Source organism: Pokkaliibacter sp. MBI-7, assembly GCF_029846635.1.
Classification (GTDB): Bacteria; Pseudomonadota; Gammaproteobacteria; order Pseudomonadales; family Balneatricaceae; genus Pokkaliibacter.
Genome location: NZ_JARVTG010000001.1, coordinates 510,719 through 626,061, shown reverse-complemented (window position 1 = coordinate 626,061; position 115,343 = coordinate 510,719). Strand labels below are relative to the sequence as shown.

The following is a 115,343-nucleotide window of genomic DNA, read 5'->3' as shown; positions in this document are numbered from 1 at the left end:
ATCAGCATATACAGCATAGGGGCCAGCAACAGACCGATAAAGAAACAGAAGCGTTCCAGCCAGTCTGTGCCCGTAGGGTGGAGCAGCCCGGCGACAATGCCGCTGATGCCAGCAATCTTGCCATTGAGCAGTACAAAGATGGCTGCTGCCAGGCCAATAAGTAAGCCCCCGGATAGTGACACCCAGGGGGTGAAATGAGTCCAGTCGATTGACATAACCTAGTCCCCAATCTGTGGTGACTGTTAAATTAGCATTATCTAAATTAATGATCAACGATATAGTGGTGAGGCATCAATGTGGTTGATTAATCAGTCACTTGTCATTCGTATTCCATTATTTGTGAATATTGTTTGACTAATATTTGCATAGTGGGGATTAACAATGGCAATCAGGTCGGCTCTGCTGCAGACTCTGGTGGTTACTTGCTATAAAACGCACTAATGATAATGAATTGCATTTGTTTTCTTGTTGTTGTTGCAATGATGTGTCATCAGGATCGCCGTTTGGGCTGATAGCTGAAACAGTTGCACTGACAATACCGGGGATCAAAGGCCGTTAACCACTCGGGCGATCACAAGAGGTTATAGTGAAAAAAACATTGCTTGCCTGTGCCATTGCATCTGTCACCCTGTCTCAATGGGCATCTGCGGCAGTTGAAGTGAAGGACATCCGTTTCAGCCCTGCTGCCAATATGCTGGCTTACACCGAGTTTGAACTGTCTGGTGAGCCGCTGGCGGAGTCACTGGGAATTGATCTGGACACCCTTGACCCCAACCAGGTTAATCAACCCCATGCCTTTGATTACAAAGCCGGTATCGAATCTTACGAATACTCTGAAGAGGCGATGTACGCCCTGAATTACCAGTCACAGATGGGGATTCATCTGGCTAATGGTCCGTTGAACAAGGCCCGTGGCGGCACCATGCAGGATTTCGGAAAGCGTGTCATCGAAATGGCCGGAGCCGTCGGTTTCGCTCCCGAGGAAATCCCTCTCAACATGTATCCTCTGTCTCTGCCCTATGCCTCCGGTGTGCCTGAGCTTGGTGAGAACATTGATACTGCAACAGTAAACAGCGATGAGCTGGATGGCACCACTGCCAAGGGCAATGCCATGAAAGGCAGCATCCAGACGCCTGCATACTATCGTGATTACAAGACGCTGGACTGGAAGGCCGACAGCTTCGACAAGGCTCTGGAACCTGCAGCCATCGGCGGTATCTTCCTCAAGGAAGTGATGTGGTCACAGGATTTCCTGGGTGGTATGCACGTAGCCGAGTCTGATGAGGAAGTGGAAGCCACCTCCGCCACCATGGATCAGGATGGCAAGCACAAGCTGGGTGTTTCCTCTGCCGATGGTATGAACGGCATGTTCCTGACCGAGGAGTCCATTGATAAGTTGCTGACCATGCAGCAGAGCCTGGGTTTTGACGGCAAGCAGCTTGGCGCCAGGATTACTCCTCAGTATGACCCTGCCAAAGGCATCATCTACTTCCCGCACAAGGTTAAAGTGACTCAGGGTGAGGACAACGGTGTCAACAGCATTGCTGGCCTGAGCGTTGAAGACAGCGCCTCCACACTGCGCGATACCTGGATGATGCTGTGGCCACTGTCTGAATTCTATGCTTACAGCGATCAGCGCAAAGCCAACGAGGGTCAGAATCCTGCCTTCCTGGCCGTGTTTGATGGTGCACCTTTTGCAGCCGCGCCTGCAGCGAATACGGATGCAGATGTCAGTAATGATGTCGCTGGCAGCGATGCGTTCTCTCTGGCGTCCAACCTGTCCAATCTGGAATTCAAGAACCTGCAGGCGCTGCATTTCAACAGCAAGGCAGGCACCTTTGTTGACCGTTTCAGCGAAGGTAAACAAGGTCAGCACGTGAGCACCTATGATGCTGCTTACACCCTGGTCGCGCTGCAGATTTTCCAGCGTGCCCATGATGCGCTGCCCGTTGGTTATGCATCGGGTGATGCGGCGACCGGTATTGATACGCCGGAAGGCAAACAGGCACTGGAGCTGATTCGCAAACAGGCTGACTTTATCCTCAGCAAGCTGGTGGGCAAAGACGGTCTGGTGGCGGATGGTCTGGCTCTGGATGGCAAAGTGGATGCAGGCAAGAGCGTTGATGCGCAGTTCGCTGCAGTACGTGGTCTGACCGCTGCTTTCCTGGCGACCAAAGACGAAAAATACCGTGACGCAGCACGCAAGCTGTTCGCTGCGGCTGACAAGGCCTATTTCAACAATAAGGCTGGCAGCTGGATTCGTGGTGATAAGGACGAATACACCCCCTGGACTCAGGCAGCCATTTCTGGTGGTCTGCGCTCGGCGATCCAGAACCTGCGCAACCGTGGCGATGAGAAAGAACCTGCGCTGGAGCTGCAGCAGCTGACCGAGCGTTACGTGTCCTGGTTCGGCAACACCGTCAATGGTGGTATGCAGCTGGCTGAATGGCTCGGTGACTCGGGTGAGAATGTGCTGGCTACCGGCAACACCGGTGACACCGATGAGGATGGGGTGAAGCAGATTACTGCTGTGCACCGTGCTCAGGTGCTGGCAGGTAAGGCAGACGTTACTGCCCAGTAAGCCGGTTAGTCGCCGCTACAAGGCAAGGCCTCTTCTGAGGCCTTTTAAGGACGGAGATCAGCAGCCCTGATCTCCGTCATGTTGTTTCTGGGCCAGCGTACTTGCTTGTCATTGAGATCGTTTCGCCAGGAGCATGTTCAGACAGTCTGTGCGTTGTTGAGCGAGCGAATGACAGTGTCCATCAGTACCTGCCTCTTCTCAGAAGGGCGCTGCATCTGGATAATGCCCGATACGAAAAATACTCAACACTTTCACATTTCGGGGTCGGTGCGGCCTTATAGTCTTGAATAAGAATCAGAAACACTATCAACAGACCTTTAATCATGCATCAGGCAATCAGGCTGAAACATACTACGCCACTCGATCACGACCCTGAGGGGCGTGGCGAGCATAAGCACCTGACCCCTGTGCATGGATTCCGCGGGCGTCGTTCGCATTCTGGCCATCATCACGGCCAGCATACTGCCCTTCCTTTTCGTGCTCGTATGCACAAGCTGGCTTATCGGCATAAGCCCGCTGAGCTGGTTATTTACGTGTTGTTTGCCAGCGGCCTGCTACTGTGGTCTCCGCTACAAATCGCCTGGCAAACCCAACGCTGGGCGTTGTCCATACATATGGCACTGGGCATCGCGTTATTCTGGGTGACCGTTGGCGTGTTCTGGTGGGCACATCGCAAGTTGCTGATGCGCAGCCGCAAGGTCTGGTTGCGTTTCAGTGGGCGGGTGCTTGAGGTGATGCTGATGACGCTTGCTGTCACCGGTGTCATTCTGTTCTTTCACGGCAATCCGGGCGATATGCTGGGGCGTGTTTCTCACCTTCTGCACCTGTTTATCAGCTTTTTTATGACCGCACTGCTGTTGAGTCATGCCTGGCGCTGGACTGTGCTGCGCCTGCGGAGACGCCATCGATGAGATTTCCCCTCGTTGCAGTTTTGAGGGTAGCTGCCACTGTGTTCCGTTCTCTTACTTCTCCGGTATTGATACTGCTATATATCCTGTTGTCTCCAGCGGCGCAGGCGGCGGTCAGCAGCAGCGCTTTTGTCTTGCGTAATCATCAGCTGTTCAGTGCCAACTATGAAGCAGGCAGCGTCAGCAAGATTGATGAGCAGACCGGTGCACTGCAGGCCGAAGTCGCGTTAGGCAAGGATATTCGCAGTGTGGCCTTATCCGACGATGATGCCGCTCTGGTGCTGGCCACTGACTACGTGGATGACAAGGTCTTCCTGCTCAGCACCAACAAACTGGCCGTCAAACAGGTGATTGAGGTAGGTCACCGTCCCTACGCTGCGGTTTTCGACAGTGTTAACAAGCTGTTCTGGGTGACGTTGTTTGAGGATCACAAGCTGCTGGCGATAGATACGGCCGGGCAGATCGTGGCGACCACCGACACTGCTGATACGCCCCGAGGTCTGGCCTTGCTGGATGACGGCCGCTTGCTGGTCAGCCATGCCATGACCGGTGAGGTATCTATCTATCAGACCCGCCAGCAAAAGCCCGGCCAGCTCACCTTACTCAAACGCATTCATCTGCAGGAAACCGCTAATCCTGATGAGACGGTTTCACAGGGAGTGCCCCGTTTGCTTGACAATATTGCCATCAGCCCGGAAGGGGATGAGGCCTGGTTACCCCATGTGCTGTGGAACTTTGATCACTCCTTTCAGTTCCAGAGCACGGTGTTTCCTGCCATATCGGTGCTGGACCTGACGCCCGGAGAGGAAGAGGAGAAACAGGACGAGCGCAAGCAGCTGTTCCAGCAGATCAATCTGCTGACCGCCGCCAATCGCAGTGAAATTGTCTCCAATCCTTATCAGGCGGTATTCAGCGCGGATGGCAACAAGGTCTATGTGACCCTGGCAGGGTCTGAAGACCTGCTGGTGTTTGATCGCTCCCGTCGTGGGCCGATCAATAAAAAGCGCCATCGCAGCTCAGGCAGCCACGGCGGTGCGCGTGCTACCCAGTTGTTACGTCATCTGCCGGGTGAGAATCCGCGAGGCATCGTCATCGATGGTGACACGCTGTTTGTGCAGAATGCTCAGAGTCTGGATGTATCCAGACTCAATGCCGGTGGCGGGGGGACCTTTGCCCGCGCCACGGTAAGTGACGATCACTTTGCACTGCTGGTGACCAAGGACGCGGCGGCGCCTGACTTGCGTCGGGGTATCCGCTTTTTCAATCTGGGTAATACCTTTGCCAACAAGGACTACCCCATGGCCGGTGACAACTGGATGAGTTGTCAGTCCTGCCATCTGGATGGCTTCAACTTCACCAATAAATACCTGCAGCAAGCCCATGCCATGGCCCCGGCCGACAATGCCCTGACCGGCCATGAAAACATGATGCATATGGTCTCGGGTGACTTTCTGTCGGAATACATCCGTATGGTGCAGCTGACACAGGGGGGCTTCGGCGCGGATGACCGCGATGGCGCCAGGCCTGTTGACCCGACCCAGCCGCCTGCCGAAGTCAAAACCATGATGGAGCAGCTCCATCGCTACGTCATTGCTCCTTACAACCTGCCAACTCTGGCCAGCTGGTTGCGGCTGCAAGGCGAGCAGGTGCCGCATCCGCAGGAGTGGCTGAACTCAGCCAGTTGTCAGGCCTGCCATAGCGATATCTTCAAGCAGTGGTCGAATTCCAATCATCGTCTGATGGGGCAGTCCAACCCCTATTACACAGCGGTACTGCGGTTGGCAGAGAAGAGTGAAGGGAAGGAGTTTGGCCAGTGGTGCCAAAGCTGCCACATGCCTCAGGCGGTATTGAGTGGTGTGAAGGAACTGCCGACAGAGAGCCATATGCTGGAAAAAGACGGCGTCTCACTGATCAAGGCTTATGCAGAAGGACACCCGGTGGTGGAAGAGGGGACCAGCTGCCTGCTGTGTCACCGCATTACCCGCGTGGAAGATGCTGGCGGCAATGCCTCTTTTACGGTCAATCTCGACCAGCGTCAGAGTTATCTGTTTGAGGCCAGTGATAACGCCTTTGCCCGCTGGATTGGTGAACGCATGATCAATGCCAAACCAGACGCGCATATTGCCTCCTATCAGAAGGATTTCTACAAGGACGCGGTGTATTGCAAGGCTTGCCACGACGAGTTTGCTCCGGGTACGGGGGCCAATATCGTCAATACCTGGGAGGAGTGGTCGAAGTCCCATTACGCTACCAGCAGTGATCCAGCCGAACAGCGAAGCTGTATCAGTTGCCATATGAACGCCAATCCTGGCAATGGCGGTGCACCTGTACCGGGGCAGGCGACCCTGAACGGGACGCAGAAGGCCAACGTCTTCACCCATGACTTCACCGGTGCACAGATGCATCTGGCGGGTATGCGAGATCCCCATCTGGCGGAAATGAGTGTGGCCCTGCTGAAAAGTGCAGCGACCATCAGTGCCTCCATGATGCCCGGCGAGCTGGTGGTGCGGGTCACTAATTCCGGGGCCGGGCATGCCTTCCCCACCGGCGTTTCCGATTTCCGCCAGTTCTGGCTGGCGGTAAAAGTATGGGATGCCACAGGCCAGCTGGTTTATCAAAGTGGTCAACCCGACGCTGAGGGCGAGCTACCTGAAGATACGCGTCTGTTCCAGAAAGTGTTTGGTGATAAGGACGGTAAACCTGTGGGTCTGCACTTCTGGCGATACGCCAAATTGCTGAAGGACACCCGCATACCCGCCGACAGTTACCGCGATGAGCAATTTGCCTTGCCTGCCGGGCTGACAGGTGCGGTCAGGGTCGAGGTCAGGTTGCAGTTCCGTACCTATCCTCAGTGGATTACCGCAGCAGCGCGTAGCGTTGAACCTGCGCTGACCGATCCGCCAGTGGTAACGCTGCATGCGCTGGACCAGTCAATGATGGCGATGCCCACCGCACCCAGCGTCAGCATGTCGCCAGACTCTGGTGCGGTAGCCCAGTAAGTTTTCATTAATCAGTCAACCCAGTACCTCAGTCCGAGTACAAAGTAGAGGATAGAGAATGTTAGCAAGCCTGCTGATCACCCTGCGTGAAGGGTTGGAAGCCTTTCTGCTGGTGGGAATCTGCCTGTCCTATCTCGACAAGCTCAATGCACGCCGGTTTAACCGTTATATCTATGCCGGCGTGGCGGTTGGTCTGCTGACCTCACTGGTCGTCGCCTTCCTGTTCCAGGTGGTGGTGGATCAGTTCAACAATGAGAAATACCGCAACCTGCTGATGGCAGGCATCCTGATTTTTGCCACCCTGGTGCTGTCGAGCATGGCTTTGTGGATGCAAAAACAGGGCGGGAAGGAAGCCGGTCAGATGAAAGAGAACGTGACTCAGCTGGTCAATGGTGAGAAAGCTTTTGGCCTGGCGCTACTGGCTTTTCTGGCGGTGATGCGTGAAGGCTTCGAAACCGTGTTGTTTTTCTCTGCGCTGGTCTACTCCGGTCAGGGCATCACACTGCAGTCGGGGCTGAGTGGCGCGGTGGTGGGCTTGCTGCTGGCGCTGGTGCTGGTCTGGCTGCTGATGCGCTCTACCCGTAAAGTGCCGCTACGTCCCTTCTTCCGCTGGAGCAGTCTGTTGATTCTGGTGATTGCTGCCGGCCTGTTCTCCTCCTCCATCAATATGCTGCAGGCTGCACAATGGCTGCCGATGGTCATGAGCCCGCTGTTTGATATTTCATTCATTCTTGATGACCGCAGTGTGTTTGGTACCTTCCTGCGGGCACTGTTTGGGTACAACTCTTCCCCCGGTTTGTTGCAGCTGCTGGCCTGGGCCGGTTATCTGCTGGTCTTCGGACACTTCTGGAGAAGGCAGTACGCGAAGTGATGGCTGTAGAAGAAAGTAGTGCCATCAACGATATGAGTGCTGGTAGTGTTCGCCAGACCGGTTCTGAAAAGGGGCGTCATGCGGTAGTGCTGGGCGCCGGGCCTGCCGGGCTGATGGCCGCCTGGCGGCTGCGCGAAGCAGGATACCGGGTGACCGTCGTCGATAAGGCCACTACGGTGGGTGGCATGTGTGCCACCCTCAAATTTGCCACTGATGAAGGGGACTACTACTTCGATTACGGTGGGCATCGCTTTATCACCAAAAACCCCAAATTGCTGGCCTTCGTCGATGAGCTGATGGGGGAAACCCTGTTGCATGCCGAGCGCAAAAGCGTGATTCGCTTTCAGGGGCGTACTTACGATTACCCTCTCAATCTGCCTAACCTGCTGAAAAATGCACCATTCAGCCTGCTGTTTGGCACGTTGCTGGACTGGATGGCCATGCCTTTCAAGCGGCGTATCGGCAAGGATGAGGAGTGCAGTTTCGCCGACTGGATTGAAAACCGTTTCGGCAAGACGCTGTACCGCCATTTCTTTGAAGGTTACACCCGTAAATTGTGGGGCATAGAGCCCGATACCCTCTCTGCTGACTGGGCGGGACAGCGTATCAGTCTGATTGACCTCAAGGATGTAGTGCGTCGCCTGTGGCAGCGTGGGCCTTCCACCCCGCGCACTTATGCCCGCAAGTATCGTTATCCCAAACTGGGATTCGGGCAGATTTTCGATACTCTGCATCAGCGGTTGCTGGAGCAGGGGGTAGCGTTTGTCATGGGCGCAGAAGTGAGCGGGCTGGAAACTCAGCAACAGCGCATCACGGCGGTCCGCTGCCGCACAGTAGCAGGCAGCGAGCAACAGCTGACATGTGATGAGGTCATCGCGACACTGCCGCTGCCGCAAATTTGCCACTGGCTGAATATCCCCTGTGAGCTGTCATACCGCGCGCTACGGTTTTTCAATCTACCGATGCAACAGCAGGATGTCTCCGATAATACCTGGCAGTATCTGTCTGACCCCGGCATTCTGGGCACGCGCCTGCAGGAGCCGCGTCGGCGTTCTCCTCACATGGCCCCGGCGGGACGTACCTCGCTGATGTTCGAGATCCCCTGTCAGCAGGGAGACGAACTCTGGCAGGCGGAAAATGAGGCGCTGTGGCCACGTATCAAGGCAGATATGCAGCGCTTGGGTGTCGATCCGACAAAGGCTGATGGCCGCTATTTCACTGCCTATTGTGAGCATGCCTATCCCATCATGGAGGTGGGCTATCAGCGTCAGCGGGAGGCGGCGATCTCGGCGCTGCTACGCTATCCCAATCTGGTCATGGCGGGGCGTCAGGGTACATTCCGCTATATCTTTACTGACACTGCCATGGAGATGGGCCTGATGGCAGCAGAAATGCTGATCGAGGGTGTGGATCGCCGTCGGCAGATATTTGATCACCGTAATGAAAATACGGTCATTGAAACCCAAAGTGTTGCCTGAGGAGGCGTCATGTTGTTGAAGACAGCACATCGCTTGGCCAGTCCCGCCCGTGCCTGGGTAATGGGATTCACCCTGTTTGCGGTAGCGGGTATGAGCGCAGAAGTGCATGCCTACTCTTACGCTGCAGCAGGCAAGGAGCCGTTGATCGAGGGCCGTGAGCTGCTGCTCAATGCCGCACAGCAGCACGACAAGGCCGCCATGCAGACCGAGTTGACAGCCATCCACGACGAGCTGCTGTATCTGGAACAGAACCACCATGTGACGCTGATTGAGCCACTGACCAAAGCCGCCGGGGCAGAAGATCAACAGGCGATCAATGAGGTCATGGCACTGGCATACAAGGCTGAGATCGAGCGGCGTCTGGAAGGCGCGGCGGCCAATATCAAGGACTATCAGACGGCCAAGGTTCTGGTGGTCAAGAGCAAGCAGTTTCTCGATCTGCTGCAACCGATGATGGATAAGGTACAGTGGGACAAGGCTGATGCGGCACTGCGTGTCTGTCTGGATGCTATTGGTAATCCGGGAGTGTTTGGTGTGGGTACCAAGGCGGCAGATCCTGATGCTTTTAGCCGGGCTGAAAAAGACGTCATGACGGCCTTGGGGCGCTGATCTGCTGTCACGATTGATGTTCGCTGTGCGTGATGCAGCGAAAGAAGGGCTGCCCGAGCGTCAGCTGAAGGGGCAGCCGCTGCCTGATGTGCTGGCATTACTCTGCATTCTGTTGTGGCTGGTGTGGCTGGCCTGTTTCCCCTGGCAGCTCACCTCGGATGATGCGCTGAACTTCGCCCACGCCGTGGTACGGTTCAGCGTGCTCGAAGAGTCTCCGCACTTTCCCGGTTACCCCGGCTTTGTCTGGCTCTCGCGGCTGGCAGCCGGGTGTGGTTTGTCTCCTGTCTCCGCAATTGTCGCCGTTTCCTGGTTTGGTAGTGGCCTGATAGCCTGGTACGGCTATCTGCTGTGTCGGCGTCGTGCTGTCTGGTACGGCTTGCCTGCACTGGTAGTGCTTCTGTTCCATCCTATGCTTCCCACTCTGGCTTTATCCGGGCTTACCGATGCGCCTGCCATTGCCTGTCTGCTGGCCGCCTGCCATAGCGCTGAGTGTCAGCACCCGCGACGGCAGGCGCTGTGGCTGGCAATAATGCTGGCAATTCGCCCCAGCTTTGCCGCACTGGCAATAGGGTTGTGGATCTATAGTGGCTGGCATTCATCCAGCCGTTGTCGCTGGCTGCTGGAAACTCTGCTGCTGACAGCAATGATCGGCGCTGGCTGTGGCTGGTTCATCTGGATACATGATGGCGTAGCCTATCTGGACGAGGGGGTACGCTTCACCCTGGGGCATTATGAGTTATGGGGTAATACGCCCGTCAGTCATCCCTGGCAGGGGCTGGTGCAATGGTGGCAGTTGCTGGCGGCGCAGTTAACGCCAGTGGGTGTGATATTGCTGTGCTGGCTAGTGCTGCAGCCACTATGCCAGCGACAAGGCTGGCACTTCTCTCCGTTATGGATATGTCTGCTGGTCAGTCTGCTGTGGCTGTTGACGTCACAGAATCCGGAAAACAGCCGCCATGCGGCACTGCCGGTCATCTTGTCTGTGATCCTGTTCGGTCGCTCCACCGCCTGGTGGCGTACCGGACTGCTGCAGATAGCGGCACTGGCGCTGATCTGTGCTGGCTGGCAAGCACCCAGCCCTCCGGCTATCAGCGCCGCGTTAACCTATGCAGCGCAACATTGCCATACTCTGGTTACCCAGTATGGCGTCAAGCTGGCGCAGCAACAGTTCCAGCTGCAGGTTATCGATGCCTGGTATCAGGCCAGCGCCCGTCTGGCACTGACACAGGGGGCATGCCGACTCAGTAGTGAACCTCTGGCTGGGAGTGAAGTATTCCGTGGACGTTTTGCGGCGGAGAAAGATTACTACCTGCTGCTTCCACTTAATTGATGGTCCTGGCTGGGCTGCTCCAGTAACTGTACGCAAAGACGGACAAAGTCGGATGGAGTGACGATACCGAGCAGCTGGCCCTGATCGTCCAGCACGGGCAGGCAGCCGTGCTTGTTTTCCATGCAGTAACGGCCAGCGGTGGTCAGTGCGGTATCTGCTGTTGTGGTGATGACATCCGTCGCCATAATGCTGCTGATTACGGTCTGACGCTCCAGCTCTGCCAGTTTGGACATGCCATGTTCGCTGACAATACGGAATGACTCCTTGAGAATGTCACGCTGGCTGACGATGCCTTTGAAGGTATGTCCGTCGTCTCCGACGACCGGAATATTGCGAATATTGTGCAGGCGCATGACCTCTCGCGCATCAGCAACAGAGTGCGTGTCGTGCAGTACCTGCAGCTTGGTTATCATCAGATCGGCGACGGTTTTCACGGGTTAGACTCCATGGACTGAGAGAGTGGGGAGGCAACGGCGTCCGTGCTGCCTTTCGCACCTGAGTATAGATGAGAAAAGAGGGAAGACAGTTTGTCCCAGAACAATGAACAGCCAACGGCAGGAGATGCTGAACCTGTAGCCCGGCTGACTTCTGACATGGCCTGCCCGACAGTGTTCAGCTCGGTCGATGAAGCCTGGATGCGCCGTGCCATGGCACTGGCCAGTCAGGCGGAGGCTCTGGGTGAGATACCGGTGGGGGCGCTGGTGGTGGTGGATGGTCATGTGGTGGGGGAGGGATTCAACTGCCCCATTAGCAGCCATGATCCCAGTGCACATGCAGAGATGGTAGCCGTTCGGCAGGCTGCACAGGCTTTGCAGAACTATCGTCTGACAGGCGCTACCCTCTACGTGACACTGGAGCCCTGCACCATGTGTGTGGGGGTGATGGTGCACAGCCGTATCGAGCGAGTTGTCTATGGTGCTCCTGAGCCCAAAGCCGGTGCAGTGCAAAGCCGCGCCCAGTTGCTGGGGGCGCCGTATCTCAATCACTATGTCAGGTGGCAGGGTGGATTGCTGGCTGAGGAGTGCAGTCAGCAGCTGAGTGATTTCTTCAGGCGGCGGCGAGCAGAAAAAAAGCAGGCCAAGGCGCTACAGTCATCCCGTGACTAGTCCGGGTGATCGCTGCCCATTCAGCTCTGCGCTCTTCGCCTGTCGGGTTATGAACAGGTTCTTATCGCGAGCCGATATGGCTCAGAGTGTTGGCGGAATACGATCAAAAACGTGGATTTCAGGCAGTTTAGGCGGTGGTGACAATTCGGCCTTGAAGGGCAGGTTTTCCAGACGCAGGATTTCACGGTACAGACGTACGTTACGGACGTAGATCACCGGCTCCCAGCCACGAGCGTAGCCATGCTTGGTCTGCTGATTCCAGCGCTTCAGCGCCAGCTTGGGCAGATACTGACGCACGTCACTCCAGCGACTGGGGTTCAAGCCTGCATCTGCCGTCAGGTCCATGGCGTCCTGCAGGTGCCCCATTCCCACATTGTAGGCAGCCAGCGCCAGCCAGGTGCGATCAGGGTTGGGGATGTCGTCGGGCAGCTGGTCGAACATTTCCCTGAGATAACGCGCACCACCGAGAATACTTTGCTCGGGATTACTGCGATCCTGCACGCCTACGGAGGCGGCAGTGTTCTGCGTCAGCATCATGATGCCACGCACCCCGGTGGCGGAGACGGCGGTGTTATCCCATTTCGACTCCTGATAGCCGATAGCAGCCAGCAGCTCCCATTCCCAGTCAAACTTTTGTGCCCCTTCTTCAAACCAGGCCTGGAAGCTGGCCAGACGGCTCTGGATATGTTTGCGGAAGGCCCGGATACCGATGAAGTCGTAGCGCTGGGTATGTTCGAAATATTTCTCGTAGAGCTGGCCAATCAGATCCTGAGTGCTGCGTGAGGTAAGAAAGTCATTGATGGCTTTGGTCAGGCTCTGATCCATGGTCGGTGCCAGATACCATACCAGCGGTTGAGGGGCGTTGAGGCTGAAGGCCACCTCCAGATCCGGATACATGGGCGCATAAAGCGACAAGGCCATGTTATCGCTGATCAGATAATCGGCATCACCGCTTTTCAGCATTTCCAGCATGTCAGCCAGATCCATGTCTTCGGTTTCTTCCCACTCCAGCCCCGGCAGGTCTTCCTTCAATTCCTGCAAGCGTTGGGCATGGGCACTGCCAGCCTGCACCAGTACCCGTTTACCTACCAAATCCGCAACAGAAGTGGCCGCAGGGCCATCGCCGTCATGACGCAGGCGAATCACCTGCGAGACCGCATAGGCATAAGGTTCGGAAACAGGAAAGTTGGCTTCGCGTTCACTGCTGAGAAAAAGAGAGGCGGCGACCACATCAACATTGCGCTGACGTAACAGCTCAAACAGGTCTTTGCGGTTGCGCACCACTTTCAGCTCAAGCTGCAGGCCACGTTCTTCGGCAAAGGCTTTGATCAGGTCATACTCAAAGCCGGCCGGACCCTGAGCGTCTTCATAATAAGCAGTGGGAATATTGCGGGTAGCGACGCGCAGCACGCCCCGGTCATCAATACGGGCAAGCTGGCTGATTTGTTGCTGGGCAGCAATCAGCGGGATGGTCACCACCACCAGCAGATAGAGCCAAAATAACCAGGAGCGATGATCTTGCATCCACATTCAGCAGAACCTTACAACCTATTCTGTTGAACCACCTTTGACTGAACGCTGACGTCTACTGCGGACCCCATGTTCTGCGACTTGCCTGCCATCACAGTCGATGGGTGGTGCTGCCTGCGCATGGCAGCGGTTAATTAATCAGAGGTTCCCTGTATCCAGTGACGGTTTTTCAGTATCATTTACGCCCTCTGAATTTATCCCGGAAGACTTCCCGCTGCCGCAACCGAGTTTTGCGGGATAGGTTCCCAATCTGACATACCAGGTTCTTAACCCAAGAATCTCCGACAAGAGGCACGATACCGTCATGCTGACCCTGCGTGGAGCGCCCGCATTATCACCCTTCCGTCGCGGCAAATTGTTGGCCACTTTACAGGCTGATGTTGCGACTGTCACGGATGTTTATGCTGAATTCTTACATCTGGTGGATGTCGCGGACGCCCTGAGCGCCGAGGAACACCAGGTTCTGCAGCGCCTGCTGACTTACGGGCCTGCCAACTCGCAGGAACAGTTTGATGGCGCTACTTTTATCGTCGTTCCTCGTGCCGGTACCATCTCTCCCTGGTCCAGTAAAGCCACCGACATTGCCAGAAACTGCGGCCTTGGCAAGGTCCGCCGTGTCGAGCGTGCAGTGCGCTATGTCGTCGTTGGCGGTGCTTTTGATACCGCTCAGCAGGCACTGATCAAGTCAGCTTTACATGATCGCATGGTGCAGGATGTGCACAGCGAAGAGGCTGCGCTGGAAGGTATGTTTGCCGCCCATGAGCCCCGAGTCTTTACCACGGTCGATGTGATGGGTGGTGGTCGTCCGGCATTGGCTCAGGCCAACCGTGAGCTGGGTCTGGCTCTGGCTGAAGACGAAATCGATTATCTGGTAGAAAGCTTCACTGAACTCGGTCGCAACCCGGTAGACGTTGAGCTGATGATGTTTGCTCAGGCTAACTCCGAGCATTGCCGTCACAAGATCTTCAATGCGTCCTGGGATATCGATGGCGAAGAGCAGGAAAAGTCACTGTTCGCCATGATCCGTAATACCCACGCCATGAATGGTGAAGGAGTATTGTCAGCCTATAAAGACAACGCTGCTGTCATCGTTGGTAGTGAAGCACCACGTTTCTTCCCCGATCCCGCCAGCAAGGAATACGGCCGTCATCAGGAACCTGTACACATCCTGATGAAGGTTGAGACCCATAATCACCCGACAGCTATTGCTCCTTATCCGGGTGCGGCTACCGGTGCTGGTGGCGAAATCCGCGATGAAGGTGCAACTGGTCGTGGTGCCAAACCTAAGGCTGGTCTGACTGGCTTCACTGTCTCTGACCTGAATATTCCCGGCTTCGAGCAGCCCTGGGAATCCAGCTACGGCAAGCCTGATCGTATTGTTTCCGCTCTCGATATCATGATCGAAGGCCCTATTGGTGGTGCTGCCTTTAACAACGAGTTCGGTCGTCCCAACCTGAATGGTTACTTCCGTACCTACGAAGACAAGGTGGCGACGGCGAACGGTGAAGAGGTTCGCGGTTACCACAAACCCATCATGATTGCCGGTGGTATGGGCAATATTCGTGCTGATCATGTTGAGAAGGGCGAGATCGTCGTAGGCGCCAAACTGATCTGTCTGGGTGGCCCCGCGATGCTTATCGGTCTGGGTGGGGGGGCTGCTTCTTCCATGGCCTCTGGCTCCAGTGCGGAAGATCTGGATTTCGCTTCTGTACAGCGTGATAACGCTGAAATGGAGCGCCGTTGCCAGGAAGTGATCGATCAGTGCTGGCAGCTGGGTGATGCTAACCCCATCGCGTTCATCCATGACGTGGGAGCGGGCGGTCTGTCCAATGCCTTCCCTGAGCTGGTGAAGGACGGTGGTCGAGGCGGTAACTTCGAGCTGCGCAAGGTCAACAATGCCGAGCCGGGTATGGCGCCGCTGGAAATCTGGTGTAACGAAGCGCAGGAGCGCTATGTCATGGCCGTGTCACCAGAGAACATGGCGGCCTTTGAAGCCATCTGTCAGCGTGAGCGTTGCCCCTATGCTGTAGTGGGTGAGGCTATTGACGAGCAGCACCTGCAACTCGGCGATGAGCTGTTCAACAACAAACCGGTTGATCTGCCCATGGGGGTGCTGTTTGGCAAGCCTCCCCGTATGCACCGCTCTGTGCAGCGCAAAGCTTTCGAACGTCAGGGTTTGAAGCTGGAAGGCATCGAACTGGCCGAAGCGGCCCGACGTGTGCTGCAACTGCCAGCCGTCGCCAGCAAAAGCTTCCTGATCACCATTGGTGACCGCACGATTACCGGACTGGTTAACCGTGACCAGATGGTTGGCCCCTGGCAGGTACCTGTTGCCGACTGCGCCGTCACTGCCACTGCTTACGACGTTTACACGGGTGAAGCCATGGCCATGGGCGAACGTACTCCGCTGGCCGTGATCGATGCGCCTGCATCAGGGCGTATGGCTATCGGCGAGGTGGTCACCAACCTGGCTGCGGCGCGTATCGGCAAACTGAGTGACATCAAACTGTCAGCCAACTGGATGTGTGCTGCGGGCCATCCGGGTGAAGATGAAAACCTCTATGACACTGTTCGCGCAGTGGGTATGGAACTGTGCCCTGAACTCGGTATGTGCATTCCGGTCGGCAAGGACTCCATGTCCATGCGTACCGTATGGCAAGACGGTGATGAGCAGAAAAGTGTCACCGCTCCATTATCGCTGATCATCACCGGCGTGGCGCCCGTGACCGATGTGCGTCGTTCGCTGACACCACAACTGCGTACCGATCAGGGTGAGACCGATCTGATCCTGATTGATCTGGGTCAGAACCAGCAGCGCCTCGGTGGCTCTGCGCTGGCACAGGTATTTGATCAGGTGGGTGATCAGACGCCCGACGTGAATGATGCCGGTGAACTGAAGGCCTTCTTTGATGCCATTCAGAGTCTGAATGAGCAGGGCTCCTTGCTCGCTTACCACGACCGCTCTGACGGTGGTTTGTTCACCACGCTGGCGGAAATGGCTTTCGCCGGCCGTACCGGTGTCGATATTGAACTATCTGATCTGGTACAGGGTGAAGATGATCTGCTGCCTGCTCTGTTCAATGAAGAGCTGGGTGCGGTGATTCAGGTCCGTCGTGCTGACAGTAATGAAGTGCTGCGTCAGTTGTCTGCCCACGGTCTGGCTGAATACGCTCAGGTCATCGGTAGTCTGAATGATGACGACATGCTGCGCTTTACGGTGGAAGGTGAAGAAGTGCTGGTTGATGGTCGTGAAGACTTCCAGCGTCTGTGGGCTGAAACCAGCTACCGCATTCAGGCCATGCGTGACAACGCAGACTGCGCACAGCAGGAGTTTGACCGTATTCTCGACGTTGAAGATCCCGGTCTGCATGTCAGTCTGAGCTACGACGTGAACGAGGATATTGCTGCACCGATGATTGCCACCGGTGTTCGTCCACGTGTTGCCGTGCTGCGTGAGCAGGGCGTTAACGGTCATGTGGAAATGGCTGCAGCTTTTGATCGTGCGGGCTTTGCCGCTGTTGACGTGCATATGAGTGATATTCTGTCAGGCCGTGTCAGCCTGCAGGACTTCAAAGGCCTGGTTGCTTGCGGTGGTTTCTCCTACGGTGACGTACTGGGTGCAGGTGAAGGCTGGGCCAAGTCCGTGCTGTTCAACAGCCGTGCACGTGATGAGTTTGGTGCGTTCTTCCTGCGTCAGGACAGTTTTGCTCTGGGCGTATGTAATGGTTGCCAGATGATGTCCAACCTGCATGAACTGATTCCGGGGGCTGAGTTGTGGCCGCACTTCGTACGTAACCAGTCCGAGCAGTTTGAAGCGCGTCTGGTCATGGTTGAAGTGACAGAGTCACCTTCCATCTTCCTGCAGGGGATGCAGGGTTCCCGGATGCCGGTTGCCGTGGCACACGGTGAAGGCTATGCCGAGTTCCGCGATCAGGCACAGCTTCAGGCGCTGATTAACAAGGGGCAGGTTGCGCTGCGTTTTGTCGACAACTATGGACAAGCGACAGAAGCCTATCCTGCCAACCCCAACGGCTCTCCACTGGGTACGACAGGCATCACCACACCTGATGGCCGCGTAACCATCATGATGCCTCACCCAGAGCGCGTATTCCGTGCTGTACAGCATTCCTGGCGCCCTGATGGCTGGCAGGAGGACGGTAGCTGGATTCGCATGTTCCGTAACGCCCGTGCCTGGGTGAATTAAGCGGGGTGAAGGTTCGTTCGAACCGTCATTGTTAAAGACAACGGGCGCCCTCTGGGCGCCCGTTGTCATTTATGACTTCTATCGGCCAGTAAGTGTATCTGTGCAAGTCAGCATGTGCCGCTGACGTTGGGAATACTCTGCCCCAGTATGGTGAAGCAATGTGGATTTTTTCCCTTTGCCCCTTGTCTCCAAAAAAAATACCCCCACAATAGCGCCGCATGCGTGAAACACTGATGGTGTCTGCTCTCAGTCCTGTTCGCGTATGGTGGCAAATTTGGCTTTATTGTGAATTGGACAAGTCCGTTTCTATGCTCATACTTAGCGGTAAATCGCCTGGGGCGGAGCAGCGGCACTTGAGGTTACAGGGGGAAGCATGAGTAAGTTTGGTTCCTTGCAAGAGCAGCTTGAACGGATGAAGAAAGCGGGCAAGGGTGGCACTTCGGAGAAGCGTTCAGGGCTGAAGACGTTTGTCCCGGTGTATGCACCTGCCAAGTCACCAAAGAGCGACGATGATGAAGCGGGCGGTGACACGATGGAAGATTTGAGCGGTGTCCTGCCAGCCGATGCAGACTATGAAGGTGATGGCCTGGATGGCAGTGGTGAGGATTTCGGCGACGAAGAAGAGGCCGAGCACGAAGAGTATTGAGGCAAATCTTATTTCACTGATGTACTTGGTCAGATGGCGTTACTGATCGCGTTGTAGCGTCATGCGCATGAGTTTGACATGTTGACGCTTCTTAAGCCTCTTTTTGAAGCATAAAAAATGCCCCGCAGAGCGGCACTGATCATCAGTGATATCTGCGGGGCATTTTTATTTACATCGTCTGACCTGCCGACGCGCGGTAGCGCGCCGGGCTTTGCTTCAGGGTGGCGGTTACTCGAACAGTCCGCCCGTCAGCTTGTGAAACAAACTGCGATTATTGCCATCATCGTCTGCGGCAGGTTGCTGCTCTTCAGGTTCTGCGGGTTGCTGAACTGCAGGCTGGGCCGGTGCCTCAGTGTTTGATTTCACCAGCGTGGGTACAGGCAGCTTGGTGTCTGAAGACTGGAATACACCCATGGTGTAACGGTCGAAGACGCTTTCCTGCTTCAGCACATCTTTGTCATAACCGGGATAGTTCAGATCCAGTACTTCTTGCGTAGACTGGGCCAGCTTGGGCTCATTAAGCGCCTTGTAAGCCACAATCATAATTGCCAGACCATCGGGTACGGCGGGTGTTTCCTGAAAGTTTTCCACCACGTAGTTACCGCGATTGGCCGCTGCCAGATACGCACCACGCTTCAGGTAATACTGGGCTACGTGAATCTCATAGCGAGCCAGACGGTTACGCAGGTAAACCATGCGGTTACGTGCATCTGACGCGTAGGGGCTGTTGGGATAGAGCCGTACCAGTGTGGCGAAGTCGTTGTAAGAGTCTTTCGCTGCACCGGGGTCACGTTCAGTTTCATCAGTAGGCAGGAAGCGGTCGATCAGGCTCTGATCTTCTTCGAACGCGGTCAGGCCGCGGAGGTAGTAGGCGTAATCCACATACTCACTATTGGGATAGACGCGGATAAAACGATCTGCTGAAGCCTGTACTTGTGCAGTCTTGCCTGAGCGGTAGTAGGCATACATCAACTCAAGCTGAGCCTGTTCGGAGTAACGACCGAACGGATAGCGGGCCTCCAGCTTTTCATACCAGTCTGTAGCTTGGTCCCAGAGCGCATCGTCCAGTGATTGAGTGGCCTTCTCGTACATGACCTGTTCTGGATAGTCGGGCTCTTTCGGCTTTAAAGAAGAACAGCCCGCCAGGGTGACAGCCAACAGTGAAGCCAGCAGGAGTTTACCTTGTCGCATCGGAATACCATTGCCGCTCGTGAATACTCAAGGCGGTTATTCTAGCGGTATTCGTTCAGGTGTACAGCCTGTGTGCTGAATAACCTTGGGTGTCCCTGTATACTGGCGGTTTTCATCCCGGTACAAAGCAACAACCGCTGACCCTGAAGTCTGGGGCAGTGATCACAGTGGCCTTGCCGGGGGAGCGTAGCCATGCAACCACAAGGCTGCGCATGCATTTAGCCATGAGCACAGAATCAACATGAGTGAAACCATTAAGCATCGACTGCAAGTCCCTATGGACAAAGGCGGGATGCGTCTTGATCAGGTCGCTGCCGAATTGTTTTCGGATTATTCCCGCGCCCGTTTGCAAACCTGGATCAAAGAAGAAGCATTAAAGGTAGACGGACGTGCCTGCAAACCCCGAGAAAAGTTGCTCGGTGGCGAATGGCTTGAGCTTGAAGCTGAGCTGGAGGCACAGGAGCGCTGGCTACCGGAGGCAATTGATCTGCCGATTGTCTACGAAGATGAGCACATCCTGATTCTGAACAAACCAGCAGGTCTGGTTGTTCACCCAGCAGCAGGGCATAGCGAAGGAACGCTGCTTAACGCACTGCTGCATCATGCTCCTGAGCTGAATGTAGTGCCCCGTGCCGGTATTGTGCATCGACTGGACAAAGATACGACCGGGCTGATGGTTGTAGCCAAGACCATTCAGGCGCAGACCGACCTGGTTGAGCAGCTGCAGGAACGCTCCATGGGGCGTGAATACGAAGCGGTGGTGCAGGGTGTGATGACCGGCGGTGGTACGGTTGATGAGCATATGGGGCGTCATAGTCGTCACCGGCAAAAGATGGCTGTCGTCGCGGAAGGCAGCGGTAAGAATGCGGTAACTCATTACCGCGTGCTGGAGAAGTTCCGCGCCCACACCCACATTCGTTGCAAGCTGGAAACCGGTCGTACCCATCAGATACGTGTCCATATGGCACATATCCACTACCCTCTGGTAGGTGATCCACTGTACGGTGGCCGTAACCGTTTACCCAAGGGCTGTACGCCTGATTTGCAGGATGCTCTGCGTATGTTTCAGCGGCAGGCTTTGCATGCCAAGCGTCTTGAACTCTCACACCCAGCAACCGGAGAGTGGATGGAGTGGGAAGTGGAACTACCTGAAGATCTCAAGGCGCTGCTAGCTGCGCTGGATGAGGACCGTCAGGGTTATGACGATTATCTTTAACTGAGTTTTGTATGGATGAACAGGTACGGTTCAGGCTGTACCTGCACCGTCTGAGATCACTCTTTGGCAGATGTCGTCCAACAATAAAAGTGATGACCGTAAAGAGATAGGAGGTCGATCTTGTCATATGTTTATCCAGACTGGCCTGCTCCAGGCAATGTTAAAGCGCTGTGTACCACTCGCCTGGGAGGGCATAGCCAGGGTGCCTTCGACAGCTTCAATCTTGGTGACCATGTGGGGGATGATCCCCAGGCCGTGCATGCCAATCGTCTTCAGTTGCAGGCAGAGTTGAATCTGCAGCAGCCTCCAGCCTGGTTGGTACAGGTGCACGGTACGGATGTGGCATGTCCTGGCGAAGCGGACGATTATCAGGCAGATGCCAGTGTGACCCGTCATCGTGGACAGGCGCTGGCAATCATGACGGCGGACTGTCTGCCCGTGTTGTTCTGTGATGACAAAGGGCTGGTCGTGGCAGGTGCCCATGCTGGCTGGCGGGGACTGTGTGCAGGCATACTGGAGGCCACCATTCAGGCCATGGCCGTCGCTCCGGTGTCGCTAATGGCGTGGCTTGGGCCTGCGATTGGGCCAGCTGCATTTGAAGTGGGAGATGAGGTGCGCGAAGCCTTTATTGCCCAGCAACGTGATGCTGCCGCAGCATTTGTACCGGGAGAGCTACCCGGGAAATGGCTGGCGGATATCTATCAGCTGGCACGACTACGTCTTCGTCTGGCAGGTATTGAGCGGATATACGGCGGTGAGTATTGCACGGTCAGTCAGCCTGAACTGTTTTACTCATACCGTCGTGACCGGCAGACCGGTCGTATGGCCTCGTTGATCTGGCTGGACTAAAAAAGAGACAGGCCTTGTTTGGTTACCACCCGTAGAGCTTTCAATCCCGTAGAGCTTTCAAAAGAGTGCAGTGGCGGGAGTTCCGTCACTGCACGGCTTTAATAGCTCACCCCGTCTTCAGAACGACTGCAGCTGTTCCACCTTCCCCTGCTGCCAGTCGGCCTCCGTCTGATCCAGTGCCTGACTGATATCCGCGACCTTGTCGGACTTCAGCATCTTCGGCAGCGGGTCCAGACCCACCGTCGCGAACACCTGCCCGTAAGCATTACGCAGCTCGGCATAGGCCAGATCCTGGCGCAGATGCGCGTTCAGCGCATTCAGCTCACCCTGAATCAGCTGCAGTTCCCCGATGCTGTTGGCCTTGTAGCGATTGCGCAGCTGATCAGCAATCTGGGTATCCAGACCACTGAGCTCGGTACTGGTTTTGTACTGACGCAGGGCTTCATTATAGTTGGCGCGGGCCACATAGAGCTGCGCCATGACCGCCAGTGACATGGCCTGACGCTGCATTTTGGCCACCACCTCATTGGCTTTGGCGGCATCCCGCGCTGCCGGGCCCGAGAGCAGGTTGAACAGGTTCCAGGTCACCTTCACCCCGACATCTGCCCAGCTCTGATTGACCAGGAAAGAGTTGCTGTCGTAATGGCCACCGGCATCGATTTCCAGTCCCGGTAACATCCGTAGCAGCGACTTGCGGGTTTCGGCGGCACTGATGCGGACCTGATAATCCTGCTCACGCAGTTCCGGGCGGTTGACCAGCGCCACCTCTTCCAGCTTGTTAAAGTCCACGTTCAGCTGGGGAACTGGCAGGTTCGTATCATCCGGCACCGCCAGCGTATAGGTGGAGCCCAGTGGCAGATTCATCAGGGTGGCCAGCTCGGTCTTCGCCAGTGACAGCGCACGGCGTTGCTCTTCCAGCTGACGCAGGGCATCCAGCAGCGCCCGCTGATAGCTCAGTGCTTCGATAGGGTCACCGACCTGCTGGGCACTCATGTGCTGGCTGGTGGTCCGCGCTTCATTCACCCGGTCAATCAGCCCGTCGATCCTGCTCAGCAGACGTTCCGCCGCGGCGGCGCGCCAGTAGGCTGAACGCACATCCTGAATGATGGTATGCACCACCTTGCGCTTGCGCTCCTGCGCGATCCAGCGCTGATCCGACTTCTGCTGGGCAGTCACATAACTGACGCCGAAGTCCAGCACGTTCCACACCATGGTCAGATCGGCCACATCACGGTCGTTATCCAGCGAGGTGGACGGCTCCAGCGACTGCTGACCGGTCTCCACGCTCAGACTGCTGGAGGCACTCAGATTGCTGCGGCCGGAATAACCGGCGGCCAGCGCCATCTTCGGCAGCATATCAAAATGAGACAGATCCAGCTGACGCTGGGCAAGGGCCTCCTCCATCACCTTCAGGCGGGCTTCCAGGTTGTACTTGAGAGCACGGGCCATGGCATCGTGCAGAGAGATGGGAGCCGTTACCGGCTCCTGATCAGTGAACATCTGTGCCAGATCCTGCTGCACCCGCTGTTCGCTCTGAACCCGGGAGAGCGGCTGGCTGGTCACCGCACAGCCGCTGACCAGCAGGGCGATGACACTGAGGCTGAATAACTTACGGCCATTAGACACAATGTGGCTCCCAAAGGTGTTCGTCATTGTCATGGATAGATTGCCTTTCACTGGATTATCCCTGTTGTAGGCCTAATTCGAGCAGAGCATGTTCAATGGCACTGATCCGCTGCAGTTCGTTGTCGTCAAGGGCGCGCAATTGCTGATCCAGGCCGGGTGAGAACACGGCCAGTGACGCGCCAGCACCACCGGCACCACCGGTGCCATTAAAGCCACCGTTATCCACATCGATATTGCTCCAGCTGCCGCCGGAGAAGATCTGCATCGGCGTGATGGAGGGCAGATGGATACCTGAGAACATGCCTGCCAGCGTGGAGCTGCCGCCCAGCGCACCGCCGTTGTTGAAGCTGGGGAAGCTGCCCAGACTGCTGTTGAACGAGCCAAAGCCCGCGCCGGTACCGTTCTGGAAGGTGCTGCTAATCTGCGAAGTACCGAAGCCCCCATTGCCGCCTGAGTTACCCGACTGGAAGATCGTGGTGACCACCGAGCTGCCACCATTGCCTCCGTTGCCGCCAACACCCCCCAGTGTGCCGTTGAACGACAGCCCACCCTGACCTCCATTACCCTGCGTAGTGCCCCCCGCGGAGCCTGTGGTTGACGTCGTGGGTGTCCCGGAACCATTGGTCCGGAACTCCGGATCGCCCCCGGTGCTGGTCGCGCGGGCTACGGTCAGCGTAAAGGTCGTGGTGACCTGGGCCCCGGTATTATCCGTGGCGGTGACGGCAAGGCTGAAGGTGCCCACATTGGCCGCCAGCGGAGTGCCGCTGAACTGGCCCGTGCTGGCATCAAAACTCAGCCAGGACGGCAGGACGGAACCGTCAGCCAGGGTAGCCGTGAGGGTCAGGCTGTCACCGGCGTCCACATCGGCAAAGGTATCGGCCGGCAGGGTAAAGCTGAACGCCGCATTCTGGGTGGCGCTCTGAGCACTGATTGCACCTGCCGTTGGCGCATCATTCACATTGGTGACGGTCAGGGCAAAGCTACTGCTGACCGAGGCACCGCTGCCATCGGTGGCGGTGACCCGAAGGCTCAGACTGCCGACATCGCCGTTATCCGGGGTACCGGAGAAGGTGCCGGTGGCGGCATCGAAACTCAGCCAGGACGGCAGCGCCGAGCCATCGGCCAGGGTGGCGGTCAGGGTCAGGCTGTCGCCGGCATCCACATCACTGAAGGTGCCGGCAGGAACGGTGAAGCTGAAGGCGCTGTCTTCCGTCGCGGTCTGCGCTGGGAGGGTGGAAGCCGTTGGCGCATCATTCACATTGGTGACGGTCAGGGCAAAGCTACTGCTGACCGAGGCACCGCTGCCATCGGTGGCGGTGACCCGAAGGCTCAGACTGCCGACATCGCCGTTATCCGGGGTACCAGAGAAGGTACCGGTGCTGGCATCAAAACTCAGCCAGCTCGGCAGCGCCGAGCCATCGGCCAGCGTAGCGCTCAGCGTCAGACTGTCACCCGCGTCCACATCACTGAAGGTGCCGGCAGGGACGGTAAAGCTGAACGCGCTGTCTTCGGCCGCGGACTGAGCACTGATCATCCCGGCGGTGGGAGCATCATTCGTGTTCGTCACCGTCAGAGTGAAGTTCGTAGCGATGGCCGCACCGCTGTTATCGGTGGCGGTGACGCGGATCGTCAGACTGCCGACATCACCGTTATCCGGGGTACCGGAGAAGGTGCCGGTGCTGGCATCGAAACTCAGCCAGGACGGTAGGGCCGAACCATCGGCCAGGGTGGCCGTGAGGGTCAGGCTGTCGCCGGCGTCCACATCGGCAAAGGTGCCGGCAGGGACGGTAAAGCTAAACGCGCTGTCCTCGGTCGCGGACTGAGCACTGATCACCCCGGCGGTGGGAGCATCGTTCACATTGCTGACGGTCAGCGTAAAGCTGCTGCTGACCGACGCGCTGCTGCCATCGGTGGCGGTGATGCGGATCGTCAGACTGCCGACATCACCGTTCTCCGGGGTACCGGAGAAGGTACCGGTGGTGGCGTTGAAGCTCAGCCAGGAAGGCAGGGCGGAACCGTCGGCCAGGGTGGCCGTGAGGGTCAGGCTGTCGCCGGCGTCCACATCGGCAAAGGTGCCGGCAGGGACGGTAAAGCTAAACGCGCTGTCCTCGGTTGCACTCTGTGCACTAATCACCCCGGCGGTCGGGGCATCATTCGTGTTCGTCACCGTCAGAGTGAAGTTCGTAGCGATGGCCGCACCGCTGTTATCGGTGGCGGTGACGCGGATCGTCAGACTGCCGACATCGCCGTTATCCGGGGTACCGGAGAAGGTGCCGGTGGCGGCGTTAAAGCTCAGCCAGGACGGCATGGCCGAACCGTCAGCCAGGGTAGCGCTCAGGGTCAGGCTGTCGCCGGCATCCACATCGGCAAAGGTGCCGGCAGGGACGGTAAAGCTAAACGCGCTGTCTTCCGTCGCGGTCTGCGCTGGGATGGTGGAAGCCGTTGGCGCATCGTTCACGTTGCTGACGGTCAGGGTAAAGGTACTGCTGACCGACGCGCTGCTACCGTCAGTGGCAGTGACCCGAAGGCTCAGACTGCCGACATCACCGTTATCCGGGGTGCCGGAGAAGGTGCCGGTGCTGGCATCAAAACTCAGCCAGGACGGCAGGGCGGAGCCATCGGCCAGGGTGGCGGTGAGGGTCAGGCTGTCGCCGGCGTCCACATCGGCAAAGGTACCGGCAGGGACGGTAAAGCTAAACGCGCTGTCCTCGGTTGCACTCTGTGCACTAATCACCCCGGCGGTCGGGGCATCATTCGTGTTCGTCACCGTCAGAGTGAAGTTCGTAGCGATGGCCGCACCGCTGTTATCGGTGGCGGTGACGCGGATCGTCAGACTGCCGACATCACCGTTCTCCGGGGTACCGGAGAAGGTGCCGGTGCTGGCATCGAAACTCAGCCAGCTCGGCAGGGCCGAACCGTCAGCCAGCGTAGCGCTCAGGGTCAGGCTGTCGCCGGCATCCTGATCCACAAAGGTATCGGCGGGCAGGGTAAAGCGGAAGGCGCTGTCTTCGGTGGCGCTCTGGTTCGGAATCACACCGGAGCTGGCCGCATCATTGGTATTGATGATGGTCAGGGCGAAGCCACTGCTGGCTGACGCACCGCTGCCATCGGTGGCAGTGACCCGAATGCTCAGACTGCCCACATCACCGTTATCCGGGGTACCGGAGAAGGTGCCGGTGCTGGCATCAAAACTCAGCCATGAAGGCAGCGCCGAACCGTCGGCCAGGGTAGCCGTCAGCGTCAGACTGTCACCGGCGTCCACATCACTGAAGGTGCCAGCAGGGACGGTAAAGCTAAAGGCGCTGTCCTCGGTCGCACTCTGAGCACGGATTACCCCGGCGGTCGGGGCATCGTTCACGTTGGTCACGGTCAGCGTAAAGCTGCTGCTGACGGAGGCACTGCTGCCATCGGTGGCGGTGACGCGGATCGTCAGACTGCCGACATCGCCGTTCTCCGGGGTACCGGAGAAGGTACCGGTGCTGGCATCGAAACTCAGCCATGAAGGCAGCGCCGAACCGTCGGCCAGAGTAGCCGTGAGCGTCAGGCTGTCACCGGCGTCCACATCACTGAAGGTACCGGCAGGCACCGTGAAGCTGAACACCGCATCCTGCGTGGCGGCCTGATCACTGATGCCGGTGGCGGTCGGCGCATCATTCGTGTTGGCAATGGTCAGGGTGAAGTCACTGCTCAGGCTGACCGCCTGACTGTCCGTTGCGGTAACACGAATGCTCAGACTGCCGACATCGCCGTTATCCGGGGTACCGGAGAAGGTGCCGGTGGTGGCATCAAAGCTCAGCCAGGCAGGCAGCGCTGAGCCATCCGTCAGCGTCGCGGTCAGGCTGCTGATGCTGCCCAGCTCACTGAAGGTGGCAGCGGGCACGGTGAAGGTAAAGGCACTGTCCTCGGCCACCTGCTGGTCGGTAATGGTACCGGCCACCGGGGTGCTGAGGTCGGTAATGGTCAGCGAGAACGCACTGCTGGCAGCGGCCAGACTGCCATCGGTGGCGGTCACCATGATCGACAGCGTACCGACATCCGTGCGGGACGGCGTACCGGAGAAGGTACCGGTGGCGGCGTTAAAGCTCAGCCATGAAGGCAGAGCGGAACCGTCGGCCAGGGTGGCGGTCAGGGTCAGGCTGTCGCCGCTATCCACATCGCTGAACGCAGAGGCCGGCAGGATAAAGGTAAAGACATTCCCTTCTTCAACCTGCTGATCACTCAGAGCGGTGGCCGTTGGCGCATCATTCACATTGGTGACGGTCAGGGCAAAGCTACTGCTGACCGAGGCACCGCTGCCATCGGTGGCGGTGACCCGAAGGCTCAGACTGCCGACATCACCGTTATCCGGGGTACCGGAGAAGGTACCGGTGCTGGCATCGAAACTCAGCCAGGACGGCAGGGCCGAACCGTCAGCCAGGGTGGCGGTCAGGGTCAGGCTGTCGCCGGCGTCCACATCACTGAAGGTGCCGGCAGGGACGGTAAAGCTAAAGGCGCTGTCTTCGGTCGCCGTCTGAGCACGGATCACCCCGGCGGTCGGGGCATCGTTCACGTTGGCGACCGTCAGCGTAAAGGTACTGCTGACCGACGCGCTGCTACCGTCAGTCGCGGTGACACGGATCGTCAGACTGCCCACATCACCGTTATCCGGGGTACCGGAGAAGGTACCGGTGGCGGCGTTAAAGCTCAGCCAGGACGGCAGGGCCGAACCGTCGGCCAGGGTAGCCGTGAGGGTCAGGCTGTCGCCGGCGTCCACATCGGCAAAGGTGCCGGCAGGGACGGTAAAGCTAAACGCGCTGTCTTCCAGCGCCGACTGCGCGGCAATGGTGCCGGTGGTCGGGGCATTGTTCACGTTGCTGACGGTCAGGGTAAAGCTGCTGCTGACCGACGCACTGCTGCCATCGGTGGCGGTCACTTTAATGCTGATGGCACCCACATCACCGTTCGCCGGGGTACCGGAGAAGGTGCCGGTGGCGGCGTTGAAGCTCAGCCAGGACGGCAGAGTGGAACCGTCAGCCAGCGTAGCGCTCAGGGTCAGGCTGTCGCCCGCGTCGACATCACTGAAGGTGCCGGCAGGAACAGTAAAGCTGAAGGCGCTGTCTTCGGTCGCGGTTTGTGCTGCGATGGTGGAAGCCGTTGGCGCATCGTTGGTGTTGGCCACGGTCAGGGCAAAGCTGCTGCTGACCGAGGCACTGCTGCCATCGGTGGCGGTCACTTTAACGCGGATGGCACCCACATCGCCGTTCGCCGGCGTACCAGAGAAGGTGCCGGTGGCGGCGTTAAAACTCAGCCAGGACGGCAGAGTGGAACCGTCAGCCAGGGTGGCGGTCAGGGTCAGGCTGTCGCCGGCATCGACATCACTGAAGGTGCCAGCAGGGACAGTAAAGCTAAACGCGCTGTCTTCCGTCGCCGTCTGAGCACGGATCACCCCGGCGGTCGGGGCATCGTTCACATTGCTGACGGTCAGGGCAAAGCTGCTGCTGACCGACGCGCTGCTGCCATCGGTGGCGGTGACTTTAACGCTGATCACACCCACATCGCCGTTCTCCGGGGTACCGGAGAAGGTACCGGTGGCGGCGTTGAAGCTCAGCCATGAAGGCAGAGCGGAACCGTCGGCCAGGGTGGCGGTCAGGGTCAGGCTGCCGCCGGCGTCCACATCGGCAAAGGTGCCGGCAGGGACGGTAAAGCTAAACGCGCTGTCTTCGGTCGCGGACTGAGCACTGATCACCCCGGCGGTGGGAGCATCGTTCACATTGCTGACGGTCAGGGCAAAGGTACTGCTGACCGAGGCACGGCTGCCATCGGTGGCGGTCACTTTAACGCTGATTACACCCACATCGCCGTTATCCGGGGTACCGGAGAAGGTACCGGTGGCGGCGTTGAAGCTCAGCCAGGACGGCAGGGCCGAACCGTCGGCCAGGGTAGCCGTGAGGGTCAGGCTGTCGCCGGCGTCCACATCGGCAAAGGTGCCGGCAGGGACGGTAAAGCTAAACGCGCTGTCTTCCAGCGCCGACTGAGCGGCAATGGTGCCGGTGGTCGGGGCATCGTTCACGTTGCTGACGGTCAGGGTAAAGCTGCTGCTGACCGAGGCACCGCTGTTATCGGTGGCGGTGACGCGGATCGTCAGACTGCCCACATCACCGTTATCCGGGGTACCGGAGAAGGTACCGGTGGCGGCGTTAAAGCTCAGCCATGACGGCAGAGCGGAACCGTCGGCCAGGGTAGCCGTGAGGGTCAGGCTGTCGCCAGCGTCCACATCACTGAAGGTACCGGCAGGGACGGTAAAGCTGAAGGCGCTGTCTTCGGTCGCCGTCTGAGCACTGATCACTCCGGCGGTCGGGGCATCGTTCACGTTGCTGACGGTCAGCGTAAAGCTGCTGGTGACGGAGGCACTGCTGCCATCGGTCGCTGTGACTTTAACGCTGATGGCACCCACATCGCCGTTATCCGGCGTACCGGAGAAGGTACCGGTGGCGGCGTTGAAGCTCAGCCAGGACGGCAGAGCGGAACCGTCAGCCAGGGTGGCGGTCAGGGTCAGGCTGTCGCCGGCGTCCACATCACTGAAGGTGCCGGCAGGGACGGTAAAGCTGAACGCGCTGTCTTCCAGTGCCGACTGAGCGGCAATGGTGCCGGCGGTCGGGGCATCGTTCACATTGCTGACGGTCAGCGTAAAGCTGCTGGTGACGGAGGCACTGCTGCCATCGGTCGCTGTGACTTTAACGCTGATGGCACCCACATCGCCGTTATCCGGCGTACCGGAGAAGGTACCGGTGGCGGCGTTGAAGCTCAGCCAGGACGGCAGAGCGGAACCGTCAGCCAGGGTGGCGGTCAGGGTCAGGCTGTCGCCGGCGTCCACATCACTGAAGGTGCCGGCAGGGACGGTAAAGCTGAACGCGCTGTCTTCCAGTGCCGACTGAGCGGCAATGGTGCCGGCGGTCGGGGCATCGTTCACATTGCTGACGGTCAGCGTAAAGCTGCTGCTGACGGAGGCACTGCTGCCATCGGTCGCCGTGACTTTAACGCTGATGGCGCCCACATCGCCGTTATCCGGGGTACCGGAGAAGGTACCGGTGGCGGCGTTGAAGCTCAGCCAGGACGGCAGAGCGGAACCGTCAGCCAGGGTGGCGGTCAGGGTCAGGCTGTCGCCGGCGTCCACATCACTGAAGGTGCCGGCAGGGACGGTAAAGCTGAACGCGCTGTCTTCCAGTGCCGACTGAGCGGCAATGGTGCCGGCGGTCGGGGCATCGTTCACATTGCTGACGGTCAGCGTAAAGCTGCTGCTGACGGAGGCACTGCTGCCATCGGTCGCCGTGACTTTAACGCTGATCACACCCACATCGCCGTTCGCCGGGGTACCGGAGAAGGTGCCGGTGGCGGCGTTGAAGCTCAGCCATGACGGCAGAGCGGAACCGTCAGCCAGGGTGGCGGTCAGCGTCAGGCTGTCGCCGGCGTCGACATCACTGAAGGTGCCGGCAGGGACGGTAAAGCTAAACGCGCTGTCTTCGGTCGCGGTCTGCGCTGCGATGGTGGAAGCCGTTGGCGCATCGTTCACATTGCTGACGGTCAGGGCAAAGCTGCTGCTGACGAAGGCACTACTGCCATCGGTGGCGGTGACTTTAACGCTGATGGCACCCACATCGCCGTTATCCGGGGTACCAGAGAAGGTGCCGGTGGCGGCGTTAAAGCTCAGCCATGACGGCAGGGCCGAACCATCAGCCAGGGTGGCGGTCAGGGTCAGGCTGTCGCCCGCGTCCACATCACTGAAGGTGCCGGCAGGAACGGTGAAGCTGAAGGCGCTGTCTTCCGTCGCGGTCTGTGCTGCGATGGTGGAAGCCGTCGGGGCATCGTTCACATTGCTGACGGTCAGGGTAAAGCTGCTGCTGACCGACGCGCTGCTGCCATCGGTGGCGGTGACGCGGATCGTCAGACTGCCCACATCACCGTTATCCGGGGTACCGGAGAAGGTGCCGGTGGCGGCGTTAAAGCTCAGCCAGGACGGCAGGGCCGAACCGTCAGCCAGGGTGGCGGTCAGGGTCAGGCTGTCGCCGGCGTCCACATCGGCAAAGGTGCCGGCAGGGACAGTAAAGCTGAACGCGCTGTCTTCGGTCGCCGTCTGAGCACTGATCACTCCGGCGGTCGGGGCATCGTTCACATTGCTGACGGTCAGGGCAAAGCTGCTGCTGACGGAGGCACTGCTGCCATCGGTCGCCGTGACTTTAACGCTGATCACACCCACATCACCGTTATCTGGGGTACCGGAGAAGGTACCGGTGCTGGCATCAAAGCTCAGCCAGCTCGGCAGGGCGGAACCGTCAGTCAGGGTGGCGCTCAGGGTCAGGCTGTCGCCCGCATCCACATCACTGAAGGTGCCGGCAGGGACAGTAAAGCTAAACGCGCTGTCTTCGGTCGCGGACTGAGCACTGATCACTCCCGCGGTGGGCGCATCATTGACCGCGCTGACGGTCAGGCTGACCGTATCACTGTCGGTGGAGAAGGCGCTGGAAGGAGTAGAGATACCGAAGATATCAATGGCACCGCCGACCTGCGTCATGCCGACATACAGAATGCCATCGCTGAACGTCACGTTGCTGGCGATGTAGCCCGTTGTCAGGGTGGCGACCAGCGTGGGATTGCTGGGGTCGCTGACATCCAGCATTTTGACGGTTCGGCTGTCGGTGACATAGGCATAATTGCCATTGACGGTGACACCGCGGGTTTCGCCACCGGTGGCATAGCTGCCTGTCTGAATGGGGTTGCCCGGATCGCTGACGTCCAGCACCAGCAGTGCATTGGTAGTCGCGACATAGAGGGTGCTGCCGCTCAGCGTCAGGTCATAGGCATCGCTGCTGGTTGCAAACGTAGCGGCCAGACTGGGCTGGGTGGGATCCGTAATATCAATGATCTGGACTCCGCCTGTCGTATCCGCGATGTAGGCGTAATTGCCTTCCACCACAACACGCATGGCATTGCCCGAGGAGGGATAATCGAGCTGGGCCGCCAGCGACGGCTGGGTGGGGTCCGACACGTCAATGACCTGCAGGCCACCGTAGGCACTGGCGATATAGGCATAATTGCCTTCCACCGCAATACCGAAGGCATAGCCGTTACCGCGCCCGATACTGCCCAGCAGGGTCGGGTGGGTCGGGTCACTGACATCGACAATTTGCAGGCCGCTGTCTTCATCCGCGATATAGGCGATGTTATTGACAATAACCACACCGCGTGGCTCGTCCGGCGTGTCATAGGTGCTGAGCAGTACCGGGTTGGTCGGGTCACTGACGTCGACGATGTGCAGACCATTCCCACTGTCGGCAATGTACAGATAGTCACCGACCACGGTGGTCTGACGGGTATTGATAAACTCCACCCCAAAGGTGGCCGTACGATCCGTATCCAGGTCACTGGAGGCATTGACGCCGGTGTCACCATTGTCATAGCCGCCGGTACGATCCCAGGCCTTGATGGTGATGGCATCGGACAGGGTGCCATTGAAGTCAGCGTCTGCCTGGAAATACACGCGGGTATTGCTGTCGGCATAGAGCACGAGCGCACTGGCTGCCGTAATGCCACTGGCCGCTGTCCATGTCGATCCGCCATCAGTCGAGTAGTAGAGGGTGCCGTTGCTGTTGACATCAATCACGGCGATACCCAGACCCTCACCATCCGGATCGCTGACATTACTGCCCGAGACCAGATCAGAAACCAGGGTGCCTACCGTGCCTGCAGGTGCACCGGCATCTTCATCAACATCACCCAGCGACAGGTTGCTGTCAGTCAGCACAGGCGCGTCATTGAGGGCCTTGACCTTAAGGGTGGAGGTCAGCGACAGCGTGGAGGTATCTGCACCACTGCTGGCAGTGCCGCCATTGTCCTGCAATGACGTCAGAGTCACGACGCGGTCAGTGGTAGTGGGATCCTCAGAGGTATTCTGATAGCTCAGTCCGTTGATCAGCGTCTCGGCTGCGGCAGCACTCAGTGTACCGCCACTCAGGGTGACGGTGGCGGTGGTGCCGGACAGACTAATGCTGTAGTGCAGACCATTGGACAGGGTGGTGCCCGTGCTGCCGTTGATAAGGGCAACAGTGGTGCCATCGAAGGTCAGCAGTTCAGCACTGCCATCGCTCAGATTGGTAATGGTCAGTGTCAGACTGCTTAGCGTCTGGCCACTTTCCAGTGCCCCGACATCTGCCCCGGAGAACAGGCTGACGGCCGTGGCGTTTTCGGTATAGGTCGGGTTATTGCTGGTGACTGTCAGCGTCGGCGCATCATTGACCGGCGTCACCGAGACCGCAGAGGCCACGGACAGGGCCGTGGTTGCCGTACCACCATTGGCTGTATCACCACTGTCGGTCACGGACGTCAGGGTGACAGTGCGGGTTGCCGCACCGGGATCGTCGGAGGTGTTCTGATAGGTCAGGTTATTGACCAGCGTCTGCAGTTCGGTGGCGGACAGCGTGCTGCCACTGACGGTCAGGGTAGCGGTGCTGCCCGATACGCTGACGCTGTAGCTCAGATCATGGCTGCTGGTGGTGCCGGTATTGCCGTCGGTCAGAGCGATGCTGCTGCCGTCGAGACCCAGCAGCTCACTGCTGCCACTGGCCACATTGGTGACGGTCAGGGTCAGGCCGGTGAAGGTCTGACTGCTTTCTACCGCGGAAGCCGAGGCACCACTGAACAGGGTGAGGGCACTACCATTTTCCACAAAGGTCGGATTCGCCGCCGTAGCCGTCAGCACCGGGGCATCGTTGACCGGCGTCACCGCTACCGTGGAAGCAATGGACAGCGTGGTGGTATTTACTCCGCCACTGGCGGTGCCACCGCTGTCAGTGACCGAGGTCAGGGTGACAACACGGCTGGCCGTGCCAGGATCGTCGGAGGTGTTCTGATAGCTCAGCGCATTCACCAGCGTTTGCAGCTCGGCAGCACTCAGCGTGCCACCACTGACGGTCAGGGTAGCGGTGCTGCCCGATACGCTGACGCTGTAGCTCAGATCATGGCTGCTGGTGGTGCCGGTATTACCGTCGGTCAGAGCGATACTGCTGCCGTCGAGGCCCAGCAGCTCACTGCTGCCACTGGCCACATGGGTGACGGTCAGGGTCAGGCCGGTGAAGGTCTGGCTGTCTTCTATCGCGGAAGCCGCGGTGCCACTGAACAGGGCGGCCGCGCTGCCATTTTCCACCCATGAGGGGTTGGTGGCGGTAGCGGTCAGGGTGGGCGCATCGTTGACGGCCGTCAGGTCGATAGCAATGGTCGAGGCACTGCTGGTGCCACCGTCGCCATCACTGACCGACACGCTCAGGGTGCGGCTGCCGGTGTTCATATCGGCGCTGTTGGTATTGGTATAGGTCAGATTACGGACCAGTGCCTGCACCGCCGCGGCGGTGGCATGGCTGTTCAGACTGATCACCAGTGCGTTGCCGGACGTACCCCCACTCAGGGTACCGATCACGGTACCTTCATAACTGATCGTGGTGCCGGACACACCGATCTGCCCGCTGCCGGTGCCCTGATGGCGTACCGACAGAACATCTTCACTGCTGACACCGTTACTGGTGACAGACACGGTGACGTTGCCGCCATCGAAGTCAGCGGAGTCGCTATCGCTGACCAGCGCATCCTCGCCGCTGTCCAGCAGCAGGGCGCCGCTGTCTTCGACGTAGCTCAGGCTGCCGCCATTGAGGGTAGAGAGATCGCTCAGCGTGGGCGCAATGTTCTGCACCACCAGCTGCACATCGTTACCATCGCCACCGACGTAGGTGATCTGGAACGCACGGCCGCTGATCAGCACCGTTGCCCCTTCCGCCAGACCGCTGAAGGTACCTGTGACGCTGTCACTGGCATCGTTATCAATCAGAGTAAACGTATCGGCCAGCGTTGGGGTATAGCCCAGATCAACCGACAGCGTGGCACTGGACAGATCAACACTGCCGGTAACGATCAGCTGATCGTACTCACTGCCTGCGGTAGTACCGTCAATGTCCACCAGCAGGGTGCCATTGACCACCAGATCACCGTTGACGGTCAGCGCACCGGGGCTGTTGCCCGGCGCCAGGGTGGCCCCCGCAAGCACGGTCACATCGCCGACGGTGCCGGAGCCCTGCAGAGTACTGCCGCTGTTTACGGTGAGATCACTGGAGAGACTGCCATTGACGGCCAGCGTGCCGCCGTCCACTGACGTGGTGCCGGTATAGGTACTGGTGCCGGTCAGGGTCAGGGTGCCTGCACCCGATTTAATCAGATTGCCTGTGCCATCAATCGCACCAGAGAGGGTGGCGTCGTTGAGAACGCTGACGGTGTTGCTGCTACTGCTCAGGGTAATGGTATTGTCGATGGTGACGCCGGTGCCTGTGACCTCAAGACTGCCCCCGATGCCGCTGTTGCTGCTGCCATTGCTCGCTCCCGGGGTGGGGGTGGCCACTTTCCAGTCGCTGGTCGTCAGGGCGCTGCCGGCACCGTCGCTGTTGCGCTGAATGGATTCGCCGTCTTTATTGCCGTTGTTATCTTCATTAATTTGCGGCTGGCCGCTATTCAGCAGCGCTAACAGACCGGCATCGTCAGCGTCATTGGTGTCATAGACCAGAGCATCTACCAGCCCGGAGGTGGTCACCGCTGTTCCGTCAGGGAAACTGCTGGCTGCGGCCTGATAAAGGGCAACCGCATCAGCGCCATTCTGCAGGCTGTTATCCGGAATCGTCAGGCTGTTGTTACTGTTCATTCCTGAGGTGATGGCCGTACTCCCCACCACAAAAAAGCCGTTGGCATCGAGGCTCTTGCCGGTCAGGTCGATGGTCAGATAACTGCTGTCGTTAGAGCCGTTGAAGAACACCAGGACATAGCCATCCAGCGACATATTGGCGGCGCCGTACAGCTCAACAAATTCAGCGGTATCGGTGCCTGCGGTATCGGCATCCACCTCATTGATCAGTACCCCTGTGGCCGTGTTAGTGCTGGTGCTATTGAGCGTCAGCGTGCCTGTACCAAGATTGCTGTCATCCGTAACCGACAGCGTGCCTGCGGAGACCGTCGTTCCGCCGCTATAACTGTTGCTACCGGACAGGGTCAGGGTGCCTGCACCGGTTTTGCGGAAATCACCACTACCGGTGATATTCCCCGACAGGGTCACAGCATTGTCATTGCTGAGGGTGCCGCCATTGCTGGTCAGGGTCATCGCATTATCGATAGTGACGTCAGCGCCGGTCAGACTCAGGGTGCTGCCATTCAGGATGATGGCACCGCTACCCAGATTGGCATCTGCAGCGACGCTAAGTGTTCCCTCCAGGACGTTAGTACCACCGGTGTAGGTGTTAGTGTTGGACAGGGCCAAAACCCCGGAACCGGTCTTAGAGAAGTCGCCGTCACCGGAAATCACCCCCGACAGGGTTACAGCATTGGCATTGCTGACCTCGCCACCATTGCTGGTCAGGGCGATGGCATTGTCGATGGTGACGCCGGAGCCGGTGACCTGCAGGGTGCTGCCATTCAGCGTAACTACACCACTACCGAGGTTATCATCGCCCGCTACACTCAGGGTGCCGGCCAGTACGGAGGTCGCGCCGGTATAAGTGTTGCTGCCAGACAGGCTCAATATCCCGGCGTCGGATTTGGTCAGATCGCCATCGCCAGAGATCACCCCCGACAGGGTCACAGTGCTGGCATTGCTGATCGTACCGCCATTGCTGGTCAGGGCGATGGCATTGTCGATGGTGACGCCGGAGCCGGTGACGGTCAGGGTGGTGCCATTCAGTGTCAGGGCGCCGGTGCCCAGATTACTGTCAGCAGCGACCGACAGGGTGCCGGCGCTGACGGTTGTGGTGCCGGTATAGGTATTGGTGCCGGAAAGCACCAGCGTGCCGGATCCGGCTTTTGTCAGGCCGGCACTACCGGAAATGACACCGGAAAGCGTGGCTGACTGTGACACCGAGACAGAAATACTGGCATCGCCAAACAAGGCGACAGTCTTGGCAAACGTATCAGTGCCGGTAATCTCCAGCGTGGTTCCGGCGGCGAGGCCAAACCCGAGGGCGCCTACATTGGAGCTGCTGGCGATGGACAGCATGCCGTCATCGACAAAGGTTGAGCTTGAATAACTGTTGGTGCCGGAAAGTACCAGCGTTCCTGCATCGGTCTTGCGTAGGCTGCCAGTACCGGAAATGGCCCCGGAGATCGTGGCAGTCTGTGAGCTGCTGACCGAGATGGAGGAGGTTCCGCCCATCACGATGGCATTGTCGATAGTGGTGGTGCCGGTCAGGGCGAGTTTTGTTCCCGAGGCCAGTGTGACGGTGCCGCTACCGAGATTGCTGTCAGAGGCGATAGACAGGGTACCAGAGGAAATAGCGGTCGTGCCGGAGTAGCTGTTGTTGCCTGTCAGGGCGAGGGTGCCGGTTCCGGTTTTGCTGAAGTTTCCGTTGCCGCTGATCTCGCCCGACAAGGTCACCGCATTGGCATTGCTGAGAGTGCCGCCATTGCTGGTCAGGGCAATGTTATTGTCGATCATGACGCCGGAGCCGGTAATGCTCAGGGTGCTGCCATTTAACGTCAGGGTACCGCTACCGAGATTGCCATCACCGGCCACACTGAGTGTACCCGCGAGGATTGCGGTGCTTCCGCTATAGGTATTGCTGCCAGACAGGGTCAGGACACCGCTGGCGCTTTTGCTCAGGTCACCATCACTGGAAATCACCCCCGACAGGGTTACAGCATTGGCATTGCTGACCTCGCCACCATTGCTGGTCAGGGCGATGGCATTGTCGATGGTGACGCCGGAGCCGGTGACCTGCAGGGTGCTGCCATTCAGCGTAACTACACCACTACCGAGGTTATCATCGCCCGCTACACTCAGCGTACCCTCCAGGACGTTAGTACCGCCGGCATAGGTGTTAGTGTTGGAAAGGCTCAAAACTCCATAACTGGTCTTGGAGAAGTCGCCGTCACCGGAAATCACCCCCGACAGGGTTACAGCACTGGTATTGCTGATCGTGCCGCCATTGCTGGTCAGGGCGATGGCATTGTCGATGGTGACGCCGGAGCCGGTGACCTGCAGGGTGCTGCCATTCAGCGTAACGGCACCACTACCGAGGTTATCATCGCCCGCTACACTCAGGGTGCCGGCCAGTACGGAGGTCGCGCCGGTATAAGTGTTGCTGCCAGACAGGCTCAATATCCCGGCGTCGGATTTGGTCAGATCGCCATCGCCGGAGATCACCCCGGACAGGGTGACGGTGTTGGCATTGCTGAACGTACCGCCGTTGCTGGTCAGCGCCACGGCATTGTCGATGGTGGCACCGGAGCCAGTGATGGTCAGGGTAGTAGCGTCCAGGAACACCGAGCCACTGCCGAGATTGCCATCGTTAGTGATACTCAGAGTGCTGTCCAGCACGCTGGTCGTACCCGTATAGTCATTGTTACCCGACAGGGTCAGTACACCGGAGTTGGTTTTGACCAGATTGCCACTGCCGGAGATGACGCCGGAGAGGGTCACATCATTGGCATTACTGATGGTGCTGTCGGTCAGGATGAGATAAATCGCATTATCAATGGTGCCCGAGCCGGTAATTTCCAGTGTGCTGTTATACAGCTCGACTGTACCGCTCCCCAGATTGCTGTCGTCGGTAATGCTTAGGGTGCCCGCATTAACCCGAGTGTAACCACTATAGGTGTTGCTGCCAGACAGGGTCAGGGTGCCGGTTCCGTATTTAGTAATGTTACCGCCGATGCCTGTAATTGAACCGGACAGGGTGGTTGAGGTGTTATTGCCACCCAGAGCCAGAGTAGCACTGCCCAGAGCGATGGTACCTGCACCAGAAACCGACCCCACTGTTTCGTTAGCATTTAGTGCCAGAGTTGCACCGCTATTAATGGTTACCACACTACTGTCGGACAGCGCTGTGCCGCCTGACAGGGTCAGGGTGCCGGCACTGACGATGGTTGTCCCACTGTGGACGCCGTTGCCTGCCAGGACCAGGGTGCCATCACCGGCCTTGGTCAGGGAGCCGGTGCCAGAAGTGACACCGCTTACCGTAGCTGTAATGCCGCTGCTTACCGTGATGGTGCTGTTTTGCACCAGAGTAATACCGTTGGCGAAGGTCGCGGTGCCTGCCAGCGTCAGGTTTCCCCCATCCAGCTTCACACCACCGATACCCAGATCATTGGCTTCTGCCACCTGCAAGGCGCCTGCACCGACTACCAGCGTGGATATGCCAGAGCCGCTGATGTTATTGGTGCCGGTCAGGGTCAGAGTACCACTGCCTGTTTTCGTCAGGGTTTGCGCCAGACCTGAGAGGTTACCTGACCAGGTTACATCGGCCAGCGTCGATAGCGTGGCTGATTCCTGCTGGAGATAGCTCAGCCCCACTGTCAGGGTGTTATCGATAGTGGCAGCAGAAGTCACCTGGAGTGTAGTGCCATCGCGCAGCGTCACACCGCCGCTGCCGAGGTTGGCATCAGAGGCAATGCTCAGCGTGCCGGCAGAGACGGTGGTGGCATCGTAGCTGTTACTGCCACTCAGTGTCAGCGTGCCACTGCCGGTCTTGATCAGATCACCGCCATCGACATTTGCCTCGATCTGGCCAGAGAAGGTGGTGGAGGTGTTGTCGCCACCCACGGTCAGGGAGCCACCGTTGAGGGTGACGGTACCGCTGCCTGACAGAGAGCCTATGGTCTCATCGAACTGATAGACCAGCAGCGATGCTCCAGAGGAGACGGTAACCGCGCTGGTGTCGGCAATGGCTGAACCACCTTCAATATACAGCTCACCTGCAGTGATAGTGGTGGTGCCGGTGTAGGTATTACTACCGCTAAGCTCAAGGCTACCTGCACCCGCTTTGGTCAGATTGCCTGCACCACCGATAGTGCCATCAAATGAGCTGTAACCACTGGCAATATTGAGTGTCAGTGTGGCACCTGAGTCAATGGAGATGTCTGTGCTGGCTGAGCTGCTGCTCTGAATCGCCCCGATGGTTTCACTACCGGCAACTTCCAGATGGCCTGTGCCTGTCAGCGTGATGGTGCTGTCATCGTCTATTGCTGCTCCTCCCGCAACCACCAGAGTTCCGGCTGCCACATTCCAGTCGCCGGTCAGGGTGTTGCTGCCGGAGAGCGTCGTAGTGGCTCCGCCTGTCAGTGTCAGATTCGCGGTGCCGGAAATGGCTCCGGCAAAGGTCGCACCAATGGCGTCATAAATAGTTGAGTTCTGCTCAACGATGATGGAGGCGTCGATAGGAGAGGTAACATTCAGTGCCAGGGTACCGCCATTCAGCGTCACACTTCTGCCTTCTTCCAGCACTGCCGAGCTGGCGATACCCAGTGTTCCTTCCGTAACTCTGACACTGACGGCAGCGGCATGATCTGAACCTGCAAGGCTGAAAGTACCTGCACCTAGTTTGTTAAGTTCACCAGAACCTTCAATGGAGCCGCTGAGCAGAGCCGTGACGCCGCTATTGACCGTTACGGTTGCCCCATTACTGCCAACAGCGAGGGTGTTGTCGATGGTAGTGGATACTGTCTCCTGCAGCGTACCTCCATCCAGGGTCACCAGTCCTGTACCCAGATTGGCATCGCTGGCGATGGATAACGTACCGCCGAGCACAGTGATGGTATTCAGACCGGTACTGGCCGTACTGTTGGCGCCGTTTAAGGTCACCGTGCCAGCGCCTGTCTTGATCAGTGAGGAGGTAACGGACCCGTTGTCGCTCAGTGAGGAGTTAAGGGTCAGCGTGTCTGCGCTGGCATTGCTGATGGTGAGAGTGCCAGCAAGTACGAGGCTGCTGCCGCTGAGGGTGAGGGTGCCTGCATCATCGGTATCAAAAATAATACCGTCCGCGACAGAAACATCACTTCCCAGCGTGATGGTCTGGCTGCTCAGACCTGAGGCAAAATCGATAGTAACCGTACCGCCTGTGCTGGCAATCCGATTGCCCGCATAATACAGCGCTTCACGCAGGCTGAGACCGGAGCCATCGGCCAGATCCGCTGCATAGGTGCCACTCGCGGCTTCATCCGCACTGGTGGTGACGACCAGATCATCGCTGATGGTAACAGTGAAGACTTCTTCATAGGTGCCTGAGGCGCCATCATCGGCCTGTACCCGAACAGAATAGGTACCAGCCGCCATGCTGATGGGATCATTGACTGTGAGCGTCGACCCCGAAATGCTGAAGGAGGCATTGTCGGTATCACCGCTACCTGAGACCAGTGAGAAGGTCCATGAGGTGTTATCTGCATCGGTGGCCGTCAGTGTGCCAACGGTAACCCCAGTGCCATCCCAGGCAGAGGCCGTATCGTTACTGAGGGCAATATCCGTAGGCGCATCATTGACGGCGGTGATGGCAATCACTGCCTGATTGGTGCCCGTGCTGTCGACGCTGCCGTCGTTGAACGTCCAGTTCAGTGTCACGCTGCTGGAGGGATCCTGTGAGGTGTTGGCGTAAGTAATAGCCTGCAGCACAGAGTCAACAATGGCTGATGTCGCAGCGGTGTTAAAGGTGAGCGTCAGCGTGCCTGCTGAGTTGGTGGTCACGGTACCGACTGTCGTGCCGTTATAACTGAAGGTTTCGCCTTCAGTCAGTGTTCCCAGCAGGCCGGTATTGCCAAACTGGTCTTCTGCACTGGCGCCGCCGTTACGGCTGATCGTAACCGACGCGCCGTCATAATTGCCCTGGCCACTGTTGAGTACATCCAGCTCGGTATCGGCAACGGTGACATTGCTGTCGATAACAACAGCGGTGCCATCCTCGGTATAGGTGGAACCGCCATTCAGGCCGGTAAAGCTGGGTGGGGAGTTCAAGGTAATCAGCGTATCGGCACCACCGTTGGTGGTAGTCACGACAAAACTTGCTGTTGGAATCGACGTCAGTGTGATAATGACTTCCGGACTGGCAAAGGTGGTTGAGTCGGTGTCGATTTCAAGCGTCGAGCCGTTGATACGTACGTTGGCCGCAGTCAGACCGGTAATACCAGTGAGCTGAATGCTGTCACCAGCCGTAAGGTCGACGATAGTATCGCCGTTCAGCTCCGCTGCCGTGCCGACAAATATGTCGTTACCGGCTCCGCCCTTAAGGCTGTCGGTTCCTGCACCACCAGAGATGATGTCATCACCGCCGTTGCCTTCTATAGTGTCATTGCCACTGCCACCACTTAACGTATCGGCCCCTGAGCCACCTCTGATCAAATCTGATCCTGCGGTACCCGTCACCACCATGCCGCCGCCAGTGATGTTGCTCAGAATAATGTTATTGGTGCCGCTGCTGTTTGTGTCATCGGAGAAATCAATTTCACGCAACCCTTCGCTGTAGGCATTGGCCTTGAAGGTCATGTTGAATGTGCTGGAGTTGGCATTGCTGGAGAGTTTTTCAATGCCGCTGATACCTGTGGTCCAATCCAAAGCAGACCCGAATGTGAAAGTACTGGCGGGCTCGAAACGCAGCGTGTCTGTGCCATCGCCACCAGCGATAGTATCTATGAATTGATTGGTGACGCCGCTGAACAGGGAGGCGGAACTGGTAAAGCGGAAAACGTCGTCTCCTGCGCCACCGTCCAATATATCGGCTTCGGTTCCTGATCCGCCGTAAAGCGTATCGTTGCCATCCCCGCCTTCAAGCGTATCTGAACCTGATCCCCCGATGATGATGTCGTCACCACGGGTGCCTTTGATGGTCACGCCACTATTGTTGCTGGTCGTTAATGTGCCGGTATCGCCACTGGAGCGATCCATACCGCTGGCGTCAAGGGTGGTGCCTGATGCGGTCAGGGTGAACCCGGCCTGGGTCAGGGTGCCTCCGGTACTGGTCAGCGTACCGATGGTTTCGTCGTCCGCGAGCACAAGGGTACCGCCGGTGACGTTGATGGCCCCGCTGTCAGCAATGGCACTGCCGCCGTTGAGGGTCAGAGAGCCATTGGAAAGGGTAGTGGTGCCGGTGTAGGTGTTGATACCGGAGAGGGTCAGAAAGCCCGCACCGCTCGAGGTCAGAGGGCCTGAGCCAGAGATGATTCCTGTCAGGTTGACGGTATGTAACGTATCGACATCCAGAGTGCCGCCATTGCTCCCCAGCGCAATCGCATTGCCGATGCTGGTATCACCTGTCACTGAGAGCGTACCGCCGTTCAGCGTCAGAGCGCCGCTGCTCAGCTTGCCAGCATCTGAGATGGACAATGTACCTTCGGAGACCGATGTTGTGCCGCTGTAGGTATTAGTAGCGCTGCCGGCCAGTACCAGCGTACCTTCACCGGTTTTGATGACAGAGCCTGTTGATGCGGTGTCGTCCGCAAGTTTTGTGGTCGCCGCCAGCGTCAGCGTATCGCCAGTGGCTACGGTAAAGGTCAGATCACCCTGAAGTTTCAGTGAGCGAACAGAACCGACTGACTGGCCAATGGTCAGTCCTCTGGCCTCAGTACTGTCGATCGTATCGCCTGCGCCGACGGAGGCATTGGCACCGATAGTAATGACAGAATCATCGGCCAGTCTGATCTTGATAGTATCCGCACCGGACTGCGCTAGACCTCGCGCCAGTGCTTCCTGCAGGGAGAAGCCATCGGCGGCGTCGCCGTCAGTGTCAGTGCCGGTCTGATCGACATAAATGACGGAGCTGGTGACGGTCACATCGCCTGTTACCGCATTGGAGGCAAACTGGTCAGTCAGGGTAAAGCGGACAGTCGTATCACCATAAGGCGTGTCGTTACTGTAACCAATACTGCGTACCAGATTCTGTACCCGAGCGGCGGTGGCGTTGGCATCGAAAGTGACGACCAGCGCACCGGTCGCGGAGGTATAGCTCCAGGTGGCGAATTGTGTTGCACCATCGGAGACGGTGCCGCTGCTATCGCTACCCTGATTGATGGAGCCTGTGAAGGTCAGCCCGGCACTGCTGAGGAAATTGAATACGTCGTTGGCATTGCCATCGGCAACCCCGCCCGAAGTCACTCGCTGAATAGTCAGGGTACCGTTGGTCCATACATCGGCGGCATCTGTGACAGTCGCATTGGCAATATCTGCAAGGCCGTTAATGGCATCTGCCAGAGCGACGCTGTTGCCTGTGCCGCTGCTACTGCCGTTCAGGTCAAGGGTAGGTGGCTGATCAATGGGAGCCTGCAGGGCGAACTCATTGCCACCGCTTGCGTCAGCGTTGCTGCCAAGATTAGCTCCGCTGAAGTTATCAGTAGCAGCATAGTAAGCAGTGAGTACGGTGGAGTTACCTCCCGCAGTCACCGTGCCGCCTTCTGTCACACCCGAGAAGGTACCGGAGATGGCGTCGGAGCCATCGTTAGTGATCAGTCGATAGGCATCGCCGTTGTCCGGCGTGTAGCTGTGGTTAACCGACAGCGTGACGCCCGTACCGATGGTGACTGTGCCGTTGACCGCAACGGCATCATAAGTCGAGCCAATGTCTGCGCCTGCAATATCCACCGAATAGGTACTGTTGTCACCGAAGGCAAGATTGCCATTGAAGGTCAGGGCGCCGACGTCATTGTTAGAGCCTTCCTCACCGGGAGCCAGAGTGCCATTGATGGTGGCAGTGTTGGAGGTGCCAGAAGATGAGAAGATGCTACCGGTGCCTGCCAGCGTAGCGCCGCTGGCGACGGTCAGTGTGGAAGTACCATCCAGCGCGCCGGTGACCTGCAGGGTCCCTGCAGATACGGTGGTTGCGCCGGTATAGGTATTGGTTTCTTCCAGAGTGAGGGTGCCATTACCGTCTTTCACCAGTGCGAATGCACCAGCAACCACACCGCCGACGGTAAGGGATGAGGTGTCCTCAACATAAATGGTGGCGTCTGCCGCCATGGTGATGGTGCCGGTCAATACCGATGAACTGCTCCCTGCGGAGACTGAGATTACCCCTATGCCATCGCCAACGCCGCTGATAGTGAGATTCTCGGCCAGTGTTCGGCCGTTGATTCTGAGTGATGCTCCGCTGGCAATAGTGGTGGTGCCGGTGGTGCTGCCCAGCGCGGTATCGCTGCCAGCATCCAGCGTACCTGCACTGGCAGTAATGTTGCCATCATAGCTGCTATTGTCGCCGTTAAGCGTCAGGCGGCCATCACCTGACTTGGTCAGGTTGCCAGAGCCACTAAGGCTGCCGCTCATATTCAACGCTGTATCGGAACCTACGCTGATGACGGCATTGGCGGACAGGGTAACATCGCCACTCAGAGAGACAGAGAACGGAGCGCCTGTGGTACTGATCGCCAGCGCACCCGCAGAGGACACGCCTGTACCGCTGAGTGTGAGTGTCTCGGACAGTGTGAGTGAAGATTGTATGGCTAAAGTGGCTCCACTGGAGACAACAGTGCCTGAGCTGTCGCTGCCCAGCGCATTGCTACTGGTAATGGTCAGCGTTCCTGCACTCACTGTGGTCAGGCCCGAATAGCTATTGTCGCCACTGAGCGTCAGGTTGCCTGATCCCGATTTGGTAACGCTGCCGGTGCCACTGATGGCGCCGCTATACGTTCCCGATGAGCTCTGACTGAATATCAGCGCTGCATTGTTGATGTAGTCACCGGTCAATGACGACGTGGTCCCCGCCAGCGTACCCGCTGATACGGTGGTCGTGCCGCTGAAGGTGTTGGCTGCAGTCAGTGTGAGGGTGCCGGCACCTGCCTTAGTGAGCGAGCTGCTGCCTGAGAGGGTGCCTGAAAGCGTGACGTCATTGGCATTGGTGATCGAGCCGCCGTTGCTGCCAACCGCAATCGAGTTGTCGATGGTGACACTGAAGCCGGTCACGGTGAGCGAACCACCGTTCAGGGTGACCGCGTCTGCGCCCAGATTGCCATCCGATGAAATGGACAATGTACCGGCCAGTACGGACGTGGTGCCGGTATAGCTGTTGCTGTTAGACAGGGTCAGGGTGCTTGAGCCTGTTTTCGTTAATGAGCCCGAGCCGCTGACAGTGCCGGATAGGGTCACATTCGCATCAGTCTGCACAACAGTGCTGCCGGTCAGGGCCAGGTTGTTGTCTACCGTGGAGGCACCCGTGATCTCCAGGGTGGTACCACTGGCCAGCGAAACAGCGCCAGCACCCAGACTACCGTCACCCGCGATGGCGAGTGTGCCGGTGCTGACGGTTGTCGTGCCGGTATAGCTGTTGCTTCCTGACAGATTGACGGTACCGGAGCCCACCTTGGTCAGAGAATATCCACCGGTAATGTCGCCGGTCAGGTTCAGCGTGTCACCTGCGTTAAAGGCGCCGATGCTGGTATCTGCGGCCAGAGTGATGTCGCCACTGACGGTGGTAGTACCTGAGCCTTCATTAATTTTCAGGGCACCGTAGATGCTGGTAATACCTGTGCCGGACAGCGTGAGATTTTCGGCAACGGTCAGGCCGTTGCCGATACGCAGTGTAGTACCGCTTGATACGACGGTTGCACCGGTCGTAGAACCAAGCGCATTGTTGCTGCCGACGATGATGACACCGTTACTCAGGGTGATGGTGCCATCATAGCTGCTGTTGTCGCCCGATATGGTCAGGACGCCGCTGCCGGTCTTGGTCAGACTGGCTGATCCGTCAATGACGCCTGCAATGGTGGCTGAGCCGCTGACCTCGATATTCGAGTTTGCATCAACGAAGATGCCACCGGATGTTAGTGTGCCGCCGGAGAGGGATAAGGTACCGCCATTCAAAGTGATTGCACCAGCACTTGCTCCACCCATCGCGGAAGGATCGGTAAGTGCGAGTGTGCCTTCAGTAACTTTGAGTCCAACATTTTGCGAAATGGTCGTTGCACCTACTGTTAACGTACCCGCTCCCAGTTTTTCCAGAGTACCTGTGCCATCTAGCAATGTGTCAGACAGAGTAACGGCGACGCTATTGGCTACAGAAATATAACCGTTACCGGGATTGAGACTGACGCCTAACTCGAAGGCATTGTCGATGGTTGTGGTGCCTGTGACGGCCAGTGTGCCGCCGTTGAACACCACATCACCATTGCCAAGATTGGCGTCGCTCGCTACCGAGAGTGTGCCAGCCTCCAGCGTAATACCACTGATGCCAGTGCCAGTGGTGTTATTGGTGCCTGAAAGGGTAAGCGTACTGCTTCCTGATTTGGTTAGCGTGAATGTGTTGCCAGACAGGTTGCCGCTCAGCGTTGCATCTGCCGAAGTGGTGATAGTCGCTGAGCCTGTCAAACTGATGGCGTTATCGATGGTCGTAGCACCAGTGATAGTCAGTATCGTGCTGTCGGCAAGCGTGACGGCGCCCGTACCCAGGTTACTGTCACTGGCTACCGACAGCGTTCCTGCACCGATCAGGGCGTTCCACGCACTGCCTGTATTGGTTCCAGATAGGGTAAGAGTGCCGCTGCCTGTCTTGGTCAGGGTGTTTGTGCTGCCTGAGACTGTGCCAGAAATAGTCGTATCAGCATCTGTTTGCACCGTAGCGCTGCCAGACAGGGTGAGATTATTGGTAAAGGTTGCCGCATTGGTAACGGCCAGGGTAGCGCCACTGCTCAGTGTGATAGTGCCTGTGCCAAGGCTGTCGTCAGCTGAAACACTTACTGTCGTATCGCTGGAAATGACAGTACCGCCGCTAAAGCTGCTGTGACCTGAAAGGACGAGCGAGTTACCGTTAGACGAGCCGTAGTCAGATAAGGTGAGCGTTCTGCTGCCACCTGATTCTGTGATAGACCCTGACAGGGTATAGACGGCGCTTGCATCGGCAATCGGTGAGCCTTCGGTAAGGATGGTAGCGCTGCTGGCCAGGACAATGTCGTTGCTGATGGTTTTGGTGCTGCCGGTAATATCCAGCATGGCGCCGTTGGAGAGCGTGACCTGACCACTACCGAGAGTGCCTGTTCCCCCCACACCCAATATGCCCGCGGTTACAGCAACCGAGCCCGTGAAGGAACTGGCATTATTGATGTACAGAATGCCAGATCCACTGCTGGTCAAGGCACCGGAGCCGGTGATGGCGCCGGTTAATACCCACTGTGCATTAGTTGCACTAAGCGTCCCGCCACTGCTGCTGATCTCAATCGCATTGGTCAGGATGTCGTATGAGGTACTGTTGGTTACCGCGTCAGGATAATCACTGGTCCCACTTCCTGTGTTGGCCAGCGTGCCTCCATCCAGCGTAATGGTGCCAGTACCGATATTGGTATGGTTGGTCAGGCTGAGTGTGCCGGCCGTGACAGTAGTAGCAAAACTGGAGCCGTCGTTTGTTCCTGACAAACTTAACGTTCCGCTACCTGTTTTAGTCAGTGTCTTATTGTCGCCAGAAATGCTGCCTGACAGGGTAACGGTGTTGTCTGTCTGAATAGTCGAGGTGCTACCAGCTGTACCCAGCGTGAGGGAGTTGCTGAGCGTGGTGGCTGCGGTAATCTCCAGTGTCGCATCAGAGTCGATAGTAATCCCGCCAGAGCCGATGTTGGCGGAGGTGGCAATGATCAGCGCACCTGCACCAGTGATCTGAGTGCCGCCACTGTAGTTGTTGGTGCCGGAGAGGGTAAGTGTCTTGCCGCCTGTCTTGTGCAGGAGGCCGCTACCGGTGATATTGCCGGACAGAATCGCGCCGGTGCCGCCGCTCACATTAACTGTGCCGCCTGATGAGCCCAGGGAGATGGCGTTGTCGACGGTGCCTCCGGTAAAGCCTGAGAGCTGGAGAGTACCACCGTTGATGGTTATGGTTCCGGCAGACAGGTTACTGTCACTGGTGATGAGTACGGTACCGTCGTTAACGGTCAGCCCACCTGACCAGCCAGTGGAGTTACTGGTACTGGAAAGAGTGAGGGTGCCACTACCGGTCTTGATCAGGTTCCCAGAGCCACTAATGGCTGCAGACAGCGTACCACTGCTGCTCTGGTTGACCGTCAGTGTGTTTGCACCCAGGCTCACGCTGCCGGCGCCTGTCAGTGCGCCGATGGTTTCGGTTGCAGACGACAGCGTCAGAGTGCTGCCTGTCAGTGTCACAGCGACGGTATCTGCCAGTGCTGTGCCCGAGCTGCTATTGAGAGTTATGCCACCCTGGCTGATCAGTACTGAACCGGTAAAGGTGTTGCTGCCTGTCAGGGTCATCGTACCACTACCGGATTTAATCAGACCCCCGGTACCACTCATCACACCCGTAAAGCTGGTGCTGCTGTTGTCACGTCCTGCGTAAATGCTGTTACTACCCAGCGCAACGTCACCGGCGCCTGCCAGCGAGCCAATGATTTCTGATCCTGCCAGAGTGAGGATTGCGCCACTGCTGACTGTGACTGCGCTGTCATTGCCAATGGCAGAGCCGCCTGAGGCTATCAGCGTGCCTGCACTAATGGAGGTTGCACCGCTGTAGTCATTACTACCGCTCAGTGTCAGGGTACCACTGCCACTTTTGGTCAGAGCGCCACTGCCGCTGATCGAACTGCTGATCGACGCCGTGTCACTGGTGCCGTTAGAGAATGTCAGGGTCGTACCTGAACTCAGGGTCAGCGTACTGCCGGCGATGGTCACACCACTGGCGTTGTCCATATCGATGGTCAGGCTTTCGCTGATGGTCAGATTACCTGCCAGTGTCAGTGTCTGCCCGGCCAGACTGCTGTCGAAGACGATAGTCTGAGTGCCTGTGCTGTCGGCGGCGGCAATCGCAATGGCTTCACTGAAGCTGACACCATCACTGACATCGATGGATGTACTGTCGGTGGCATTGGTGACGTAGATGGTGTCACTGGTGACGGTCACGTCGGCGGTTGTGGCACTGCTGCCATCTGACAGGGTAAAGCGAATAGTGGCATCACCGGCGGGCGTATCGTTGCGGTAGGTGATGTGCTGCATGACATCCTGCACCAGCGCCGTTGTTGCCGTGGTACCGGAGCTGGTAAAGGTGATGGTCAGCACACCATTGGTGTTGGTGAAGGTGGCGAAGGTCAGGCCATCTTTTTGCAGCGTGCTGCCGGAAACGGTGAAGGCGGCGCCTGTCAGGTCAAACGCAAAGGTATCCGCTGACCACGCACTGCCCGAGCGCTGTATGGTCAGGCTGGCGCCTGACCAGTCGCCATTGCCACTGTTAAGGGCATCCAGCTCAGTATCGCTGACCGTGGCGTTGCCGCCTGCATCAAGCACGACTGTGCTGCCTACGCCAGCCCAGGCAACGGAGTCGCCAGCCACATTGGCGATCACGGGGGTATCGTTCATCACGCTGGTGATGGTGGAGCTGTTGACCGCAGTAAGGGAGCCAGAAGCAGCATGCAGAGCCAGGCTTTCGGAGCTGCCTGAGTTGGTGTACTGAATGGCCAGTCCACTGAAGGTAGCCACACCGGATGATACATTCAGTGTTACCGTGATGCCGCTGCCATCCTGATCACCGGAGGTGACGCTGAGACTGTTGACCGTACCGTCGATAGTGCCGTCGTTCGGGTCAGTGACAGACAGCACGATATCGGTGGAGTAGCCGGTATCTACGATGCCACTGGCATCTACCGCTTCGATCACGGGTACCGTGCTAAAGCTGGTGCTGGCGCCACTGGCGATGGAGGTAGGGGTTGGCTCGGTAGAGAACACCAGCTGTGTGGCTACGACATCTGCCGTGATAGTGCTGCTGGAAGCACTATTCAGAGAGGAAGCAGAGGCGCCGAGGGTGAAGGTTTCCTGATCGGCTGATGCGGTATAGCTGATACCGGAAAACGTAGCGATACCAGCCGTTGCTGCAACGGTGGTGGTACCGCTCAAAGCGCCTGAAGCATTTTCTGACAGCGAGATGGAACCGGTATAGTCGGTATCGACGTTACCGCGGGCATCCACTGCCAGCACGATAGGCTGTGTGCCGAAAGTGCTGCCACTGGTGACGGTGCCGGAGGGCGACTGCGAGTAGACCAGCTGAGTGGCGGTGACATCGATGGTGGCACCACTACCACTGGTGACGTCTGACTGACTGCTGGCCATGGAGGAGCCACTGCCACCGGTGGTGAAGTTGGCGGCATTGACGGACAGCACAACGGTGCGACCATCGTTGATGTCACTGGAGCTGGTACTGTCGTTGAAGTAGGCGCTGACGGTATAGGTTTCGTTACCGCCGTCTGCAACTGAAAGAGACAGGCCAGAGAAGGTGACCTGGTCTGTGGCCGAGTCATAAGTGCCGACGACATCGGTGGCATCAGGACCGTTTAGCAGCCACACCATATTGGCTCGATCTGTATCGGTAGCGGTGCCGGAGACATCAACATAAAACGAGCTGATGGTAGTGGTGAGTCCGTCGGTGGCTCCGGTATCGGTAATAACAAAGTCCAGCAGCTGGGTGGCATTGCCGGTAGAGGTGGCTGTTGTGGAAAGGATGCTGGCTTCGCTGCTACCGCCTGCGGTGACGGTGGAAGTGGCGTCAGTAAGCGGGGCAGATGTGATATTTGTTAGCTGAATGTTATCGAAGGTCAGTCCATAACCGTTATCACTCTCACCAGCCGTATCTTCGGTAATGGTGAAGGACGTGATCCCCTGGAAAAAGGCGGCATTGCTGTCATTGGTGATATCCAGCACATTGGGTGAGCCGTTACCTGACACTGAGATGGTAATAGAGCCCTTGGATGAGGTAATGATCAGACTCTCATTCTCAGCCCAGTTGGTAATTGAAATGGACGACAGGTCGAAAGACTGACCATCGGACAGACTGAATGTGACGCTGCTTTCAAAGCCTGTCCCAAAGTCGGTAGAGAGCTCGCCAGCCTGACCCGTGGTGTCTAATGAACTGACCAGATTGAAGTCGCTGGACACGGCAACCAGGGTTGCTCCATGTTCTGTTTCATTGACAGTATTAGTGCCATAGCCAGTTACGCCACTTTCAAAGTCAAAGGTGGCATCAGTGCCATTTCTGAAGTTAGTGGCAACGATAGTGCCAAACATAAATCCCTGACTAGATTTCACCGTTCCCGAAGAGCTGGCATAGATGCGTATCTCATCTATGCCGGTAAAATTGAGAGAGCTGAAATCAGTAAAATTACCTGAGCCATAATCTCCTGTGACATTGGAGACAGTCGATGATGCACCTGCGACCTCCGATCCATTTAGATAGCCAACAACTGTAATGTCATATGAGTTGAGATTAGCCTGGTCTTCGGAGGCGCCATAAAAGTCTACGCTAATGCTTGATAAATCAAACAGTTTGCCATCATTTGATGTAAACGAAACGTAGTCGTAACCCGTGTTACCGTTTTGTGTTGCTAAATAGAATATCCCTGAGCTTTCCGTCGCCATGATGGCATCAGATGCACTGTTTACGGTTGATGCGTCTAATGCCCCAGTGACAGTCCAACCAAGCAGATCTGCATAGCTGTATGAGCTTTCCCCATCTGTACCGCTGGCCAACTGGTTATAACCACCTGCGGTAGTTGCGTAAGTTGCAAAATCTGTTGTGCCTTCAGTCGGTGTAGACAAGACATCCTGAAAGTCCGTGAACTCGAGAGATTCGGTGTTTATATCTCCTTCATGGTCCTCAAGACTCCAGTTGCCTCCCAATGTTTCTGCACCGGTAAGGTCTGTCGAAGCCGCAATATCCGCCGCGGTCAGCTGTGCCAGCAGTGAGACAAAGCTCTGCCCGGAGTCCTGGGCCACTTCACAGCCGTAGAGCAGCAGATCACCGGAGTCTGTCAGTGCAGCCCCCAGCTTGGCCAGATCATCCGCACGCAGCTCGGCAGTGGTGCTGTCGAGGGTGAAACTACCCAGTTGTACTTCGCCTTCACTGCCGTGGCTGAGCACATGAATGGCATCGTAGCCTGAATGGGTTTCGGCCCAGTCCACCATCTGGCTCAGGCCATCCTGACTGCCATCAATCAGCACGACTTCCATCCCGGCGGGGACGTTATCCACCAGGGTCTGGTAGTCCGTGACTGAGGTATCGATAAACACCACTTCCCGGCGTGTGCTGTCCCCGGCGACCGCGGTATCGGTCAGATCGGCAGAGCCGTCGTGGCTGTCGGAATCTTGTGAGGTGTGCTGTGAGGAGCCGTTGTCGCTATCGGTATTCTGAGCCGTATCGGTTGTTTTGCTGGCGTCGGCGGAGCTGCTGGTATCGGTCGTGGTAGCAGCCGTCGCCGCCAGCGCGCCGTCAAACAGCATACGCGGTTCGAGAGCAAGCCCGAGGGGCTGAGGAATATCTGTTGTAGCGGTTGAGGAGGGGGACTTTTTCTTATTAAACAGATGACGCCACAACATGCTGAATGCTCCGAGGTAATAACCAGCGTCACTTCACTGTCTGCCACCCGCGACCAGAACAATTAACAGCTCGTACTTAACATGGTTCGCAATGTCAGTGCAGTGACGCAAATTGCAATAAAGTGCAAATTGTTTGTCAGCATAGGGAGCGCTGGCAGACCTGTCCAGTCACCCTAGGTATGATTTTTGTACAAAGTAAGGAAGACGCTTTCTGGGGTTGAGCAGGCTTTATTTGCACTTTGTCGAGCCGTTCATCATCCCACAGAAGGTATAGGAGAAATCTTGATGGCTGTCATGGATATATGAAGTGGCAGTCATCTAACAGCTTGCAGTTTATACGAAAGGGTCTTTACTCAATCAGGAGGTCTTCAGAGGTTTGTAGTTGGGCTTCAGATCGTGTTCGTGACAAGCCAGCAGATCAACGCACTGTGTCGATGTATCTATAAGGAGAAGTGCTATGAGCAGACATGCCCTGACTACCCTTTCCTCTCTTGCGTCTATAGCTGCCGCTACTCTGGCAGTGACCTTCGCAGTGACCCCGAGGCAGGCAGCAGCCTGTGGAGATGATGCCTATATAGGTCAGGTTTGTATCATTGCGGGCAACTACTGCCCTCACAATACCGTCGAGTCAATGGGGCAGATCGTTGCGATTTCTACGAATCAAGCGCTGTTTGCACTGATTGGATGCAATTATGGCGGGGATTGCAGAACTACCATGCAACTCCCTGATTTACGCGGGCGCGCGCCGACAGGTTATGGCACCGGGCCAGGGCTGACCAGTCATCCGATTGGTGACATGTATGGGCAGGAAAGTATCGTGCAGACAATCGCACAGATGCCCGTGCATAACCATCAGGCGACATTTACTCCGACGGGAGGCGGGGCCGGTGGCACGGCCACTGCTTCAGGCACGGTAACGCTGGACGTTACCGGGTCAGTAAAAATCGGAACATCTGCCAACACCTTAACCACTCGTTCCAACACACCGACGAACAATTCTGTGCTCGGCCCTGCTCAGCTGACGACAGCGAACGTTTATGCGCCTGCTGGTACCGGTGCTGATCTGGTTATCGGTCCGGATAATGCGGTAACAGGCACGGCTACAGGCGATGTCTCCCTGAATGTGACAGGTGGAGGGGCGTCAGCGGGAGGCACAGTACAGATTGACAATACCGGAGGTAGTCAGGCTATGGCTACTGTCTCTCCGTCCATTGCAATGCGTTATTGCATTGTCACCAGCGGAATCTTTCCCCCTCGGGGCTAACGACATCTCTATGGGCTGCATCTTTTTAATTGCTCGCCATGACAGCCAGATATGGCGTGTGTCAGAGCAGGAGTCGAACAGGATCGAGGAAAAGTGGCTATGAGTAGAAGTTCGCTAATAAAACTGTCGTCAGTGTCATCGCTGGCAGTAGCAACACTGTCTGTTATTTTCTCGCTAACACCCAGACAAGCCGCCGCCTGCGGCACAGAGGCATACACGGGCGAGGTGTGCATTATGGCGGGGTCATACTGTCCCGCTAACACGGTTGAGATGATGGGGCAGCTGTTGCCCGTCAGTGGTAATGAGGCTCTGTTCTCATTGATTGGCTGCACTTATGGTGGAGACTGTCGGACCACCATGGGTGTACCGGATATGCGCGGGCGGGCACCGACAGGCTATGGCGCCGGGCCAGGGCTAACAGGTCGGCCCTGGGGAGCAGAGTACGGGCAGGAAAGCATCGTGCAGACAATCGCACAGATGCCGGTGCATAACCATCAGGCGACATTTACTCCGACGGGAGGCGGTGCCGGCGGGACTGCTACCGCGTCAGGCACGGTGACGCTGGACGTTACCGGGTCAGTAAAAATCGGAACATCTACCAACACCTTAACCACGCGCTCCAATACACCGGTCAACAACGCCGTGCTTGGCCCCGCTCAGCTGACAACAGCCAACGTTTACGCGCCCGCTGGCACCAGTGCTGATCTGGTTATCGGGCCGGATAATGCGGTAACAGGCACGGCCACGGGCAATGTCTCCCTTGATGTAACAGGAGGAGGTTCATCAGGGGGCGGCACGGTGACGGTTGGAATGACGGGAGGTGGTCAGGAAATTCCTACCGTCCCGCCGTCAATAGCGATGCGCTATTGCATGGTCACTGATGGTCTATATCCGCCACGACCCTGATCAGTGCTGATAGTCATGTTGAACCGCACAGGCAGTGTGCCTGTGCGGTTTTTAGTCCGGTTATTAAAACCCACTCTCGCGAATGCCCAGTGCCGCCACCCGGCGCCACACGCCACCAAGAATGGACTCCTTTTCACCCTGCAAAATCACTTCTCCACGTAACGGCTGTTCGGGTAGCGCCGACTCTGCGTTGACCGAAAAACTGACGCTGTACTGTGCCTGTACCGGCTGCAACTTACGTTCATCATCATGGCGCACGGCAATAGGGCCTTTATAGTCTGATGCCAGTGCTTCCAGCTGCAGGTAAGGCGAGCCGGTGGGTGCCAGCGTTTGCAGGGTGACGCTCAGTCGTGGCCAGGCAGGGTCATCGGCGATAAAGTGGCCCTGCATGCCCGATGTTGCCCGCCTCAGGCTGTCCTCCGGCAGATAGCCCTGAATTTTGCCCGTTCCCTTCAGTGCGATACGTAGTAACGGCATATCCGCTGCAACCCAGCGACCTGTTGTCATGTCGCGGGCAACGTCTCTTACCTGTCCGTCCTGTGGAGCCCTGATCAGCAGTTGTTCACGCTGGGCGGCGAGGCCGCGATAGCGTGCCAGCGACTCGGCCAGTTGCTGCTCCTGTACCTGAGATTCACTGGCGGTTTCTTTGCGTGCAGCTCCCCGCCGTAGCTGTTGTTGCAGCACATCAATACGCTGGCGCTCGATGTCGAGGCGGTAATTGAGGTCGGCAGACGTCAGCTCTACCAGCACTTCGCCAGTTTTGACCTGCTGGCCGTCGCTGACTCTGAGGCTTTGCACCTGTGCGGCAATTGGCGCGTAGAGAGTACTGACTTTCTCTGCCTGCAGGACCGCTGGGATATGTATGCTGCCATGCCAGGGGTAGATCAGCACGCCCAGCAGTGCTGCCAGTAGCAGACCGCTGCGCAATACCGCGGCAGGATGGGAAGCTTTGCGGAAGGTCCACCAGTTTTTCATTTCTTTCAGAATCGGTAAGCCAATAAACCAGAGAACTTCCACCAGCATCAGTACGATGCCGATGACCTTGATAAAGAAGTGATAGACCACCAGTGCTATCCCCAGAAACAGGAAAAAGCGCCATAACCAGGAGGCATAGCCCCACAGTAACAGCTTACGCTGCATGGCAGGTGACCAGGTTTCCGGGGCGGGAGCGCCATAGCTGAACAGCCACTCACGCAGACGCCAGCGTGACAGGGCATAAGCTCGCTCCTGAAGGTTCTCCACCCGCCAGAAGTCACTGAGCAGGAAGTAACCGTCAAAGCGCATCAGCGGATTGAGGTTGACGATGACCGTGGTAATCCAGGTGGCACTAGACAGCATAAAGGCGGCAGTGCGGGCCGGTCCTTCCGGTAGCAGCGTCCAGGCCAGCAGGGCCATACAGGCCAGCGTTAATTCCGCCAGAATACCGCCGGCACCGATCAGTATGCGTTCGCGATGATCCTTCAGCTTCCAGGCATCGGTCACGTCGGTATAGAACAACGGGAACAGCACGATAAAGGCCACGCCGATGCTCTGCACTCGGCACCCGGCACGCTTGGCCAGGTAGGCATGGCCCATCTCATGGATAAACTTGGCAAACACCAGCGCGATACCAAAGGTGGCCATGCCGGGTAAGGTAAACAGATGAGGGAAGGAGTGGGTGTAGCGCACCCAGTCGCGACTGACCAGGAACAAACCAAGGATCAGCATCAGGGGTAAACCCAGTCCGAGTAGCAGGCGGCCGTATCGCTGCAGCCAGGGCCAGGTGCGGTTGAGAAAAGGATCAGGACGCCATAGGGGGATGCGAAAAAACAGATACTGATGAAGTGCGCTCTTCCACAGACTGTTCTGGCGGGTGCGGGCTTTGGCCATGTAGCTCTTGCGCTGTTCGGCATCGGTGGCTGCAATCAGGTCATGGCCACGAAGAAACAGCAGTAGCTGCTCCAGCTCTTTGCCTTGCACCGGTAAACCAGGTTCGGTATTGGCGGCCTCCAGAACCCGGCCTGGATCACGCAATCCCCAGTGACGCAATAGTCGCATCGCTGTGGGTGACATCTTGAAATAGCGGCCGGTCAGCGGGTCAGACAGTGTCCACTGCGGTGCGCCATCTCTGCCTGCAGCGGCTTCTGACAGCTGCAGATCGTTACGCAAGGCAGGCAGAAGGGCAGCAGCACTCATATCCCAACAGCCTTTCTGATAGCGGCCAGTGGTCGCCGGAACAGGTAGACTGCCAGCGGCACGTTTTCACCATACACCTTTGCTGTGCCACGCAGGCCGATGCGGGGTGGCGCGTCAGTAAAACGCGCATCCAGACGATAAGCCAGATTGCCTGAAGGGGTCAGTTCTGACTCGTAGGCAGCCCGTTCCAGAATGGCCTGATGGGGTGTCAGCGGGTCACTGTCGAGAAACAGGGTGACCGGTGCCTGCTGGGCAAAGTCAATGGCATCACCGACATCCAGCTCGATCTTCAGCTCCGCCTGTTGCGGGTTAGCCAGCTCCAGCAAACGCTCGCCAGTACGCACCGGTTTGCCGGTCCAGCGCTCGGCGTCAGCAAATACGGCAATACCATCACGCTCCGCACGCACTTCAGCCCGGCTCAGCAGCTCTTTGGCGTAGTCCCGTTCGGCTCGTTTCTGAGCGACCTGTGCTGCCAGTAAATCCAGTTTGGCCTTGGAGTCGGCATCCTGAAAGGCTCGCTGCGCACTGGCGCGATATTCGGCCTCAGCCACATCCAGCGCACGCTCGGCGACATCGGCTTGTGCACGCAGGGTGGTGGCATCGAAGCGAACCAGCAGATCACCCTGATGTACGGCCTGGTTAGGCTGCACCACAAACTCCTGCACAACACCGTCCAGTGGTGCTGCGACTACCCGTCCCTGCAGCGGCACTACTTCTGCCGGAGCCAGAACGGACTGCTTAACCGGTATGAACAGACAGGCCAGCAGCGCCAGCACTGCCATGACTACGGGCCAGCGAATCCCACCACGGCGCCACTGGCGTCGTTGCTCCAATGCCAGCCAGGCATGGCTGTAAGCGTTGGCCAGCTGGTCTGCCAGCACTTTTTCGGCATCCTGCCAGGGACGCTCGCGGGCATACCAGATGCCGCCAAAGGTGCGCCCCTGTCGATCCTTCAAGGGGGACCACAGGGCTTCGGGGGCAGACAATGCCTGCCAGTCATTCCGGCACTGCTGATCTAAAACAGCGGCCTCCACGATGGCACATTGATCCAGCTTCTGCTGTTTCAGCAACTGTTCACAGGCACGTTCAATAAAGGCGACAAACGGAGCTTGTGGTGATGGCTGGGTGACGCCGGTAATGGCGCGAACCCTGCCATCGATAACCAGTGCTGCATGGCGAAAGCCAAACAGCGTCTGGCTGTCATTGACCAGAATATAAGCCAGTTCTTCGACTTTGCGTGTGGCCCTGATCTGGCGCTCGATATCGAGGAAGCGGGCAAATACCCGTTCTACAGAAAAAGAGGCAGGTGCGTTCACTGGGCCTCCGTAAACTGGGCGGTGCCGCTCATGCCAGCGATCAGGTGGCTGTCTTTGCTGGCATCGCTGTTATCGTCAATAGTACCGATCAGACTCAGTGTCTGGCTGCCTTCGTCGATACGCGCACCCAGTCGTGCGACCCGGGCCTGTAATGGCTGGCCTGTCTCATCGGGAGTAAACGTGAATGTCATACCGGGCTTGATCTTCGTCAGCCAGCGCGAGGGCACCAGCAAATCAATCTCCAGATGGCGGTTGTCGACCACCTCCATCATGGGAGTGCCCTGCGTCACGCTCTCGAAGGCATTGACCTTACGGCTGACAATCTGCCCGTCAAAAGGGGCCAGCAGGCGGCAGCGGCTCACCTGAATCTGATACACCTGGCTCTCTGCCTGAGCCTGAGCCAGTTTGGCCGCAGACAGCGACACCGCATATTTGCCAACAGACTTCATCTGCGCCAGCTGCTGGTTCTGATTAAGCTCTGCCTGGGCCGCACGGGCGCTGGCCTGCGAGGCATTCAGCTGGGCCTGATAGACCGAGCAGTCAAAGCGTGCCAGCAAATCGCCCTGTTTGAAGGACTGCCCCTCACGGAAGGGTAATTCAATAATGCGTCCCGCCAGATCACTTGACAGGGTTGCCTGAGCAAGCGCACGTAACACGCCCCGAGCCTGCTGGGTGGAGGTTGATTCCGTGTTTTGTGTCGATGGCGTCAGAGAAGGAAGCAGGGGATCGTCAGCCTGTGCAAGCGGAGCGGTCAATACGCCCAGCAGAGCGAACACCAGAGAGGATTTTGCGGGCAAAAAAAAGGGCAATCTACGCAGAAAAAGGTGGTGGTAAAGCACGCTGTCTTGACCTCATGGTGACTGCAGACATGCTCTGCAGTGCGATTGAACTAGCCGCAAGCATGATCGGTTCAGACACATACTCGGCAATCAGTTGTAGCGCAGTGTAGCAGAGTTTATCTGTTGGACGAGGGGAGAAGCGCTCAACTTGAAGCCCTTCGCACTGGTAGCACCCGCTCGTCCATTAGCAATGCTTGATCCGCATCAACATCGCGATTGCTAATGTGAGTTTTCTAACATTAGTCATCTTGAATTCATCAGCGCTGCCCCAACTTTCACAGTCAATCGCCCGAACTCATAACGGCCATATCGTGACTGGCAACTTATCCAGTGCAAGCGCCGTTTCCATCATCGGGCTTATGACTTTGGAGGTAGCTCAATGCGTATCGACCGTTTTACTACCAAGCTGCAGGAAGCACTGAACGACGCCGTTTCTCTGGCCGTCGGCCGTGACCATAATCAGCTGGAACCCCTTCATTTATTTGTCAGCCTGCTGGATCAGCAGGGAGGCAGTACTCGTAGCATTCTGTCGCAGGCAGGCTTCGATGTTGCCAAGGTGCGCCGTGAGCTGGATAAAGAGCTGGGCAAACTGGCAACGGTGAAACAGCACGATGGTGACGTGCGTCCGTCAGAGCGGTTTGCCCGCCTGCTCAATCTGGCCGACAAGGCCTCGCAGCAAAATGGTGACCAGTATATTTCCAGCGAGCTGGTGGTACTGGCGGCGATGGATGACAAGTCCGGGCTGGGCGATGTGCTGCGCGCACAGGGCATCAAGAAAGAACAACTGGAAGCGGTGATCAATAAAGTGCGTGGCGGTGAAAACGTGAGCGACCCCAATGCCGAAGAAAAGCGTGATGCGCTGAAGAAATACACCATCGATCTGACGGCACGCGCGGTAGCAGGCAAGCTGGACCCGGTGATCGGTCGTGACGATGAGATTCGCCGCACCATTCAGGTACTGCAGCGTCGAACCAAGAACAACCCGGTGCTGATCGGTGAACCCGGTGTGGGTAAAACGGCCATTGTCGAGGGGCTGGCGCAGCGTATCGTCAACGGCGAGGTGCCGGAAGGTCTTAAAGACAAGCAGGTGCTGTCACTGGATATGGGCGCCCTGATTGCCGGTGCCAAGTTCCGCGGTGAGTTCGAGGAGCGTCTGAAAGCCGTGCTGAATGAGCTGGCCAAGGAAGAAGGGCGGGTCATTCTCTTTATTGATGAGCTGCACACCATGGTCGGTGCTGGTAAGGGTGAGGGGGCGATGGACGCAGGCAATATGCTCAAGCCCGCCCTGGCGCGTGGCGAGCTGCACTGCGTCGGTGCCACCACGCTGGATGAATACCGTCAGTACATTGAGAAAGATGCGGCGCTGGAGCGTCGTTTCCAGAAAGTACTGGTGGATGAACCCAGCGTTGAAGACACCATCGCTATTCTGCGTGGCCTGAAAGAGCGCTACGAAGTGCACCACGGTGTCGACATCACCGACTCGGCCATCATTGCAGCAGCCAAGCTGTCACAACGCTATATCACTGACCGCCAGCTGCCGGACAAGGCCATCGACCTGATTGACGAAGCAGGCAGTCGTATCCGTATGGAGATGGACTCCAAACCAGAAGAAATGGATCGTCTCGACCGTCGTCTTATTCAGTTGAAGATGGAGCGTGAGGCGCTGAAGAAGGAGACCGACAAGGCCTCCAAGGCACGGCTGGATGATCTGGAGCAGGTGATCGGCAAGCTGGAACGCGAATACGCGGATCTGGAAGAGGTGTGGAAAACTGAAAAAGCCGCACTGCAGGGTTCACAGAAGATCAAGGAACAGCTGGAACAAGCGCGGGTCGATATGGAACAGGCGCGCCGCAGCGGTAATCTGGCGCGCATGTCTGAGCTGCAGTACGGCGTGATTCCTGATCTGGAAAAGCAGCTGGATATGGCCTCTCAGGCAGAAATGATGGATATGCAGTTGCTGCGTAACCGTGTGTCTGAGGAAGAGGTGGCCGAGGTGGTGTCCAAATGGACCGGCATCCCTATCTCGAAAATGCTCGAAGGCGAGCGTGAAAAGCTGCTGCGAATGGAAGACGCCCTGCACGAAAGCGTCATCGGTCAGGATGAAGCTGTGGTGGCGGTGGCTAACGCGGTACGTCGTTCCCGTGCGGGGCTGGCGGATCCTAATCGTCCTAACGGTTCTTTCCTGTTCCTCGGCCCAACCGGGGTGGGTAAAACCGAACTGTGTAAGGCGCTGGCGCGTTTCCTGTTCGATACCGAAGAGGCGATGGTACGGATCGATATGTCCGAGTTTATGGAGAAGCACTCCGTGGCTCGTCTGATCGGTGCTCCTCCCGGTTACGTGGGTTATGAAGAGGGCGGTTACCTGACCGAAACCGTGCGGCGTAAGCCCTACTCTGTTGTGCTGCTGGATGAAGTGGAGAAGGCGCACCCGGATGTCTTCAATATCCTGCTGCAGGTGCTGGAGGATGGTCGCCTGACCGATGGTCAGGGCCGCACCGTGGACTTCCGCAATACCGTGATTGTCATGACTTCCAACCTGGGGTCCGACATTATTCAGGCGTACACCAGCTCCGACACCCTCTATGAGGAAATGAAGGACAAGGTGATGGATGTGGTTGCGACCCATTTCCGCCCGGAACTGGTCAACCGTATCGACGAAGTGGTGGTGTTCCACAGCCTTGGCCAGAGTCAGGTGCGTGGCATTGCGGATATCCAGATCAGCCGTCTGGGGCAGCGTCTGCAGGAGCGCGATCTGCAGCTGGAGATCACCCCCGAGGCACTGGACCATCTGGTGGCGGTGGGCTTCGACCCGGTTTACGGTGCGCGTCCGCTCAAGCGCTCCATCCAGCGTCATCTGGAAAACCCGCTGGCCAACGAGATTCTTTCTGGTCACTTTGCACCGGGAAGCACCATCAAGGTCAGTCTGGTCAACGGTCAGCTGGTGTTTGGTCAGTAAGCGTCAGGTGTTATCTGCAACGCCCGCCTTGTGCGGGCGTTGTTTTTTCTGCTTGCGCAGCGGGCTGACGCATGGCGGGAGCGGGGTTACAATAGCGTCCTTTTCTATTCCAGCGCGCTGCAATCTCCTTAACAGCCTGTTAAGGAAAGCCCTGCTGGGTGTGCCCTGAGCAGCGTCTTTTGAGTACCACTATGACAACTGACAACCATACTCCCACCGAGTCACGTTCTGCCGAAGCAGAGAGCGCCAAGACTGCAGGTCAGGCCAACAACCCTATGCATGGGGTGACGCTGGAAATGATCCTTAATGAACTGGTGGCGCAGAAAGGCTGGGATGAAATGGCAGAGCGGGTGGACATCCGCTGCTTCCGCAACGAGCCCAGTGTCAAATCCAGCCTGCGTTTCCTGCGCAAGACGCCCTGGGCTCGCACCAAGGTCGAAGCGCTCTATCTGGAAATGAAAGGCTGGAAATGAACGGCTGACAGTAAGAGGCTGCAGACTCAGCCTCTTACTGATTTATATCTTCCCCTTATCAGCTCCACAGCCTGCGGAGCATGATCACGAGCCAGCTCAGATGCCGAAGCGGCTGGTCAGTGTCTGTAGCTGATAGATGTCGTTCAGTAGCTGATCCTTGGTGGTGACCGCGGCTCGGGTCAACGATGCATTGTCATTGGCGCTGCTGGCCACTGACGCAATGCGCATATTGACCTCTTCCGATACCCGTCGCTGCTCTCCTGTAGCAGAAGAAATATGCCGGTTCAGGCCATTGAGCTGATCAATGGTGTCACTGATCTGGCCGAACACCTGAATACTGTTGGCGGCCTGTTCCGCCACTGAGTCGGCCAGCCGCTGTGAGGTGCGCATCACGTTGGCGGCGTCACTGGAGCCGCGCTGAATACGTTCTACCACCGTCTGGATTTCCAGTGTCGACTGATGGGTGCGGTTGGCCAGATTGCGCACCTCATCTGCCACCACCGCGAAGCCCCGCCCGGTTTCCCCTGCCCGTGCTGCTTCAATGGCGGCATTGAGTGCCAGCAGATTGGTCTGTTCGGCAATACTGCGAATCACCTCCAGCACCGAGCCAATGTTCTGCCCGTCTGATTCCAGATGGGCAATGACGGTAGAGGCTTTTTCCATTTCCGACACCACCTCATGCAGCGAGTCCATGGTTCCCTGCAGGTCGTTCTGGCCACTGCGCGACTGGCTTTGTGCGGTGGTGGAGCTGCTTTCCGTATCAGCGGCAAAGTGTGCCACTTCCCCCAGTGTGGAGGTCATCTGATTGACCGCTGTGACGATCTGCTCTGTTTCCCGGCATTGCCGGGTAGCGCCTTCATCAATCTGCTGCAGGCTGCTGCCGATGTGCTGCATCAGCGAAGTGGTGTGGTCGATGGTGTGAGTCACCTGTCGCACCAGATTGTGAATCACGTCGAGAAACTGATTGAAGTACCCGGCCAGCTCACCCATTTCGTCCTTGCTGTTGATCTGCAGGCGGGTACGCAGGTTGCCGTCACCACGGGTCAGTTCGGCCAGCAGATGGGTCAGGTGACGAATGGGCTGGATCACGTAGCGGCGTGCCAGCAGTAGAATCACCATGGCCAGCACCAGAGCGATAACAAGGGTGACGACTGCTGTGGATTTAAGGCTGCCGATGACCACATCCAGATCGCCCGCCGTCGCCTCCACCTTGCTGTCTGCATCGGCCTCCAGCTTGTCGATAAAGTCCAGCATGGTTTCCACCTGAGCACTGAGTGCACTGGCCGCCTGTGTCCGGTTGTCCGGCGTGCTGTTCAGCAGCAGCTCCTTGGCTTTGGCAAACTGCTGCAGATGCTGATCGAGCTGCGAAATCTGAGCCGGGCTGATCAGCGCCGCTTCCTTCATGCGGGTCAATGCCTGTGCGGTAAACTGGCCGGCTTCTTCAAGCTTGCTGTGAGCTTTGTTCAGGTCGATCTCGCCCGCAGCAAAATCCTTGAGCAGGATGATTTCTGCCTGAATGCCGATAGTGCCTTCCATGGCGCCGTCCGCCGTCGCCCAGGCCGGACCGGTGATGTATTCAAGGGCAGAGGACAGCTGGCGGATAGCGAAGAGGCCAGCGGCGGCATTGAGCAGAATGACCAGCATCAGGGTGATGATGCCGGCGTATACCTTGGTGCGGATAGTCATGGTGGGAATCTCCAGCACAACCTGCCAGGTTGTTGTTCTTTTTGTTTGCGGAGTTTGACCTTAAATGTGGTGTATGCGGGGCAATCTTTCCAGTTTCGGAGGGGATAACAGGGTGAATGGCTCGAAAGGGTCATCCACTGGCGCTGGAGTTGCGTATAACCCCGCGTGAGATGACCAGCAGAGGAGTCAGAACATGCAAGGTGTAACTCTCAGTCAAGTCCGCCAGTTAACCCCCAGCCCCCAGGCATTGCGTCTGCGTTCACTGGAAAACAGCCTGTATCTGGTGGAGGTGCAGGTAGGGGATGAATGGCATAGTGTGCGTGATGAGCAGAATCAGTGTCTGCGTTTTCGCAGTCAGATTGATGCCAAAAAGCCGTTCCGTGGCATGGGGATTTCCCGCGCCTATCTCTGTCACCACAGTGCGTATGATGAAATGATCGGCCAGCCCGGCGGTGATCTGGATAACGAGCTGATGGTACCCATTGCTGATCCCGATCACGATCACTAAGGTGTTGCTGCCATTGCCGGTTGTGGCCGGGCGTAGCCACAACCGGCAATGGCTTATATGCTGGAAGCCCAAACCGCCAGCTCTAAGGATGCAACCGTGCCCGACAGCCTGTCGCCCTGGCCGCCCTCTGTTCACCCACCACTACAGTCTCTGCTGCCCAACGAGCCTCGTGTGCCCGAGTACGACGTTCAGCATGCTCTGACGGAACGCTATCTGCTGCCGCATCTGTCACAGGTCGAGCAGTGGCTGCTGACATTACGTGCAGAAGTGGATGCCGAGCAGCAGCCCAGACAGCCCATCAAGCTGGGCAAAACCTATCCCCTTGGTCAGTGTCTGGAAATCTCCCAGTTGATGCAGCAGCGCCTCGCCCGGTTTGGCTCCGAGTCTCCGTCTGCGCAGCAAAGCGCAGGCTGGCAGGCAGTGCGGGCATTTTTGCAGGCTGGCGGCATGATTCGGCAGGTGTGGGGGGATCTGCGCCGCGAATACTTTCAGAATGCCTTTCAGGTCGGCAGCCTTTATGTCGATGTGGCCAATGACACGGTAGTACCGACCAAACCCAAAGTGGAAATTCTGCCGTTTTATCAGGCTAATTTTCGCCCGATTGAGGACTACCGGCACTTTACCCTGATTGCCGGGCGTTACTGGAAAGACCGGGTGTTTGCCAATCACCTGTTGCCGGAGCTGGCGCCATTCTTTCCTTTGCTGCACCTCAGCGTCGATGGCCGGCTGGTGTTGCGCGAGCCGACCCGCTACATGCTGGCACTCACTGAAGCCAGTGGTTTCCGGTTGAGTGAAGAGATACTGCTGCAACGGGAACTGCCGCTGCCGCTGTTTCAGCGTGCAGCTGTTGCTTTACTCGGCAGTGGCTACAGGCTGGCCAGCGACCCTCAGCAGGGCCGGCAGCAAGCCGCACTCAGCTGCCAGCGTGAGCGCCAGCGCGTGCCATTGTCGGTTGCGGAAACGGACGGCAAAATTCGAAGTCTGCTGGATATTAATCAACGACTTGGCTATCTGCGCATTGCCAATCCTGCGGGATTCGATGACACTGCGGAGGCTTCACCTTCAACAGCGGTGGTGCCGCTGCCAACCTTTGTCCAGGATTCAAGGAACGTTATGCCTAGCATCAATATCGATAACAAAGAATACGATCTCGATACACTGTCCGAAGAAGCAAAAGCGCAGATCGCCAGCATTCAGTTCGTTGATCAGGAGCTTGCCCGTCTGCAGGCCAAGGCTGCTGCGCTGCAGACCGCCCGCAATGCCTACATCAATGCACTGAAAGGACTGCTGCCAGACAGCACCAGTCTCGCTTCTTAACCGGGCGTCACTTTTCGCTCCCTGCAGAAGGTGAGCAAACGGGAGTCGTTTCTGACGGGCTGATCGCCTATCATTAACGGCTCTTTTTATTTCTATCCTCCGTATTCCCGTCTGATCAAAAGAGACCCGCGTGCGCCAGATTACTTCCACCCAGAATCCCCAGGTCAAAGCCTGGAAAAAACTCCAGACTCGCAAGTACCGCCAGCAGAGCAGGCAGTTTCTGGTGGAAGGACATCACCTGGTGGAAGAAGCGCTGAAACAGGCGGGACGGGTGGAAGAGCTGCTGCTGGTCGAGGGCCAGCCGGTGCCTGCCGGTAGCGCTGGCGTGGTGCTGACGCAGATCAGCCCGGAAGTGATGAAGGCCATCACGGATACTGAAACCCCGCAGGGGGTCGCCGCCATCTGCAGGATGCAGGAAGAGGCGACCGTACTGACATCAGGGCAGCGCTTCCTGCTACTGGATGCCGTGCAGGACCCCGGCAATCTTGGCACTATGATTCGTACGGCGGATGCGGCGGGTCTGGATGGTGTCATTCTTGGTGATGGCTGTGTCGACCCCTACAACCCCAAGGTGCTGCGTTCAGCACAGGGCAGTCATTTCCATCTGCCGCTCTGGCATCAGGCGTTACCCGAGGTGCTGGCTACGCTGAACCAGCGAGATGTACCGGTATTTGGGTCAGCGTTGCGCAAGGCCGTGCCGTTTCAGCAAATTCCGTCACAGCCCCGTTTTGGCCTGATCATGGGGAACGAAGGCAGTGGTGTCAGTGATGTACTGCTGGATCAGACCCGTAGCAATCTGTTTATTCCTCTCTACGGTCAGAGTGAGTCACTGAACGTCGCTATTGCTGCAGGTATTCTGCTGTACCACCTGCGCGGCTAAGCCTCCAGCCGGTGATGTCATAGCACGCCGCAGCCTCATGGTGAGACTGCAGCGCAAGAGTCAGCCTCAGTGCCGTTTCGTCAGCGCCAGCAGGGTATTGGCCACACCCTTGGTGCGTGAAGCGTTATCCGCGGTCAGCGAGCTGGTGTGCTCCAGTGATGACAGCATCGATGACAGTTCACCCACCGCTCCGGATTGACCTTCAATATCCTGCGCCACACGCCGTATCTCATTGGCCAGCTTGTCGATATCGGCGCCGATTTCACCGGCACTTTGCCGTGATTTTTCTGCCAGTCCGCGTACCTCGTCGGCTACTACAGCAAAACCCCGGCCCATTTCCCCTGCGCGTGCTGCCTCAATAGCGGCGTTCAGCGCCAGCAGGTTGGTCTGATCGGCAATCTGCTGAATGACCTGCACCACGCTCTGAATACGGTCGCTGGAAAGTGCCAGTGTACGGGCACTGTTGGCCACTTCCTCTGCCTGTTGCGTCATGTGGCTGATGGTTGTACCGGCTTCATCCACCGCGGCGGCCTGAGTATGCACGTGCTCGGTCAGTTCGTTGACCGAGTTGGTCAGGTCAGTGGCACAGTCTTCCAGCTGCGTGGCAATCTCGGCTTCCATCCGCCGCGCCTCGCTCAGCACGCCCCCTAAATCCGACAGGCCCTTGAACACCGGGCGAATATGCTCATCCAGCCCTTTGGCATCGATAAAGCTCTCGAAGTCGTTGCGTTTGAACTGCTCAATCTGCTTCACCACCACATGGCTCAGACCGCTCAGCTTCTTGATCTGGCGACGCAGGAAGAAGGCTTTGAACTCGCCGTATTTGGAAACGAAGTGGTTGACGTAGTCATCCTGAAAGGTTTTGTCACCCTTGTTTTCACGGAACCAGAAAATCGCGGTCAGGGTCTGGTTGAGGTTCAGCCCGAGAATTTCGCCAAAGGTGGAAAAGCCAATCAGAGGAATATCACCAAACACCTTGCCCATACCTGACAGGTCTTTGTCGTTATAGAGCCGGCGCAGGATGCAGTCGTTAAGCAGTCCGCCCACTGGCTGGCCGGGCTTGTTCCGCATGAATTCGGCGAAGTCTTTCTGTGTTGCCTGAATGATATTGGTGCGCTTGACCATCACCAGCTCTTCGCCGGGAGCGACATCGCAGAACAGATGAACCTGCTTTTTGGCCAGATCAATACGGGCGATGGAGCGCACGAACAGTTCATTGCCAACCCGAATGGCAAAGGAGTAATCAGCCAGACGCTGCTCCAGCTGCTCAGGAGTGCATTTGAATTCCAGACACAGGGTATCGACCATGGTGGCGATATTGCCCTGGCGGTCGATGACCTGACTGATAAAACGCTGCTCCAGCGACGCGGTCAGGACGCTGAAACTGAAACTGGTGGGCTCGAAGTTCTGGCTTTTGAACACACCAAAACGAATGTCCGGTGCCATCTTGATAAAGGTGATGACGGCGTGGTTTTCCAGACATTGCTGGCCGTCATGAATCAGTGTCTGTTTGAAGTCCAGCTTGCCGCCCGCTGAGCCGCCGACGAACAGGCAGGGGAAACGACCGGATTCATAGAGGGCTTCCATGAAGAACGACTCGGATGAAGACAGGCCATCAAACAGCACAAAGGCCAGCGTATCGCGGTAGTCAATCTCCATACTGATCCGCAGGTTTTTGATTGATGCCATCAGCTTGTCCAGTCGCTGCGGCATGCTCAGGCTGGGCTGACCCTTGCGCAGGTCCGCACATTCCAGCGGTACCCGTACGATTTCCACCTTGCTGATCAGCGACGTCGGAAAGCACTGCAGGACGATGCCATCCCACTGATTACCCGCCTGGCAATAGAGGCTCTGACTGCTGTTGCACAGTTCCCCGGCGCTGGTGCACAGGGTAAAGGGGGTGTTGGGGAAACGGCTGCGTACACTGCTGGCGACCTGATCCAGACTGATATGGGGGGAGACAAAACCAACGATCAGGGCAGGGGAGACAGACAAACCTTTGAGCTTGTCGTTCAGATCGCGAGAGGTCGCATGAAGCGTGACCACCGAGGTGGAAGAAGAGCCGTTGAATCGCTGGAAAATACCCATGGTAAGCTCCTTCGGGGCATGTCCGCCCGGCGGAGGCGGCACAGTTTTATCGTTATTGGTGAACCCATCATGGCGATACTGCAGAGGGCATCGCCATGTAAGTGTAGTCGCTGAGTGCATGTCGAGCAGGAAAGTCAGCTTAAGTGGCACCAGCATAGAGCGCTTGTCTCCACTTGCATCGACTCCTGTCAAGTTTTCGTCAGGCTGGCGTCATCGCGTCGTGGATTGGCTTTATTGGAGCGAGGCTGTGAGAAGAGTGGGGGGATGTAGCCGTTACACGCGCTTAAGCGCTGTCGGCTTAAGTGCAAATGCACTCTTAAAAAGTGCAATGCAGTCTGAAGAAGTGAAATGCAGTCTGAATAAGTGCAATGCACTCTGAAAAAGCGCAATACAGTCTGATGAATGCAACGCCGGATGGTCGGGCAAGCCTAGCGTTGCAGCAGATCCAGCGATTGCAGCAGCGGTAGGATATGTTGTTCCAGTAGTGGCATGGCCTTGTCGATATTCTGTTTGCGGCAGTAACCGAAAGCCTTTTCCAAATCCAGCTTCTGGCTGGTGGACAGCTGTTCGTGCCAGTCACCGGGGGCAATATCGAGGCTAAGGGGCTCGCGCCAGGCATGATTGCGGCGAATCAGGGCCTGCCAGTGATAGAGCGCCCGGCCCAGAATGACAAAAGGAAAATTGCGGTGGCTGGAGGGGCCGTAGGTCAGCAGCTGACCACCTAAGGGTAACTTGCCTTTGATCTTGAAGCGCGCCAGTTCAGCGGAAAACAACCAGGCGCTGACGCCACCGACCACGCCGCCGCCCAGCGCACCCAGCATAAAGGAGGCACCGCCGACACCGAGATCGGCCAGTGCGCCGGTGGCCGCACCGGCCCCGGTAGCGATGGCCAGCAGTTCGGTTTTACTCAGGCCCCAGAGATACCAGTTATCGGTATTGAACAAGTCTTCCTGCTGCCACTCCAGACCGCTCTCATGGCGTTGCAGGTGATGGTGCTGATAGAGCTTTTCAATCTGCGTGCGGCATTCCTGTTCGCGCTGTCGCTGGAATGTCTGCCACTGCTGTTCAAGACCCTGCTTCAGCGGTTCGCTATCGACGCCTTCAGGCAGTTTGATGCTTTGCTGATGGCTGAGCATATCGGCCAGCATACGGCTGATCAGCTGACAGGTGGTTTCCCGCCGCTGGCTATGCTGTTGCTGCAGGTAGTCAATGGCATCGTTGAGGGGGGCTTCCCAGCTTTCCTCCAGCTGACCGAAACAGCGCAGCAGGCTCAGATGCTTATCAAACTCTGCCGTGCGGGCGTTGAACACACGCACGGTGCGGAAAAACTGGCTCAGTGCCGTCTGCCATTCCTGCACGTGGGCATCGCTGGCAATCGGGTTGATCAGCGCCATGGAGGGCTGACCGGTCCAGCGCAGGATTTCCATTTCCGCTTCGTATTCCGGGCCGTAAGGCACCGAGCCATCTACCACATAGATGATGCCAGCACCCTGCACAATGGGGCGCAGCAGTTCACATTCATCATGAAACTGGCTGAGGCTCTGATGCTGGGTGATAAAGCCCTGCACTGTGGCGCGACGATCGGCGGCAGAGCGGCTGTGGGCCTGCAGCCATGCCAGTGCCTTGCGGGCGCGCTGAAAGCCGGGGGTATCGACCAGATGGTAGAGCACCTGGCCATCGACAGACATCGGGTAGTGGTGGCTGTTACGGGTGGTGCCCGGCTGCATGGCGATATGAATGGAATCGTTCTGCGCCAGCGTCGCAACGATGCTGGATTTACCCTTGTTGGGGTGGCCGACGACGGCAAAAGTAGGTGTCATTCAGTCATCCCCAACCGGTTTAAGTTCAGTCCGCATCCGCCGCTTTGACCAGATGCAGGTGGGCATCGTCCATGCGGGTGATGAAGTGCTGCCACTGTGGCAGGTATTTGCTTTCCGCTGGCTCCAGTTTTTGCCCCGGATTGATCGGCAGCAGATAGAAGCTGTTGTGGCGATTGAGGTTACGCAGATCCAGCAGGAAATCCTGCAGCTCTGCCAGCGGCGGCTCCCAGGCTTTGACCAGTATCACCACGGGCAGATCGTCCGGCAGATGGCTGAAGGCTTCGATCACCGCCTCATCCTGATCAAGACCATGACCGCCACCGGCACAGTAACTGTCGTCGGCATCCAGCGTCGGCACGATCTGGCGCAGGTCCGGGTGGCCATAGGCGGTATCGGCCCAGTGCACAACCTTGGCGGCTTTCAGTTTGGGCATGGTGATGGCGGCGTGGGATGCCGTAGCAACCGCTTCGGTATCGCCTTCCTGCTGCTCTGATGCCGTACCGACCCAGGCGCGATGCAGGCGGCGGAACAGTGGCTGGAAGCCCGGGTGCTGCTCCAGCTGACCAGCCAGCCGACGGCGCCAGCGCCGCTCAATCCAGATCGCCAGAACGATACGAGGCAGCAGGGCATAGCTCAGCCAGCACAGAGCAATGAACGGCCACCACTGGCCGAGTAGCGCCGGGTTATCGAGGCCGCTCTGCGCGCTGCCCGCCAGCCGGAAATAACGGCTCTGCTCAATCAGCTCAAGACTGGGTACGGCAGAAGGGAAGAACGCCTGCCAGGGCAGCGCCAGCGTACTGACCAGCCCATGCAGGGTGGTCGCACTGATCTGCAGGGTGGTGCTCCAGCCAAAGGCCAGATCCTGCACGGTCACGTTCAGCAGCAGGCAGAGCAGGGCGCTGGCACTGAAGGCACAGGCAAAAAACTGGGAAAAGCGCAGCACCAGCCAGGGGTAGAGCGGCCTTAAGCCATGCTGATGATGGAACAGCGACAGGCTGCTTTTGTCGCCCGGCAGCAGCAGGCTGAGCAGTCCCGCCAGACGGCCACTGCTGAACCAGGGCGCACTGGGCACGCCGCGAACCGCCACCGCGCACGACAGCAGCGTAAACAGCAGCTGCACCAGCACCAGCATAAGAATCAGCAGCACGTTGATGCGCTGGCTGCCGTCATACGCCAGCAGACCGGCAAAGGTACTGATGCCGGTGATCACCCCCAGCAGGGCAATAGCGGCCGTAACCCAGCCAAAGCGCTGGGTGATCTGCTGACCGGGCAGCTCCTGACTGTTCGGGTGCAGCCGCGCCAGCCAGGCCCGGGCCTGCTCGCGTGGCGGCAATGAAGCCGATAGCGACAGGCCAATACGGCGGTCACGCTGGTGCAACAGGTCGGGGCTGAGCTGCTGATCGCGCTGATTCTGCCAGTCAAAATCCACCAGCAGGGCGAAGGAGTCGGTGTGAGGTGATGAGGACATGAAACCGGTTACAGGCCTTTGAAAACACGGCCTTAAGGTACTTGATCCCTCTGCGAAGGGGAAGCTGGTTGAGTCATGGCCGGCTGGTATCAGGGCCGACTGTCAGTACGGTGTCAGGGTGTTTTTGCTAATAATAGCGATTATCAACATTGTTACGCTGGCATGCTCATGGCTAGAATGGCCGCCTTGCGCTGTTGATTTTTTCACTCTCCGTCTGTGGGTGCCTGTTTCGCATGATTGTGTTCCGCCTCTTCTCGTTGTGTTCTCTTCCCGCCCTGAGCCAGCCCCGGCGGCGGCTGATGCTATTCACACTGATGCTGTCCACGCTGCTGAGCAGCGCGCCGGTGCTGGCGGTTACCGTAGAAAGCGCTAAGGGGGCCTTTACCCTCGACTATGTGCCCCAGCGCGTGGTGGCGCTGGAGAACTCTTTTGTCGATGCACTGGCAGCGGTGCGGGTCTCGCCCGTGGGCGTGGCCGATGATAACCAGCCTGAGCGCCTGCTGCCGGAGGTACGGGAAGCGACCGGCCCGTGGCAATCGGTCGGCACCCGCTCCCAGCCCAGTCTGGAAGTGATTGCCTCCCTCAAACCGGATCTGATCATTGCCGATGCCAGCCGCCATGCCGGTGTTTATGCTGAGCTGCAAAAGATTGCACCGACCCTGATGCTGCAGTCACGGCGCGAAACCTATGCCGACAACCTGAAGTCCGCCGCCATCATCGGTGAAGTGGTGGGTAAAAAGGCAGAAATGCAGGCCCGCTTGCAGCAGCATCAGGCGCTGATGGCATCTTATGCCGCGCAGTTGCCCCAGGGCAGGGTGGTGCAGTTTGCGGTCGCGCGGGAAAATACCCTGTATCTGCATACCCCCGATTCCTATGCAGGCGGCGTGATTCAGTCGCTGGGGCTGAAGGTGCCTGCTGTTGGTGCGACCGACAAACAGGAGTCACGACAGGTCAGTCTGGAGCAGATGCTGGCCATCAACCCCGAGTATCTGGTGGTGGGTACTTATGTCGGCAACAGCATCGTGCAGCAGTGGCAGACGGAACCCCTGTGGCAGGCGCTGACGGCAGTGCAGAACCAGCATGTCTATACCGTGGATGGTAACGCCTGGGTGCGCAGCCTGGGTATTCTGGCGGCAGAACATATGGGCGCCGATCTGGTGCGCATCTTCAGCCAGCCCTGAGCGCTGCGAGCCCTATGTCATCTCCATCCATCGATGCCGTGACGGCACCTCGTCGTTCCGCCCTGCCGTCTTTTGGCTGGCGCCTGCTTGGCCTGCTGGTATTGCTGCTGATACTGGCGTGGGGCGGGCTGTTCGCCTGCTCAGCCATTCCACTCAGTGGCACTCAGGCGATTCAGGCATTGTTCAGCAGCCATGCTACTCAGGTCAGTGATGTGGTCGTGCGTCAGTTGCGCCTGCCGCGCGTGCTGGTGGCCGGGCTGGTGGGTGCCTGTCTGGCGGCAGCCGGTGTGCTGATGCAGGGGCTGACCCGCAATCCGCTGGCGTCCCCGGGCGTGTTTGGCGTCAATGCCGGTGCCGCGCTGGGCGTGGCACTGGTCTCCACCTTTGCCGGGTGGATGGGCGTCATGGGGCAGTCAACAGCCGCTGTCCTGGGTGGTGGTATTGCCTGGACGCTGGTGATGCTGCTCGGTGCGGCCTGGCGCCCCGGAGCAGACAAAGGCCGGCTGGTGCTGGCGGGCGTGGCTGTTGCGGCGCTGTGTGGCGCACTGACTCGCGCCTCCATCATCCTTGCTGAAGATCAGGCGGCGGGCGTCATGACCTGGCTGGCGGGCAGTGTCGCCAATGCCCGCTGGGTGACCTGGGCGCAGCTGTGGCCGGTGGCTTGCGCATCCCTGCTGGCAGCCATGGCACTGGCACCCAGTCTCAATATTCTTGCTGTTGGCGATGAGCAGGCACGCAATCTCGGTATGCGCTTGGGCTGGGTCCGACTGGCGGTGGGCATCGTGGTGCTGGTGCTGGTCAGCGCCAGCGTGGTGGCGGCAGGCTCCCTTGCCTTTGTCGGGCTACTGGTGCCGCACATGGCACGGGCGCTGGTGGGGATTGACCATCGCAAGCTGCTGCCGGCCAGTGTTGTGCTGGGTGCGGCACTGGTCATTGCAGCCGACGTACTTGGCCGGGCCGTCGCCTTTCCGGCAGAAACCCCGGCAGGCGCGGTGCTGGCACTGATCGGCGCCCCCTGGTTTATCTATATGGTGAGGTCGCGGACATGAGTGAGCAGACCCTCGGCGCTGAACGGCGGGGTTTCCTCATGCCTTCACCGTTGCCACTTCGTGTATGGACGCTGATGGCGTTACTGCTGGCTGCTTTGTTCGCTAACTTGTGTCTCGGCGCGGTCGATCTGTCACTGACGCAGGTCTGGCAGGGGCTGTCGGCAGGCGGTGAGCAGTATTTCACCGTGCATGAATACCGCCTGCCGCGTATTGCGCTGGCCATCGGTGTCGGCGCGATGCTGGCCACTGCCGGTGTACTGGTGCAGGGCGTCATCCGCAATCCGCTGGCCTCGCCGGATATTCTCGGTGTCAGCCATGGCGCCGGGCTGGCGGCGGTCAGCCTGATGACCTTATGGCCGCATGTTTCGGTACAGCTGTTGCCCTGGGCGGCACTGGCGGGCGGGCTGCTGGCTGCGGCCCTGCTCTGGCTGGTGTGTGGCAGTAAAGCTGTACCGGTCAAACTGGCCCTGACGGGCGTGGCACTGGCTGCGCTATACAGCAGTACCACCGACTTTTTGCTGCTGACAAGGCCGCTGGACATCAACAACGCCCTGCTGTGGCTGACCGGCAGCCTGTGGGGCCGCGGCTGGCAGCAGCTTTATACCCTGTTGCCGTGGCTGCTGCTGTTACCGGCGGCGATGTGGCTGAGCCATCGCCTGAACCTGATGGCACTGGGTGATGACAGCGCCACCTGCTTAGGTATCCGGGTGCCCCGGGTGCGGCTGCTGGCACTGGCACTGGCGGTAGGGTTAACTTCGGCGGCGGTGTCCCTGTGTGGCCCGATCAGCTTTCTCGGTCTGGTGTCGCCGCATCTGGCGCGGCAACTGGTCGGAGGTCGTCATCAACGGCTGCTGCCTGTCGCCATGCTGGTGGGCGCGGTGCTGTTGCTGCTGGCGGATCTGGCGGCACGCATCATTCACCCCCCCGTCGAACTACCGGCGGGCATCATGGCGGCGCTGATTGGTGCGCCTTACTTCCTCTGGCTGCTGCTGAAACTGAGATAACCCATGGCTGCACTGTCTGCTTTGACCCCCCTTGCTGTAGAGACACCCCCGGCAGTCAGCCCCGACGCATCGTTGCTGACGCGCCGGCTGCAGGTCGGTTATGGCAACACCGCTATCGTCAGGGGCGTGGATGTACAGATTCCCCATGGCCGCATGACGGCACTGCTCGGCCCCAACGGCTGCGGTAAGTCTACTTTGCTGAAGTGCATGGCCCGCATTCTGCCGCCACTGGCCGGAGCAGTGCTGTGGCAGGGACAGTCGGTGCATGGCATGGCCACACGGCAGCTGGCCCGGCAACTGGCATTGCTGCCGCAGACGCAGCCGACCCCCGAAGGCGTCACCGTGCGGGAGCTGGTGGCCTATGGTCGCAGCCCATACAGCGGCTTCTGGGGCAGGCTGTCTGGTCGTGATCAGCACCACATAACAACGGCGATGGCGGCGACGGGCGTAGCGGAGCTGGCCGGGAGCAAGGTCAGTGAGCTGTCGGGTGGCCAGCGTCAGCGGGTATGGCTGGCCATGGTGCTGGCGCAGGATACCGACTACCTGCTGCTCGATGAACCCACCACCTATATGGACCTCAGCCATCAGGTCGAGCTGATGCAACTGCTACGACGGTTAAATCAGCAGGGTAAAACCGTGGTGACGGTGCTGCACGACATCAATCAGGCAGCGCGCTACTGCGATCACCTGATCGTGATGAAAGCCGGGCTGATCGTCGCCGAAGGCACACCAGAGCTGATTCTGACCCGCCAACTGCTGGCCGAGGTGTTTGATCTGGATGCGGAAATCCACCGCGACCCGATTGCCGGATCACCGATGTGTGTTGTGCGGTAGAGCCGCGTCATCTGTTTCCTTTTCTTCCTGAATCTCTCCGGCAAAGCGGGCGACATGCCAGAGCACCGCGTCGCTCCGGGCCTGTCTGCCCGTTATTACTAGTCACCAGAGTGTGAGCAAAACACGATACAGGCTCCCCTCGCCCCTTGCGGGAGAGGGGCTGGGGGAGAGGGGGAGCTACCGCCAACCAGTGAATTGGGTATTGCAGATGGTGAGGTTCACTGCGTTCACCATCACCCTACATCAGGCCCGCAAGTCGGGTGACGGTGAGGCACGAACCGCACCGTTTATCGTGGTCTGGAAGGAGAAAACGGCCTGAACGGCCAGAGGGTCTGCGGGTATCAACCCACAATTTGTGGATTGATTACCATAATCTGTCGTAACGGCCTGAACGGCCAGAGGGTCTGCGGGATGAAAACCTGCATCTTATCGGTGGCGAAGCTATCAAGTCGTAACGGCCTGAACGGCCAGAGGGTCTGCGGGATATGATTGCCCTCAATCCAAAGCTGTCCAACCTCCGATTGTCGTAACGGCCTGAACGGCCAGAGGGTCTGCGGGCGAAATGGATGCTTGTAAAGAAGGTTTGAAACGTTTTATCGTCGTAACGGCCTGAACGGCCAGAGGGTCTGCGGGAGAGCAGTGATGGCGCGGTCAGCCAGCGCCGCATCACCCGCCCGTCGTAACGGCCTGAACGGCCAGAGGGTCTGCGGGAGAGCAGTGATGGCGCGGTCAGCCAGCGCCGCATCACCCGCCCGTCGTAACGGCCTGAACGGCCAGAGGGTCTGCGGGTAGCAAAATGCTAATTGGAGTGGTCAAAGGAAGTGTGGTGTCGTAACGGCCTGAACGGCCAGAGGGTCTGCGGGCCAGGCAATGCTGATAATGGCTACTCAGACCTCGAAAGTCGTAACGGCCTGAACGGCCAGAGGGTCTGCGGGTGTTGAAAGCCGCGAATATCGGCATGCGCCTTGTACCGTCGTAACGGCCTGAACGGCCAGAGGGTCTGCGGGATATAGATGAATCGTTTTGACAGCCAGCTGTCGCTGTCGTAACGGCCTGAACGGCCAGAGGGTCTGCGGGTGGGAGCAGTTCTACCTACAAGCCCAACCTTGTAAGTCGTAACGGCCTGAACGGCCAGAGGGTCTGCGGGAGCACCCCAAAATTCTCTTTTACAATCAATGCCTTGCGAGCCGGTTTTTGACGGCCCCAGGTTATCCACAGGGCAGACCCTGAAAAACACCCGAAAATCCTCGCTTTTTTGACAAAATTTCTTTTGAAATCAAGTGGTTGACGGTGATTTTATGGAGTGTTGCAGAAGGTAATCTGACAACCTTTGTTGTTAAAGAGCATTTTGCGCTTATCCACGCGCTGCCTATAACACCACACCCTGGGGGTAACGGGCAATGCCCTTCATGGCCACCGTTCGGGGAACTCGCGTTTTAGCCCGGGCCACCTAAAAAGCTCAGGCACTCGGCTGTGTGCATGTGACAGTCCGCACAGCATCCGGGCTGAGACCGGCTGAGTGCTGTCTGTGCAAGGAGCTCGGGAGCCTCTCTCATGTCTGTCAGCCGAACCTCGTCTAAAGACGCGGACCCTGTATTTCAACGGGCCATTACCGACCTGCTGAAAAAGTATCAGGTCAATCTCGCCCCCACCGACAGCCAGGGGCAGGATGTGTTTATCCTCACTATCGAAACACTGGACATCTACCTGATGGGCAGCCCGCGCGGCTACCTCAGCATTGCCTGCAAAGCAGGCAGGCTCCCCGCCGATGCCGGTGAAGAAGCCTATACCGCGTTGCTCAATGCCAATCTGTTCACCCTTGAACACCCGGTACTGAGTGTTGGCCTGTCGGCAGAAACCCGGGAAGTGCTGCTGTCCACACGGCAACCGCTCTCTGAGCTGGACTCGGCTGGCACATTCCGACTGGTCGAAAGTGTGATCGGGCAAGCGCAGGCGTTAAGTGAATGGCTGCAAGCTCCCCCCAGGAAAAACACCGCACCCATCGCACCGGAGCGCCTCCCCTTGGGGGCAACTTCATTCAACAAACGACAAGGAGGCTGATATGTTCAGCTGCTTTTCTGGTGCTTCCGGCAGCCACTCGGTGACTAACCACAACGTTTCTCTGTCAGACCAGCATGACGCGCGCCTTCACTCCCTGCCCACAGGCCAGCGCAACGGTCAGGTGGTGCAGGTGTCTGCCGCCACCTTTGACCGCATGGCGCTGGCTCATAGCATCCTGCAGAAAACCGCTTATGACACCTTCCCCGACGGGCCGGGCAATCAGGCGGCGAACGTCTGGATGAGTGGCGGGCGCAGCTGGATGCGCAAAGAGATGTGCCGTGATCAGGTCGATGAGCGTGCCAGCCAGAGCCAGCAGATGGCGGCTATCAAGAAGACCGGCGGCGGCAATTGTGGCGAATATGCCAACACCGTTATGGCTGAACTGCAACGCCATCCGCGCGATGTGCCGGTGTTCAAAGTGCTGGAATCGAATGAGCACAGTCTGGTGGTGATGGGTGACTGGCGTGACCGCACCACCGGGGATCAGGCGGTGGTGGTGGACCCCTGGCAGGGGCTGCCCAAGGTGCATACCTATGGCGAGCGGATCAACACCTCCACGCCGTTACGCACCGCCACCCAGGAAGCGGGCAGTGCCATCCGCCCGCAGGGTCAGCTCAAGGCGGCCTTTGCCCTTAAGCCGCTGTCCAGTAGTGGTGTGGATGCAGAAATCAACAACCATACCCAGTTCAGCCGCGGCGGCCCAGCCTACGCGAAGCATATCCTGCGGGAAAAGGAACACCTGATGTTTGACCGGATCAGTGGCGCCCAAAACCTGCATACTGTCTATCGCGACCCCAATGGCCGCGAGGCGACGTTTAACAGCATGCCGCCTGATTACCTCGAACAGTATCTGGATGCCCGCTCAGCCATCGTCAAAGAGTACCGATAACCCAGCCGCAGGTGAGGTTCACTGCATCAGGCCCATAGGTAGGGTGACGGTGAGGTACGAACCGCACCGTTTATCGTGGTCTGGAAGGAGAAAACGGCCTGAACGGCCAAATAACCGACACCGTGCAGGTGCCGGTCAATACCTTTAGTGGGGGTTGATGGCTTCCAGCCTGTCGCCGTTGCGCAGCAGAAGATTGTCACCATCCCACGCCGAATAGGAGGCCGCTGATGTCGGGTCAAAGGGAGCATCACCGATATGTTTCAGCTCGCCTTTGTACCAAAGGCCACTGCCATCCTGAAAATAAATGGCGGCGGCAAACAACCCCTTCTCTTTAAGTGGGCTGACATGCACAAACACTCCTCCATCGACCCCACCCACCCAGAGGGCGGCAGCGGGCACCGTTGCCGGTTTGGGAGGTGGGGTGAATTCGCTTTCGGCATGAGCGGCTAAAAGCACGGCAGTCAGCAGGATTAAGCCTGCCCATCGTTTCTGCATTCTGAATACTCTCCCTGTATATGTGGCCGTTAGCCAATGGGTTTATCTCCATGATCACCTGCCTTGCCAGACCTCCCACTTCGCGTGGGGCTGTGGTGTTAAACCGTGGCCAGAGGGTCTGCGGGGCCGTCAACGGTGTGACGGGCATCAGTAAAGACATCTAGTCGTAACGGCCTGAACGGCCAGAGGGTCTGCGGGGCAGTTCGATGCCTCTGAGGTACTGCTTGGTTATCGTCGTAACGGCCTGAACGGCCAGAGGGTCTGCGGGTTTTTGGAAACCTACGGCGCAACCTACTTTGACATCAAGGAGTCGTAACGGCCTGAACGGCCAGAGGGTCTGCGGGAGCAGTAAACGGTTTCTCAGAGGATGAAAGTGATTCGTCGTAACGGCCTGAACGGCCTGAACGGCCAGAGGGTCTGCGGGCTACTCGTGTATTAGCTGGACAAAACGTAGTGATTACAGGGTCGTAACGGCCTGAACGGCCAGAGGGTCTGCGGGAAAACCAAGATTCCTATTTCCACCCAGAAAACTTGCGGTCGTAACGGCCTGAACGGCCAGAGGGTCTGCGGGATCAATACACATGCCACGATGGGCGTCTCGTATAACGTCGTAACGGCCTGAACGGCCAGAGGGTCTGCGGGTAGATATGCAATCTGGGCTTGGAGAAACGTTCCTAGGTCGTAACGGCCTGAACGGCCAGAGGGTCTGACCTGTTATCGCGCGACAGCGACGGCTGGTATCAGTTGTCGTAACGGCCTGAACGGCCAGAGGGTCTGCGGGTATTGCCTACCTGCAGAAATACAGTCGCACCCTGATAGTCGTAACGGCCTGAACGGCCAGAGGGTCTGCGGGTCGGAGTAACCCCATGAGCCAGCTTTATGAACAGTTTCGTCGTAACGGCCTGAACGGCCAGAGGGTCTGCGGGAGTAGACAAGGATGTGGTAATGGCCGCTCACTACGGTCGTAACGGCCTGAACGGCCTGAACGGCCAGAGGGTCTGCGGGGCGTTCCACTCGGCGGTGCAAATAAGCCGCCCTGTGTCGTAACGGCCTGAACGGCCAGAGGGTCTGCGGGGCTATGGACTCCACACTGGCTGCTATTCGCTCATTAGCTGTCGTAACGGCCTGAACGGCCAGAGGGTCTGCGGGCCTGTACCTAGGCACCCCACAGACTAAAGATAGTATGTCGTAACGGCCTGAACGGCCAGAGGGTCTGCGGGCCAAAAAAGTTAACATCAAGAGAGAATTTGCAGAGTCGTAACGGCCTGAACGGCCAGAGGGTCTGCGGGGCTGAACGGCCGCCCTGAGGAAGGGAAAATCCTGTCGTCGTAACGGCCTGAACGGCCAGAGGGTCTGCGGGATATTTCCAAAATAGATAACAACCAGGATTTGCCGTCGTAACGGCCTGAACGGCCAGAGGGTCTGCGGGTTGCCAGTGGCCATACAGAATTGATGAGATGAAGAATTTTATGTCGTAACGGCCTGAACGGCCAGAGGGTCTGCGGGAGAGCTCGCGAAAGCCAAGCAGGTCTGGATGGTAGGTCGTAACGGCCTGAACGGCCAGAGGGTCTGCGGGACTTTGGTACCGAAGACATGGTCGCTTTCCTGGACATGTCGTAACGGCCTGAACGGCCAGAGGGTCTGCGGGCTGATAACCTCTCCGTCGGCGGCTCTATCTACCTCTGTGGGTCGTAACGGCCTGAACGGCCAGAGGGTCTGCGGGAATACGGTTATGAGACTCATTTAGAGTCGCGCAATAGTCGTAACGGCCTGAACGGCCAGAGGGTCTGCGGGCTGCAGCAGCTCCATGCGGTTAACCCACCGGATGCCTTGGGTCGTAACGGCCTGAACGGCCAGAGGGTCTGCGGGAACGTCACCTCGACTCCGGCATCCTGATAGAGTTTTTCGGTCGTAACGGCCTGAACGGCCAGAGGGTCTGCGGGAGCACCCCAAAATTCTCTTTTACAATCAATGCTTTGCGAGCCGGTTTTTGACGGCCCCAGGTTATCCACAGGGCAGACCCTGAAAAACACCCGAAAATCGCCGTTTTTCTGACAGGATTTCTTTTGAAATCAAGTGGTTGACGGTGATTTTGTGGAGTGTTGCAGAATGTAATCTGACAACCTTTGTTTTTAAAGAGCATTTTGTGCTTATCCACGCGCTGCCTATAACACCACACCTTGGGGGTAACGGGCAATGCCCTGGCCCCAGGCATCTACCGACTGGCTGCGAGACAGGTCATTCAGCCAGTAAAAACGCAGGCTGTCCTGCTCACCGACATAACGCAGGCAGCGCTGGCGCAGGGTGTCCAGCGGCATCTGATCGGGCAGCGCAATTTCAAACACCGAGTGCTGTACCCGGTCGCCGTATTCCAGCAGCAGGTCTCCCAGCTTGCGTCGCTGGCGGTCGTCTTCAATATCGAAGCAGGCAAGATAGATGCGCATAACACCTCCGTTGCTCAGTGGCCTGGGCTCCAGGCGATAAAGTCACTGCCGGTGCGGCAATGGCGCAGAAGTGATTGTATCTGTTGGCTTAGGGCATCCAGCGGGCGCAAGCCCTCTGCGCCTGCAGGGCGGGTTAGTTGTGCCAGCAGCAGGGTAAGCAGTCGCTTGCGGCCATCATGGCTGATAAAACACCCTTGGGGGGTGAGGCTGAAATCGCTGGGTAACACCTCCCGACGGTTGATCAGGGCTAATACGGCGCGTTCCACCAGAATGCGGAACGGCTCCATCATGTCAGAGGCCAGTGCGCAGTGTTTGCCACGGCCCTGATGGTAATAACCTGCCCAGGGATAGAGGCCCACCGTGCGGATCAGGCTGTCAGTCAGGTGATACAGATGGGTATAGCCCAGCGACAGCATGGCATTCACCGGATCAGGAGGGGGGCGCCTCTGGCGCCCGTTAAAGTGCCACTCTTCGGCCAGCTGCTCACGGAAGAACTGCCACAGTATCCGTGCCGCTTCCCCTTCATAACCGCGCAGCTGGGCCAGGTCGGTGGCGTTCTCCATATCACGCTTCAGGCTATCCAGGCGCGTCAGGCCATGCCAGTCTCGGGCGCGCCGGTAGATCAATCCATATTGCCCTTTCAGGCGAGCCGCAATCAGGGTGCGGGCGATGGCCAGTGTCTGTTCATGGCGGCGGCTATGGTGTAGCTGTAGCAGCCAGGTACTGCCCCCGGCCCCCGGCTCGCCCTGGCTGCATACTCCCTGATAGTGGCCAAAGCCATCGGCAAAGTGGATGGGTACGTCATGGTACATGGCCTGCCGCAAGGCGGGCGTGGTGATTTGATGTGGCCCCACCAGCAGAATGGCAGCCAGACCGTGCCAACTGTAGGCATACTCCTGATCATTTTGCGTGACCAATAACCGCCGATTTTCACAATTGAGGATGGCCACATCACCGGCCACCACCAGAAAGGTGCCCAGCTGTTGCCGCTCACCCACGCTCAGTGACGACTCGTCTTGCGGCTGCTCAGCCGCTTTCTCGGAGAGCGCAGTAAGGCCCGTGGGCGACACAGTGCTGTCTTCGGTATAGTCGGTCGTCTCCAGCGGTGCGTCCACCAGAGGAAGGTCTGGGTGGTCGTCGGTGTGGGTCAGGTCAAGGGCATAGCCGTCAATAAAGTAGAAGCCCAGGTAATGAAAGCCATGGGATACCGGGGTGATACGAGTCTGCGAGTCTGCCAGCGCAAAGCCATGCTCCTGCAGCGAGCGGATCACCCTGGGCAGTGCTTGCTCTGCGTGCTCTCGCTGAGTGAAGAGCAGTACAAAGTCATCCCCATAGCGGACCAAACAATAGTCGTTGGCCAGCATATCGGCATCAAAGTCATCCAGCAGGATATTGACCAGTAGCTGGCTGATCACCGCGCCCAGTGGTAAACCTTGTTGCCGCCAGAGTGGTTCACCGTCACTGTCCAGCACGGCGGCTTTCACCCAGGCCATGATCAGGTCAGCAAGTGGGTCGTTCAGCAGTAATGACAGGCGCCGTTCAAGGTTGCGCCAGTCTACACTGTCGTAAAAGTGTGCCACATCGCATTCCAGCACCCACTGATAACCCTGTTCTATCAATATGTTGATCTGCTCTTTCGCCTGCTCCCGTGTATACCCAGGGCGAAAGCCGTAGCTCTGTTGCATCCACAATTTTTCCATCGTGGCGGTCAGAAAGCGGACCACCGCACGCTGCAGCAAGCGCTCCTGCCAGGGCGGGATGCTTTGCAGTAAGGCTCGTCCACTGGGCAGTGTGGTGAGGCTCTGCTGCATGGCAGGCACCTGATAGTTACCGCTTTGCAACAAGGCCGCGCGATGGTTCAGCTCATCCAGCAGCGGGGGGAGGGCAATGGCTTCTGGCACTTTGCCTTGCTGCTGGCTGTCATTGACCGTTTGCTGCAGGTTGTCTGGCCTTAGGCAGAGATCAATCAGGCGCACAGTGGGCTGAGCACTTTTCATCAGCGTTAGCTCAGGCAACAACCGATACTGCCCCAGCCCAAAACCCCGGCTCTGACCAATGCCCAGATACTGGCCGAGGATCAGCATGGCCCAGGCCCAGCGGGGCAGGGTGTGCAGGGCCGACAGTTGCAGCATGGTTAGCGCGCCGCCTAAGTCTTTATCTTCCCGGCTGTAGCGGTGTTCTACCCAAAACGCGACAGCCGCTTGCACATGGGCCTCACCCATGCTGGGGCGGCTGTAGCGCACCCCGGTCTGGCAGTGCAGCTGGTTGATAAACGCATCAGCCAGGCGCTGGCTGAACAGCGACCAGTCAAAGTGTGGGGCATCACGGCAATAACGGGCTTTCCCTTTGCGCTGACGTGTTACTTCCACCTGCTTCAGCCGCACCGGGCTGATAAAACGCAGCTCGCAGTGCTGCAGCTGGCTGGCCTGATCGGCGAGGGCTTCCAGCTCCGTCAGCCCGATGGGGTGCAGGTCGCTCAGCTGCCGCACCGGCTCACCGCTCACGCTGTCGGTAAGGCTTAAGCAGCGCAGGTTGTCATGCAGTATGTGTGCGGCACTGATATGGCTGGCGCTGGCAGGCAGCAGGCGCAGGCGTTTGAGCAGCAGCGCCAGCAGAGGTTCGGCAGCGGCGGTGGCCGTCAGGGTAAAACGGTAGGTATCGCCGGCGGCGTAGTGGGTGCGGCCGGTTTCCGGCGCGGTCAGGGTCAGGCCATCGCTGAAGTGCTCAGGGCTGCCCGCCAGATTGCGCAGCCAGCCGTGCAGCATCACATGGTGGAAGTAACCCGTTTCGATAGCGCTGGTCAGTTGCAGGCTGACCTGCACTGAGCGCAGGGGGAACAGGACCGACAGGGTATCGAGGCCGCTAAAGGGGAGGTTGCTCATGGGCTGCTGGGGTCCGGTAGCTGGCGCATGACATCGGCGTATTTTTTCCAGTCGGCGGCGGGCGGGTTTGCAAAGGTCTGCAATTTACTCAGTAATCGGAAGAGGAGATACCCAAGCGCGTTTTCTTTAGGCTCTCTATTTAATATTGAAGTTTTATGTTCTTCTTCATTTTTGTTGTTTTTATCGTTTTCAGTCTCGGGTTCATCAAAATAATCGAAAGAACCACTATTTAGTGCTAAGCCGAAGTCTAGGTGGTTTCTTTTGTTGAGTTTTTTTAAATTGTTTTCTAGTGTTGGGCTTTTGATATTGTTATTCCAGTCCATGTCAAGTGCTATTATGCCAGCAATAAAGTGAAAGTCTTTTTTGGTGAACGTGCCGTTGACAGTGACGACAGGAATATTGGTTCGTTCTAAAGCTCTAACGGATTTTGCTTTTTCACCTGCAGCCTTCAAAGTTTTTGCATTAATGCAAGGCTTAACCTCTATAACTCCATAGACTGCTTCAGCTGGAATAAAACGATGAATCATTTGGCTGAAGAAAGTAGGTGTGTAGTAATTGTCATAAATAACAATATCTATCTGGTCACTGGTTTTGCCGTTTGAATCAATAATAATGCCACTGTCAGCACTATAACGTTGGGGTAAGTGTCTTTTGAGAAAGTCTATAAAGTGTTGTTCGTTAATGGCACCCATGATGCCATCATGGGTAATGGATTTTCGGGCATATTGAATTTTTGCGTTTAATGATCCTGCTTCCGCTTTGAAACAATTACGCAGATATTCTGGTCCATTCTGATTAGATTCATTTTTTGCTTTGTTGGTTACTTTTTTCATGCCAGTCTCCTTATTAATTGCTCTCTGCGGTTGGTGCTAATCGAATATTTATTAGCGAGAGCGCCGTAAGTCCCTTCTTTTTGTAGTCAAAAATTACGGATATTGGCTTTTTGTTTTTTTTGTACTTTTTAATGACTTCTGCAGGCAACGTATTCCATATCTCAATATCTTTTGGTGTTTTAAATAATAGGGGGTTATTATTTTGAGTTATTTTTACGTATCCCTGTAACTCAGCCATGCCTGCTTGCTCTAAAAATTCTTCTTCTCCCATACCAAGTCCTGCCAGCTCTGCTTGTCTACGAGCGTCTTCTTCAATGCGCTGCCGCTCTTTCTGTCTGGCTTCTTCTTCGGCTTTTAGCTTGCGCTCTTGTTCTTCTTTCTTTTGGCGTTCCCGTTCTTTTTCTTGGTCAAATGCTCGTTGCTGTTCTTGATGGAATTTCGTCCTATTAACATAAAACTGCTTGTCATCATCACTGAGTTCATCATGGTTGAAGTCCATCTGCCCATAACCCACAGCGGTCTTGGCACCCATCCCTACCCAGTGAAATAACTCAAAGAACGCCGCTTTTAACATGTCTTGCCAGCTATCTCGCAGCGGTGGGGCTAAGCGGGATACATCCGCCTGAATAAAGAAATGGAAGTCCGATTTGGGCGGTATCGCCAGAAAGGGAATCGGCACCGGCTGGCCGCTGGTATGCGGCGTGCTGTCGCCCTGCAAATAGTCGCCGTTATGGGGCGTCATAATTTCTACAGCAAGTGTGCTGTTGGCGACCTGCGGGAAGCAGTCCCAAAAGCGCAGCGCACCTTGCCGGCCTTGGATGGGCTTGCCTGCTTCGTCAGTGTCTGCCGAGCCGAACAAGGTGTTGATGGCCGCATCTGACCAGCCAGCACGTTGGTGTTGGTGCTCCTTCAGCATGGCGCTTTTTGCCAGATACTTGGCCGCCCGCAGCAACATGCCCTTAATCCCCGACCCGGCCAGATAGGGCACCCCGTAGGGCGAGAGAAAGGCAAAGCCGTTTTCCACCGGGTGCTCATTGCCCATGCCGGTCATAAAGGGGGAGGTGTTTTGGGCATAAAGGTAGAAGACTGTGCTGCTGTACGTCATGGCTTGCTGACGTTTAAGCAGGGCGGCAGATAGCTGCTCGGCTGTTTTTCCTAATAGAGTGACTTCCTTTAATGCCGCATTCTTTTGTTCTTTATGCAGTAACCAGTTTTTAACTGAGTCGACACGAACTTCTTCCCCGTCGGACTTTTTGAAGGCTTGTTGCCATCCCTTAAAGTACAGTCCAAAGCGATGGCCGGGGGGCATCATTTCCTTATGTTTATCCTCTTCCGATAACTCCGTTATTTTCTTAAGTAACGGAGTTATGTAGTCGGGAACGGCATAGCAACGGGTTATTTGCTCTTGCTCTTGCTCTTGCTCATTGTTCTTAGCCATGGTTCTGCTCCACCGGCTGAGGTTCACCTTGTACTGTGCTATCTGACGTCTTCTTGTCACCGAGCAATGCCTGCTGCGCGGAAGCAAACTGGCGTAACCAGCGCAGGGTGGCCATGGCCTGTTCGGTAGCCATGCGATATTCGAGGGATTTCTGGTTTACCAGACTGTTCATCGCAGCCTGATAGCTTTTCGAGGTGAGTGGAGTGGCGGCGGGCAGGAGCGAGAGGCATTTAAATACATCTTCCAGCAGCCACGAATGATGGCGGGTGCGTGCATTTTTCTCTTTGGCTTTTCTCAGCTCTTCTTCTGAATCGTTCTTGGGTTGTGCCTCTTTGTATTTACTCTGCAAAAACGCCAGCGTCTGCATCAGCCCATTGCTCATAATCAGCGCGGGTACCGCTTTGCAGAGATTGGCATAGCTGCCGAAGTCGCCGTCTTTAGCCTCAGATTCTGCGTAGTGCTTGCAGACCTGCTGCCAGGCAAAGGCGGAGGGGGCCTGATCAGTATCGAGCTTGATGGGCGTAAGGGTGTGGTCGCTGGTGGTAGCCGTTGGCTGTGGGGCAGTCACTTTTTGCTTTACCTGCACCGTGATTTTGGGGGAGTTGGTTTTAGGCTTCTTGCTCATGGCTGGCCACCTTGTTCCTGCAATGCACTCACCTGCACCAGCCCGCGACCGGTGGTGGCATCGCCACCGAGCTGGATCACCTTGCTATCCAGTAGCCCCTGATGCTTCTGGCCATCTCCTTCCAGCACAAAACGCATCACATCTTCCGCCTCATAGGCGCGAGCCTGCGCACGCTGGTTGTCGCTGGTTCTCTCCTTACTGGCAAACAGGGCCGTGGCCAGCAGGGTTTCCGGCGGCAGGTTTTCGGTATAAAACAGGCCGCCATCGTCGGCGGTGCCGGTCTCGTCATTGATGCGTACATGGGGCTCGACCACGGTGGCGTTGCGCACAAAGTAGCTGAGGTCGTCATCGCTCAGTACCACCAGCTCGTTAGCCAGCTTGTCGTGGAAGTAGTCGCCTTCCTTGTCTTTACCAAAAACCGCTTGTGCCAGCCACTTGGCCAGAGCTTTTACGTCGTCGTTGGTTTTCGCTTTATAGGTAAAGGTTTCCAGTACCAGCGTGTCAGCGTTTAACAGCGGTTCAGCACCGGCACACAGGGCCTTGTCCTTTAGCGTGCTGTTATCGGGAAAAGTCCAGTCAGCCTGCTGGCCGGTGATGGTCAGTAGCCGCTGAAGCCGTGCCAGTGCCAGCGGGCAGGTGGCGTAGACAAAGCCGCCTTTGATGCTGCGCACGGGGAAGGCCACCAGCTGGGCATCGCCAAAGCTGATGGCTCCGGCAAAGCCTTCACCGCTTTGCGAATCCGGGCCAAAGATACGCTCTACCAGCGTGTGTACTTTGCTTTTCGGCTTCGTTCCGTCCTTGTCGGTAGCGTCTTCGGATTGCACGGGTTCCGGTGGGTTACCCGCTGCTTCGGCCCAGAAGTGATGGCGGATGGCGCCTTTAATGCCTGACCCGGCAATGATGGGGAAGTCAGTATGGCGCTCACGCTGAATGGGGTTATCAATAACGCCCAGCGCGGTGCCCGCACCGGCGTGTACCGGGCTGATGGCATAGAAAAACAGAGTAGCAGAGGCTTGAAACATGATTATTTCCCGGAAGTAGTGGGTGCCCAGGGGGCCAGCATTATGCGGTTAAAGCCTTCGGCAAGGCGTTGCCCGTCGAGCGGGGCAAACCGCTCCGACAGGTCATCGTGCAGGGTATCGAGGGCGGCACGGGGCACGTCATCAGCCAGCGTAAACCAGTAGACGCTGCCAGCAGGCACAAAGCGGCTGGCGGCCTTGGGCTTTTTCTCCGCCAGATTCCAGCCACTGATTACCTGCGGGCGATCCACGGCGGCGCAGACCAGCGTGGCCTGCAGTGCACCGGCATCAAGGCGGTAAGTGTGACCGGATTGCAGGGTGACGCCATTGGGTAGCCAGCCCTCTTTAAACAAGCAAGGGCTGAGGGTCAGCACCCGGAAGCCTTTGCTGTTGGCGATGCCGTCCAGATCTGTCTCGGGCAGGGTGAATGAGGCAGTCTCCAGACTGGCTGCGCGGCCATCGCCACCGAGGCGCAGCAGACCGTTGCCGGGCAGCACGCCCCCGGCGCCGCTGACACGGGCGATAAAGCCGACATCCTCGGCCAGCGCCACCGTTTCACTGGTGTAGAGCTGGCTTTCCGCTGCGGTGCGGCTGTGGCCATCGAGGGCAATACCGAGGCGGGTATCGCGCTTCCATAAGGCGCTGCTGCTGATCAGCTCGTCTTTTTTAACGGCCTTGCCGCTGGCCCAGGCGGTAAGGCCCGCGAGGGTCAGCCAGTAGCCGCTTTCCGGCTTTTGCCGCAGGGCGTGTTGCAGCCGGGGCAGCATGGGCAAGGTGGCGCTGGTGCGAATCGCACTGTGCGGCGGGGTGGGGTGCTGATAGCAGGCGGTGATGGCCTGGTGGTTATTGTCCCGGTAGACAAACAGGTCTGCTGGCGCGGGGAGGTACACCTCGTAGCCTTTGCCTGACTGATCGCGTTTGGCCAGCGTAAACAGCTCCAGGGTAAAACTGCCGGGCGTTTTCAGGGTGCCAATGGCTTTTTCTACCTTAAGGTTGGTGGTGTAGTGGCCGCTTTTTCGGTATTGCTCACTATCAAAACTCTCGTCATCTTCCAGAATCCGCGCGCGCAGGGCGCCCGACATCATTGAGGGCCAGGGCGGCATCTGTGCTTCGCTGTAATCCCCTGCACCATCAAACAGGCGATTGCCGCGCAGATACAGCACATCCACCGGCTGAATAAAGCGGTCGTCACTCATGCGGGTATTCCTTGTGGCTGTGCTTGTGCCGTGGCGGCATCGGTGGCTGGGCGTTCTTCCGTGCGGCCTTCGCGTCCGAGGTATTCCGCCACCTGTAGAAAGTTCAGGGCCAACTCGGCAGGCGTTGGGCGATTGGCGGGCGGGCTGCCTGTGGCGGATGCCTCACACAAGGCCATCACCATCTCGGTCAGCTGCTCACCCTGCTTCTGGCGCTCTTTTCGGATGGAGTCGCCGCTTGCACTGCTCTGGCGCAGTAGCTGGTAGCCGATTTGCTGTGCCAGCAGGGCTTTATAGTCACCACGGGTGAACCCTTGGCCGCTCTCTGACGCCGGGCAGGGTGGGATATTGCGCAGCTTTTCTTCCAGCTGATAGACCGCCCGCCGTGAGATATGACCCTTAGCAAACAGCTCGCGCAGCGCCAGCAGTTGCAGCATGGGCTGGTAGTGCTCCTGATCTGGCTGATCACTGGTGAGGTCAGGCCGATGCCAGCGGCTGGTCAGGTCAAGGCTGCCGCCAGCGCGTTTCAATATGCTCAGGCTAAAGGCATTACGGCCATGGCTTTTGGCGCGTTTCTCGCTCTCACGCAGCTGGCGCAGCACCATGCCCAGTGGCGCCTGATGGTGAGCCACTACCGCGCCCATGGAAGCCGTCGCTTTGCGCCCCATCAGCGGGTAGGTTTTACCGTTCAGTGTGGCCACACCGTGGTGCAGGTTCAGCTCTTCTGGTTGCGGTAACACCGTGGGCCAGTCGCCCTGCCAGTCACCGCTATAGACCAGCCGCAATAGCAGCATGGCCTTGAGCAGGTCGTCGATGGAGACCATCGCCATCACGTCGTCACCCCCGGCGTACAGCAGCTTGCCGCTGCACAGCTCTTCGACCACGTAGCGGGCCAGATGCAGCGAGAAGTGGTTGAGTGCCGCGGAGATAGTCAGATGGCGTGCCGGTGAACCGGGGTGACGACACTGGCCGAGGGGGGAGTCGGCAGCACCGCCCGGCCAGAGGCGGGAATAGCAGGCGCTGGTTGCGGTGCCATCGCTGAGTGGCTCGCCGCTGATCCAGGCGCCCATATTGTCGCCATCCATCAGAATCAGGGCGTAGTAGGTTTCGACCCTGTCGCCCAGTTGTTTTTTGATGGCCTCCTCCAGCTTTTTCAGCTTTTCCAGCTCTTCCAGGCTGGCATCGTCGTTCTTGTCGGCTTTCAGTTCATCCAGCCGTATTGGTAGCTGGCGAATATGCCGCTGCTGATCCTCTGTCAGCTTGGAATTGCTCAAGCTTTTGGCCAGCTTGGCAGGCAGCGCTGACCAGAGTTCTTTTTCTTCGCCTTTGTCGGAGTCTTTTATCAATCCCGCAAGTTTCTCTAGTTTTTCCAGCCCGTCGGCGGGCAGAGCATCTGGCTGTGCGGATTTTTCCAGCAGCCGGTTAAGCGAGGTGGCGATAGCAAAGGTATGGGTGGAGACGATAAAGCGGTTTAAGTCTTCTATCTCCACTGCCGGATGATTTTTGATCTGTTCGACAAAGTGGCTGGGCCACAGGCGCTTAAACATGGCCAGCGCCCCCAGATGTTCGCCCTTTTTCAAACCATAGCGGCGGCCTTTTTTCACCGCCTCTGCCCACAGGGTATCGATGCGCTTTTTAGGCGCGGTGCCTAGCTCGTCTGTTGCGGCTTCTCGGCTGGTGGCGGCACTTAGCCATTCGCTTTCGCCGGTCAGGGAGCAGCGATAGCCGTGGGCATCATGGGGGGTAAAATCGCGCAGGCTTTTGGCCTCGCTGCCCAGCTGGTCCAGCAGCCGGTACAGTGCAGGGTAGCAGGTGGCGGGCGTTGGCTGATAACGGCCATCGGCGCCGGGCTGCAGTAATCGGGGGGTGATAAAGTTTTCTGTGTTCGCCGGTGCTAATGCGGCATTGAGTTCATCGGTATTCAGGCTGCCTCCCTGTGCTGTGACCAGTGGGCTAAAAGGCACCACCGCCCAGCTGATATCGGGGAAGTGCTCAAGCTGCTGTTGCAGTTGTTGATAGCCGTACTGGCCGCTGGCTTTTTCTTCACCCACATAGCTGAGCAAGTTCTCGAAGCAGGCCGTGGCAGTCGTTTGCACCCAGTCACGCACCACTTGCTGTATCTGTTCCGCCAGTTGCTGCGCTTTGCTGTGCGGCACCAGCGCCACAATCTTGTTGGGCAGGGCGGCAGAAAACAGCGAGTTGGCATCTGACTGGCGGTGCCGCCAGTGCTCACCATCAAACAGCGCTGCCTCAATACCCTGCTCGGTCAGCCACAGGTCACACAGGGGAATACCGCGCAAATGGGGGAAGATCACCGCCTCCGGCCCACAGTGGCTGACAATCACTTTAAGCCCTTCCCACACCATGGTGGAGAGCAGGTGCGAACCGGCCCACAGGTCCGAACTGGTGCGGGCGGCGGCAATAAAAGACTGCACCGGGCCGAAGGAGAGGGTCAGCAAGGCCGGGTTGTGCTCGTCATCCAGTGTAAAGGCACTGGCCAGCGCGCAGGTTAAATCCAGATGCGCCCAGCGGTTATAGCCCGGCACCTGACGGTGCAAGGGCAAGCGCGGCCAGAGTGCAGCCAGCTCAGGGCTGCATTTGCTGATCTGCTCGGTCAGGCTCGGCAGAAAACGCCACAGGGCCAGAGCGCGTTGTTTGTCGTCCTTTTCCAGCAGCAGGGCATTGAGTTCGGCAGCCACTGCCCGTTGGTCTGATGCGGTGCCTGCGGTGAGGAGTGTTGTCGTTTCACTATCCAGCGGATGCTGCCATTCAAAAGGGGGGCCGGGTTGAAACATCCATAACGGGTCTTCATCAGGCAACCCCTGTGGCACCTCGGCTGAGCCTGCCCATTGCCGGGCCTTGTCGATCAGCGACTGGTGCAGGGGTGAGGGGGCAGCAGGGGCGCCCAGCAGTGCGCTGATCACCGGGTCAGAGGCCCAGACGGCCCGTTTGACTGACCAGAGCGTGTTATCCGTGGTCATGGTTTATTGGGCTCCTTGCTGGGTGGGGGTGAAACGCTGCACATTGAGCTGGGTGTTGCTATCCAGTTCTTTGTGGAGGGCTTGCCAGATAGAGAGTTGGTTGGCCTGCAGCCATGGCTGCTCGATGGGCAGGGAGTGGGGCAGGTGGTAAATAAGACCGTAGTATTGGTCTTTGCCGTTGTGGTGCTGACGTATCACTTTAAAGCGTAGCTGCGAGGTAATTCGGGCATCATCTGGCCATTCAGCCAGCTTCCATGTGGGCAGATGTTTACCTTTCTTCGGTTTGTCACCCACGGGATAGCCCAATAAGTGCACACCTGCTGCTGTTTGATCTTTCTGCGGTTCAGACCTGAAGTGTGTGACATCATCCCCGTCAGCTTCACCCTTGGCTTTGGTGCGGATGCTTTTCTTGATCTGGGCAAGTTGCTTCATTGCCTGCTCCCAAGACGGGCGTACTGGCGTTTTCCATATCAGTAGCCCTGTGTCGTCATAGCCGATGGTATGGGGCCAGTTATGGCTGAAACAGGCTTTGAGATTGGATTCAACGGGAAGGGGAGATACCGCCGTTTGCAGCTCTTCAATATGCAGTGAACCCCAGCCATTGGCGCTGCGGCTGCCCAATGTGCCAAACCATTGTATGAGCTGTAGGGTCGGGGTCAGGTCGATGTCAGCAGGGTGAGTAATGATCAGCTTGGTGTGACGGCTGCCTGGGGTAATGGCATTGCGCGTTCGCGTGTCTTTTGTTTGCTCTTTAGAACCCTCGGTATCGGTGCCAAGTGGTCCGTAGCCTAGGTAACTATAGCTTTGCAGCGTGTTGTCTATCGTCAGCTTTCCGTCCTCCCAAGGTTCCAACCGCAACTGCACCAGACTGCGCTGGGCAGCATTTTTCTCCTCCCCGTTTTGCCCGATACCCCCAAACAATGCCTTTTCCGCTTCGCGCAATCTGGCGATATCACCCTCCATGGCGGGCCAGCTGGCAATGCGCCACCAGAAGCGCAGCAGCGCCTTGATAGGCGGCGTGCGCCAGCCGCCGAATTGTTCGGCATCACCTAAAAAGGCAGGGGTATTGAAACTGAGGGAATAGGTAGAGCGGTGCAGAGTTTGTTTGTACCAGGGTATTTGAGTCGTATCGGCCACGCTGCGGAACCTCTGTAATCCTTCACTCGGCGGGGCATACAGCGCCACCGGAAGGGGGATGACTGTAAACAGGCTTTGCACTGTTTTAGCCATCCAGCGTGAACATAACAAGATAAATTTCAGGGAGTTGTGATCGGGGAGGGTGTGTTATTGATCTGGCAGTAACGATGTGAGTGGCAGACGGTGAGGTTCACTGCGTTCACCATCACCCTACATCAGCCCAGCGGTAGGGTGACGGTGAGGCACGAACCGCACCGTTTACCGCCGTCTGGAAGTAGAAAAATGGCCTGAACGGCCAGAGGGCCTGCGGGGGACCGAACGAGCTGCTGCCCCGCTACAAGCACCACGTAGAGTCGTAACGGCCTGAACGGCCAGAGGGTCTGCGGGAAGTTGAATCGTCGCCAAGTAGAGCAGGCTCTGAGTTCGTCGTAACGGCCTGAACGGCCAGGGGGTCTGCGGGGATCCCATAGCGGATACGCCCATGGTCCTGACACTGGGTCGTAACGGCCTGAACGGCCAGAGGGTCTGCGGGAAAGAAGACTCTATCCAGAAGTGTTTGGTTCGTCTGTCGTAACGGCCTGAACGGCCAGAGGGTCTGCGGGGTAGTGCCCACACTGAAGTTCAAAACTACAAACAGTCGTAACGGCCTGAACGGCCAGAGGGTCTGCGGGCATGTCATTTTTGCGCAGCGTCAACAGCACTACCATGTCGTAACGGCCTGAACGGCCAGAGGGTCTGCGGGAGCACCCCAAAATTCTCTTTTACCATCAACGCCTTGCGAGCCGGTTTTTGACGGCCCCAGGTTATCCACAGGGCAGACCCTGAAAAACACCCGAAAATCGCCGCTTTTTTGACAAGATTTCTTTTGAAATCAAGTGGTTGACGGTGATTTTTTGGAATGTTGCAGAAGGTAATCTGACAACCTTTGTTGTTAAAGAGCATTTTGCGCTTATCCACGCGCTGCCTATCACACCACATCCGAGGCGCAACAGGCAATCATCCTATCGCTGCCGTTTCTCCTGAGCAGGTTGCCCCGTCTGCCTCTCCAGTGTCTCCACCATCCAGCGGTAGAGGCTGTCCAGCTCGCGGGTGCCTTTCCAGTGGCTGGCAAAGCACAGCTGATAGTGGCCGCCCGGCTGCACTTCGGTCGGGTCGATCTGTTCCAGCCGGCCGTTCTGCAATTCTTCCTGCACAAAGAGTTTATCCACCACGGCCAGCCCCTGACCGTGGCTGGCCGCCTGAATGGCTGACAGCATGGAGTCGGTGGCGATCATCGAGGCCTGCTGGACGATGGCACGCGGCAGGCTGAGGGCGTCGAGGTAGCGGTCCCAGTCATTGAAAATGCGTGAGGGGGAGATCAGGTGGGCGTGGGCCAGCCAGTCAGCAGTGCTTTCGCCGGGGCGCGGGCCGGGGTAATGGGGGCTTTTTACGCAGATCAGGGTTTCGGTATAAACCGAATGATCACCGCCCGGCACGTCATTAAAAATGATGGCCATATCGAACTGCTCACGGCGAAAGTCTATATCGTACTGCCATGCCGAGGTCACGTTCAGGCGCAGGCCCGTCTCCTGCTCGCACTGGCGCAGCAGTGGGATAAACCAGCGGTCGGCGAAAGTCATCGGGACTTTTATCGCCAGTTTTCCCGTCGGCACCATGCTCTGGCAGGCCTGCTGAATCTGGCTGAAAGCGCCCGAGAGCTGGTCGAACAGGCGGGCGCCTGCCGGGGTCAGGCTGACCTGTGCGCCACGATGGAACAGGCTGAGCTGAAAGTGCGATTCAAGGCTGCGGATCTGTTTACTGATGGCTCCCTGGCTGACAAACAGCTCTTCCGCGGCACGGGAGAAGCTGCCATGGCGGGCGACGGCCTCGAAGGCCTGTAAGGCTTTGAGGGAGGGCAGGGCTTGGGTACGCATGATCCGTGAGAAAAACTCATAGGGGTGAGACAAGAACTCCTTTTACCCCTTTTCGGGGCCGCACTAAAGTAGCGCAGTATCTTGTCAGCCGCCAGTCTGCCGTCGGCTCTTGAGTAGGCCCGCCATCATGTTCAAGCTCTTCTCCCGTTCTGCTGAATCACATGCCATGCTGTTGATTCTTAACGCTATTCTGATCGGCTCGGTGATGGATATCTGCATCAAGCTGACCGGCGATGCGCTGGCTACCTGGCAGCTGCTGTTCCTGCGCTGGTTCGTCAATATTATTGTGCTGCTGCCGTTTGCCCTGCATGTCGGCTGGCGCACGCTGGCGTGGCATAACCCCCGCGTCCACTTTATGCGGGTGGTGCTGGTGGGGCTCGGCTCTTACATGCTGTTCTATTCACTGGCGCACTTGCCACTGGCGATGACGATCAGCCTGTTCTTTACCGAGCCGCTGTTTATGCTGCCGCTGGCGGCACTGCTGCTGAAAGAAAAGATCTCACCGCTGAACTGGCTGGCGGCACTGGCAGGCTTTGCCGGGGTGCTGCTGATTGCCCGTCCGGCTGATGCGCTGAGCTGGGAAAGTACCGCGGTGCCCTTTCTGGCACTGCTGGGCGCGCTGGGGTTTGCGACCTGTCAGGTGATGACCAAGGGCTATGGCAAGCATGAAACCACCTTCAGCCTGATCTTCTGGCTGTCGGTATTAACAGCGTTGTTCACGGCGCCCATGGCCTATAGCGAATGGAAGCCGATGACGCCGCAACTGTGGCTGCTGATCTTCGCCATTGCCGGTTCCGGCTGCCTGTATAACTACCTGTGGATCAGTGCGCTGCGGGTGGGGTCGATGGCCAGTATTGCCAACCTCAGTTACCTCAACCTGCCACTGGCGTATCTGTTTGGCTGGCTGATCTTCGATGAAATCCCCGATCTGATGACAGTGGTGGGGAGTCTGGTGATTCTGGCATCGGTGATCTTTATCGGGCGCCATAATATGCTGCAGGCGCGGAAGGTGCAGCAGGCGCTGTCCAACCCCCAGCCTGCGGTCACGGCCGCTGCTGCCAAGGCTGAACCCTGCTGATCGGGGCAACAATGAGGCAGTGTGGTGCGCAGATGGCGGCGTATAAACGGCAGAGCCAGTAATAAAGAAAGGGAGCGCAGGCTCCCTTTGGTCACTAACGTGCTGAAGAGAGTCAGTGTAATGGGCTGGTGGGGCGGTGATCGCCGCTTAACAGAGCACGCAGATAGTCATGCCACTGCTGCGGCTGGCCCAGATAGCGGGTGAATTCAAGGGCGTGATAGCCGTCATCCTGTTCGAGAATAAAGGTAGGGAAGCTGCGCCCGCCGATACGAGCCAGTAACTGCCGGGTCTCGGCGATATGTTCTTCGGTGGCCTTGCCCTGCACATCCCCATAAGCGGCGAGAAACAGATCATGGTCGACGCCGACCTGCACCGCCAGCCCGCTCAGGGTTTCCTTATCGGTAATGCTTTTGCCGTCGTGGTAGAGGGCATGCTGAATCGCATCCAGCATATCCAGTGGCTGATCGGTGACCAGATTGACCGCCAGAATGCCTGCCGTTGGCGGCGTTGAATCAAACAGCGCATCGGGGTCGTTGAGCAGGCCATCAAGATACTCTTTACCAAACGCCTGCCCGCTCAGCTCAGCAATGCGCAGGTCATTGGACAGTTCAAACTCGCGCATGTCCGTTGCGCGCCGTACGTTGTGGCCGGTGAGCATGCCGCCGGCATGCAAATACAATGGCAGATCACTCATGGTCGCCGCCGTGCGGGCCAGCGACGCGGCACCGTAACACCAGCCACACAGCGGATCGTAGATATAGTGCAGACGATTCATCGCAAACTCCTTCGCTACCTGTTCGCCACCTGTCACATGCTATGCCGCTGACCGGCATAAACCAGCGACGAAATGCTGGGATGTGTTGCGTTTATCCGCCGTGCGTTGCAGAGGCTGTCAGCTGTCAGGCTGGCTGAAGGGGCGGCACCACAGTGTGCAGCAAAAACTCATCGAACAGCGCCATGTCGGCGGGAGGCCGGATCGCTGGCGGCTGTTCGGGCAGACGAATGGTCAGTGTTGCTATCAGTGCATCCAGTATGGGGTAGCGCTGGACTGGCTGTTGCTCCGTAGCCCCGCGCCTGGCGCAGAGCAGCGTGGCCATGCTTTCCCGCTGCGATGTATCCAGCGGTAATCCATCGCACAGGGCATCCACAGCCAGTGGTGGCATACGCTGGTAATGCACCAGCCACCAGGCGCACAGCAGGGGGCGCAGCACGTAGAGATAGCGTTTGGCGGTCCAGTCAGCGGATGTCTGTCGGTTGTTGTGCGCCATGGCCAGATAGTGATGAAACAGTGGCCGTGGCCGAAAGCTCTGCGCTGCCAGTGCCCGGCAGGCGGTCAGCCAGGGCTCATCCGCGCGGTAAACCACGCTCGAGTGCAACCATTCCAGCAGGCTCGGGTTACTGCTGCGCAGCAAGGCCAGCGCCTTGCGTACATCCCAGCCGTGCAGGTCGAGACGGTCACTGACGGGCTGGCTGAAGGTGTCGGGGTGCTGGCCAATGCTCAGATAGTGGGGCAGTGGTCTGACGTAGATAAAACGCACGTCGTAGTCGCTGTCCGCCGAGGCGCAGTGCCAGGCACGGCTGCCGGATTCACAGGCGAACAGGATGCGCATCCTTTGCGGTTGTTCCAGTGCTGCCAGTGTCTGCAGAATTTTGTCTTGCATGGTGTTCCCTCCCTGGGCCGTGAGCAGCAGCTCACTACGTGTTCGCCCTTATCAGGCTGTTGAAAAACGTTATCGAGGAAGCCGAGACAAGGAAATACCCCAAGGGCACAAGAAACAGGCGAAAAAGCGGAGTTTAGTGGACTAAATGAGCATTTTGAGCCTGTTTTTGACGCGGTATTCGGCAACGCAGATAGATTTTCAATAGCCTGTTAATCAACTTTTGTTCGGTCTTGCCGATGCGACGGGGCTTGGGCCTAACGTCACCAGCCCGTTCATCACCTGATCCAGCCCGCCGTAGACGTTCAGATGGTTGATACGCTCCGCCACACGCTCCAGTGCTTCGAGCTCTTTCAGGCGCAGTAAGACCGGGTTGTTCTCCAGCATTTTCGCGGTGTTATGCAGCGAGCGGGTCGCGGCGGTTTCTTCACGGCGTTTGATCAGGTTGGCTTCGGCGGCTTTTTCTGCCTGAACGACCTGATTGAGGATGTCCTTCATCTCACCCGGCAGGATGATGTCTTTGATGCCGACCTGCTCCAGCTGCAGGCCCAGTGATTCGGCATAGCCGCGCACGGCCTTATCGACGGCCCTGGTGATGGCATCCTTATCGGCCAGCAGGGCATCCAGCGTGCGGGTGCCCACGGTTTCACTCAGGGCCAGCTGCAAACGACGATACAGATGATCCGCCGGTGTCTTGACCTGCTCAGCCAGTCGCACCGGATCGGTGATGCGATACGCAGCGGTCAGGTTGATACGCAGGCTGACGCGATCCCTGGTCAGGATTTCCTGGCCGCTGATATCCAGTGCCTGCCATTTGAGGTCATAGACCTGTGCACTCAGCTCGCGGTTGAAAGCCCAGTAGCCATAGCGTCCGGGTTGCAGCGTCTGCAGCAGGATGCCGTTTTCATACAGCAGGGCAACGGATTGCTCCGCCACTGTCAGCTGGAATACCCCGGTGTGGCCATTGGCACGCAGCAGGTTGCGGCGCATCAGGGCGGACAGCAGGTCATTGCTCAGCGGCAGCAGCTGTTGCAACGGGAAAATCTCCACGCGCAGGCCGGTGTTGCCCTTCCAGGTCACCAGACGGCGCAGTGGCTCCAGCAGCAAGTGCGGCTGATTATCCAGCCATAGCAGCCCGGCCTCGTCGGCTGCCAGCTGATGCACATCCACCAGATCACGGAAGGCCGGTTTGGTCAGCAGTACATCGAGATTGACGTGCTGGATGTCGATGCTGTTGATATTCAGCACTTCGCTGGTCAGCTCGTTGTGCAGATCATAGAAGCGGTAGCTGCCGGGTTGCAGCACCTGCTGCAACTGGCGCTGGCGGTATAGCAGCACACGTTCTTCGTCGGCAACCTGCATTTTCTTTATCAACATGATTGAGTCCTCTAGCAGGCTGTTGAAAAACGTTATCGAGGTAGCCGAGACAAGGAAATACCCCGAGGGCACAAGAAACAGGCGAAAAAGCGGAGTTTAGTGGACTAAATGAGCATTTGACTCGCTCCGCTCGCCCCTTCGGGGCCGTGCTAAAGCACGTTCAGCCTTTGGCTGTGAGCCTGTTTTTGACGCGGTATTCGGCAACGCAGATAGATTTTCAACGACCTGTTAAATCTGTATTGGGGTAATGAACCCTCAGGGGAACCCGGTCTGTCAGGCATCGGCACACGAAACAGCTATCCCTGTAGCGCGGCGGCATCCTTGCCGCATGTCGTGTGGCGCTGCCCGCAGTCAGCCGGGTTACGACCTGAGAGGGCGGTGTTACTGGCCGGCAGTGGATGGCTCAAAGCCACGACACAGCAGGCGTTCACACCTCGTGTTTAAGTAGGTTAGGGATTCGAACCCCAGTCTCATGACTTTCCGGTGAGCCTGAACGGGAATCGAACCCGTTTCTGCCGTTTTGGCCGCTCTGCCATTGAGCTATCAGGCGTGATGGTCTGGAGTGAGTCGCGGTACATCCTGCTTCAGGGAAGGGATGCCAGCCTGGGTTGTGAGCCAGCGCCACAGCAATCTCGATCATCTCCTGTACTATTGCCAGCACTGTGCCAGTCTTGTGATTGGTTCGATAAAATTCATATAACTCATTGATTAATAATAGATAAATTTATTAATGAGTAAGGTTGATATGTATCCCGACGTTGAACGAAGCAGCTATTTCTGATCGAATGAAATCGCTTTTTATCGGAAAGGATAAGAGATGAAAAACGTCGTGATCGGTTTTCTCGGTAGCGCCAAGGACAGCATGGGCAAGGGCAAAAAGCGCTGGCAGCTGTGGCGACCTTCGGTGGCGTGTGTGATGCAGCCTGAGCTGGCGGTTGATCGCTTTGTCTTGCTGCACGATGCGCGCGACAGCCGGCTGGCAAACAACGTCGGTGCCGACATGACCAGTGTGTCAGCCAGCACCGAGGTGCAGTTGCATCAGGTCAGCCTGCCTGATCCCTGGGACTTTGCGCAGGTCTATGCGGTGCTGCTGGATTTTGCCGAGCACTATCCGTTCAACCCGGAAGAAGAGCGTTACTTCCTGCATATCACTACCGGCACTCACGTTACCCAGATTTGCTGGTTCCTGCTGTGTGAGGCCAATTACATTCCTGCGGTGCTGATGCAGACGGCGCCTGACCGCGAAGGGGGCAACCCGGCGGGTACCGTTCAGCTGATTGATCTGGATCTGTCCAAATACGATGTCCTCGGCTCGCGCTTCCGCCGTCAGCATCTGGAGGGAGCCGACTTTCTGAAATCGGGGATCGATACCCGTAATGCCCAGTTCAACGCCATGATTCAGCAAATAGAGCGGGTTGCCATTCGTTCGGTGGCGCCGATTCTGATTACCGGGCCAACCGGTGCCGGTAAGTCGCAGCTGGCCAAGCGTATTTACCAGCTCAAGCAGCGACGGGGCTCAGTGCGCGGTGAGTTTGTGGCCATCAACTGCGCCACCTTGCGTGGTGACAGTGCCATGTCGGCCCTGTTTGGCCATCAGCGAGGGGCGTTTACCGGTGCGCAGCAGGCGCGCAAGGGGTTGCTGGCACGGGCAGACAGGGGGCTGTTGTTTCTGGATGAAATTGGTGAGCTGGGGCTGGATGAGCAGGCCATGCTGCTGCATGCCATCGAAGAAAAGAGCTTCTATCCGGTGGGGGCGGATCACCCGGTGCAGAGTGATTTTCAGCTGATTGCCGGAACCAATCGTGATCTGCAGCTGGAAGTGGAGGCCGGGCGTTTTCGCGAGGATCTGCTGGCGCGCATTAATCTGTGGAGCTACGAGCTGCCGGGCCTGCGTCACCGGCGTGAGGATATTGCGCCCAATCTGGAGTATGAGCTGCAGCAGGCCACTGAGTTGCTGGGCTGCAAGGTGGGGTTTAACCGCGCCGCCCGTGAGCAGTATCTGCAGTTTGCCCAGCACGGCGATGCGCTGTGGCTGGGGAATTTTCGTGATCTCAATGCCAGTGTGCAGCGCATGGCCACACTGGCCGAAGGCGGGCGTATCAACGAAGACATCGTGGCCGAAGAGAAGCAACGGCTGCAGCGTGGCTGGCGGCGGCAACCGCAGGAGGATCTGCCTGCGCTGGATGAGGTGCTGGACGCAGAGCAGCTGGCCAGTATTGATCTGTTCGACGAATACCAGCTGCGCAAGGTGGTCGCCGTCTGTCGTGACAGTGCCAGCCAGTCAGAAGCGGGCAGACGTCTGTTTAATCGCTCCCGGGAGCGTAAAAGTTCAAATAATGATGCCCACCGGCTGCGACAGTATCTGGCTCGATTCGGGCTGACTTTTGATGATCTTAATAAATAGCAGGCTTATCGGATCAGATAAAAATCCACCGGGATGATCGGGTTGATTTTTATAAAATCCAAATAAAAACAATAGGTTAATTAGTTTTCAGGAGCTGGCACTGATCTTGTTATCAGAGAGGTGTACTGACACAACCTACGAGTAACAGGAAAAACACCATGACCTACCAATCCTTCACCAGCCCCGGCGGGGGTCTGATCAAAAGCTGGACGCAGGGAGTCGCCTTTGATGACGGTGCCCGTCAGCAGCTGATGAATATCGCCCAGCTGCCCTTTGTCGGGCCGTGGGTAGCGGCCATGCCTGATGTGCATGTGGGTATGGGCGCCACCATTGGCTCAGTGCTGCCGACCGTCGGGGCCATTATTCCTGCGGCGGTGGGAGTGGATATCGGCTGTGGAATGGTGGCGGTACGCACGGATGTACACGCCCGTGACCTGCCCGACACACTGGCAACGCTGCGCAGTGAACTGGAGCGCTGTATCCCTCACGGCCGTTCAGTCGGACGCAGCAAGCGTGATAAAGGCAGCTGGCATGATGTGCCGGAGGATGTGCAGCAGAGCTGGAAATGGCTGGCACCGCGGTTCAGGGCGTTGTGCGACAAGCACCCCAAGCTGGCGAAGAGCAACCATCTCAGCCATCTCGGCACGCTGGGCACCGGTAATCACTTTATCGAGGTCTGTCTGGATGAGGCGGAGCGGGTGTGGATCATGCTGCACTCGGGCTCCCGTGGTGTGGGTAACTTTATCGGCATGCACTTTATCCAGCTGGCGAAGAAGGAAATGGAGCGCCATCAGAGACAGTTGCCTGATGACAATCTGGCCTATCTGCAGGAAGGCTCCCAGCACTTTGCGGATTATGTGGAAGCCGTCGGCTGGGCACAGGATTACGCCCGTCTTAACCGCCAGACCATGATGCAGCGCAGCCTGCAGGCGCTGGCAAGAACACTGGGCAAGCCGCTGGTGGTAGAGGAAGAGGCTATCAACTGCCACCACAACTATGTGCAGCAGGAGCAGCATTTCGGCCAGACGGTGTGGCTGACACGTAAGGGCGCCGTCAGTGCTCAGCAGGGGCAACTGGGGATCATCCCCGGCAGTATGGGGGCGCGTTCATTTATCGTGCGGGGTAAGGGGAATACCGAAAGCTTCTGCTCCTGCAGCCATGGTGCCGGGCGCATGATGTCGCGTACTGAGGCGAAGAAGAGCATCACTCTGGATCAGCATGTTGCCGCGACCGCGCATGTGGAATGCCGCAAAGACAGTGACGTCATTGATGAAAGCCCGGCAGCGTACAAGGACATCGACGCCGTGATGGCCGCCCAGCAGGATCTGGTGGAGGTGGTGTATACGCTGCGGCAGGTGGTGTGCGTTAAAGGCTAAAACACGATCTGCTGCGCGTCGGCCATACGGCGTTGAAAGCACCTTCGGAATGCTCATTTACACAAGTAAACTCCGCTTCCTCAGTTCTTTTCGCCTTGTCTGGCCTTAGCTCGCGAGATCGTGAGCAGAAGTTCCCGGTATGGCTGATCTGCTGGCGTCGGCCATACGGCACAGGTTAGGAACGGCAGAGCCTGATCCGGGATAGACCGTATCAGGCTTTTTCGTTATCAGGGCAGGGTCAGGGCGATATCGCCGGGGTGCTTCTTCACTTCGCTGTAGGGCAGATAGGGCCAGTCGGGGTACTCGCAGGCGCGGGCAACACGAGCAAAGTAGGGGCTGATATAGAGCCCTTTGGCGGTGAAGTACCAGGGCACAAACTGCCAGACATCGCTGTCCTGATAGTCGCAGTCATCTTCCGACTTGGCCTGATTGACGCCCATGTCCTTGGGGTAGAGCTTGCTGAAATAGCTCATGATCCACGGAGCGAAGACATCACTGCGGTATTTGCTGAACTCATCGAAGTTCTCGTAGGTGCGGTCGTTGTAATGAATCGGTTTGCCGTCACCCAGCCAGAACACATCTTCCAGCGTCAGCTCCTTACCGGTATGCACGTCCAGATTGATGGGGTTATCACCAAAATCAGGATGGGCGCCGCCGCAGAAATAACTGGTAAAGACGCTGACGCTCATGACGGAGGTATTGAAGTACATCGGTTTCAGCGTCTGTTCGAAATCCCCACCACCGGTCTGGCTGCCCCCCAGCATGCACTCAAAATAGCTGGTGACTTCCTGCCACTGTTTGTCACGCAGTACCTGATTGATTAGCGTCAGATCGACCCCCTGCGGGCCGCTCAGCCAGGTAAACAGGCTGATTTTGGAGGTGGGTTCGGTCCACCATTGCAGCTGGTAACCCATAAACTTCTCGGTCTTGCCCTTGGTGAACGCCAGATCGGCAAGGCGAATCAGATCATAGAGGGAGTCTTTGGCGAGGCTGTTCAGGTAGGTCGAGGCCTGTTCCTGTTCGTCCAGTGCGGGCTGGCGGGCGGGAGTCAGTCGAATGGGCAGGGTTTGATTCTTGCGCTGCCAGGTGCCGCTCCAGCTGCCATCGTTGTTACGGTGCAGTGTCCAGGGCTGTTGCGACTGTTCATCACCGTACTGTTGATTTTCGCTCATGCGCAGGGTGCCGCTGGCATCCAGCTGGCCATCGAGGGCGATGTCACTGTGGTATTTCTGATAGAAGTAGCGGCCGGATACCGCATTGGGATCGTCCAGCGTCAGCTCGACGGTAACAGGGGTTTTGCCCAGGATGCCCTGCAGCACCTGAGTCTCCGCATGGGCAGTCGAACAGCCCAATGCCAGGAGCGCCAGACAGCGGACTCCCAGCGAACGCACTGAAGTCATCCTTGAAACTCCTTTAAGGATAGAGCGTTAAGCATAGATGGCTTTTGTTGTTTTTAGATAACCGTGCGCGGATGTTAGCCTGCCGCAGAAGTGATAACCAGATCACGCCCCCTCACTTCCACAGTTCTTGCCTCACTCCCTGTGGGCAGGCTCTGGGCTGGTCAGTCTTGCGTTACCGCGTTGCCAGTGATGCTGCAGGTTTTACCGGTCTGCGCGACAGATAAATACCAACGACAATCAGGGCCACGCCTGTCAGCTGGGCTAGGGTGGAAGCGTGCCACTGCCCGTGAAAGTCGAGCAGCACGCCAGTCACCATCTGGCCGCTGATCACCAGAACGGCGGTTCTGGTGGTGCCGATGCGGGGCAGCACATGGCTGTTCAGTGCCACAAACAGTACGCCGATAACTCCCCCCGCGTAGCTGAGTAAGGGCGCTGAGTGCAATGTCTGCAGCAGAGCAGGTGTGGACCCGGGTGTCAGCAGCAACAGGGCTGACAGCAGGGCAAAACCCACCGCATGGTTCCACCAGGAGGTAGGGAAGGCGCCAATATGGCTGCCCAGACGGCCATTGATAGCACGACTGGCACCAATACAGAGACCATTGAGCAGAGCCAGCAGGATAAAGGAAATCATGATTGCTTCTCGTAACGGATTAACGGCTGAAAATAATCAGTGCACTGCCTGCCAGTACGCAGGCAGTGACCAGCCCATCGCGGCGGGTCAGCGGGCGACGTGGTACACCGAACCATCCCCGCTGATCAGTCAGCAGACCAAAGATCACCTGCCCGACCATCATTAACGCCAGTGAGCCTGCCAGCCCCAGCGGGCTGTTGACGGTTACGCCGGCCAGTAGCACGGTAAACGCCCCCGGGATGCCACCCAGATAGCTCCAGCGCGGGGCTTTGCCGGGGGATGAAATGGCGTGATGCCGGGCCGATGTTGTTGAGATCAGGCGGACAATCAACAGGGCTGCCAGTGCCCCGACTCCATGTGCCACCCATGAGGAAAACAACGCCGAGCTGTACCGTGCCAGCTCGCCATTCAGTTTGATCATCAGTGCCAGTAATACGCCGCCCAGCAGCGCCAGCAGCAGATTGGTGGAGCCTTTCAGCATGGGAAACATCGGTATTGCTCTCCTGACAATAGATAGCTAAATGGGCGGGGCGACTAACAGAGGCGCCACTGTACGCTGAAACAGGGCTGGCTATAATCCGCTGTCAGAGAAACCTGTTGTTGAGTAAAAGTTGACTATTTGGGCGCCGGCCAGGGGAGAGGACAGCAATGAGCAGTGTGGACAGCTTCTCCGCCATCCCGGTGTTTGTCGCGGTGGTGGAAAGCGGCAGTTTTTCAGCGGCAGGGCAGCGGCTGGGCATTACCAAGTCCGCCGTCAGCAAGCGGATCAGCCAGCTGGAAGAAACCCTGGGTGCGCGCCTGCTGCAGCGTACGACCCGTAGCCTGAGCCTGACCGAAGCGGGCGAGCAGTATTTCGAGTATGTGCGCGGAGCACTGACGCTGGCGCAGGAAGGCGAAGATGCCATCAGCCAGCTACAAGGGCAGCCGCAGGGGGTACTCAAAGTCAGCACGCCGATGGTGTTCGGCCGCCTGCATATTGCGCCGCTGGTGAGCGCATTTCTGCGGCGTTATCCCGGTATTCAGCTGCAGATGGTGATGGACGACAACATGGTCGATCTGGTCGAGGGCGGTTTCGATCTGGCGATTCGTATTGGCCATATTCCCGAATCGCGGCTGATAGCGCGGCGTCTGGCGCCGGTGCGCAGCGTGCTCTGTGCCTCACCGGCGTATCTGCAGCAGTACGGTGTACCACTCACGCCGGATGATCTGCGCCAGCATAATTGCCTGTTCTATTCGCTGTTTCGCGGTGGCGCCGAGTGGACCTTCAACAGTAGCGACGGCCCGGTGCGGGTGCAGCCTCGCGGGAATTTTCAGGTCAATAACAGCGAGGCTCTGCGCGAAGCACTGGTGGCAGGGCTGGGGATTTGCCAGATGCCGACCTTTATCGTCGGGCCGGATCTCGCGGCCGGCAGGCTGGTGTCGCTGCTGCCGGACTACCCGCTGCCACTGCACGCAGCTTATGCGATGTTCCCCGAGCGCAGGCATCTGCCTGCGAAAACGCGGGTTTTTATCGACTTTCTTGCCGACCAGTTAGGTGGCGATCAGCCGCTGTGGGATGACCCACCGGCGTAATCAGCGAATGCCCCAGCCCAGTTTCATCGCCAGCCAGTCCCACAGATCAAGCAGTTCCGGTGGCAGCTGATCAACAGCCGCCGCGGTGTTGGCCAGATAGGTCACCAGACCACCGAGCAGCACGCAGAAGCAGCCAAATCCCAGCACCGAGGCAGAGGTAAACAGCATTGACAGCCACTTTTCCTTTTTGCTGACGCCGCGGCGGTTAACGCCCATCAGCAGCACAAAGTAGAGTTGTCTGGGCAGAAAGGGGAAGGCCAGCGAGCCGCGCATATCGATAGAGTGATTACCCCAGGCGCGGGAGTTCAGCGCCAGCCGGATATAGCGCAGCTGGTGCTCATCAAAAGAGTCCGCCACATGAGCAGGCACCTGATCAAAAAAGCGTTTGATCACCGGGTCATTGCGCAGATGTTGCAGGGGAGTATGTAACGGCGTGGCTAGCAAACTGGAAGATTGCACGGGCTGGGCAGCATTGTTGTTATCAGTGGAGATCAGGCGCAGTCGCGGGTGCATAGAGAATCCTGTACGGCGGGGCGGTTGACAGGATATGAGTGGGCCATGATCTGGAATGGTTCATGGCACTGTGTCGTCATTCAGTAGTCCAGTCCCTCGGCGCACCCTCATCGCATTTCCTGCATTCAAGTTCAGCCCCCCGCATGGCCTGACGACCCTGCTCGGTAATAACCCAGGGGCGGTTTTGCCAGGGGGGATCATGGCGCACATGCTGATTATGGCCACAGGCCAGACGTGCTACCCAGTGCTGTTCTTCGTCCTTGTGGTAGCCGACAATTGGTTTTTTCAACGGTAAATGTCTCAGGTTTAACGTGATAATATTTTTATATGATTATGTGCATCTAGAATATTCTGTATATCTTCCATTTTGTCTAAGACTTTTATTCTATAGAACTCCTTGTTTTTATCTGGGGTGGTATGGTTTGTAGATGCTGGTTTGGATATATGGTTGTTCCCTGCTTTGGAGGGGAGGCGTATATGGATTTCTTTTTTAGTTTTTATAAGGTATAGCTCGAATATGAAGGTGTGAGTTCCGCTAATATCTGAATGATAAAATTTTATCTTGTTGCTGGGTTTGCTCTGTGTGGCTGAATTATCAATCTTAATTCGCCCAGTTATTCCTTGTTTGTTCCGAGTTGAAGTAGCAAAGTCCAGTATAAGTTTTTCTAAATTTTTGTGTGCTGAACTATTAAAAATAGATGAAAAGAGTTGAATGGTGCTGTTGTGCTGGCTATTAGTCGTATCTATAAAGCCATAATTCTGAAAAAGATTAGTTAGTAATTTTTGCATTTTTGATTTCTCTGTATTAACTACGGGGGATTATTTCTACTTTTTTTTCACCGGGACTGTCAAACGAACTGTGTAACTGCTCCCTTTCAGAGTGCGGCCAGCGGCACCAGTTACATGTCATCTATTGTCTGTGACAGCCACACTGATTGACGCCTTGTCGCATTCGCGTCATCTCCATGTCGTTTTTAATGAGCCCGGCCCCAGACCACAGGGATAGACTGGCCTCAATCACCGGTGCTGCGCCTTTGCCTGTGCCGGACACGAGATCAGGAGAGGTTTTGAGTCATGAATGCTGCCGAGCTGCACCAGGATGCCATCGTTATCGACGGTTTGGTTATCGCCAAGTGGGATCGCGATCTGTTTGAAGATATGCGTCGTGGCGGGCTGACCGCAGCCAACTGCACCGTGTCGGTGTGGGAAGGTTTTCAGGCTACCGTCGACAATATCGTCAAGTTCAACCAGATGATGGAAGCCAACAGCGATCTGCTGCGCCCGGTGCTGTCGACCCGTGACATCCGTCGCGCCAAGGAAGAAGGCAAGACCGGCATCATTTATGGCTTCCAGAATGCCCATGCCTTCGAAGACCAGATCGGCTATGTCGAGATCTTCAAGAAGCTGGGCGTGGGCATCGTGCAGATGTGCTACAACACCCAGAACCTGGTAGGCACCGGCTGCTATGAGCGTGACGGTGGTCTGTCTGGTTTCGGTCGCGAGATCGTCGCTGAAATGAACCGCGTAGGCGTGATGTGCGACCTGTCGCACGTCGGCAGCAAAACCTCCGAAGAAGTCATCCTCGAATCGAAAAAGCCCGTGTGCTACTCCCACTGCCTGCCTTATGGCCTGAAGGCTCATCCACGCAACAAGTCTGATGAAGAGCTGAAGTTCATTGCTGATCACGGCGGTTTTGTCGGCGTTACCATGTTCGCGCCGTTCCTGGCCAAAGGGATCGACTCCACTATCGACGACTACGTCGAAGCCATTGCCTACGTGATGAACATTGTGGGCGAGGACGCCATCGGTATCGGCACCGACTTCACGCAGGGCCACGGCCATGACTTCTTCGAGTGGCTGACTCACGACAAGGGCTATGCCCGTCGTCTGACCAACTTCGGCAAGATCGTCAACCCGCTGGGCATTCGTACCCTGGGCGAGTTCCCCAACCTGACCGAAGCCCTGCTCAAGCACGGTTTCAGTGAGCGTCAGGTACGCAAGATCATGGGTGAAAACTGGGTACGTATTCTGGCTGATGTGTGGGGCGAATAATTCGCACCCGTCGCATTACCGCTCAACCGATTTAACTGAACGCACGGCCTCCTGTCGCCCGCTGTGGTGGGTTGGGGAGGCTTTGCCTGAAAAGCACTGATGACGCCAGAAAGCAGGTCTGAGAGCCTGATTCTGCTAACGAAACCGTGATTAACCGGCCAAGCAGGCCAGAGGCAGGCAACATCTCCTGTGCCAAGTGATGTGACTGCCGCGACTGAGGAAAGACTGATGAGTAAGCATGCCCCCGAGATGCCAATCGAAGTAGACAGCGAAACCGGCGTGTGGACCACCGATGCACTGCCGATGCTGTACGTTCCCCGTCACTTCTTTGTTAACAACCATATCGGTATCGAAGAGGAACTGGGCCCGGACCGCTATGCAGAGATTCTCTACAAAGCCGGTTACAAGTCTGCCTGGCACTGGTGTGAAAAAGAGGCCGAGTGCCACGGCATCGAAGGCGCGGCGGTATTTGAGCACTACATGAAGCGTATTTCTCAGCGTGGCTGGGGTCTGTTCAAGATCGAAGAACTGGATCTGGATAACGGCACTGCCCGCGTCCGTCTGGACCACTCCGCCTTTGTCTATGTGTACGGCAAGGTCAATCGCAAGGTTGATTACATGTTCACTGGCTGGTTCGCCGGTGCTATTGACCAGATTCTGGCGGCCAGAGGCAGTGCTGTTCGCACCGTGGCTGAGCAGGTCTACAGCGAGGCCGAAGAAGGCCACGATCACGGCTTGTTCGTCGTCAAACCGCTGTAAAGCGGCTGGGGTGACTGTCTGGGTTTAGGAGTGCGTTATGGCCTTTGAAGCAATGTTCCAGCCGATTCAGATCGGCAAACTGACAATTCGCAACCGTGTGCTGAGTACTGCTCACGCCGAGGTGTATGCCACCGACGGCGGCATGACCACCGAGCGTTACGTCCAATATTACGAAGAGAAAGCCAAGGGCGGCATTGGTATGGCGATCTGCGGTGGTTCATCCGTGGTGGCCATCGACAGCCCGCAGGGCTGGTGGAAGTCGGTCAACCTGTCGACCGACAAGATCATTCCTCATTTCCAGAATCTGGCGGACGCCATGCACAAGCACGGCGCCAAGATCATGATTCAGATTACCCACATGGGTCGTCGTTCCCGCTGGGATGGCGAGCACTGGCCGACGCTGATGTCACCGTCTGGTATCCGTGAACCCGTACACCGTGCCACCTGTAAAACCATCGAGCCGGAAGAAATCTGGCGTGTGATTGGTAACTACGCGCAGGCGGCCCGTCGTGCCAAAGAGGGTGGTCTGGACGGCGTCGAACTGTCTGCCGTACACCAGCACATGATCGACCAGTTCTGGTCACCCCGTGTTAACAAACGTACTGATGAGTGGGGCGGCAGCTTCGAGAACCGCATGCGCTTCGGTATGGAAGTGCTGAAAGCAGTGCGGGCTGAAGTGGGCCCGGATTTCTGCGTCGGTATGCGTATCTGTGGTGACGAGTTCCATCCGGACGGTCTGACCCATGACGACATGAAGCAGATCGCCAAATATTACGCTGACACCGGCATGATCGACTTTATCGGTGTGGTGGGTTCAGGTTGTGATACGCACAACACCCTGGCCAACGTTATCCCCAACATGACCTATCCGCCCGAGCCTTTCCTGCATCTGGCGGCTGGCATCAAGGAAGTGGTCAATGTGCCTGTGCTGCACGCGCAGAACATCAAAGACCCCAATCAGGCGACCCGCATTCTGGAAGGCGGTTATGTGGACATGGTCGGTATGACCCGCGCCCACATCGCTGACCCGCACTTTATCGCCAAGATCAAGATGAATCAGGTAGACCAGATTCGTCAGTGCGTGGGCGCCAACTACTGTATCGACCGTCAGTATCAGGGCCTCGACGTACTCTGTATCCAGAACGCGGCGACTTCCCGTGAATACATGGGAGTGCCTCACATCATCGAAAAAACCACCGGTGCCAAACGCAAGGTGGTGATCGTTGGTGGCGGCCCTGCCGGTATGGAAGCCGCACGTGTGGCGGCTGAGCGTGGTCATGATGTGACCCTGTTCGAGAAGCAGGAGCAGCTGGGCGGGCAGATTACTCTGGCCTCCAAAGCGCCGCAGCGTGATCAGATTGCCGGTATCACCCGCTGGTTCCAGCTGGAGCTGGCACGTCTGAACATCGACCTGCGTCTGGGTACGCCTGCTGATGCCGCAAGCATTCTCGACTGCAAACCCGATATCGTCATTCTGGCCAACGGCGGTCATCCGTTCCTTGAGCAGAACGAGCACTGGGGGGCCCATGAGGGTCTGGTTGTGAGCAGCTGGGATATCCTGTCCGGCAAGGTAGAGCCGGGCAAGAACGTACTGGTGTACGACACCATCTGTGAGTTCAGCGGTATGTCAGTGGCCGACTATCTGGCAGACAAGGGCTCCAAAGTGGAAATCGTGACCGACGACATCAAGCCCGGCGTGGCCATAGGCGGCACCACCTTCCCGACTTACTATCGCAGCATGTATCCGAAAGAAGTGATCATGACCGGCGACCTGATGCTGGAGAAGGTATACCGCGAAGGTGACAAGCTGGTGGCGGTACTGGAGAACGAGTACACCGGCGCCAAAGAGGAGCGCGTGGTGGATCAGGTGGTGGTCGAGAACGGCGTACGTCCTGACGAAACCCTGTACTACGCACTCAAGCAGGACTCACTCAACAAAGGGCAGATCGATATCGAAGCGTTGTTTGCCATTGCGCCCCAGCCCAGCCTGAAGCAGCTGGATGGCAAGGCCGCTGGCAGCTACCTGCTGTATCGCATCGGTGACTGCGTGGCACAGCGTAATACGCATGCTGCCATCTATGATGCCCTGCGTCTGTGTAAGGACTTCTAAACCACATCGTTACTCATAAGTAGCCCCATGCCTCAAGCTCCAGGCTGCAAGCGTTCAAGCCATTGAGTCGCTGCTTGCAGCCTGCAGCTGACAGCTTGAAGCTCGCAGTCAGGAGCCAGGTTTATGCTCAACACGCTGCTTTCCCTGTTGATATTCGTCGCCCTGGCCCTCGCCGTGATCGGTGCAGTGCGCCGCGCGCGTTTGTGGCGTCAGGGTCAGGCCAGTCCGGTGGATCTCATCGGCGGTTTACTGAAAATGCCACGCCGCTATCTGGTCGACCTCCACCATGTAGTGGCACGTGATAAGGCCATGTCCAACACTCACGTTGCGACAGCCGGTGGCTTTGTTGCCTCTGCCGTACTGATCGTGCTGGTGCATCTGTTCGAACTGGACAGCCGCATTCTGGCCTGGGCACTGCTGCTCACCACTGCCACCATGTTTACCGGTGCTGTCTTCGTTTACCGTCGCCGTATTGATCCGCCTGCGCGTCTGTCCAAAGGCCCGTGGATTCGTCTGCCCAAAAGTCTGCTGGTATTCGCGGCGTCCTTCTTTGTGCTGACCCTGCCAGCGGCCGGTATTTTGCCCGCAGGCACCGGAGGCTGGTTGCTGGCGGTGGTGCTGACCGCGGGTATCGTCTGGGGCATGGGTGAAATGTTCTTTGGCATGACCTGGGGCGGGCCGATGAAGCACGCCTTTGCCGGTGCGCTGCATCTGGCCTTCCACCGTCGTGCCGAGCGTTTTGAAGACGGCGTCGGCCGTTCTACCGGTCTCAAGGCTATTGATCTGACCGCCGCCAAACTCGGTGTAGAAAAGCCCGCTGACTTCAAATGGAACCAGCTGCTGGGCTTTGATGCCTGCGTACAGTGCGGTCGTTGTGAAGCAGTATGCCCGGCGTTTGCCGCCGGCCAGCCGCTGAACCCGAAAAAACTGATTCAGGATATGGTCGTGGGTCTGGCGGGCGGTACTGACGTCAACTATGCCGGCAGCCCTTATCCCGGCAAACCCATCGGTGAGCACGGTGGCAATGCCCATTCGCCCATCGTCAAAGGGCTGGTGGATGCCGAAACCCTGTGGTCCTGCACCACCTGCCGTGCCTGCGTGGAAGAGTGCCCGATGATGATCGAACATGTGGATGCCATCGTCGACATGCGCCGCTTCCTCACGCTGGAGAAGGGCGCCACGCCCAACAAAGGCCCGGAAGTGCTGGAAAACCTGATCGCTACCGATAACCCCGGCGGTTTCGAGCCCGGCTCACGTATGCACTGGGCGGCTGATCTGTCGATCCCGGTACTGGCTGAGACCAGGCAGACTGACGTGCTGTTCTGGGTCGGTGATGGCGGCTTCGACATGCGTAATCAGCGCACCCTGCGCAGCTTCGTCAAGCTGCTCAAGGCGGCCGGTGTGGACTTCGCTGTGCTGGCTCACGAAGAGCGTGACAGCGGTGATGTCGCCCGTCGTCTGGGGGATGAAGCCACCTTCCAGCAGCTGGCCAAACGTA

66 protein-coding genes, 1 tRNA gene and 3 CRISPR repeat arrays (2 of these 70 running past the window's edge) are annotated in these 115,343 nt (G+C 57.6%); of the genes, 33 read left to right on the top strand and 34 right to left on the bottom strand.

Annotated elements, in window-relative coordinates:
* Window positions 1–215, bottom strand: the beginning of a protein-coding gene (locus QCD60_RS02795) for a YeeE/YedE family protein (RefSeq protein WP_279782222.1). Its footprint begins 217 nt before the window's first position; 215 of the gene's 432 nt are visible here — the first part of the coding sequence; the start codon lies at window positions 213–215; the stop codon falls past the left edge of the window.
* Window positions 216–586: 371 nt separating this feature from the next.
* Here QCD60_RS02795 and QCD60_RS02790 point away from each other — a divergent pair, with 371 nt between their 5' ends.
* The 7 genes from QCD60_RS02790 (at window position 587) to QCD60_RS02760 (ending at window position 10,776) form a co-directional block, all read left to right on the top strand.
* The gene (locus QCD60_RS02790) at window positions 587–2,581 is read left to right on the top strand and encodes a hypothetical protein (RefSeq protein ID WP_279782220.1); all 1,995 of its coding nucleotides are present in this window, start codon (window positions 587–589) and stop codon (window positions 2,579–2,581) included.
* 323 nt (window positions 2,582–2,904) lie between these two features.
* Complete coding sequence (locus QCD60_RS02785; protein WP_279782218.1) at window positions 2,905–3,492, top strand: hypothetical protein; 588 nt, start codon at window positions 2,905–2,907, stop codon at window positions 3,490–3,492.
* Window positions 3,493–3,530: 38 nt separating this feature from the next.
* A complete protein-coding gene (locus tag QCD60_RS02780; RefSeq protein WP_279782216.1) occupies window positions 3,531–6,488 on the top strand; it encodes a YncE family protein in 2,958 nt (985 codons plus the stop codon).
* 58 nt (window positions 6,489–6,546) lie between these two features.
* Window positions 6,547–7,359, top strand: a complete 813-nt coding sequence (locus tag QCD60_RS02775; RefSeq protein WP_279782213.1) for an FTR1 family protein — start codon at window positions 6,547–6,549, stop codon at window positions 7,357–7,359.
* A complete protein-coding gene (locus QCD60_RS02770; protein ID WP_279787870.1) occupies window positions 7,359–8,837 on the top strand; it encodes an FAD-dependent oxidoreductase in 1,479 nt (492 codons plus the stop codon). The genes QCD60_RS02775 and QCD60_RS02770 overlap by 1 nt, the downstream gene beginning before the upstream one ends.
* A gap of 9 nt (window positions 8,838–8,846) precedes the next feature.
* Window positions 8,847–9,446 carry a hypothetical protein gene (locus tag QCD60_RS02765; protein ID WP_279782211.1) on the top strand — a complete coding sequence of 200 codons (600 nt, stop codon included), beginning with the start codon at window positions 8,847–8,849 and terminating at the stop codon, window positions 9,444–9,446.
* 25 nt (window positions 9,447–9,471) lie between these two features.
* Complete coding sequence (locus QCD60_RS02760; protein WP_279782209.1) at window positions 9,472–10,776, top strand: hypothetical protein; 1,305 nt, start codon at window positions 9,472–9,474, stop codon at window positions 10,774–10,776.
* On the opposite strand, the gene QCD60_RS02755 is transcribed toward QCD60_RS02760, so the two are convergent.
* Window positions 10,752–11,210: a CBS domain-containing protein gene (locus QCD60_RS02755; protein ID WP_279782207.1), complete on the bottom strand. Its 459-nt coding sequence runs from the start codon at window positions 11,208–11,210 to the stop codon at window positions 10,752–10,754. The genes QCD60_RS02760 and QCD60_RS02755 overlap by 25 nt on opposite strands.
* Before the next feature lie 159 nt (window positions 11,211–11,369).
* Between QCD60_RS02755 and tadA the strand changes: the two genes are divergently transcribed.
* Window positions 11,370–11,882, top strand: a complete 513-nt coding sequence (tadA, locus tag QCD60_RS02750; RefSeq protein ID WP_279787869.1) for a tRNA adenosine(34) deaminase TadA — start codon at window positions 11,370–11,372, stop codon at window positions 11,880–11,882.
* 81 nt (window positions 11,883–11,963) lie between these two features.
* On the opposite strand, the gene mltF is transcribed toward tadA, so the two are convergent.
* The gene (gene mltF / locus QCD60_RS02745) at window positions 11,964–13,412 is read right to left on the bottom strand and encodes a membrane-bound lytic murein transglycosylase MltF (RefSeq protein WP_104151633.1); all 1,449 of its coding nucleotides are present in this window, start codon (window positions 13,410–13,412) and stop codon (window positions 11,964–11,966) included.
* 304 nt (window positions 13,413–13,716) lie between these two features.
* Here mltF and purL point away from each other — a divergent pair, with 304 nt between their 5' ends.
* Together purL and QCD60_RS02735 are read left to right on the top strand one after the other, a co-directional pair.
* Entirely contained in the window at window positions 13,717–17,616 is a 3,900-nt protein-coding gene (gene purL, locus QCD60_RS02740; protein ID WP_279782204.1) for a phosphoribosylformylglycinamidine synthase, read from the top strand.
* Window positions 17,617–17,989: 373 nt separating this feature from the next.
* A complete protein-coding gene (locus tag QCD60_RS02735; protein WP_279782201.1) occupies window positions 17,990–18,262 on the top strand; it encodes a hypothetical protein in 273 nt (90 codons plus the stop codon).
* 228 nt (window positions 18,263–18,490) lie between these two features.
* On the opposite strand, the gene QCD60_RS02730 is transcribed toward QCD60_RS02735, so the two are convergent.
* Entirely contained in the window at window positions 18,491–19,453 is a 963-nt protein-coding gene (locus QCD60_RS02730; RefSeq protein ID WP_104151636.1) for an outer membrane protein assembly factor BamD, read from the bottom strand.
* Window positions 19,454–19,694: 241 nt separating this feature from the next.
* On the opposite strand from QCD60_RS02730, the gene rluD reads away from it, so the two are divergent.
* A complete protein-coding gene (gene rluD / locus QCD60_RS02725; protein WP_279782195.1) occupies window positions 19,695–20,669 on the top strand; it encodes a 23S rRNA pseudouridine(1911/1915/1917) synthase RluD in 975 nt (324 codons plus the stop codon).
* 120 nt (window positions 20,670–20,789) lie between these two features.
* Window positions 20,790–21,518 carry a peptidoglycan editing factor PgeF gene (gene pgeF / locus QCD60_RS02720; RefSeq protein ID WP_279782193.1) on the top strand — a complete coding sequence of 243 codons (729 nt, stop codon included), beginning with the start codon at window positions 20,790–20,792 and terminating at the stop codon, window positions 21,516–21,518.
* Between the two features lie 117 nt (window positions 21,519–21,635).
* Here the strand turns inward: pgeF and QCD60_RS02715 are convergent, their stop codons facing one another.
* Together QCD60_RS02715 and QCD60_RS02710 are read right to left on the bottom strand one after the other, a co-directional pair.
* A complete protein-coding gene (locus QCD60_RS02715) occupies window positions 21,636–23,144 on the bottom strand; it encodes a TolC family protein (protein WP_279782191.1) in 1,509 nt (502 codons plus the stop codon).
* A 55-nt stretch (window positions 23,145–23,199) separates the two neighbouring features.
* Window positions 23,200–53,241 carry a putative Ig domain-containing protein gene (locus QCD60_RS02710; RefSeq protein ID WP_279782189.1) on the bottom strand — a complete coding sequence of 10,014 codons (30,042 nt, stop codon included), beginning with the start codon at window positions 53,239–53,241 and terminating at the stop codon, window positions 23,200–23,202.
* A gap of 457 nt (window positions 53,242–53,698) precedes the next feature.
* On the opposite strand from QCD60_RS02710, the gene QCD60_RS02705 reads away from it, so the two are divergent.
* Both QCD60_RS02705 and QCD60_RS02700 read left to right on the top strand, forming a co-directional pair.
* Window positions 53,699–54,505, top strand: a complete 807-nt coding sequence (locus QCD60_RS02705) for a tail fiber protein (RefSeq protein ID WP_279782187.1) — start codon at window positions 53,699–53,701, stop codon at window positions 54,503–54,505.
* Between the two features lie 51 nt (window positions 54,506–54,556).
* The gene (locus QCD60_RS02700; RefSeq protein WP_347949938.1) at window positions 54,557–55,411 is read left to right on the top strand and encodes a tail fiber protein; all 855 of its coding nucleotides are present in this window, start codon (window positions 54,557–54,559) and stop codon (window positions 55,409–55,411) included.
* Window positions 55,412–55,474: 63 nt separating this feature from the next.
* Here the strand turns inward: QCD60_RS02700 and QCD60_RS02695 are convergent, their stop codons facing one another.
* The 3 genes from QCD60_RS02695 to QCD60_RS02685 are packed head-to-tail and all read right to left on the bottom strand — an operon-like array spanning window position 55,475 to window position 59,678.
* A complete protein-coding gene (locus tag QCD60_RS02695; protein ID WP_279782183.1) occupies window positions 55,475–57,586 on the bottom strand; it encodes an HlyD family efflux transporter periplasmic adaptor subunit in 2,112 nt (703 codons plus the stop codon).
* The gene (locus QCD60_RS02690; RefSeq protein ID WP_279782181.1) at window positions 57,583–58,902 is read right to left on the bottom strand and encodes an HlyD family efflux transporter periplasmic adaptor subunit; all 1,320 of its coding nucleotides are present in this window, start codon (window positions 58,900–58,902) and stop codon (window positions 57,583–57,585) included. Before QCD60_RS02690 ends, QCD60_RS02695 begins: the two co-directional genes overlap by 4 nt.
* Window positions 58,899–59,678: an efflux RND transporter periplasmic adaptor subunit gene (locus tag QCD60_RS02685; protein WP_279787868.1), complete on the bottom strand. Its 780-nt coding sequence runs from the start codon at window positions 59,676–59,678 to the stop codon at window positions 58,899–58,901. Before QCD60_RS02685 ends, QCD60_RS02690 begins: the two co-directional genes overlap by 4 nt.
* Before the next feature lie 442 nt (window positions 59,679–60,120).
* Between QCD60_RS02685 and clpB the strand changes: the two genes are divergently transcribed.
* Together clpB and QCD60_RS02675 are read left to right on the top strand one after the other, a co-directional pair.
* Window positions 60,121–62,697, top strand: a complete 2,577-nt coding sequence (gene clpB, locus QCD60_RS02680) for an ATP-dependent chaperone ClpB (protein ID WP_279782179.1) — start codon at window positions 60,121–60,123, stop codon at window positions 62,695–62,697.
* A gap of 275 nt (window positions 62,698–62,972) precedes the next feature.
* Window positions 62,973–63,170, top strand: a complete 198-nt coding sequence (locus QCD60_RS02675) for a VF530 family protein (protein WP_279787867.1) — start codon at window positions 62,973–62,975, stop codon at window positions 63,168–63,170.
* A 96-nt stretch (window positions 63,171–63,266) separates the two neighbouring features.
* On the opposite strand, the gene QCD60_RS02670 is transcribed toward QCD60_RS02675, so the two are convergent.
* Window positions 63,267–64,856, bottom strand: coding sequence for a methyl-accepting chemotaxis protein (locus tag QCD60_RS02670; RefSeq protein ID WP_279782177.1), 1,590 nt, complete (start codon window positions 64,854–64,856; stop codon window positions 63,267–63,269).
* A gap of 193 nt (window positions 64,857–65,049) precedes the next feature.
* Here QCD60_RS02670 and QCD60_RS02665 point away from each other — a divergent pair, with 193 nt between their 5' ends.
* The 3 genes from QCD60_RS02665 to QCD60_RS02655 all read left to right on the top strand — a co-directional run bounded on the left by QCD60_RS02665 (window position 65,050) and on the right by QCD60_RS02655 (window position 67,561).
* Window positions 65,050–65,364 (top strand): DUF6482 family protein, encoded by a 315-nt coding sequence (locus tag QCD60_RS02665; RefSeq protein WP_279782175.1) that lies wholly within the window; start codon window positions 65,050–65,052, stop codon window positions 65,362–65,364.
* A gap of 57 nt (window positions 65,365–65,421) precedes the next feature.
* Complete coding sequence (locus QCD60_RS02660) at window positions 65,422–66,681, top strand: DUF6447 family protein (protein ID WP_279782173.1); 1,260 nt, start codon at window positions 65,422–65,424, stop codon at window positions 66,679–66,681.
* Between the two features lie 130 nt (window positions 66,682–66,811).
* Entirely contained in the window at window positions 66,812–67,561 is a 750-nt protein-coding gene (locus QCD60_RS02655) for an RNA methyltransferase (protein WP_279782171.1), read from the top strand.
* Between the two features lie 66 nt (window positions 67,562–67,627).
* Here QCD60_RS02655 and QCD60_RS02650 read toward each other — a convergent pair whose 3' ends face one another.
* The 3 genes from QCD60_RS02650 to QCD60_RS02640 form a co-directional block, all read right to left on the bottom strand.
* Window positions 67,628–69,649 carry a methyl-accepting chemotaxis protein gene (locus tag QCD60_RS02650; RefSeq protein WP_279782169.1) on the bottom strand — a complete coding sequence of 674 codons (2,022 nt, stop codon included), beginning with the start codon at window positions 69,647–69,649 and terminating at the stop codon, window positions 67,628–67,630.
* A gap of 428 nt (window positions 69,650–70,077) precedes the next feature.
* Window positions 70,078–71,469 carry a GTPase/DUF3482 domain-containing protein gene (locus QCD60_RS02645; protein ID WP_279782167.1) on the bottom strand — a complete coding sequence of 464 codons (1,392 nt, stop codon included), beginning with the start codon at window positions 71,467–71,469 and terminating at the stop codon, window positions 70,078–70,080.
* Window positions 71,470–71,494: 25 nt separating this feature from the next.
* A complete protein-coding gene (locus QCD60_RS02640; protein ID WP_279782165.1) occupies window positions 71,495–72,937 on the bottom strand; it encodes a DUF2868 domain-containing protein in 1,443 nt (480 codons plus the stop codon).
* A gap of 299 nt (window positions 72,938–73,236) precedes the next feature.
* Between QCD60_RS02640 and QCD60_RS02635 the strand changes: the two genes are divergently transcribed.
* The 6 genes from QCD60_RS02635 (at window position 73,237) to QCD60_RS02610 (ending at window position 79,955) form a co-directional block, all read left to right on the top strand.
* Window positions 73,237–74,118, top strand: coding sequence for a Fe(3+) dicitrate ABC transporter substrate-binding protein (locus QCD60_RS02635; protein WP_279782163.1), 882 nt, complete (start codon window positions 73,237–73,239; stop codon window positions 74,116–74,118).
* 14 nt (window positions 74,119–74,132) lie between these two features.
* Entirely contained in the window at window positions 74,133–75,167 is a 1,035-nt protein-coding gene (locus QCD60_RS02630) for an iron chelate uptake ABC transporter family permease subunit (protein WP_279782161.1), read from the top strand.
* Window positions 75,164–76,171, top strand: a complete 1,008-nt coding sequence (gene fecD / locus QCD60_RS02625) for a Fe(3+) dicitrate ABC transporter permease subunit FecD (protein WP_279782159.1) — start codon at window positions 75,164–75,166, stop codon at window positions 76,169–76,171. Before QCD60_RS02630 ends, fecD begins: the two co-directional genes overlap by 4 nt.
* 3 nt (window positions 76,172–76,174) lie before the next feature.
* Window positions 76,175–77,005 (top strand): Fe(3+) dicitrate ABC transporter ATP-binding protein FecE, encoded by an 831-nt coding sequence (gene fecE / locus QCD60_RS02620; RefSeq protein WP_279782157.1) that lies wholly within the window; start codon window positions 76,175–76,177, stop codon window positions 77,003–77,005.
* 304 nt (window positions 77,006–77,309) lie between these two features.
* Window positions 77,310–78,152: direct repeats of the CRISPR family, unit length 35 nt; unit sequence GTCGTAACGGCCTGAACGGCCAGAGGGTCTGCGGG.
* Between the two features lie 407 nt (window positions 78,153–78,559).
* A complete protein-coding gene (locus QCD60_RS02615) occupies window positions 78,560–79,066 on the top strand; it encodes a CesT family type III secretion system chaperone (RefSeq protein ID WP_279782155.1) in 507 nt (168 codons plus the stop codon).
* A gap of 1 nt (window position 79,067) precedes the next feature.
* Window positions 79,068–79,955, top strand: coding sequence for a hypothetical protein (locus QCD60_RS02610; protein WP_279782153.1), 888 nt, complete (start codon window positions 79,068–79,070; stop codon window positions 79,953–79,955).
* 144 nt (window positions 79,956–80,099) lie between these two features.
* Here the strand turns inward: QCD60_RS02610 and QCD60_RS02605 are convergent, their stop codons facing one another.
* From QCD60_RS02605 to QCD60_RS02555, 11 genes are all read right to left on the bottom strand, one after another.
* Window positions 80,100–80,450, bottom strand: coding sequence for a hypothetical protein (locus QCD60_RS02605; protein ID WP_279782151.1), 351 nt, complete (start codon window positions 80,448–80,450; stop codon window positions 80,100–80,102).
* 107 nt (window positions 80,451–80,557) lie between these two features.
* Window positions 80,558–82,393: direct repeats of the CRISPR family, unit length 18 nt; unit sequence GGCCAGAGGGTCTGCGGG.
* Between the two features lie 222 nt (window positions 82,394–82,615).
* A complete protein-coding gene (cas2, locus tag QCD60_RS02600; protein ID WP_279782149.1) occupies window positions 82,616–82,894 on the bottom strand; it encodes a CRISPR-associated endonuclease Cas2 in 279 nt (92 codons plus the stop codon).
* A 14-nt stretch (window positions 82,895–82,908) separates the two neighbouring features.
* Window positions 82,909–85,776, bottom strand: coding sequence for a CRISPR-associated endonuclease Cas1 (cas1, locus tag QCD60_RS02595; protein ID WP_279782147.1), 2,868 nt, complete (start codon window positions 85,774–85,776; stop codon window positions 82,909–82,911).
* Window positions 85,773–86,609 carry a DUF6602 domain-containing protein gene (locus tag QCD60_RS02590; RefSeq protein ID WP_279782145.1) on the bottom strand — a complete coding sequence of 279 codons (837 nt, stop codon included), beginning with the start codon at window positions 86,607–86,609 and terminating at the stop codon, window positions 85,773–85,775. Before QCD60_RS02590 ends, cas1 begins: the two co-directional genes overlap by 4 nt.
* A gap of 13 nt (window positions 86,610–86,622) precedes the next feature.
* Window positions 86,623–88,047, bottom strand: a complete 1,425-nt coding sequence (gene cmr6 / locus QCD60_RS02585) for a type III-B CRISPR module RAMP protein Cmr6 (RefSeq protein ID WP_279782143.1) — start codon at window positions 88,045–88,047, stop codon at window positions 86,623–86,625.
* Window positions 88,040–88,672, bottom strand: coding sequence for a type III-B CRISPR module-associated protein Cmr5 (gene cmr5 / locus QCD60_RS02580; protein WP_279782141.1), 633 nt, complete (start codon window positions 88,670–88,672; stop codon window positions 88,040–88,042). Before cmr5 ends, cmr6 begins: the two co-directional genes overlap by 8 nt.
* A complete protein-coding gene (gene cmr4, locus QCD60_RS02575) occupies window positions 88,669–89,694 on the bottom strand; it encodes a type III-B CRISPR module RAMP protein Cmr4 (protein WP_279782139.1) in 1,026 nt (341 codons plus the stop codon). The genes cmr5 and cmr4 overlap by 4 nt, the downstream gene beginning before the upstream one ends.
* 2 nt (window positions 89,695–89,696) lie before the next feature.
* Window positions 89,697–90,887 (bottom strand): type III-B CRISPR module-associated Cmr3 family protein, encoded by a 1,191-nt coding sequence (locus QCD60_RS02570; RefSeq protein WP_279782137.1) that lies wholly within the window; start codon window positions 90,885–90,887, stop codon window positions 89,697–89,699.
* Entirely contained in the window at window positions 90,884–93,865 is a 2,982-nt protein-coding gene (gene cas10, locus QCD60_RS02565) for a type III-B CRISPR-associated protein Cas10/Cmr2 (protein WP_279782135.1), read from the bottom strand. The genes QCD60_RS02570 and cas10 overlap by 4 nt, the downstream gene beginning before the upstream one ends.
* Window positions 93,866–93,868: 3 nt before the next feature.
* Window positions 93,869–95,002 carry an RAMP superfamily CRISPR-associated protein gene (locus tag QCD60_RS02560; RefSeq protein WP_279782133.1) on the bottom strand — a complete coding sequence of 378 codons (1,134 nt, stop codon included), beginning with the start codon at window positions 95,000–95,002 and terminating at the stop codon, window positions 93,869–93,871.
* Window positions 95,003–95,278: 276 nt separating this feature from the next.
* A CRISPR array of direct repeats spans window positions 95,279–95,744; the repeat unit is 35 nt; unit sequence GTCGTAACGGCCTGAACGGCCAGAGGGTCTGCGGG.
* Window positions 95,745–96,003: 259 nt separating this feature from the next.
* Window positions 96,004–96,948, bottom strand: coding sequence for a LysR family transcriptional regulator (locus QCD60_RS02555; RefSeq protein ID WP_279782131.1), 945 nt, complete (start codon window positions 96,946–96,948; stop codon window positions 96,004–96,006).
* A gap of 94 nt (window positions 96,949–97,042) precedes the next feature.
* On the opposite strand from QCD60_RS02555, the gene QCD60_RS02550 reads away from it, so the two are divergent.
* Window positions 97,043–97,993, top strand: a complete 951-nt coding sequence (locus QCD60_RS02550; protein WP_279782129.1) for a DMT family transporter — start codon at window positions 97,043–97,045, stop codon at window positions 97,991–97,993.
* 112 nt (window positions 97,994–98,105) lie between these two features.
* Here QCD60_RS02550 and QCD60_RS02545 read toward each other — a convergent pair whose 3' ends face one another.
* The 4 genes from QCD60_RS02545 to QCD60_RS02530 all read right to left on the bottom strand — a co-directional run bounded on the left by QCD60_RS02545 (window position 98,106) and on the right by QCD60_RS02530 (window position 101,578).
* Window positions 98,106–98,768, bottom strand: a complete 663-nt coding sequence (locus tag QCD60_RS02545) for a hypothetical protein (protein ID WP_279782127.1) — start codon at window positions 98,766–98,768, stop codon at window positions 98,106–98,108.
* 124 nt (window positions 98,769–98,892) lie between these two features.
* A complete protein-coding gene (locus QCD60_RS02540) occupies window positions 98,893–99,654 on the bottom strand; it encodes a nucleotidyltransferase domain-containing protein (RefSeq protein ID WP_279782125.1) in 762 nt (253 codons plus the stop codon).
* A 213-nt stretch (window positions 99,655–99,867) separates the two neighbouring features.
* Window positions 99,868–101,028 carry a slipin family protein gene (locus QCD60_RS02535; protein ID WP_279782123.1) on the bottom strand — a complete coding sequence of 387 codons (1,161 nt, stop codon included), beginning with the start codon at window positions 101,026–101,028 and terminating at the stop codon, window positions 99,868–99,870.
* A gap of 485 nt (window positions 101,029–101,513) precedes the next feature.
* Window positions 101,514–101,578 (bottom strand) — tRNA-OTHER (locus tag QCD60_RS02530).
* Between the two features lie 267 nt (window positions 101,579–101,845).
* Between QCD60_RS02530 and rtcR the strand changes: the two genes are divergently transcribed.
* Together rtcR and QCD60_RS02520 are read left to right on the top strand one after the other, a co-directional pair.
* Complete coding sequence (gene rtcR, locus QCD60_RS02525; protein WP_279782120.1) at window positions 101,846–103,432, top strand: RNA repair transcriptional activator RtcR; 1,587 nt, start codon at window positions 101,846–101,848, stop codon at window positions 103,430–103,432.
* Window positions 103,433–103,590: 158 nt separating this feature from the next.
* Window positions 103,591–104,808, top strand: coding sequence for an RtcB family protein (locus QCD60_RS02520; RefSeq protein ID WP_279782118.1), 1,218 nt, complete (start codon window positions 103,591–103,593; stop codon window positions 104,806–104,808).
* Between the two features lie 227 nt (window positions 104,809–105,035).
* On the opposite strand, the gene QCD60_RS02515 is transcribed toward QCD60_RS02520, so the two are convergent.
* The 3 genes from QCD60_RS02515 to QCD60_RS02505 form a co-directional block, all read right to left on the bottom strand.
* Complete coding sequence (locus QCD60_RS02515) at window positions 105,036–106,208, bottom strand: hypothetical protein (RefSeq protein WP_279782116.1); 1,173 nt, start codon at window positions 106,206–106,208, stop codon at window positions 105,036–105,038.
* Between the two features lie 172 nt (window positions 106,209–106,380).
* Window positions 106,381–106,839, bottom strand: coding sequence for a DMT family transporter (locus QCD60_RS02510; RefSeq protein WP_279782114.1), 459 nt, complete (start codon window positions 106,837–106,839; stop codon window positions 106,381–106,383).
* 19 nt (window positions 106,840–106,858) lie between these two features.
* Window positions 106,859–107,329 (bottom strand): DMT family transporter, encoded by a 471-nt coding sequence (locus QCD60_RS02505; protein WP_279782112.1) that lies wholly within the window; start codon window positions 107,327–107,329, stop codon window positions 106,859–106,861.
* Window positions 107,330–107,487: 158 nt separating this feature from the next.
* Between QCD60_RS02505 and QCD60_RS02500 the strand changes: the two genes are divergently transcribed.
* Window positions 107,488–108,411: a LysR family transcriptional regulator gene (locus QCD60_RS02500; RefSeq protein ID WP_279782110.1), complete on the top strand. Its 924-nt coding sequence runs from the start codon at window positions 107,488–107,490 to the stop codon at window positions 108,409–108,411.
* On the opposite strand, the gene QCD60_RS02495 is transcribed toward QCD60_RS02500, so the two are convergent.
* The 3 genes from QCD60_RS02495 to QCD60_RS02485 form a co-directional block, all read right to left on the bottom strand.
* On the bottom strand, window positions 108,412–108,924 hold the full coding sequence (locus QCD60_RS02495) for a hypothetical protein (RefSeq protein ID WP_279782108.1): 513 nt from the start codon (window positions 108,922–108,924) through the stop codon (window positions 108,412–108,414).
* Between the two features lie 76 nt (window positions 108,925–109,000).
* The gene (locus QCD60_RS02490) at window positions 109,001–109,213 is read right to left on the bottom strand and encodes a DUF3565 domain-containing protein (RefSeq protein ID WP_279782106.1); all 213 of its coding nucleotides are present in this window, start codon (window positions 109,211–109,213) and stop codon (window positions 109,001–109,003) included.
* Window positions 109,214–109,230: 17 nt separating this feature from the next.
* Window positions 109,231–109,713 (bottom strand): hypothetical protein, encoded by a 483-nt coding sequence (locus tag QCD60_RS02485; RefSeq protein WP_279782104.1) that lies wholly within the window; start codon window positions 109,711–109,713, stop codon window positions 109,231–109,233.
* 285 nt (window positions 109,714–109,998) lie between these two features.
* Here QCD60_RS02485 and QCD60_RS02480 point away from each other — a divergent pair, with 285 nt between their 5' ends.
* From QCD60_RS02480 to QCD60_RS02465, 4 genes are all read left to right on the top strand, one after another.
* Window positions 109,999–110,976, top strand: coding sequence for a dipeptidase (locus tag QCD60_RS02480; protein ID WP_279782102.1), 978 nt, complete (start codon window positions 109,999–110,001; stop codon window positions 110,974–110,976).
* Between the two features lie 228 nt (window positions 110,977–111,204).
* Window positions 111,205–111,735, top strand: a complete 531-nt coding sequence (locus QCD60_RS02475) for a 4-vinyl reductase (protein ID WP_279782100.1) — start codon at window positions 111,205–111,207, stop codon at window positions 111,733–111,735.
* A gap of 37 nt (window positions 111,736–111,772) precedes the next feature.
* A complete protein-coding gene (dgcA, locus tag QCD60_RS02470; RefSeq protein ID WP_279782098.1) occupies window positions 111,773–113,845 on the top strand; it encodes a dimethylglycine demethylation protein DgcA in 2,073 nt (690 codons plus the stop codon).
* A 123-nt stretch (window positions 113,846–113,968) separates the two neighbouring features.
* Window positions 113,969–115,343: the 5' portion of a (Fe-S)-binding protein gene (locus QCD60_RS02465; protein ID WP_279782096.1), read on the top strand. The gene runs 620 nt beyond the window's last position; only the first 1,375 of its 1,995 coding nucleotides appear in the window; the start codon lies at window positions 113,969–113,971; the stop codon falls past the right edge of the window.

Excerpts from the sequence above, each read along its gene's own strand:
- QCD60_RS02480 (WP_279782102.1), top strand. The coding sequence starts at position 109,999 with ATGAATGCTGCCGAGCTGCACCAGGATGCCATCGTTATCGACGGTTTG.
- QCD60_RS02710 (WP_279782189.1), bottom strand. The coding sequence starts at position 53,241 with ATGTTGTGGCGTCATCTGTTTAATAAGAAAAAGTCCCCCTCCTCAACC.
- purL (WP_279782204.1), top strand. The coding sequence starts at position 13,717 with ATGCTGACCCTGCGTGGAGCGCCCGCATTATCACCCTTCCGTCGCGGC.
- QCD60_RS02535 (WP_279782123.1), bottom strand. The coding sequence starts at position 101,028 with ATGTTGATAAAGAAAATGCAGGTTGCCGACGAAGAACGTGTGCTGCTA.
- QCD60_RS02675 (WP_279787867.1), top strand. The coding sequence starts at position 62,973 with ATGCATGGGGTGACGCTGGAAATGATCCTTAATGAACTGGTGGCGCAG.
- cmr4 (WP_279782139.1), bottom strand. The coding sequence starts at position 89,694 with ATGTTTCAAGCCTCTGCTACTCTGTTTTTCTATGCCATCAGCCCGGTA.
- cmr6 (WP_279782143.1), bottom strand. The coding sequence starts at position 88,047 with ATGGCTAAGAACAATGAGCAAGAGCAAGAGCAAGAGCAAATAACCCGT.
- QCD60_RS02785 (WP_279782218.1), top strand. The coding sequence starts at position 2,905 with ATGCATCAGGCAATCAGGCTGAAACATACTACGCCACTCGATCACGAC.
- QCD60_RS02505 (WP_279782112.1), bottom strand. The coding sequence starts at position 107,329 with ATGTTTCCCATGCTGAAAGGCTCCACCAATCTGCTGCTGGCGCTGCTG.
- tadA (WP_279787869.1), top strand. The coding sequence starts at position 11,370 with ATGGCCTGCCCGACAGTGTTCAGCTCGGTCGATGAAGCCTGGATGCGC.
- QCD60_RS02705 (WP_279782187.1), top strand. The coding sequence starts at position 53,699 with ATGAGCAGACATGCCCTGACTACCCTTTCCTCTCTTGCGTCTATAGCT.
- QCD60_RS02635 (WP_279782163.1), top strand. The coding sequence starts at position 73,237 with ATGCTATTCACACTGATGCTGTCCACGCTGCTGAGCAGCGCGCCGGTG.
- fecE (WP_279782157.1), top strand. The coding sequence starts at position 76,175 with ATGGCTGCACTGTCTGCTTTGACCCCCCTTGCTGTAGAGACACCCCCG.
- fecD (WP_279782159.1), top strand. The coding sequence starts at position 75,164 with ATGAGTGAGCAGACCCTCGGCGCTGAACGGCGGGGTTTCCTCATGCCT.
- QCD60_RS02485 (WP_279782104.1), bottom strand. The coding sequence starts at position 109,713 with ATGCAAAAATTACTAACTAATCTTTTTCAGAATTATGGCTTTATAGAT.
- cas2 (WP_279782149.1), bottom strand. The coding sequence starts at position 82,894 with ATGCGCATCTATCTTGCCTGCTTCGATATTGAAGACGACCGCCAGCGA.
- QCD60_RS02495 (WP_279782108.1), bottom strand. The coding sequence starts at position 108,924 with ATGCACCCGCGACTGCGCCTGATCTCCACTGATAACAACAATGCTGCC.
- QCD60_RS02545 (WP_279782127.1), bottom strand. The coding sequence starts at position 98,768 with ATGAATCGTCTGCACTATATCTACGATCCGCTGTGTGGCTGGTGTTAC.
- QCD60_RS02650 (WP_279782169.1), bottom strand. The coding sequence starts at position 69,649 with ATGGGTATTTTCCAGCGATTCAACGGCTCTTCTTCCACCTCGGTGGTC.
- QCD60_RS02500 (WP_279782110.1), top strand. The coding sequence starts at position 107,488 with ATGAGCAGTGTGGACAGCTTCTCCGCCATCCCGGTGTTTGTCGCGGTG.
- QCD60_RS02645 (WP_279782167.1), bottom strand. The coding sequence starts at position 71,469 with ATGACACCTACTTTTGCCGTCGTCGGCCACCCCAACAAGGGTAAATCC.
- QCD60_RS02590 (WP_279782145.1), bottom strand. The coding sequence starts at position 86,609 with ATGAAAAAAGTAACCAACAAAGCAAAAAATGAATCTAATCAGAATGGA.
- QCD60_RS02640 (WP_279782165.1), bottom strand. The coding sequence starts at position 72,937 with ATGTCCTCATCACCTCACACCGACTCCTTCGCCCTGCTGGTGGATTTT.
- QCD60_RS02610 (WP_279782153.1), top strand. The coding sequence starts at position 79,068 with ATGTTCAGCTGCTTTTCTGGTGCTTCCGGCAGCCACTCGGTGACTAAC.
- QCD60_RS02765 (WP_279782211.1), top strand. The coding sequence starts at position 8,847 with ATGTTGTTGAAGACAGCACATCGCTTGGCCAGTCCCGCCCGTGCCTGG.
- QCD60_RS02665 (WP_279782175.1), top strand. The coding sequence starts at position 65,050 with ATGCAAGGTGTAACTCTCAGTCAAGTCCGCCAGTTAACCCCCAGCCCC.
- QCD60_RS02615 (WP_279782155.1), top strand. The coding sequence starts at position 78,560 with ATGTCTGTCAGCCGAACCTCGTCTAAAGACGCGGACCCTGTATTTCAA.
- QCD60_RS02670 (WP_279782177.1), bottom strand. The coding sequence starts at position 64,856 with ATGACTATCCGCACCAAGGTATACGCCGGCATCATCACCCTGATGCTG.
- QCD60_RS02770 (WP_279787870.1), top strand. The coding sequence starts at position 7,359 with ATGGCTGTAGAAGAAAGTAGTGCCATCAACGATATGAGTGCTGGTAGT.
- QCD60_RS02730 (WP_104151636.1), bottom strand. The coding sequence starts at position 19,453 with ATGCGACAAGGTAAACTCCTGCTGGCTTCACTGTTGGCTGTCACCCTG.
- QCD60_RS02475 (WP_279782100.1), top strand. The coding sequence starts at position 111,205 with ATGAGTAAGCATGCCCCCGAGATGCCAATCGAAGTAGACAGCGAAACC.
- QCD60_RS02520 (WP_279782118.1), top strand. The coding sequence starts at position 103,591 with ATGACCTACCAATCCTTCACCAGCCCCGGCGGGGGTCTGATCAAAAGC.
- cas10 (WP_279782135.1), bottom strand. The coding sequence starts at position 93,865 with ATGACCACGGATAACACGCTCTGGTCAGTCAAACGGGCCGTCTGGGCC.
- cas1 (WP_279782147.1), bottom strand. The coding sequence starts at position 85,776 with ATGAGCAACCTCCCCTTTAGCGGCCTCGATACCCTGTCGGTCCTGTTC.
- QCD60_RS02735 (WP_279782201.1), top strand. The coding sequence starts at position 17,990 with ATGAGTAAGTTTGGTTCCTTGCAAGAGCAGCTTGAACGGATGAAGAAA.
- QCD60_RS02700 (WP_347949938.1), top strand. The coding sequence starts at position 54,557 with ATGGCGTGTGTCAGAGCAGGAGTCGAACAGGATCGAGGAAAAGTGGCT.
- QCD60_RS02630 (WP_279782161.1), top strand. The coding sequence starts at position 74,133 with ATGTCATCTCCATCCATCGATGCCGTGACGGCACCTCGTCGTTCCGCC.
- QCD60_RS02605 (WP_279782151.1), bottom strand. The coding sequence starts at position 80,450 with ATGCAGAAACGATGGGCAGGCTTAATCCTGCTGACTGCCGTGCTTTTA.
- cmr5 (WP_279782141.1), bottom strand. The coding sequence starts at position 88,672 with ATGAGCAAGAAGCCTAAAACCAACTCCCCCAAAATCACGGTGCAGGTA.
- QCD60_RS02660 (WP_279782173.1), top strand. The coding sequence starts at position 65,422 with ATGCTGGAAGCCCAAACCGCCAGCTCTAAGGATGCAACCGTGCCCGAC.
- clpB (WP_279782179.1), top strand. The coding sequence starts at position 60,121 with ATGCGTATCGACCGTTTTACTACCAAGCTGCAGGAAGCACTGAACGAC.
- dgcA (WP_279782098.1), top strand. The coding sequence starts at position 111,773 with ATGGCCTTTGAAGCAATGTTCCAGCCGATTCAGATCGGCAAACTGACA.
- QCD60_RS02570 (WP_279782137.1), bottom strand. The coding sequence starts at position 90,887 with ATGAGTGACGACCGCTTTATTCAGCCGGTGGATGTGCTGTATCTGCGC.
- QCD60_RS02515 (WP_279782116.1), bottom strand. The coding sequence starts at position 106,208 with ATGACTTCAGTGCGTTCGCTGGGAGTCCGCTGTCTGGCGCTCCTGGCA.
- mltF (WP_104151633.1), bottom strand. The coding sequence starts at position 13,412 with ATGTGGATGCAAGATCATCGCTCCTGGTTATTTTGGCTCTATCTGCTG.
- rluD (WP_279782195.1), top strand. The coding sequence starts at position 19,695 with ATGAGTGAAACCATTAAGCATCGACTGCAAGTCCCTATGGACAAAGGC.
- QCD60_RS02695 (WP_279782183.1), bottom strand. The coding sequence starts at position 57,586 with ATGAGTGCTGCTGCCCTTCTGCCTGCCTTGCGTAACGATCTGCAGCTG.
- QCD60_RS02510 (WP_279782114.1), bottom strand. The coding sequence starts at position 106,839 with ATGATTTCCTTTATCCTGCTGGCTCTGCTCAATGGTCTCTGTATTGGT.
- QCD60_RS02775 (WP_279782213.1), top strand. The coding sequence starts at position 6,547 with ATGTTAGCAAGCCTGCTGATCACCCTGCGTGAAGGGTTGGAAGCCTTT.
- rtcR (WP_279782120.1), top strand. The coding sequence starts at position 101,846 with ATGAAAAACGTCGTGATCGGTTTTCTCGGTAGCGCCAAGGACAGCATG.
- QCD60_RS02540 (WP_279782125.1), bottom strand. The coding sequence starts at position 99,654 with ATGCAAGACAAAATTCTGCAGACACTGGCAGCACTGGAACAACCGCAA.
- QCD60_RS02550 (WP_279782129.1), top strand. The coding sequence starts at position 97,043 with ATGTTCAAGCTCTTCTCCCGTTCTGCTGAATCACATGCCATGCTGTTG.